Raw genomic sequence first — 112,708 nt, 5'->3', positions numbered from 1 at the left:
GTCAGCCGCTGCTCGGTGGCGCTGCCGCGCAGGTTGTCCGACAGCAGGTCGGCGGTGAACGGGATCGCCGCCACGAAGAGCAGCACGAGCAGGTTGAACATGAGCAGCACCTGGTCGACCCGGACCACGTACCGCCACATGTTGTGATGGCCGAGCCAGATCTGGCCCGCGATCCCGAAGGTGATCACGTAGGCCAGATAGGTCGGCCAGGCGTGGACGAGGGCTTCCGGCAGTTCCCTCCCGGGATCCCGGGCCGGGCCGTTCTGGAGCAGTTCGACGGCCATCACCGTCAGGACGACCGCGAAGACGCCGTCGCTGAACGTCTCCACCCGGGAGGCGTCCCGGTCCATCTCCCGGTCACGCCGGTAGCGGTAGTCCCTCTCCCTCGCGTCCGCCTCCGTCACGCCGCCCCCTTCCCGACCTGATGGTCACCTGGCGGGGGGCGGCGTGCGGGGGAAACTCAGCTGACGGCCTCGCCCGCGGGGGCGGCGGTGTCGGCGTCCGCCCGGTGGGCGCGGATCTTGTGCCCGACGCTGGTGAGGCAGCGGCCGCTCGGCATGTCGAACTTCCAGCCGTGCAGCTGGCAGGTGAGCTGGTCGCCCTCCACAATGCCGAACCGGCTCAGGTCCGCCTTGAGGTGCGGGCAGCGGCGCTGCACCACCCAGCCGTCGATGGTGATGTCCTCGGCGTCGACGGCCCGCTCGTGCTCGTCGTACCAGCCCTCGGCGTACTGGAGGCGCTCCTCCGAGAGGCACTTGAAGAACGCGTAGACGAACTCGTTGTACTGGCCGATCCGGGCCGCGGAGAACCGGCAGGAGAGGAAGAGCGAGTTGACCCAGTCCACCTCGCCGATGTGCAGCAGGTGCTCGACCAGCGCCCGCTCGGTACGGAACCGGTAGCGGACCTTCTCGTCCGCGTACGGCCGGACCTCCTTGCCCGGGAAGTCCACCACGATCGACTCGACGCTCTCGCCGTCGTAGCCGACCAGGTCGAAGCGGACCGGTCCGCCGACGCCCTTGGCCAGGTAGATCGACTCGTCGAGCAGCGGCTCGATCCGGCGCTTCATCTCGCCGAGCACGTCCACCTCGGGGTGCCGCCAGGACGCCTTCTCCGCCTCGATGATCGGGCGCTTGCGCTCCCGCATCTCGTCCAGGTGGGCGCGCTTGTTCGCGAAGAACTCCTCGACCGGCACCGGGTGGGTGGTGGTCGCGCCCTCGGTGGTGACCTCGGCGACGCTGCCCGGCAGCAGCACGATGCCGTTGGTCCCGCCGACCTTGGCGTATTCGGCCAGGAACACCGACTGGTCGGGGAAGATGTTCCCCTCGTCGCCGAAGACGTCGTTGAACTGGAACAGCTCGTCGTCGAGGAAGCAGGGCGGCCCGGCGATCGGGAAGACGTGGTCGGCCTTCAGGTCGTCGATGTAGCGCCAGGTGCGGTCGAACTGCCGGTCGCGCTTCTGCTTGCCGAACGCGGTCTTCGCCGCCTGCGGCAGCTCGTAGACCATCGGGTACCAGATCGCGCCGGAGAACTGGAGCAGGTGGGCGTGCACGTGGCCCAGCTCGGCGAAGACGCTCAGGTCGGTCGGGCGGGCGTCGTTCTGGTTGAGCAGCCGGACTCCGTCGTACTCGACCCAGAGCGAGGAGTCGCCGATCGGGCCGTCGGTCGGGCTGGTCAGCGCCTGGATCATGATCTTCAGACCGCCGGGCAGCTCCACGACCTGCTCGTTCGGGGCCTTCAGGAACTTGGTGAAGCCCAGCTCCCGCAGCTCGTCCTCCATCTCCGAGGTGGGGAACTCGGGGAGCAGGACGGTGGCGTCCTTGGAGATGTGGTCCCGCAGGTGCTTGGCGTCGAAGTGGTCCCGGTGCAGGTGCGACACGTAGAGGTAGTCGCACTGGCCGAGGGCCGCCCAGTCGAGCTGGGAGTTGTCCGGGAAGGGGAACCAGGAGGCGAAGTAGGCGGGATTGACCCACGGGTCGCACAGGATGCTGCCCGCGGCCGTGTCGATCCGCATGCTGGCATGGCCCGTACCGGTCACTCGCACCGCAGTCCCCCTCAAAAAGACATCAGGCGTACGTCAAGACGCTACCGGAGGCAGTGTGGTCACCGTTCCGCGACGCCGGTAGTGACCTTGCACCCCGGGCGGGCAGGTCCAACGGCCCGGGCGTCAGGCCCGCACCGATCCCGACCAGCTCCGGCGCTCCGGTTCGGCGGCGCACCAGGCGTCCATCAGTCCGGCGATCCGGTCGGCCGGCGCCGCGAGGTACACCTGCTGCCCACCGGCGACCTGGTGGTCGGGATGCTGATCCAGGCCGCCCTCGCTGCAGCAGGCGCAGATCGGCCGGACGCCGCTGGCTGGCTCCGCCGCGTACCCCTGCTCGTGGAAGAGCGCGGAGAGCGCCCGGACGTCCTCCGGCGTGGCGGCGGCGACCTCGACGGTCGCGGTGGGCAGCTCGGAGCCCCGGAACAGCAACAGCTCGTCGAAGACGGAGAACACCTGTCCGTCGACCGTCCGCTCGCCGTTCGGGGCCCCGTCGTGCACCACGACCTCGCCGAACCGGCGACCCGACTCCGGCGTCGGCACACTCAGCACCCGGGCCCGGGCCGGGCAGAGCCGCAGGGCCCAGACGACCTCTCCCCCGGCAGCCGAATTCAGCCGGACCGGCGTGACCCCGAAGTCGCCCACGATCTCGCCGTCACCGTCGGGCACGGTCAGCCCGTAGCCGCGCCAGGCCTCCCGCGCCGTCGCCCAGTCCTCCATGATCGTCGCCGCGATGCCCAGGTTCCAGAACGCCGGGTCCTCGGCACCCCGCTTCGCCCGCGCGGCCGCCTCCCGGCCCAGCTCGTACGCCTTCGCCCAGTTGCGCAGGAACTTGTGGGCCAGCGCCGCGTCGTACCACCAGACCGGCGCCCGCCGATGGTCCGGGTGCCGCCGCACCAGCCGCTCCAGCCGCTCCCCGGCGACCGCCCAGTCTTCCGCGTCCCACGCCTCGTACGCCGCCTTGAGCAGCTTCCGATCGTCCTCGCGGGTCATGCGTCCCCCATCAGGCCGGACCCTGCGCCGGGCCCGGCACGGGGCGTGCCAGACTAACCGGAGATCCGATCGCGAGGGAAGGACCGACAGTGGCAGGAAGCGAGCCGGTAACCGCGCCAGACCAGCACAGGCCCGGACACCGCAAGTCCGGACGGATCGGGGCGGTGCTGTCGGCGGCGGTGTTGGTGCTCATGGCGCTCTGCGGCAACCACGAGGGCAACGTGGAGAACATCTGGTTGTTCGGGCTCGCGGCCCTGCTGCTGGCCATCGTCATCGGCGACGCCGTGCTGCGCCGCAACGGCCTGCGGTCCTGACCGGCGCCCACTCGGCCGGTACGCGCAAGGGCCCGCCCCCGATCGGGGACGGGCCCTTCGTCGTCGTGCGCGGGCTCAGCGGCCGAGCAGGATGTCCTGCACGTCCTTGAGCGCGGCGTCGACCTCCGCCTCGAAGTAGCCGCCGGGCACCAGCCCGAAGCGCAGGGTGTCCAGGTCCTTCGGGTTCACCGGCATCGGGTTGCGGCCCTGCATGCCGCCGAGCAGCGTCTCGAAGAACCGGTCGACCTGGTCCGGGTCGTACCCGCTGCCGAACCGGCGCACCTGGAAGCTGCGGCGGATCTGGTCCACCCGGTAGAGGTCGCTGCCGGGCGGGCCGGCCATCGGCGGGCCGACCATGGGCGGGCCACCGACCGGCGGGCCGGCCATCGGCGGGCCGGCCATCGGCGGGCCGGGCATGCCGGGGCCGCCGCCGTAGCCCTGCTCCGGGCCGCCGTAACCCTGGTCCGGGCCGTAGCCCTGCTGCGGCAGCGGCGGCGGGCCGGCCGGGCCACGGCCGCGCGGGTCGCGCAGGTCCCGCTCCGGCATCCGGAACTCGGCGGTCATGTCGGCGTGGCCGTGCCGGCCGGCCTCGAAGCCGTCGAACCGCTCGTCCTGGCCGTAGCCGCCCGGGCCGGGGGGCAGGCCGCGCGACGGCGGGCCGCCGTGCCCCATCGGGGCGCCCGGGCCCATCGGGCCGGGGCCACCCGGGCCGCCCGGGCCGCGGGGTGCGTCGTAGCCGCCGCGCGGGCCGTCGTAGCCGCCGGCGAACGCGCCGGTCGGCTCGTCGTAGCGGTTGCCGTAGCGATCGGCGGGCGGACCGGCCTGCGCGGGCATCGGCCGGGGCGGCATCGGGGGCTGCGGCACCGGCGAGAGGCCGCGGTCGTCGCGCATGGGCGGGCCGAGCCGGTCGGCCATCCGGGGGTCGCCACCGCGCCCGCCGGGGGCGCCACCGCGCTCCTCCAGCTCGGCGAGCTGCCGCTCGACCCGGTCGAGGTGCAGGTCGACCTGCCACTCGTCGTAGCCGTTGAAACGGACCCGGAAGACGACGTCGTGGACCTCCTGGGAGGCCACGGGCGCGCCGACCGGCTGGCCGGCGAGTGTCGCCTCCACCCGGTCCAGGAAGGCGTCCACCTCGTCGACCTTGTATCCCCGGCGGAGCGCCTTACGCCGGAAACGCTGACCCTGACTCGCCACTATGTCTCCTGGTCTCTACCGCTACGCCGTCACGCCGTTGCGGCGCGTGGGTCGCTGTCCCTGTCCTCGGCGGCGGCGAGCTGCCCACACGCCCCGTCGATCTCGCGACCCCGGGTGTCCCGCACGGTGGTGGACACCCCGGCGTCGCGCAACCGCCGGACGAACTCCCGCTCGACCGGCTTCGGGCTGGCGTCCCAGCGGCTGCCCGGAGTCGGGTTGAGCGGGATCAGGTTCACGTGGGCCAGCTTGCCGGCCAGCAGCCGCCCGAGCAGATCGGCTCTCCACGGCTGGTCGTTCACGTCCTTGATCATCGCGTACTCGATGGACACGCGACGCCCCGTCGTGTCCGCGTAGTCCCACGCCGCGTCCAGCACCTCGGACACCTTCCAGCGCTGGTTGACCGGCACGAGTTCGTCGCGCAGCTCATCATCGGGGGCGTGCAGCGACAACGCAAGAGTCACTGAGAGGTCTTCGCTGGCCAGTCGGCGGATGGCCGGGACCAGGCCGACTGTGGAAACGGTGATGTGCCGCTGGGACAGGCCGAGCCCCTCCGGAGCCGGAGCGACCAGCCGGCGGATCGCCGCCACCACCCGCGAGTAGTTGGCCAGCGGCTCGCCCATGCCCATGAACACCACGTGCGACAGGCGCGGCGGGGAGCCGGCCACCGCCCCCGAGGCGGCCACCCCGGCCAGGTAGACGGCCTGGTCGACGATCTCCGCGGTGGAGAGGTTGCGGGTCAGCCCGGCCTGGCCGGTGGCGCAGAACGGGCAGGCCATGCCGCAGCCCGCCTGGCTGGAGATGCAGACGGTGACCCGGTCCGGGTAGCCCATCAGCACGCTCTCCACCAGCGAGCCGTCGTGCAGCCGCCAGAGCGCCTTGCGGGTGGCGCCGTCGTCGCAGGCCATCTCGCGTACCGGGTTGAGCAGGGTGGGCAGCAGCGTGCCCGCCAGCCGCTCGCGGGTCGCCGCCGGCAGGTCGGTCATCTGGGCCGGATCGCGGACCAGACGGCCGAAGTAGTGGTTCGAGACCTGCTTGGCGCGGAACGCCGGCTCCCCCAGCTCGGTGACGAGCGCCTGCCGGCCCGGCAGGTCCAGGTCGGCGAGGTGACGGGGTGGCATCGCGGGCCGGCGGCCGCGGGCGTCGGGGTCTACGGAGATCAGCGGGAGGCTCGTCATGGCGCGTCCAGTCTGACACGCCGAACGCGGGACGCACCTGTCCGTGGGTGCCGAATCGGCCCCGGCCGGCCGGCCGAGGGGGCGTCACCCACGTGATTCACGACTCAGCCCGCCATCGGCACGAAAAGCGCCAGCAGCAGGTACGCGGTCGGCACCGCGAACAGGATCGAGTCGAGCCGGTCCATCAGGCCGCCGTGCCCGGGAAGCAGGTTGCTCATGTCCTTGACCCCGAGGTCGCGCTTGATCATCGACTCGGCGAGGTCGCCGAGCACCGCCGCGCCGGAGATCGCCACCCCGAACAGCGCGCCCCACCAGGGGGCCACGTCGAGCAGCAGCCACAGCAGCAGGGCACTGCCCGCGGCGGCCGCGGTCACCGAGCCGGCGAAGCCCTCCCAGGACTTCTTCGGGCTGATCGTGGGGGCCATCGGGTGCTTGCCGAAGGCGACGCCGGCCGCGTAGCCGCCGGTGTCGGAGAGCACCACGGCGACCAGGGTGACCAGCACCCGCAGGTGCCCGTCGTCGGGAGCGGCCGCCAGCATCGCCGCGAAACCGCCGAGGAAGGGCACGTAGACCGCGATCAGGGTGGCCGCGGTGAGGTCGCGCTGATAGTTGCCGGGGCCGTCGCCCAGCCGCCAGATCATCGTGCCCAGCACGGTGACCAGCAGCCCGAGGCAGAGCGCGTCCGGGCCGGCGAACCAGGCCAGCCCGATGGTGATCACGCCACCGGCCATCAGCGGCACCAGCGGCGGGTGGGCGCCGCTGCGGCGTACCGCGCGGGCCATCTCCCAGCAGCCGATCGCCACCGCGGCGGCGATCACGGCGAGGAACGCCGGCAGGTAGAAGAAGAGCGGCAGCACGATCGCCGCGCCCAGGGCCAACCCGACACCGATCGCGGCCGGTAGGTTGCGGCCCGCCTTGGAGGTCTTCGGCTGGACGGTCGGGGGACGGTCCGCGCTGGCCCGTCGCCGGCCCCTCGACCGGCGGCCGGCCGACGGTTCGGGGTCCGGTGCGGGCTCGTCCCGCACCGCCGCGAGCTGAGTGGTCGGTTCGTCCCGTACCGGAGCGATCTGGGCGGTCGGGTAGTTGTCGTCGGGCCGGCCGAACCCGCGCTCGCGCGGGTCGGGGCCGTAGCCCGGCTCTCGCGGGTCAGGGCCGTAGCCCGAGTCGCGCGGGTCGGGGCCGTAGCCCGGCTCGTGCGGGTCGCGCTCCCACGGGTCGCGCTCCCCGCCCCGGGTCGGCCGGCGACCGCCGGGACCGGCGTCCAGGTGGCCGGGGCCGCGGGGCGCCGGCTCGTCGCGCCAGCTCCGCTCGGGGGGCGGGGGTCCGTCGTACGGCCGGCGGCCGCGCGGCCCGTCGTAGCCGTCACCCGGCCGGGCGTACGCGTCGGCGGCGGGGCGGCCGGGCGGACGCGCGTACGCCTCGGGGCCGGCGCCCGGCCGGCGCCAGGGCCCGGGCTCCAGGTCGGTCTCCGGCCAGGGCAGCGAGGGGGCCGGGCGGTCCCAGCCGCGCGGCTCGGCGTTGCCGTAGGGGTCGGGGTGGGACATCACGCACCGGCAGGCGGTACGGGAGCCACCACATGACGCAAGACCAAGACCATCCCCTACAGCCGCGAGCCGTTCCGGTTGACCGACCCGACGGCCGGCCGATCCCCGCCGTTCACCCGGTGGTGGGCGGAATCGTGCCGAGCCTACTGCACCCGGGAAGCCCGCACGGCGGACGCCGCCCGGCACGACGACGGCACCGGGCCGCCACCCGTGGCGGGCGGCGGCACACCGGTGCCGTGGCGGGTACGCGGGCGCTCAGACCTCGAGCAGCTCGTTCTCCTTGTGCTTGACCAGCTCGTCGACGGTGGCGACGAAGCGCTGGGTCAGGTCGTCCAGCTCCTTCTCCGCGCGCCGGCCCTCGTCCTCGCCGACCTCGCCGTCCTTGACCAGGCGGTCCAGCTCTTCCTTGCCCTTGCGGCGGATGTTGCGGACGGCGACCTTCGCCTCCTCGCCCTTGTGCCGGGCCACCTTGATCATCTCGCGGCGCCGCTCCTCGGTCATCTGCGGGAGCACGATGCGCAGCTGGTTGCCCTCGTTGTTCGGGTTCACCCCGAGGTCCGAGTCGCGGATCGCCTTCTCCATGGCGTTGATCTGCGAGTTGTCGTACGGCTTGATGATCACCATGCGCGGCTCCGGCACGGCGATGGACGCCATCTGCGGCAGCGGGGTCGGGCTGCCGTAGTAGTCGATCACGATCCGGGAGAACATCGCGGCGTTGGCGCGGCCGGTGCGGATGCCGCCGAACTCCTCCTTGGCGTGCTCGATGGCACGCTCCATCTTCTCCTCTGCCTCGAGGAGGGTGTCGTCGATCACCGGTCTCCTCGCCTCCTTCTGTCGCTCGTCGTGGGCTGTGCTGGTGCTGGTGGGTCGGAGGACCGCTGCCGGCTCGGCGGGGGCCGGTCAGGCGGTGATCAGCGTGCCGATCTTCTCACCGCTGACGGCACGGACGATCGTGTCGTCGCCCTGGGCGCCGAAGACCAGCATCGGCAGGCCGTTCTCCATGCAGAGGCTGAACGCCGCGGCGTCGGCCACCCGCAGGTTGCGGCGCAGCACCTCGGAGAAGGTGATCGAGTCGAGCTTGCTCGCCGTGGGGTCGATCCGGGGGTCGGCGGTGTAGACGGCGTCCACGCCGTTCTTGCTCATCAGCACCACGTCGGCGCGGATCTCCAGCGCCCGCTGGGCGGCGACCGTGTCGGTGGAGAAGTAGGGCATCCCGGCGCCCGCGCCGAAGATGACCACGCGCCCCTTCTCCAGGTGCCGGATCGCCCGCAGCGGGATGTACGGCTCGGCGACCTGGGCCATGGTGATCGCGCTCTGCACCCGGGTCTCGATGCCCTCCTTCTCCAGGAAGTCCTGGAGGGCCAGGCAGTTCATCACCGTGCCCAGCATGCCCATGTAGTCGGCGCGGGCCCGGTCCATGCCGCGCTTCTGCAGCTCCGCGCCGCGGAAGAAGTTGCCGCCACCGACCACCACGGAGACCTGCACGCCGCGCCGCACCACGGTGGCGATCTGCCGGGCGATGGCCTGCACGACGTCGGGGTCGACGCCGATGGCGCCGCCACCGAAGACCTCACCGGAGAGCTTCAGCACCACCCGGCGGGCCCGACCGGGCGGCGGGGCGGTCGGATCATCCGCCGCCAGGCTCCGGTCACTCACAACCTGCGTCATCCGCCCCGCCCCTTCCGTCGCGCACCTCGTGGGCGCCGCGAACCGCGTACCTGCCGCTGCAGACCCTATGTGACGAGGAGGCCGCGGTGCCTGTCACGTACACCGGCGGCCTCCTGGTCGAAGTTTTCCCTGCGCCCGGGCGCGTCATGCGTCCGGCGCGGCGGTTCAGGCCTGGCCGACCTCGAACCGCACGAAGCCGGTGACCTCGATGCCGGCGTCGGCCAGCAGCTGCTTCACCGTCTTCTTGTTGTCGGCGACCGACGCCTGCTCCAGCAGGACGAAGTCCTTGAAGAACGCGTTGACCCGGCCTTCGACGATCTTCGGCAGCGCCGCCTCGGGCTTGTTCTCCTCGCGGGCGGTCTGCTCGGCGATGCGCCGCTCTGACTCGACGGTCTCGGCCGGAACCTCGTCGCGGGTCAGGTACTTCGGGCGCATGGCGGCGATCTGCATGGCCACGCCGCGGGCGTCCGCGTCGCCGGCCTCGTCCGCCTTGCCGGAGTACTGCACCAGAACGCCGACCGCCGGGGGCAGGTCCTGGCTCTTGCGGTGCAGGTAGACCGCGGTGGTGCCCTCGAGCTTGGCGAAGCGGTTCAGCACCAGCTTCTCGCCGATCTTGGCGGACTGCTCCTGGATCAGGTCGGCCACGCTCTTGCCGTCGATGGTGCTGGCGAGCAGCTCCTCGGCGTTGGTCGCGCCGCTAGCCACGCCGTGCTCGACCAGCTGCTGGGCCAGCGCGATGAAGGCGTCGTTCTTGGCGACGAAGTCGGTCTCGCAGTTGAGCTCGAGCAGCGCCTGGCCGGCGTGGGCGATGAGGCCGTTGGCGGCGGTGCGCCCGGCCCGCTTGCCGACGTCCTTGGCACCCTTGACGCGCAGGATCTCGATGGCCTTGTCGAAGTCGCCCTCGGCCTCGGTCAGCGCCTTCTTGGAGTCCATCATGCCGGCGCCGGTGAGGTCGCGGAGCTTCTTGACGTCCGCGGCGGTGAAGTTGGACATGACTCTCTCTTCGGTGTTTGAGACTGCGTGGGATGGTCTGGCTGCCGGTTACCCGGATCCGGCCCGGTTCTGCCCGGCGTACCCGTCGCGCCCCACCGGCCGGGAAATCGGACGGTGGGGACGCGACGGCGAGATCACTCCGCGGCGGCGGTCGCCGGCTGCTCGGCGGTCGCCGGCTGCTCGGCGGTCGCCGGCTGCTCGGCGGTCGCCGGCTGCTCGGCGGTCGCCGGCTGCTCGGCGGCGGTCGCCGGCTGCTCGTCGGCCTTCTTCGGCTCCTCGAGCAGCTCGCGCTCCCACTCGGCCAGCGGCTCGTCGGCGCCGACCTGGCCCGGCTCGGGCTTCTCGTCGCCGCCACGGCCACGGCCGGAGCGGGCGATCAGACCGTCGGCGACGGCGGCGGCGACGACCTTGGTCAGCAGCTCGGCCGAGCGGATCGCGTCGTCGTTACCCGGGATCGGGAAGTCGACCTCGTCCGGGTCGCAGTTGGTGTCGAGCACGGCGATCACCGGGATGCCCAGCTTGCGGGCCTCGTCGACGGCGATGTGCTCCTTCTTGGTGTCGACGATCCAGACCGCGGCCGGAAGCTTCTGCATGTCGCGCAGGCCGCCGAGGGTCTTGGTCAGCTTCACCTTCTCGCGGGAGAGCTGAAGGGTCTCCTTCTTGGTGTAACCGGCGGCGGTGCCGCTCAGGTCACCCAGGGCCTCGAGCTCCTTCATCCGCTGGAGCCGCTTGTACACCGTCTGGAAGTTGGTCAGCATGCCGCCGAGCCAGCGGTGGTTGACGTACGGCTGGCCGACCCGGGTCGCCTGCTCGGCGATGGCCTCCTGGGCCTGCTTCTTGGTGCCCACGAAGAGGATGCTGCCGCCCCCGGCCACCGTGGTGCGCACGAACTCGTACGCCTTCTCGATGTAGTCGAGGGTCTGGCGCAGGTCGATGATGTAGATACCGTTGCGCTCGGTGAAGATGAAGCGCTTCATCTTCGGGTTCCAGCGCCGGGTCTGGTGCCCGAAGTGGACACCGCTTTCCAGCAGCTGGCGCATGGTCACGACGGCCATGGTGGGTACTCCCTGTTCATCCCTGGTTGTCCCGTCCGGCCGGCGGCCGGACGCCTGGCGCCCGGTCGTCGGCCAGGGTGGGCCCGATCAAGATCGGGACCAGGGAGGCCGTCGCTCCACGAGAGGTCCGTGGAGAGGGCGCGCGAGGTCGACCGCGCAAGGCGGTCGCCAGTCGACCAGTGTACGCCCCTGCACCTCCCCCCGGTCCCGGGGTTCGGGAACCCCCCATCCTTACCCTTTCCGGACGCCTCAGGGCACCCTCGCCGCCATCCCCTGGAGTTGACGGGTCGGAGACGGCCGAAGGTGGCGGTGCGGGCGGGAGGTCCGGTCGCCGACGGTCAGCGGGCGGCGAGGGCGGCGGCGAGGAAGAGCACCAGCCCGACGGTCAGGTAGGCGGTCGGCGGGCGGAGCCAGCCGCGGCTGCCGTCGGCGAGCGCCAACCCTCCGGTTCGCAGCCCGTAAAGGCCGGTGCCGAAGATCGGCAACCCGACCACCAGGAACGTGCCCACCACGACGTGCGACGTGGAGACCGGGTCACCGACCAGGCCACGCAGCAGCACCCGCAGCGCGGGGACCTCCAGGACCAGCACCATCACCGCCAGCAGCACCGCGAGGGCCGGACGGCGGGTCCGGTAGACGCCGTCGCCGGGCGGCGGACCGTCGAACCGGGGCGCGACCGACGGCATCGGGCCGGTCGGCATCTCCAGCGGGTGCGGATTCGGCCCGGCCGCCGTCTCCGGCGCGGGGACACCCGGGCGCTCCCCGACGATCAGCGGGGTCGCCGCACCGGGGCCCGGCCGGTCCCCCACGCCGCTCGGCGGCGGGCCGGCGTGGGTCGGCTCGACGGGACGCCCCGGCTCCACGACCGGGTAGCCGCCCAGCGGGGCGGGACGCAGGGGGTCGACGACGCGGTCCGCGCCGAGCGGGTCGAGGGCACCCCGCGGGCCTACGCCGAAGGCCTCCACGCTGCTGCGGGAGACACCGCCGAACGGGTCGCCGGCGTTGGGCGGCGCCGCGCCGAACTGGTCACCGGCGCTGTGCGGGGCCGCGCCGAGCGGGTCGGCGGCTTCGCGGGCCGCCCGCCGGCCGCCGCGCTCCCCCGGCAGCTCGCCGGAGGTCTCCACCGGGTCGGCCGGCCGGCGCGACCGCCAGCTGTCCGTGTCGTCCCTCAGCGGATCGGCGGTCCCGAACCGGCCCGGGTCGCCGTACGGGTTCTCGCCCGTGCGCTGCTCCGGGGCACGGAAGTCGTCGTCGCGGTAGCGCGGCTCGCCGGCGGCGCGCCACTCCGCCTCGTGCCCGCGGTCACCCCAGTGCGACCCCTGCTGATCCTCGGGAAAGCTCCGTCGTCCGTCCACGACCGGCACGGTATGCGACCGCCACCACGCGCGCCATCCGGGTCGCCCGGAACGTCGCCGCTGGTCATCGCCGCGCAGCCGGGTCATCGGTGACTGGCCGATCAGGCGCTAGCACAGCGAACGCATGATCGTCCGCCCGTCCACAGGGCGGCCCGTCGTCCACAGGGCGCCCCGCTCGGGACCCGCCGCCGGTCCGACCGCCGCACGCTGGCCGGCATGACGAAGCGGAACCAGGCCGTCGGGGCGTACGGCGAGCCGTGCGCGGTCCGGCACCTCATCGAGGCGGGGCTGCGCCCGGTCGCCCGCAACTGGCGGTGCCCCGAAGGGGAGATCGACATCATCGCCTGGGACGGGCCGGTGCTCGCCTTCTGTGAGGTGAAGACCCGGCGTACGGAGGAGTTCGGCAGCCCGGCCGAGGCGGTGGTGCGGGCCAAGGCGCGCCGGCTGCGCGGGCTGGCCGCCCACTGGCTCGCCGCGACGGGCACGGCCGCCGAGGAGGTCCGCTTCGACGTCCTCGCGGTCCGGCTTCCGGTCGCCGGCTGGCCCAGGCGAGCACCTGAGGAGCGCGTTCTGACATGAGCTACGCCAGGGTGCTCTGCGTGGGCCTGCTCGGGACGGCCGAGCACGTGGTGGAGGTCGAGGCGGACCTGGTCCCCGGGCTGCCCGGCGTGGTGATCATCGGCCTGTGCGACACCGCGCTACACGAGGCCCGGGACGCGTCCGCACGGCCATCGCACCCCTCAGCCTACTCTCGACCGACCCGCCCAAGTACGGCTCCGCGCTCGAAACCGCGAAGGTGAAGTCATGCCATGCTCAGCGCCGTGACGCGAGCCGCCATCTATGTCCGGATCAGCCGGGACCGCGAGGGAGGCGGGCTCGGCGTGGCCCGCCAGGAGTCCGACTGCCGGGAGCTGGCCCAGCGGCACGGGCTGACCGTAGCGAAGCTCTACAGCGACAACGACCTATCCGCCTACAGCGGCAAGCCGCGCCCGTCGTACCGGCGGATGCTCGATGACATCGCCGCCGCCCGCATCGACGCCGTCCTGGCCTGGCACACCGACCGGCTCCACCGCTCCCCCACCGAGCTGGAGGAGTACATCTCAGCCTGCGAGCCGCGCGGCCTGCCCACCTTCACCGTCAAGGCCGGCCCGCTCGACCTGAGCACTCCCAGCGGCCGCATGGTGGCGCGGCAGCTCGGCGCGGTGGCCCGGTACGAGATTGAGCACCAGATCGAGCGGCAGCAGCGGGCAAAGCTCCAGGCCGCCGCCGATGGGCGATGGGCCGGCGGCCGGCGGCCGTACGGGTACGAGCCTGACGGCGTCACCCTGCGGCCGGAGGAGGCCCGGGCGGTTGCCGAGGCCACCGACGCGATCCTGTCCGGCGCGAGCCTGCGCGGTCAGGCGGCCGAGATGAACGCCCGGGGGTTGCTCACGTCGACCGGGCGGCCGTGGACAGCCACCGAGCTGCGAAAGGTGCTGCTGCGCGCCCGGAACGCCGGCCTACGGGAGCATCGTGGCGAAATCGTCGGGCCGGCCGCGTGGCCGCCAGTGGTCGACGAGGACCGGTGGCGAGCGCTGGTGTCCGCGCTGACCCACCCCGGCCGCCGTACGCAGTGGTCGTCGGCCCGCCGATGGCTGCTAAGCGGGCTGGCGGTGTGCGGGGTGTGCGGCGAGCCGATGCGCGCCACCCTGCAGAACAGCGCTCGCCGCGGCGTCCCGTCGTACCCCTGCAAGGCGCAGCGGTGCGTCAGCCGGAACGCCGAAGAGCTGGACGCGTACATCGGCGCGGTGGTCGTCGAGCGGCTGTCCCGGCCGGACGTCGCCGAGCTGCTCAGCGCGACCGGCGGCCCCAACACCGGCGCGCTCCAGCTCGACGTTGCCGGGCTGCGCGAACGACTCGACGGCCTGGCCGCCGCGTACGCCGACGGCGCGATCGACGTCCGGCAGCTGCGCGAGGGCTCCGAGAGGCTACGCGGCCGCCTCGCCGCAGTTGAGGACCAGCTGGCCACCGCCGGCCGCGGCAACGCCCTGGCCGGCCTGGTCGGTGCGACAGACCCCGGCACGGCGTGGGAAGGGCTCGACCTACACCGGCGCCGGGCGGTCATCGACACGCTGATGACGGTGACGGTCCACCGGACCCGGAAGGGCCGGCCGCGCGGCTGGACGCCGGGCAGCTCCTACTTCGACCCGTCCACCGTCGATATCGCGTGGAAGGCCTGAATCCCGGCGCTGCCGGTGAGATCCATAACGGGAGCGTAAGAATCTTCGTTGCTAGCGGCGGCGCGCCGGACCGGGCGCTCCGGTCGGCCGTGGCGGCCCGCTCCGCGGCCGGTGAGGCGCGGGCGGTGGCGGAGCAGGCGCTGGCCCGCACCGAGCGGCTCGGCGCGCGGGTGGTCACCCCCGAGGACGAGGAATGGCCGGCCAGGGTGGCGGACCTGCGCCGCCTGCGGCTGTCCGGGGCCGATCGCCGGGTCGACCTGGAGACCGCCCCGCCGCTCTGCTTCTGGGTCCGCGGGGCGTGGCCGCTGGGCGAGGCGCTGGGGCGGTCGGTGGCCGTGGTCGGCGCGGGCGGCCACCCCGTACGGCACGCACGTCGCCACCGAGTTGGGCTACGGGCTGGCCGACCGGGACTGGACGGTGGTTTCCGGCGGGGCGTTCGGCATCGACTCCGCCGCGCACCGGGCCGCGCTGACCGCCGGCGGGCTCACGGTCGCCGTGCTGGCCTGCGGGCTGGACCGCCCGTACCCGATGGGCAACGCCGCGCTGTTCGACGGGAGCGCCGAGACGGGCCTGCTGGTGAGCGAGTGGATGCCCGGCGCGGAGCCGCTGCGGCCTCGGTTCCTCATCCGCAACCGGGTCATCGCGGCGGCGACCACGGGCACGGTGCTGGTGGAGGCGGCGGCCCGCAGCGGCGCGACCCAGACCCTGAACCGGGCGCTCGGTGTCGGCCGGCCGGCGATGGTGGTGCCTGGGCCGGTCACCTCGGCCATGTCGGTGGGCGCACACGAGGTGCTCCGCGAGCAGCACAAGGCACGGCTGGTGACCGGCACGGCCCACGTACTGGAGGAGGTGGGGCGGATCGGCTACGACCTGGCGCCACCCGCCCGAGCGCCGGAGCGCGCGCGGGACCGGCTCGACGATGAGGCGACCCAGGTGCTGGAGGCACTGCCCCGGCGGAAGGCGATCGGCGTGGAGCGTGTCGCGGCACGCGCCGGGGTGGACCTCCGCACCGCGATGCGCAAGCTCTCCATGTTGGAGGAGTCGGCCATGGTGGTGCGCCGCGACGACGGCTACGCCCTCGCGCCGCCGCCCCAGCCCGGAACGGTGGTGGCCGGGCGCCGACGGGTGTCGGTCCGGGCCCGTCGGCTGCTCCGCCGAGCTGACCTGCCGGGTCCTGTGCCGCCGGTCAGTCGCCCTCGAACCGGATCTCCGCATCGCGGCTGCTCAGGCAGCGTCGGGCGAGGAGGGCCAGCCGGCGGATCTGGTCGACCTCCGCGGGCGCCTGGGCCGCCTCCGCCAGGCAGGGCAGCTCGGCGAGCAGTTGTGGCACCGCCTCGGCGTCCACCACCAGCTCACCGAGCGGATCGACCCGGTCCAGCAGGGGCGTACGACCTCCGCCCCGCACCCGCTCGAGCAGGTTCAGCAGGACGTCGTGCGGGTCCGCCACCACCTCCGTGGAGACGTACGACGGCCGGCGGCGAGCGGGCCCGGCCCGCACCTGCCGATAGAGGACGGCATCCACCCCCATGCTCGTTCCCTCCTCCCACCGGCGTCACCGCCCCCGGGAACGCCCGTTCCGATCCGTCTCGCGAGTCACCCTTCCGCGCCGCCACCAGGCCGGTACGCCGCAGCGCCCGGCCGCCCGCTCTGGCGGGATGTCGGCACCGTTCGGCAACGCCGGAGGGTCGCGCGTCGGCGGACCCCCGGGACGTTGCCACCGTCCTCTTCGTAGCAACAGTTTCCCCTGTCCAGGGCCGGGTCAGCCACCCCGCACGGCGCGCCGCGCCCCCCGTCTTCCGTTTCCGTCGCCCTCCAGTCGCGACGATGATCAGATGAACGTCAGGCCGAGGCTGAACGCACTACCCGCCCGACCAGCCGGCAAGAGCGGTGCGAGCGCTCAGTCAGGCCGGCCCGGGACGGCGCCCGGACAACCGCGTCAGCAGGCTCCAGCCCGGAGCGGCGGTCGGCCGCCGGCCGCCCACGCCCGTAGGCTGAACCGGTGTCTTCCGACCGCCCCGCCTCACCGCGCCGGCGCGGCGCCCCGGGCGCCGGTGGCACCCGTGCGTCCGCCGGAGTAGCCGATGACTGACCAGCGACGCGGCACGCGGGCGGCCCACGAGGCCCTGCCGGCGCCGATGCGGGAGGCGGTCGACGACTTCGCCGACCATCTGGCCCGGGTGCGCAACCGGTCCGCGCACACCGTGCGGGCGTACGTGACGGACCTCGTCTCGCTGCTTGACCACGCGGCGCGGATGGGCTGCGCCGACCTCTCGGAGCTGGACCTGACCGTGCTGCGGAGCTGGCTGGCGAAGCAACGGACCATGGGCGCGGCCCGGACGTCCCTCGCCCGGCGGGCGGCCGCGGCCCGCACCTTCAGCGCCTGGGCGCACCGGACCGGCCTGCTCGCCGGTGACGTGGCCGCGCCGCTGGCCAGTCCCAAGGCGCACAGGGAGCTGCCCACCGTCCTGCGAGCCGACCAGGCCGCCGCGCTGATGGACGCCCCGGACCGGAGCCGGGCACGAACGACGGCCGACGCCGGCGACCCCGCACCGGCCCCGAGCGGAGACGCCGCCCCGACCGGGGACGGGGCAGAACCGGCCAGGGACGGGAACCTCGCGCCGACCCGGAGCGGGGGCGGCGCACCGGCCTCGGACAGCGGTGCCATGCGCCCCGGGCGCGACGACGCCGTGCCGGCCGGAAGCGGGCACGTCTCGACGGCGAACCAGGCAATCGCGCCGGCCCAGCGCGGGAACGACGCGCCCGATCCCGTGCTGCTGCGCGACCGGTTGCTGCTCGAACTGCTCTACGGCACCGGGGTGCGGATCAGTGAGGCCTGTGGCCTGGACGTCAGCGACGTCGACCAGGCCCGCCGGGTGGTACGCGTGCTCGGCAAGGGCGGGCGGGAACGGGCCGTGCCCTACGGGGTGCCGGCGCAGCGCGCGCTGGACGCGTGGCTCGCCCGTGGCCGGCCGGCCCTGGCGGCGTCCCGGTCGGGTCGGGCGCTGCTGCTCGGGGCCCGCGGCGGCCGGCTCAACCCGACCACCGCCCGCCGGATCGTCGCCGGGTACGCCGAGGCCGCCGGCCTGCCCCGGGTGACCCCGCACGGCCTGCGGCACTCGGCCGCCACCCACCTGCTGGAGGGTGGCGCGGACCTGCGCGCCGTGCAGGAGTTGCTCGGGCACTCGTCCCTGGCCAGCACCCAGATCTACACCCACGTCTCGGTCGAGCGGCTGCGGGCGGCGTACCGGCAGGCGCACCCGCGAGCCTGACCCTGCGTCAGGCGTGCTGGCGGTGGACCCGCGCACCGGGGAGACACGGCGGGACAACGGCGGGCCCACCCGGCGGCCGGTCACGGGAGCGGCGACACGATCGGCGCCCGCGGGCCCCACCTCCACCGACAGCCGGCGGAAAGCGGCGGGTTGATGATCCACGACGGGCTACGATCGGCCGATGACGGTTCCGCAGCCGCCCGAGCCGATCCCCGGGGCTCGGCTGCTCTTCTCCCTCGACCCGTCGGTCACCCACCTCAACCACGGATCGTTCGGCGCGGTTCCGATCGTCGTGCAGCGCGCCCAGCAGCGCCTGCGCGACGAGATGGAGGCCAACCCGCTCCGCTTCTTCACCCAGGGCCTGGTCGACCGGATCACCCACGCCCGACGGCACCTGGCCACCTTCCTCGGCGCGGACCCGACCGGCACGGCCCTGGTCGGCAACGCCACCACCGGCGCGGCCATCGTGCTCCAGTCGCTGGCGCTCGGCCCCGGCGACGAGGTGCTGACCACCGACCACGGGTACGGGGCGGTCGGCTTCTCGGTGGAGCGGGAGTGTGCCCGGACCGGCGCGGTCTCCCGGACGCTGCCGGTGCCGCTGACCGCCACCGACGAGGAGGTGGTGGAGATCGTCCGGGCCGGGCTGCGTCCCGGGCGGACCAGGCTGCTGATCGTCGACCAGCTCACCTCGCCCACGGCGCGGCTCTTCCCCACGGCGGCGATCGTCGGGGTGGCCCGGGAGCACGGGGTGCCGGTGCTGGTCGACGCCGCGCACGCCCCGGGCATGCTGCCGACCACGGTGGCGTCGGTCGGCGCCGACTTCTGGGTCGGCAACCTGCACAAGTGGGCGTACGCGCCGCGCGGCACCGCCGCCCTGGTGGTGGCCGAGCCGTGGCGGGAGCGGATCCAGCCGCTGGTCGTCTCCTGGGAGCAGGGCAGCGGGTTCCCCACCCGGGTGGAGTGGCAGGCCACCCTCGACTACACCGGCTGGCTGGCCGCCCCGGTGGGACTGTTCACGCTGCGCAGCCTCGGCGTGGACCGGGTGCGGGCGTACAACGCGGCGCTGGCCGCGTACGGGCAACGGGTGGTCGGGGATGCGCTCGGGGTGGCGCCGACCCACTTGCCGGAACCGGGCGGACCGACGGTCGCCATGCGGCTGATCCCGCTGCCGCCCGGCGTCGCGACCACCATGGACGCGGCCCGGGAGTTGCAGGCCCGGATCGCGGACCGGATCGCGGCCGAGGTGTCGATCGCCGGCTGGAACGGTCGCGGCTACCTGCGCCTGTGCGGCCAGGTCTACAACACCCCCGACGAGTACGACCGGCTCGCCCTCCGGCTGCCCACGCTGCTCGCCCAGGGCTGAGCCGCGGCGGGCGGCGCATCGAGCGGGAGCAGCCGGACCGGGCCGAGCCCGAGCAGGGCGAGCGGATCGAGATACTCCTCGCCCCGGCGCAGCCCCCAGTGCAGGCACGCCGCCACGGCGCAGCCGGGGTGCCCGGCGATCAGCAGGCCGATCGGCGCGCCCGCGGCGACCCGAGCGCCGACCGCCGGCCCGGGGCGGACCGGCTCGTAGGTGGTGCGCAGCCCGTCGGCGTGCCCGACGGTGACCACGGGCCGCCCGGCCACCGTGCCGGCGAAGAGCACCACCCCGGCGCCCGCCGCCCGGACCTCGACGCCGGGGGTGGCGGCCAGGTCCACGCCCCGGTGCCCCGGCAGCCAGGGCTGTGGCGGCGGGTCGAACCGGCGCACGACACGGGGCGTGCCGGCCAGCGGCCAGCGGAACCGCGCCGCCGGCGTGCCGACCGTCGACGCCCCGGGCGAGCGCGGCGACGACGGCGTGAGCGGCCGGGCCACGGACACGACCTGCGGAGGGGAGAACGGCGACACGGCAGACGGTCGTGCCGCGGCCACCACCCCCACGTTGGCCGGCAGCGCCGGGATGACCAGCAGCACCGTCACGATGACCGCGCCGGCGCGGTTCGACAGGATCCACACGCCACCGCACACTGCCGGCCCCGCAGCACCCCGGCAACCACGCGACGACCGCCGCTGTGGACAGCGGCGCACCTGTGGACAAGCCCCGCACGCGGGGCGGATCTGCTATCGGAGCGCCGCCTATGCTGGCCGCGTGACGAAGGACTGGTACGCCTGGCACACCGACTACGACCAGCCGGACTCCTCCCTTTCCCGCCGTCTCGCTGAGGTGCGGGACCGCATCGCGGAGGCGCTGGACACCGCGCCGCCCGGGTCGCTGCGGGCGATCAGCCTCTGCGCCGGCCAGGGGCGCGACCTGATCCCGGTGCTGGCCACCCACCCGCGCGGCAGGGACGTGACGGCCCGCCTGGTGGAGCTGGACCCGCGCAACGCCGAGGTGGCCCGGCACGCCGCCGCCGAGGCGGGGCTGACCGGCGTGGAGGTGGTGGTCGGGGACGCGGCGCTGACCGACCGGTACGCCGACCTCGTGCCGGCGGACCTCGTGCTGGCCTGCGGCATCTTCGGCAACATCAGCGACGCCGACATCCGGGCGACCGTGCGGCACTGCGCCTCGCTCTGCGCCACCGGCGGCACGGTCTTCTGGACCCGGCACCGCCGCGAACCGGACCTGGTCCCCGCCATCTGCGACTGGTTCGCGGAGGAGGGGTTCGCGCCGATCGCGGTGAGCAGCCCCGCCGACGGGGTCGGCGTCGGCGTGCACCGCCTCACCGGCCCGCCCCGCCCGCTGGCGCCGGGGGCGGCGATGTTCGAGTTCATCGGCTACGACCGCCTCACCCACCCCTGAACAGGCCGAGGAGCAGCGAAATGACCACTGTGGACGACGTCAGCCGGCCATCCAGGATCGCCGGGCCGGACGAGGCGATCAGCGCCGAGGAACTCCAGTTGGCCGCGCGCAACCACGGCATCCCGCTGGAGGCGCTGCGCTACGACGTGACCCCGGCCGGGCTGCACTACCTGCTCATCCACTACGACATCCCGGACGTCGACCCGGCGGCGCACGCGCTGACCGTGGGCGGCGCGGTCGCGCGTCCGCTCCGCCTCGACCTGGCGGCGCTGCGGGAGCGGCCCCGGGTCACCCACCGGGTCACCCTGGAGTGCGCGGGGAACGGCCGGGCGCTGCTGGACCCCCGCCCGGTCAGCCAGCCGTGGCTGGTGGAGGCGGTGGGCAACGCCGAGTGGACCGGCACCCCGCTGGCCCCGCTGCTGCGCGAGGCCGGGCTGGCCGCCGACGCGGTGGACGTGGTCTTCACCGGCGCCGACCACGGGGTGGAGCGCGGCGTCGAGCAGGACTACCAGCGGGCGCTGCCGGTGGCCGACGCGCTGCGCGAGGAGGTGCTGCTGGCGTACGAGATGAACGGCGCTCCCCTGCTGCCGCAGCACGGCGCGCCGCTACGGCTGATCGTGCCCGGCTGGTACGGGATGGCGCACGTCAAGTGGCTGCGCGACATCCGGGTGGTGACCGAGCCGTTCGACGGCTACCAGAACGCGGTGGCGTACCGGCTGCGGCAGGACGCCGACGACCCGGGTGTGCCGGTGACCCGCATCGAGCCCCGGGCCCTGGTGCGTCCGCCGGGCTTCCCGGACTTCATGTCACGGACCCGGGTGCTGCGGCCGGGGCCGTGCACCGTGGACGGGCGGGCCTGGTCGGGGCACGCGCCGGTGACGGCCGTGGAGGTGACCTTCGACGGCGGTACGACGTGGGTGCCGGCGACGCTGGACGAGCCCACCGGGGGCGAGTGGGCGTGGCGGCGGTGGCAGGTGTCGTGGCGGGCGACGCCGGGGCGGCACGTGCTGGGCGCCCGGGCGGTCGACGCCTCCGGGCGGACCCAGCCGGTCGAGCAGCCGTGGAACCGGGGTGGGTTCGCGAACAACCTGGTGCAGCGGGTCGAGGTGGTCGTGCTGGCGGAGTGATCCGCCGCGGGCGGCGGGCGGGCCGGCGGGCCCGCCCGGCCGCCGCTCGGGTCGGGTCGGATCAGCCGCCGAATCCGGAGTCTGCGGGAAGCGAGATGTCGGGCTTTTCGAGCTCTTCCACATTGACGTCCTTGAACGTCATTACGCGGACATTCTTGACGAACCGGGCGGGGCGGTACATGTCCCACACCCAGGCGTCGTGCATCTCGACCTCGAAGTAGACCTCGCCGTCCGAGTTACGCACGTGCAGGTCGACCTGGTTCGCCAGGTAGAAGCGGCGCTCGGTCTCCACCACGTAGGAGAACTGGCGGACAATGTCGCGGTACTCCCGGTAGAGCTGCAGCTCCATCTCGGTCTCGTACTTCTCGAGATCTTCCGCGCTCATCGCACTCCGCCTTCCATGACCACATCTTCCCCCACCGGCGCCGGAGGTCGCGCCTGCTCGCCCAACGCCACGCCGACGGTACCCCCTGGCGCGCCGGAGCGCTCCATCGGCTCGTCCGGGCCATCCGCGAACGCCTCGGCAGGGGCGCCGAAGAGCGCCTCGTCGGGGCTTCCGGCGGCCGGCCGGCGGGAGCGGGGCGGCCGCCCGTCCCGCCCGGAGACGGTGGCCACGTTGACGTACGAGAAGCGGTGCTCCCGGCAGGGCCCCAGCTCGCGCAGCGCGGCGCTGTGCTCCGGGGTGATGTAGCCCTTGTGCTCGGCGAAGCCGTAGCCCGGGTGCCGCTCGTCCAGTTCCACCATGATCCGGTCCCGGGTGACCTTGGCCAGCACGCTCGCCGCCGCCACGCAGGCGGCCACCCGGTCCCCCTTCCAGACCGCCAGCCCGGGCACGTCCAGCCCGTCGACGCCGAAGCCGTCGGTCAGCACGTATTCCGGCCGGGTGGTCAGCGAGGCGAGCGCCCGGCGCATGGCGGCCACGTTGCACACGTGCAGCCCGCGCGCGTCGACCTCGTCGGCGGGGATGATCACCACCGCGTACGCCAGGGCACGGGCCACCACCTCGTCGTGGACCCGCTCGCGGGCCGCCGGGGTGAGCAGCTTGGAGTCGGCCAGCTCGTCGATCTCGCCGCGCCGCCCCTCGGGCAGCACCGCGGCGGCGGCCACCAGCGGCCCGGCGCAGGCGCCCCGGCCGGCCTCGTCGGCGCCGGCCACGTGCCGGAAGCCACGCCGTTGCAGGGCCCGCTCCAGCGCGTAGAGGCCGCCGTCACGGCGCACGACGGTGCGCGGCGGGGTCAGCACGGGCCACCCCCGGCGAGCGCCCGGGCGAGCCGGTCCACCAGGTCCGGCGGGTAGTAGCGCTCGGCGGTGCCGGCCAGCTCGTCGACCGACCACCAGCGGTGGCCGTGCATGCTGGCCTGCTCGATCTCGTCGAAGCCCGCCGTGTCGACCTCCCAGGTCGGCACCCGGACCAGGAAGAACTCCTGCTCCTGCCGGTACCAGACCCCGTCGAACGGGAACTCGACCGTCTCCGCCCAGACCGGCGTGCCGAGCTCGGCGGGGGCGAGCCGCAGCCCGGTCTCCTCGGCCAGCTCGCGGGCCGCGCCGGCGGCCGGGGTCTCCCCGGGGTCGAGGCCGCCGCCGGGGGTGAACCAGTAGCGGTGGCCCGGGCGGGCCGGATCACTGCCCTCGAACAGCAGCACCCGGTCGGACGCGTCGACGAGCAGCACGCGGGCCGCGCGACGAGGGGTGTAGACGGTCACCGCACAAGCCTGCCAGACGCCTCCGACGAATGCCCACGCCCTCCGGGTCAGGGATTGGGGATGCCGTCGAACTGCTCGGGCACGCTGAGCCAGGTCGCCCGGCCGACGGGCCAGAAGATCGTGAAGGCCCGCCCGACCACCTGGTCCTCCGGGATGGTGGCCTCGGTGATATCCTCGCCGGACTGCTGCCAGTGCTCCAGGGAGTCGCCGGAGGCCTCCCGGTGGTCGCCCATCACCCAGAGCCGGCCATCCGGCACGGTGATGTCGAAGTCCTGGTCGGCGGGCTTGTTGCCGGGGAAGATGAACGGCTCGTCGATCGGCTTGCCGTTGATGATCAACCGTTCCTGCGGGCCGGTGCGGTCGCAGCAGACCACGTGGTCACCACCGACCCCGATCACCCGCTTGATGAAGTCCTCGCCCTCCGGGTTGCCGCTCCACTCGGTGGGCGCCTTGAAGACGATCACCTCGCCCCGGTGCGGCGAGCGGAAGTCGTAGACCAGCTTGTTGACCAGCACCCGATCGTCGATCTTGAGGGTGTTCTCCATGGACGGGGAGGGGATGAAGAAGGTCTGCAGCACGAAGGCACGAACCAGCACTGCGACCAGGATCGCCACGCCCAGGAGGATGGGCAGCTCCTTCCAGAAGGAGCTGCGTGGCTTCTCGGTCTGCTCGTCAATCACGGGTGGAGCCTACGTCCCCGCCCGTGGCGCAGTCGCCCCGAACGCGCGAGAACGGAGAGCGCGGCCGTGACCGGGAGGATCAGGACGACGCCGCCCACCGGGTCGGGATCCACCGGGGCCGGCCGGGCCGGCGCGGCGTTGGGTTGCGGCAGGTCGGCGAAGGTTCCCGGGACGGGCAGGGTGGTCCACCGTTGGGACGGCCAGACGATCATGAAGGCGCGGCCGACCACGTTGTCGATCGGCACCGGGCCCTGGCACCGGGCGTCCTGGGAGACCAGCCGGTGGTCGCCCATCACGAAGATCTGCCCGGGCGGCACGACGATCTCGGTGAACTGCCGGGAACGGCACTCCTTGGGGTTCGGCGGCAGCTCGACCGGCGAGTCCTCGGAGACGTACCCCCGCTCGTCCAGCGGCACGCCGTTGACCACGACCCGGCCCTTGTCGCAGCACCAGACCCGGTCGCCGGGCACTCCGATGACCCGCTTGATGAAGTCCTTCTCGCCGGGCCGGCTGATGCCGACCAGGTCACCGAGGGTGCGGCCGACCTTGCCGGCGAAGTTGGTCGGCGGTGCGGGAGCCTCCTGGGCGACCCACCGGTCGGTGCCCCGGAAGACGACCACCTCGCCGCGGGCCGGGTCGCGGACGTCGTAGACGACCTTGTTGACCAGCACCCGGTCGCCGATGAGCAGGGTGTCCTCCATCGACCCGGACGGGATGAAGAACGCCTGGAGCAGGAAGGTGCGGATCAGCACCGCGAGGCAGAAGGCGACGACGAGGAGGAGGGGCAGTTCCTGCCAGAGCGGCATCTGCCGGCGGCTGCGCCGGGCCCGCCGGCGCCACGGGTCGACGGTGCCGTCCTCGTCAAGCATCTGCACCATGCCACTCTCCGGTCCGCGGAAACGACACTACCGCCCGGGAGTCTCCTGGGGAGACCCCACGGGCGGTAGTGGACCGCTGTGACACCGCGTCGAGTGGGCGCGGCGCGCCGTCCCCCGGCGCCCGTACGACCAGGGTAATGCGCTCCGGTCGATACGACATCCGCACAGGTCAGGCGGCGTGGCGAGGCGAAATTCAGCTCGCCGGCTGCTTCTCGCGCAGCTCCTTGATCTTGGCCTTCTTGCCCCGCAGCTCGCGCAGGTAGTAGAGCTTGGCGCGCCGCACGTCACCGCGGGTCACGATCTCGATCCGGTCGATCGCCGGGCTGTTCAGCGGGTAGGTGCGCTCCACACCCACGCCGAAGCTGACCTTGCGGACCGAGAAGGTCTCGCGCAGCCCGTCACCCTGGCGGCGGATGACGACGCCCTGGAAGATCTGGACCCGGGAACGGTTGCCCTCGACGACCCGCGCGTGCACCTTGACGGTGTCACCGGCACGGAAGTCGGGCAGGTCGGCGCGCTTCGACTGGGCGTCAAGGGCGTCCAGGATGTTCATCGCTGTGTCCTCGTGAGGCTCACGGCGCACCGTCAGTCGATGCGCGGATGGGTGATTCTGACCCCCGGGTGGTGGCCGGCGGCGCCGACCCCGGTCGAGGGTCCTCGCACCCACCCACGGCGTGGACGGATGCGGCAACCCCTCTACTTTGCCACATCCCCCGCCGGCGGCTGAAATCCACCCCGGTCCAGCGCCGCCCGGTCCCGCTTGTCCAGGCTCTCCGGCGGCAGCGCGGCGATCATGTCGGGGCGGCGGTCCGCCGTCCGCAGCAGCGCCTCGTCGCGCCGCCAGCGGGCGATCTTCCCGTGGTCACCGGAGCGGAGCACCTCGGGCACCTCGTGCCCGCGCCAGGTCGCCGGCTTGGTGTACATCGGGGCTTCCAGCAGCCCGTGGGCGTGCGACTCCTCGTCCAGCGAGCCGGCGTTGCCGAGCACCCCGGGCAGCAGCCGGGTGACCGCCTCCAGGATGACCAGCACGGCCACCTCGCCACCGAAGAGCACGTAGTCGCCGAGGGAGACCTCGGTCACCCGCATCCGGGCCGCCGCGTGGTCGAGCACCCGCTGGTCGATGCCCTCGTAGCGGCCGCAGGCGAAGAGCAGGTGTGACTCGGCGGCCAACTCGTGCGCCATGGCCTGGGTGAACGGAACGCCGGCCGGCGACGGGACGAGCAGCCGGGGCAGGGTGTGCCCGTCCGGGCTCAGCTCGTCGGGGGCCAGGGCGTCGAGGGCCTCGCCCCACGGCTCCGGCCGCATCACCATGCCCGGACCGCCGCCGTAGGGGGTGTCGTCGACCGTGCGGTGCACGTCGTGGGTCCACGTCCGCAGATCGTGTACGGCCAGCCGCAGCGTGCCGCTCGCCCGGGCCTTGCCGATCAGCGACAGGTCCAGCGGGGCGAAGTACTCGGGGAAGATCGACACGATGTCGACGCGCATCAGGGGGTGGCTCCAGTCAGAGGTCGAGCAGCCCGCCGGGCAGCTCCACCACCACGCGTCCGCCCGCGAGGTCGACCTCGGGCACCATCGCCTTGACGAACGGGATGAGCGCGGTCCTCCCGTCGGGGCGCCGCAGCACCAGCAGGTCGGAGGAGGGGGCGTGGTCGATCCGGGCCACCTCGCCCAGCCGCTCGCCGGCCTGGGTCACCACGGCCAGGCCGACCAGCTGGTGGTCAAGGAACTCCTCCGGGTCGGCCGGCGGAGCGACGTCGGCGCTGTCCACGCCGAGCAGGGTGCCGCGCAGCGCCTCGGCGACGTCGCGGCCGAGCACGCCCTCGAAGGCGACCAGCAGCCGCCCCTGGTGCCAGCGGGCGGCCTCGATGGTCAACTTCTCCGGCACCCGGTAGGCCCCGGGCTCCGCAGGCGCGACCGCGCCAGGGTCGGTGACCAGCACCGACCCTGGCGCGAACCGTGCTTCGGGCTCATCGGTCCGCACCTCCACGGTGACCTCACCGCGGATGCCGTGCGGCTTGCCGATCCGGCCGACGATGAGAAGCATCAGTACGAGTCGACGATGTCGACGCGCACCCCGCGCCCACCGATGGAGCCGATCACCTGGCGCAGCGCCTTGGCGGTCCGGCCGGACCGCCCGATCACCGTGCCGAGGTCCTCCGGGTGCACGCGGACCTCGAGCCGCTTGCCCCGACGGGAATCGACCATCCGCACCCGGACGTCATCCGGGTGGTCGACGATCCCCTTGACCAGGTGCTCCAGGGCGGGACGCAGCGCCATGTCAGGCCTGCTCGCCGGACTCGACACCGGTCTGCTCCTCGGCCTTCGGCGCCGCGGCCTCGGCGGCCGGGGCGGCCGCGGCCTTGGCGGCCTTCTTGGTCGGCGCCGGGGTCTCCGCCACGCCGGCGGCGGCCTTCGCCTCGGCCTCGTACGCCGCCTTGCGGTCGGCCCGCTCCGGGGCGACCTTCAGCGGCGGCGGGGCCGGCAGGCCCTTGAACTTCTGCCAGTCACCGGTCAGCTCCAGCAGGCGCTGCACGGCCTCGCTCGGCTGCGCGCCGACCGACAGCCAGTACTGGACCCGCTCCGACTTGACCTCGATCACCGAAGGGTCTTCCTTCGGCTGGTACACACCGACGAACTCGATCGCGCGACCGTCACGCTTGGTGCGCGAGTCGGCGACGACGATGCGGTACTGCGGGTTGCGGATCTTGCCCATCCGCAGGAGCCGGATCTTTACGGCCACAGTTGTTTCGCTCCTGTTGCGATCTCACCGGCCCGGTGCGGGCGGTGTGGCGGGTGAGCGCCGACCGGCACAGTGGGGTTTGGGCCGGAGACTGCTCGGTTAACTGGCGACGCGCCCGGGTTAGAGGGCGCCGGACGCGCGCCGGATACCAGCGACCCATTCTGCCATGTCCCGCCCGGATCTCTCACACCGGACCCGGACAGCTCGCCCGGGTCGCCCACGACGGTGACGAACGACACCCGCTCAGCGGACCGGCGGCCGGTCCCAGCCCGGCGGCAGTTCGTCCGGTATGTCCCAGTCGGCCGGCGGGGTGAAGTCGCACCAGGTGCCGTCGAAGGGGAACTCGCCGGCCTCGGCGATCCGGATCACCCGCTCCCCCTCGGCCCGGACCGCCTTCTCGTCGCTGACCCAGTAGTGCTCGGGGAAGGCGAGGCGTTCGACGAACTCGTCCTCGTCCTTCCACTCCCAGCTCAGATCCGGGTGGACCACCACGTCGAGGTCCTGGTCGACCATGTCCACCCCGGCCACCGCACCGTCGTCCCAGCGGATGCCGGGCTCCTCCAGGTTGACGTACCAGTTCTGGAAGCGGCCCTGCACGTCGCGGAACCACCAGACCGAGTGGGCCGCGCCGGTGGGCAGGAACTTCAGCACCGGCGGCCCGTTCCAGCGGCCCCGGGCCAGCCGGTAGGAGGAGGTGATCCACTCGGCGAAGGGCACCGCCCGCATGCCCAGCCCCGCCTCGGTCACCTCGTACGCCACCGGCGTGTTCCGGGCCACCCAGAGCAGCAGTCCGCGCTCGTCGTCGGACACCACCCGGGCCGACCGGACCCAGCCGATCCGGCCGTGCCGCACGTTCCGGTGCATGATCAGCCGACCCGGCTCGAACCGGTCGACCGGACTACCCGGCCGCACCTCAGTAGGCGCGGGCCAGGACGGCGACCAGGTTCGGCTCGTCCTCGGAGTCCGGCACCGAGCCGTCGGCCCGCAGCAGGCACCGGACGGTGACGCCCTGGCCGTTCGCCTCGGCCTCGCCCTGCACACCGACCGCCGACCACGGCACCTTGGCCCAGCCGTCGGCGGCCGCCTCGATCGCCTCGGCCAGCGTGCCGACCTCGACCGTCCGGGACTGCCGGAACGCCAGCGCCTGATCGTGCAGCGTCTGCTGGTCCGCCTCGAGCGCGGCGAGCACCGCGCCCACCACGTCGGCGACCGGGACCGGCGCCTTCGAGCCGTCCGTACGCCGGACCACCACCGCGTTGCCGGCGGCCAGGTCACGGGGGCCGACCTCGACGCGCACCGGGTAGCCGCGCAGCTCGGCGTCGACGGCGCGGCGGCCGAACGCGGTGTCGGTCCGGTCGTCCAGCGCGACCCGGACCCCGGCGTCGCGCAGCGCGTCGCGGAGCTTGGCCGCCGCCTCGCCCACGCCCTCGCCGTCCTTGACGATCATCACGTACGCCTGGATCGGCGCCAGCTTCGGCGGCACGCGCAGGCCGTTGTCGTCGCCGTGGGACATGATCAGGCCGCCGAGCATCCGGGTCGAGGTGCCCCAGGAGGTGGTCCAGGCGTGCTCCCGGCCGCCCTCGGCCGAGGAGTAGCTGATGTCGAACGCCTTGGCGAAGTTCTGGCCCAGCTCGTGACTGGTGCCCAGCTGGAGCGCCTTGCCGTCGCCCATCATGCCTTCACAGGTGTAGGTGGCGGTGGCGCCGGCGAAGCGCTCGCGGGCGGTCTTCAGGCCGACCACCACCGGGATGCCGAGCACGTTGACCATCAGATCCTCGTACGCCTCGTGCAGGATCCGGCGGGCGTAGGCCCGGGCGTCCTCGCGGGTCGCGTGCGCGGTGTGCCCCTCCTGCCAGAGGAACTCGCTCGTACGCAGGAAGATCCGCGGCCGCAGCTCCCAGCGCACCACGTTCGCCCACTGGTTGAGCAGCAGCGGCAGGTCGCGGTAGGAGTCGATCCACTTGGCCATGAACTCGCCGATCACCGTCTCGCTGGTGGGGCGGACCACCACCGGCTCGGCGAGCTGCTTGCCACCACCGTGGGTGACCACGGCCAGCTCCGGCGAGAAGCCCTCGACGTGCTCGGCCTCGCGCTTGAGGTAGCTCTCCGGGATGAAGAGCGGGAAGTACGCGTTCTCCGCGCCGGCCGCCTTGATCCGGGCGTCCATCTCGGCCTGCATCCGCTCCCAGATGGCGTAGCCCGCCGGTCGGATGACCATGGTGCCCCGCACCGGGCCGTTGTCGGCCAGCTTCGCCTTGGCGATCAGGTCCTGGTACCAGCGGGGAAAGTCCTCCGCACGGGGAGTGAGCACGCGTGCCATGACCGCACATCCTATGCGCCGGGCGGGCCGCCGCTGCGCCCGGGAGTCGGCGCGCGCCGTGTCGCGCCGACCGACGAGCGGCAACGGCTGCCCGGAGTGAGCCCGGGGCGCGGTCAGCGGAGGACGCGGCCGCGGAGGACGATGCGGGACGGGGCGCGGACCACGCGCAGTTCGCGGCGGGGGTCCTCGGGGTAGACGGTCAGGTCGGCGAGGCCGCCCTCGACCAGGCCGGGGAAGCCGAGCCACTCCCGGGCCCGCCAGGAGGCGGCGGCGAGCACGTCCTCGGCGGGCATGCCGGCCTGCTCGTGCAGGAGCAGCATCTCCTCGGCGGCAAGCCCGTGGTCGATGCCGCCGCCCGCGTCGGTGCCCACGTAGATCGGCACCCCTGCCTCGTGCGCGGCGCGGACCACCTCGGGGAAGCGGTCGCGCAGGGCGAGCATGTGGTCGGCGTACCCGGGGAACTTCGCCCGGGCCTGGTCGGCGATGTGGCCGAAGGTTTGGATGTTGATCATGGTGGGCACCAGCGCGGTGCCCTGCCGGGCCATCAGGTCGATCAGGTCGAGGCTCAGCCCGGTGCCGTGCTCCACCGAGTCCACCCCGGCCCGCACCATGATCTCCACGGCCGACTCGGAGAAGGTGTGCACCGCCGCGCGTGCCCCGGCGGCGTGCGCGGCGGCGACCGCCGCGGTCATGGTGTCGGCGTCCCAGGCCGGGGCGAGGTCGCCCACCCCGCGGTCGATCCAGTCGCCGACCAGCTTGACCCAGCCGTTGCCGGCGGCGGCCTGCGCGGCGAGCGTCGCGGCCACCTCGGCCGCGCCGACCTCCACCCCGATGTCGCGCAGGTAGCGCTTCGGCGGCGCGACGTGCCGGCCGGCGCGGGCCAGTCGCGGCAGGTCCGCCTCGTCGTCGAGTTCGGGGTACGGGTACGGCGAGCCGGCGTCACGGATGGCCAGCACCCCGGCGTCCCGGTCGGTGCGGGCCAGCTCGCGGGCCTGGTCGAGGGAGGTGATCGGGGCGCCGCCGCGGGCGATGCCGATGTGGCAGTGGGCGTCGGTCAGGCCGGGCAGCACGAAGCCGCCGTCGACGACCGTCTCGGCGCCGGGCACCGGTTCGAAGGTGACCCGGTCATCGACCAGCCAGACGTCCCGGACCTCGTCGTCCGGCAGGAGCACACCGCGCACATGCAGAGCCATGTGCACAGTCCTACCGGATGATCGCCCGGACACGCGGCGGGGCCCGGCCGATCCGGCCGGGCCCCGTCATCCGTGGGTGGGTCAGCGGGGGCGGTTGTCGCCCTTGCCGAGCTTGTTGAAGTCGATCTTCGGCAGCTTGAAGCCCGGCGGCAGGCCCTGGCCGCCGGCCAGGTCACCCGGGTCGAGGCCCGGCGGCAGCTGCGGCATGCCGCCGGGGAAGCCGCCCGGCACCCCGGCGCCGGTGCGCGGCCGCCCGCCGCCCTTGGTGCCCTTGCGCTTGTTCTTCGGCGACTTGGTCGCCTTGCGCCGGCCCCCGCCGGGCAGGCCCATCATGCCGCCCATCTGCTTCATCATCTTCTGCGCGTCGGCGAAGCGGTTGAGCAGCTGGTTGACGTCCATCACGGTGACCCCGGAGCCGCTGGCGATGCGGGCCCGGCGGGAACCGTTGATGATCTTCGGCGTGGTGCGCTCGGCGGGGGTCATCGACCGGATGATCGCGGTGACCCGGTCGAAGTGCTTGTCGTCCAGCTCGGCGAGCTGGTCCTTCATCTGCCCCATGCCCGGCATCATGGCCAGCACGTTGGCGATCGGGCCCATCCGCCGGACCGCGATGAGCTGATCGAGGAAGTCCTCCAGGGTGAAGGTCTCCCCGCCCATCAGCTTGGCGGTCATCTTCTCCTTCTGATCGGCGTCGAAGGCCGCCTCGGCCTGCTCGATCAGCGTGAGGACGTCGCCCATGCCGAGGATCCGGCTGGCCATCCGGTCGGGGTGGAAGACGTCGAAGTCCTCCAGCTTCTCGCCGGTGGAGGCGAACAGGATCGGCTGCCCGGTGACCTCGCGGACGGACAGCGCGGCGCCACCGCGGGCGTCGCCGTCGAGCTTGGAGAGGACCACGCCGCTGATGCCGACGCCGTCGCGGAACGCCTCGGCGGTGCGGACCGCGTCCTGGCCGACCATCGCGTCGATGACGAAGATGACCTCGTCGGGCTGGACCGCGTCGCGGATGTCCGCGGCCTGCTGCATCATCTCGGCGTCGATGCCGAGCCGGCCGGCGGTGTCGACGATGACGATGTCCCGGGCGGCCCGCTTGGCGTGCTCGATCGAGTCGCGGGCGACCTGCACCGGGTCGCCGACGCCGTTGCCGGGCTCCGGGGCGTACACCTCGACGCCGGCCCGGCCACCGAGCACCTGGAGCTGCCCGACGGCGTTGGGGCGCTGGAGGTCGGCGGCGACCAGCAGCGGCTGGTGGCCCTGGGCCTTGAGCCAGCGGGCCAGCTTGCCGGCGAGGGTGGTCTTACCGGAACCCTGGAGACCGGCCAGCATGATCACCGTCGGCGGGTGCTTGGCGAACTGGAGCCGCCGCCCCTCGCCGCCGAGGACGTTGATCAGCTCCTCGTTGACGATCTTGACGATCTGCTGGGCCGGGTTGAGCGCCTCGGAGACCTCGGCGCTGCGCGCCCGCTCCTTGACGTTCGCGATGAAGCCCTTGACCACCGGCAGGGCGACATCGGCCTCCAGCAGCGCCATGCGGATCTCGCGCGCGGTGGCGTCGATGTCGGCGTCGGTGAGCCGACCCTTGCCGCGGAGCTTGGTGAAGATCCCGGACAGGCGGTCACTCAAGGTGTCAAACACGCGAACATCCCGTTTGTCGGTTTGGCGAGCACAGTCGGCCGGCACGCACACGTCCGGCTACCCGCAAGGGTAACGGTCCCGCCTCCGCAGTGCTTCCCGCCGGCCGGACCCCCACCAGGAGATCACCACCGCCAGCGCCGCCGGTCGATCACGACGCGACCAGGCCCGACTGGTAGGCGAAGACCACCAGCTGGGCCCGGTCCCGGGCGCCCAGCTTGACCATGGCCCGGCTGACGTGGGTGCGCGCGGTGGCCGGGCTGACCACCAGCCGCTCGGCGATCTCGACGTTGCTCAGCCCCTCACCGACCAGCCCCACCACCTCGCGCTCACGGTCGGTGAGGCTGCCGAGCCGGGGGTGCGGGCGGGGCACCCGGGCCGGCCGGGTCGCGAACTCCCGCACCACCCGCCGGGTCACCGACGGGGAGAGCAGCGCCTCCCCCTCGGCGACCAGCCGGATCGCCCGCAGCAGCTCGGCCGGGCGGGTGTCCTTGGTGAGGAAGCCGCTGGCCCCGTGCCGGAGCGCGTCGAAGACGTACTCGTCCAGCTCGAAGGTGGTCAACACGACCACCCGGGTGCCGGCGAGCGCGGGGTCGGCGACGATCCGGCGGGTCGCCTCGATGCCGTCGACGCCCGGCATCCGGACGTCCATCAGCACCACGTCGGGGCGTTCCCGGCGGGCCGCCTCCACGGCGGCGAGCCCGTCCGCGGCCTCGCCGACCACGCTGAGGTCGTCCTCGCTCTCCACCAGGGCACGCAGCCCGATCCGGACCAGGTCCTGGTCGTCGGCTAGCAGCACGCGGATCATGTGACCTCCTCCACGGGCAGTGTGGCGGACACCCGGAATCCGCCGCCGGAGGCGGGGCCGGCGGTGAACGACCCGCCCAGCGCGGTGACCCGCTCCCGCATGCCGGCCAGCCCGTAGCCGCCGGACCGGTCCGTCGTGGCGGCCGGGCCGCGGCCGGTGTCGGTGACCTCCACGGCGACCTCGGTGGGCGCGTACCGGAGCCGGACGGTGGCCGTGGCCGGACCGGCGTGCCGCAGCACGTTGGTCAGCGCCTCCTGCACCACCCGGTACGCGGCCAGGTCCACCGCGACCGGGAGCGGGCGGGGCGCCCCGTCCACCTCGACGGTGACCGGGAGCCCGGCGCCGGCCAGCCGCTCGCGCAACTGCGGGAGCTGGCCCAGCCCCGGCGCGGGTGAGCGCTCGTCGACGGCCTCGTCGCGGCGGACCACGGTCAGCGTGACCCGCAACTCGTCCAGCGCCTCCTTGCTGGTCCGGCTGATCGCGGTGAGCGCCGCCTCGGCCTGCTCGGGCTTGCGGGCCAGCAGGTGCAGGGCGATCTCGGCCTGCAGGTGGATCGCGGCGAGGCCGTGTCCGACCACGTCGTGCACCTCCCGCGCCACCCGCAGCCGCTCGGCGTCGGCCAGCCGGCGCGCCTCGTCGGTGCGGCTGCGCGCCGCGTTCTCCCGGCCCAGGCGCACGGTGACCCCCACCGCGAACGGCACCACCACCCAGGCGGCGGCCGGCATCAGCCCGACCAGGCCGGGCGGGCGCACCCCGACGAAGACGTGCGTGAGCAGCACCACCAGCGCCAGGCCGTTGGCCACCGCCGCGGTCCGCACCGGCCGGTACGCGGCCGTGGTGTAGACCGCGACGAAGAACGACAGCAGGATCGGGCCGTACGGGTAGCCGAGCCACAGGTACGCGGTGCTCGCCGCGGTGACCACCGCCAGGGTGGCCAGCGGCCAGCGCCGGCGCACGGCCACCGCGAGCGCGGCCACCACGACCAGCGGGTAGGTGGCCCGCCCGGTGCCCACGCCCTGGTTGAGGCCGGCCGGCGCGGTGCCGGCCAGCCCGATCACCAGCAGGGCCAGGGCGACCAGGCCGTCCAGGAGCCGGCGGCCCCAGTCGCCACGCTCGCGGTCCACGTCCCCTCCCCCGCCCCGCCTCAGCCGATGTCCCGCCGGCGCAACAGCACCGCGCCGACCGCCGCGAACCCGACCAGGTACGCGGCCACCACCACGGCCGCCTGCCCGCCGCCGACGGTGGCCGCGACCCCGGGGGTGTCGCCCGGCGCGCCCAGCGCGGCGGCCAGCGACCCGGCGTTCGGCCCGGGCAGCCCCTCCTGCGCCTTCGCCACCCAGTCGACCAGCGGCGCGGCGATCGCGGCGAGCAGGTTCTGCACCGCGAGCATCCACACCAGGCCCAGCCCGACCGGCAGCGCCACGGCGCGCAGCGCGACGGCGAGCACGGCACCGAGCATGGCCCACATCGTCGCGATGAGCCACCCCGCCCCGATCCCGGTGAGCAGGTCGCCGACGGGAGGCCAGGTCACCGGCTGCGCCTCGGCGGAGGCGATGAGCAGGCTGGCCACCGCGCCGACCGCGAACACGGCGAGCACCACGGCCAGCGCGGCGGCGGCCAGGGCGAGCAGCTTGCCGGCGTACACCTCCAGCCGGGTGGGGCCCTGGGTGAGCACGGTCTTCCAGGTGCCCCAGCCGTACTCGCCGCCGACGGTGAGCACGCCGAGGATCAGCAGGATCGAGCCGAGGAAGACCGGCAGGCCGCCGAGGGAGTTCCCGACCAGCTGGTCGGGGAGCAGCGCCGCCAGCGTCCGGCCGGTGTTCGGCCCGTCGGTGCCGCCCGCCAGGCCGGCGTACGGGAAGAGGTAGGTGAAGATCAGTGCGAGCACCAGCGTGATGGCCAGCAGCAGCCAGCTGGCCGGCCGCCGGACCAGCTTGACCGTCTCGGCGCGGAAGCTACGCGACATCGGCCGTTCCCTTCTCCACGAGGTCGAAGAAGACCTGTTCCAGGTCCCGTTCCCGGGGGCGCAGCTCGCGCACGGCGAGCCCGGCCCCGACCAGCTCGGTGTTGAGCCAGGCGGCGCGGTCCGGCTCGACGGCCAGCTCCAGCCCGCCGTCGACCACCCGGACCCGCTCGGCGCCGACCAGTTCCCGCGCCCGGGCGGCCGCGGCGTCCAGCGGGTCGGCGAGCAGCCGCAGCCCGGCCGCGCCGCGCAGCTCGGCGACGCTGCCCTCGGCGACCAGCCGGCCTCGGGCGATCACCCCGACCCGGTCGCAGATCTGCTCGACCTCGCCGAGCAGGTGGCTGGAGACCAGCACCGTGCAGCCGGCCGCGCCGAGCCGGCGGATGAGGGTGCGCATGTCCGCCATGCCGGCCGGGTCGAGGCCGTTGGTCGGCTCGTCCAAAATCAGCAGGCGGGGGTCCTTGAGCAGCGCGGCGGCCACGCCGAGCCGCTGCTTCATGCCCAACGAGTAGCCGGCGTAGCGGTCGCCGGCCCGGTCGGTCAGGTCGACCAGGTCGAGCACGAGCGCGACCCGGTCGGCGCCGACGCCGGCGTAGCGGGCCAGCACCCGCAGGTTGTCCCGGCCGGAGAGGTACGGGTAGAAGGCCGGTCCTTCGATCAGGGCGCCGACCCCGGTGAGCCGGCCGGCGGTGGGTGGCCGGCCGAGCAGCCGGACCGTGCCGGCGGTGGGCCGGACCAGCCCGAGCAGCATGCGCAGGGTGGTGGTCTTGCCGGCGCCGTTGGGGCCGAGGAAGCCGTACACCTCGCCGGCCCGGACGGTGAGCTGGAGGTCCTGCACGGCGGTCAGGCCGCCGTACCGTTTGGTGAGCCCTTCGGTCTGCACTGGCAGGTTCATGCATCGAGAGTCCCGCCGGGCGGCCCCCGGCACGTCGCCCCGGCGGCGGCTTCCGGGCTACGTCGCCTGACGTAGTCAGACGGCGGCGAGCACGGCGGCCTCGATCCGGGCCCGGTCGGCGTCGGACGGCCAGCCGCCGACCAGGTAGAACGCGTCCACCACGTCGCCACCGAGGGTGGAGATCCGGGCGGCCCGCACCTGGGCGCCGGCCTCGTCGAGGGCGCAGGTGACCCGGTAGAGCAGCCCGGCCGCGTCGGCGGCGCGCAGCTCCAGCAGCACCGCATCGGTGGCCGCCTCGCGGTGCCAGACCACCCGGGGCGCGGCGCCCTGGCCGCGCGCGGCGAGGGCCCGGCCGCGCAGCCGCTGGGTGACCGAGACGTCGCCGGTGACCGCGCGGCGCAGGTCGGCGCTGAGCGCGATCGGGTCGGGGGCCAGGCCGTAGCGCGGCTGCACCCGGCACTGCACCAGGGCCCGACCGTCGACCGTGGCGGCGTCCGCGGAGATGACCTCCAGCCGGTGCAGGGCCAGACAGCCGGCCACCGTGGCTAGCAGGCCTCGCCGGTCGGCCGCGGCCACCGCCACCCGGTCCTCCCCGAGGTGTACGACGGGCAGCGGCCCGGCGACCAGCGCCGGGTCGGGGGCCGGCGGGGCGGGCACCACGCCGGTGTCCAGGGCGGACCGCACCCGGGCGACCAGTTCGGCGACCAGCCGCCCCTTCCAGTCCGACCAGGCGGCCGGCCCGGTCGCCGCGGCATCGGCCCGGACCAGGCCGTGCAGCAGCTCCAGGGTGGTGGCGTCGCCGACCCGCCCGGCGACACCGGCGACGGTCTTCGGGTCGGAGAGGTCCCGCCGGGTGGCCACGTCGGGCAGCAGCAGGTGCAGCCGCACCAGCTTGGCGATCAGGGCCGCCTCGTCCGCGGGCAGCCCGATCCGGGCGGCCACCGCCTCGGCGAGCGGCGCCCCCACGGCGCTGTGGTCACCGGGCAGCCCCTTGCCGATGTCGTGCAGGAACGCGCCGAGCAGCAGCAGGTCGGGCCGGTCCACGTCGCGGGTGTGCCGGCTCGCCTCGTACGCGGCCTGCACCAGGTGCCGGTCGAGGGTGAACCGGTGCACCGGGTTGTGCTGGGGCAGGCTGCGCAGCCGGGTCCACTCGGGCAGCCAGCCGTCGACCAGGCCGTACCGGTCGCAGGTCTCCCAGGCGGGCACCAGGCCGGGGCCCGCCCCGAGCAGGGTGATCAGCGCGGTCCGGGCGGCCGGCGGCCACGGCGCGGGCAGCGGCGGGCAGTACGCGGCCAGCCACTCGCAGGTGGCCCGGGCGATGGGCAGCCGGGTGGTGGCCGCGGCGGCGGCGATCCGCAGCGACAGGCTCGGGTCGGGGCGGGCGCCGATCGCGGCGCGGGCGAGCACCAGCTCGCCGTCCTGCTCGACCACGTCCCGGGCGACCGGGCGGCGTAGCGGCCGGCCGCCGGCGGTCCGGTGCCGGCCGGCGCGGAGCCGGTCGGCGGCCCGCCAGGCGTCGTCGAGGGCGTGGCTGACGGTCCGGGCGTCCCCGGCCACCCGGCGCAGCAGCGCGTCGCCGTCGCCGGCTTCGGCGACGGCTTCGGGTCGCGGCGCGGCGTCAGACGCGCCGAGCTGAAGTTGTCGCAGGCCGAGCAGGGCAGCGACGCCGTCGCGTTCCTGGGCGACCAGCCGGTCGACCCGGCGGCCGACCTGCTGGTGCAGGGCGTCCCGGGTGTCCAGCAGCCGCCGGTGGGCGGCGTGCACGGCGGGGCGGAGGGCGTCGGTGACGCCGGCGGTGGCGATGGCCCGGAGGAGGCCGACGTCGCGCAGTCCGCCGGCGGCCTCCTTGAGGTCGCCCTCGAGGAGGAAGGCCAGCTCGCCGTGGGTCTCCCAGCGGGCGGTGGTGATCTCCCGCAGCCGGGGGAGCCGGCGGACGGCGGTCCGCCGCCAGTGGTCGGCCGCGGTGCGGACGAGCTGGTCGGCCAGGGTGGGGTCGCCGGCCACGTGGCGGGCGTCGAGCAGGCCGAGGGCGACCTTCACGTCGTCCTGGGCCACGGAGAGCGCCTCGGCGACGGTGCGCACCGAGTGGTCCAGCCGCAGCCCGGCGTCCCAGATCGGATACCAGAGCGAAGCGGCCAGCTCGTCGGTGCCGGGCACCCCGGCGTGCAGCAGCACCAGGTCGAGATCGCCGTACGGGGCGCACTGGCGGCGGCCCAGCCCGCCGACCGCGATCAACGCGATCCCCTCCCGCCGCGGGAAGATGCCGCGCAGCCAGGCGTCCAGGGCGTCGGCCCGGGCCGCCCGCGCGTCCGCGCCGATCCCACCGGGTACGCCGGCGACCTCGTTGACCACGAGCTGCCCGTCCCCGGTGGGGCCGGTCGTCGTGGTCAACGAGGTCACGTCGGTCGGATCCGGCGTCAGAGGGCGTCGAGCCCGCGCTCGCCGGTACGGACCCGGACGACCTCCTCGACGCCGGTCACCCAGACCTTGCCGTCGCCGATCTTGCCGGTCCGGGCGGCGCCCACGATGGCGTCGACGATCTTGTCGACGTCCATCTCGTCGGTGAGCACCTCGACCCGGATCTTGGGCAGGAACTCGACCGTGTACTCGGCACCCCGGTAGACCTCGGTGTGCCCCTTCTGCCGGCCGTAGCCCTGGACCTCGCTGACGGTCAGGCCCGCCACGCCGAGGGCGTGCAGGGCCTCCTTCACCGCGTCCAGCTGGTACGGCTTGATGACCGCGGTCACCAGCTTCATGTCCAACCCCTCCATCCCAGGAACGTTAACCGGCGACCTTCTCGCTGACCGGCTCGGCGGGCTCCTCCGCCGCGTCGGTGGATTCCGGGGCCGACCGGGCGGCGCCGATCCCGGCCATCGCGAACGCGCCCCCGGCGCTGCCGCCCGTGCTGGGCGACAGGTCGTACGCGCTCTCCGCGTGCTCGGCGACGTCGATGCCGTCGACCTCGGCCTCGGCCGCCACCCGGAAGCCGATCGTCTTCTCGATGGCGAAGGCGAGCAGCCAGGCGATGCCGGCCGACCACACGGTGACGATCAGGCCGGCCAGGGCCTGCCGGCCGAGCTGGGTCAGGCCGCCGCCGTAGAAGAGGCCGTCCGAGGCGCCCACCACGTCGCTGATCGCGCCGTTGACCGAGTTGGTGGCGAAGAGGCCGAGCCACAGCGACCCGATCCAGCCGCCGACGAAGTGCACGCCCACCACGTCGAGGGAGTCGTCGTAGCCGAGCCTGTACTTCAGGCTGATGGCGAGCGCGCAGACCGCACCGGCGACGACGCCGAGCAGGACCGCCGCCCACGGGGCGACGAAGCCGCAGGCCGGGGTGATGGCGACCAGGCCGGCCACGGCGCCCGAGGACGCGCCGACCATGGTCGGCCGGCCATCCTTGATCCACTCGACCGCCAGCCAGCCGAGCACCGCGGCGGCGGTGGCGAGCTGGGTGTTGAGGAAGGCCAGCCCGGCAACCGAGTCGACGGTCAGCTCCGAGCCGGCGTTGAAGCCGAACCAGCCGAACCAGAGCAGGCCGGCGCCGAGCGCGACCAGCGGGATGTTGTGCGGCTTCATGCCCTCCCGGGGCCAGCCGACCCGCCGGCCGAGCACCAGGGCCACGCCGAGCGCCGCCGCACCGGCGTTGATGTGCACCGCCGTGCCGCCGGCGAAGTCGAGCGCGTGCAGCTTGGCGCCGATGACGCCGCCGCCCCACACCCAGTGGGCGACCGGGAAGTAGACCAGGGTGGCCCAGCCGAAGGCGAAGAGCAGCCAGCCGGCGAACCGGGCCCGGTCGGAGATGGCGCCGCTGATCAGCGCGACGGTGATCACCGCGAAGACCATCTGGAACGCCATGAACACGTAGAGCGGGACCCCGATGCCGCTGGGGTTCTCCGCCGTGGCGCCCCAGAGGTCGGTCTCGGCGAGGAAGGTCTTGGTGCCGAGGTAGGCGGCGGGGTCGCCCCAGAAACCGTTGACGTCGGCCCCGAAGGCGACGCTGAAACCGTAGAACCACCACAGCACGGAGATGAGCCCGATTGCCGAGAAGCTCATCATCATCATGTTGAGCACGCCCTTGGCCCGGTTCAGGCCGCCGTAGAACAGCGCCAGGCCCGGGGTCATGAGCAGCACGAGAGCGGTCGAAACCAGCAGCCAAACGGTGTTGCCGCCGTCGATCGTCGGTGCTTCAGGCACGCTGGCCTCCTAAAGGTGAAGTCTCCTCCTTCGCGGCTTCCGGGGCAGCGTCGCCCGTACGCCGGTTGCGCGGAAGCTTGCTCGGCGGCTGTTTCCTTCACCGACACCGGTCGATTTCCGGCGCGTGACGCCTTGTTTCCGGCGTGTGACGAACGACGATCATGCCTGGAGAAAACGGAAGGAGTGGCCGTTCCGACGAGGAACCGGCCACTCCTTTCGTCGATGCGGGGTCAGCGCAGGGCGTACTCCAGGGCGTGCCGCTCGTAGTCGAGCAGCCGCAGGTCGCGCATCGGCCGGCGCAGGTGGCCCTTGTGCACGATCCGGACGAACGCCGGCTCGCCGGCCGCGGCCATCCGCCGGATGCCCTCCACGTGGTCGACGATCCGCTTGCGGATGGTCCGGATCAGCCGGTGCCGGTCGCGCTGGATCAGCCCGTAGGCGTCGGCGAAGAGCCGCAGCCGGCGCGGCCGGTCCGGGTGCTTCCAGCCGAGGGTGATCGAGTCCCGGTCGGAGAAGATCGGCACCCAGGTCCAGGCCGCGTACGCCACGTCGTAGATCCGGGCGCCGGGCGAGGCCAGGTCGAAGTCGATCAGCCCGAGGGTGCCGTCGGGTCGCCAGATCACGTTGTGCGGGGCGGCGTCGTGGTGGCAGATCACCTCGGTGTCCGGCGGGGGCGGGCCGAACGAGCGCCAGACCGCCCCGGGCGGCGGGGTGAAGCCGTACTGGGCGTCGTGGAACATCCGCAGCATGGTCGCCACGGTGACCAGGGCCTCGTCGGTGACCCAGTGCGGAGCCAGCGGATATTCTCCGCACTCCCCCTCCAGGTACGACAGGACCTCCCGGTTGCGCTCGTCCATGCCGAGGGCGCGGGGCGCGCCGGTGAAGCCGACGTATTCCAGGTGCCGCAGCAGCGAGTGCACCGAGGGGGTCCACGGGCCGGCGTTGCGCCGGACGGTGTCGCCCACCCGGACCACGGTGCTCACGTTCCCGCCGTGCAGCGGGATCTCCTGCGAAGTCACGTATGGTCTCCCGAGGCGCGGCGACGGGTGGCTGGGGTCGCGCCACCCCGCGTAGGCGCGATCGTCAGTCGTCACGTCGAGGCTACGCGTCCCGGGCGAGCGGCTCATTGCCGAGCAGCGCGTCGACGAACTGCGCCGGGTCGAACGGGGCCAGGTCGTCCGGGCCCTCGCCGAGGCCGACCAGCTTCACCGGGATGCCCAGCTTGCGCTGCACGGCGATCACGATGCCGCCCTTGGCGGTCCCGTCGAGCTTGGTCAGCACCACGCCGGTCACGTTGACCACCTCGGTGAAGACCCGAGCCTGCTCGAGGCCGTTCTGGCCGGTGGTGGCGTCGAGCACCAGCAGGGTCTCGTCGATCGGGCCGTGCTTCTCCACCACCCGCTTGACCTTGCCCAGCTCGTCCATGAGGCCGACCTTGTTCTGCAGCCGGCCGGCGGTGTCCACCAGCACGGTGTCGACGGCCGTGTCGATGCCCCGCTTGACCGCGTCGAAGGCGACGCTGGCCGGGTCGGCGGCCTCGGGGCCGCGGACGGTCTCCGCGCCCACCCGGCCGCCCCAGGTCTCCAGCTGGTCGGCGGCGGCGGCCCGGAAGGTGTCGGCCGCGCCGAGCAGCACGGTCCGGCCGTCCGCGATGAGCACCCGGGCGATCTTGCCGCAGGTGGTGGTCTTGCCGGCGCCGTTGACCCCGACCACCAGCAGCACCGCCGGCACGCCCTCCTTGGGAGCGGTCTTCAGCGACCGGTCCAGGGTCGGGTCGAGCGCGTTGACCAGCTCGGCGGCGAGCAGCGTGCGCAGCTCGTCGACCGACCGGGTGCCGAGCACCCGGGTCTGCTCGCGCAGCCGGTCGACGATCTCGCGGGTCGAGTCGATGCCGACGTCGGCGGTGATCAGGCTGTCCTCGATCTCCTCCCAGGTGTCCTCGTCGAGGCGGTCCCGGCTGAGCAGGCCGAGCAGGCCCTTGCCGAAGACGTTCTGCGAGCGGGACAGCCGGGAGCGCAGCCGGACCAGCCGGCCGGCGGTGGGCTCGGGGACCTCGATGGTGGGCAGCGGCGGCGCCTCGACCACCGGCGGCGGCTCGACCAGCACGCCGGTGCGCAGGTCCGACTCCGCGGCTTCGACCGGCGGCCCGGCCAGGTCCTCCTCGGCCCGGGTGTCGACCTCCGTCTCCGGCAGCGGCGGCTCGGGGCGCCGGCGCAGCTTCGGCACCACGAGGCTGAGGCCGCCGAGGATCAGCACGGCGAGCAGGGCCAGTGCGACGAGGAGGTATTCCTTCATGCCCGAAATCCTGTCAGATGGCGGCGGCGGCGTCCCACTCACCGCCTCGGCACGTGAACGAGCTGCGGGTACGCTCGCGGCTGGAAGGCGTACCGCAACCGCCGGCCGGGTAGGGAAAGGCTTGATGATCTTCGTCGGAGGTGCGCCGTGAACAGTTCCCGTCTGCTCATCGGCCCGCTGCTGCGACGGGTCGTCGGCACGCGGGCCACCGTCTGGGTGGAGACCAGCGCCCCCGCGGTGGTCACCGTCCGCACGGCCGGCGGGGCCACCGGCAGCTCGCCCACCTTCTCGGCGTACGACCACCACTACGCGATCGTGGTGGTGTCGGGGCTCACCCCGGAGAGCAGCACCACCTACGAGGTGCTGATCGACGACGAGGTGGCCTGGCCGATTCCCGACAGCGGCTTCCCGGCCAGCGTGATCCGGACCCGGGCGGCCGACGACCGGGACCAGCCGGTGTCCCTGCTCTTCGGCTCCTGCCGGGAGACCACCCAGCACGCCACCGCGCGCAAACTGCCGCCGGACGCGCTGGACGCGTACGCCCGGCGGCTGATCGCCGCCCCGGACCCGGACGCCCTGCCCGACCTGCTGGTGCTCCTCGGCGACCAGGTCTACGCGGACGAGACCTCGCCGACCGTGCGGCGGCTGCTCAAGCGGCGCCGGCGCCGTCCGAAGGGCGCCCCGGCCACGCAGGTGGTCAGCTTCGACGAGTACACCAAGCTCTACCTGGAGTCCTGGCGCGACCCGGAGATCCGCTGGCTGCTCTCCACCGTGCCAAGCGTGATGATCTTCGACGACCACGAGGTCATCGACGACTGGAACACCTCGGCGTCCTGGCGCGCGGACATGCGTGCGCAGCCCTGGTGGGCGGAGCGGATCCGCAGCGGGCTGGCCTCCTACTGGGTCTACCAGCACCTGGGCAACCTGGCCCCGGACGAGATCGCCGCCGACCCGGTCTACGCCAAGGTGATGGCCGCCGAGGACGCCACGGGCGTCCTGCACGAGTTCGGCGAGCGGGTGGACTCCGAGGCCGACGTGGCGCACGACACCGAGCGCTGGCGGGCCGTGCAGTACCAGTGGAGCTACGCGCTGGACCTGGGGCGGACCCGCCTGGTCATGCTGGACAACCGCTCCAGCCGGGTGCTCGAGTCCGGCAACCGGGCGATGCTGCCGCCGGGCGAGTGGTCCTGGTTCCTGGACCGGGCGCACGGCGTCTACGACCACCTGGTGGTCGGGGCCTCGCTGCCCTGGTTGCTCCCGCCCGGCATCCACCACGTGGAGTCCTGGAACGAGAAGCTGGCCGACTCCGGCCGGCCCTGGGTGGCGACGCTCGCCGAGCAGATGCGCCGAGCCTTGGACCTGGAGCACTGGGCCTCGTTCCGGCGTTCCTTCGAGGCGCTCGGCGAGTTGTTCGCCCGGCTGGGCAGCGGCACCGCGCCGCGCGAGGGGGCGCGGGTCGGCGCCGGCCCGGCATACTCGCGGCCGGCCTCGATCAGCGTGCTCTCCGGGGACGTGCACCACTCGTACGTGGCCCGGGCCCGGTTCGCCGACCGGAGCGTGCGCACCCCGGTGCACCAGCTCACCTGCTCCCCCATCCACAACCAGGTGCCGGCCGGGATGCGCCCGCTCATGCGGCTCGGCTGGAACCCGGGGCCGGCCGGCGCCGCCCGGGCGCTGGCCCGCTCGGCCGGGGTACGCCGCCCGCTGGTGCGGTGGCGGAAGCTGGCCGGGCCGTACTTCGGCAACGCGGTGGCCACGCTGACCCACCGGGGCCGGGAGGCTGACGTGGTGATCGAGGGCACCACCAGCGACGGGCACCTGCGCACGGTGGCGCGCCAGCGGCTCAGCGACGAGGTGTGAGTACCCTCTCAGCGTGGACGAGACCCTGCGCGCCGTGGAGCACGAACTGACCGCGCTGCTGCGGCGCGGGCGCGCGCTGTCCTGGGAGATCGCCCGCGAGGTCCATCCCAACCTGGAGCCGAACGCCTACGGGCTGCTGCTCTGGCTGCGCCGGTCCGGCTCGATCCGGCTCACCGACCTGGCCGCCAAGCTGGGCATCGGCAAGGGCACGCTGAGCCGGCAGATCGGCGGCCTGGAGGCGCTGGGCCTGGTCCGGCGCGACCCGGACCCGACCGACCGGCGGGCCGCTCAGCTCAGCCTCACCGAGGAGGGCACCCGCCGGTTCGACGTGGCGCGGGCGGCCCGACTCGGACAGATCACGCGGTCGTTGGAATCCTGGCCGAAACAGGACGTCGAGGACTTCGCCCGGCTGATGCACCGGTTCAACGAGACCTTCTGACCGGGTCCGCCCGGAATAAGACCTGCGCCACGTGCGGTTGTTGCTTGAGGCAACCAAGCCATACGGTTGCCCTAAGCAACTTTTTCCTCGTCCTATCCGGAGGCATTCCACGATGACGCAGGCGACAGCGCCCGCCCGGGCGACCGCCGTCGACATGTCCCACCGGCAGATCCTGGAGGCACTCTCCGGCCTGCTGCTGGGCATGTTCGTCGCGATCCTCTCCTCCACGGTCGTCTCGAACGCGCTGCCGCGGATCATCACCGAACTGCACGGCGGCCAGTCCGCGTACACCTGGGTGGTCACCTCGACGCTGCTGGCGACCACGGCGACCACCCCGATCTGGGGCAAGCTGGCCGACCTGACCAGCAAGAAGATCCTGGTCCAGCTCGCCCTGACGATCTTCGTGCTGGGCTCGGTGCTGGCCGGTCTCTCCCAGTCCACCGGCCAGCTCATCGCCTGCCGGGTGCTCCAGGGCGTCGGCGCGGGCGGCCTCACCGCCCTGGCCCAGGTGATCATGGCGACGATGATCACCCCGCGCGAGCGCGGCCGGTACAGCGGCTACCTCGGCGCCGTGATGGCCGTCGGCACCATCGGCGGCCCGCTGATCGGCGGCGTCATCGTCGACACCGACTGGCTCGGCTGGCGCTGGTGCTTCTACGTGGGCGTGCCGTTCGCCGCCCTCGCCCTGGTCGTGCTCCAGAAGACCCTGCACCTGCCGGTGGTCAAGCGCGAAGCGAAGATCGACTGGTGGGGCGCCACCCTGATCACCGCGGCCGTCTCGCTGCTGCTGATCTGGGTCACCCTGGCCGGCGACAAGTACGCCTGGATGTCCTGGCAGAGCGCCGTCATGGTCGCCGGCGCCGTGCTGCTCGGCGCGCTCGCCCTCCGGGTGGAGAACCGGGCCGCCGAGCCGATGATCCCGCCGCGTCTGTTCCGCAACCGCACCATCACCCTCGCCGTGATCGCCAGCATCGCGGTCGGCGTGGGCATGTTCGGCGCCTCGGTCTTCCTGGGCCAGTACTTCCAGATCAGCCGCGGCGAGAGCCCGACCATGTCCGGCCTGATGACCCTGCCGATGATCATCGGCCTGCTGGTCGCCTCCACCGTGGTCGGCCGAATCATTACCAACACCGGCCAGTGGAAGCGCTACCTGGTCACCGGCTCGGCGCTGCTCACCGTCGGCTTCGCGCTGATGGGCACCATGCGGGCGGACACCCCGTACTGGCGGCTCGCCGTGTTCATGGCGCTGATCGGCCTCGGCCTGGGCATGACCATGCAGAACCTCGTCCTCGCCGTGCAGAACACCGTCGGCCCGCACGAGCTCGGCGCGGCCAGCTCGGTGGTGGCCTTCTTCCGCAGCCTGGGCGGCGCCATCGGGGTGAGCGCGCTCGGCGCGATCCTCGGCCACAAGGTGAAGGACTACCTCGCCGAAGGGCTGGCCGGTCTGGGCATCCCGGCGTCCGGCTCCGGCAGCGGCGGTACCCTCCCGAACGTGCACACCCTGCCCGCACCGATCCGCGCGGTCGTCGAGGCCGCGTACGGGCACGGCGCCGGGGACATCTTCCTGGCCGCCGCCCCGTTCGGGCTGATCGCGCTGCTCGCGGTGGTCTTCATCAAGGAGGTGCCGCTGCGCCGGACCAACGGCGACGCGATCTCCGACGAGGTCGAGCGGGAGTCGACCGTCGCGGCCGGCGGTGGCGCCGCGGTGGTACGCACGGGCGGACGGGACTGACCCGATGAGCGCCCCCGAGCGTGACAAGTACGGCCCGGAGGCCCGGCCGCTGCCGTTTGAACGCGGCACGGACGGGCCCCGGGTGGTGCTGGTCGGCGTGGACGGCAGCCGCACCTCGCTGCGCGCCGGCTCGTACGCGGCCGGGCTGGCCCGCCGGCAGGGCGCCGGTCTGGTGGTGGTCTTCGTCAGCTCGCCGGCCCCCTACGCCGGGATCATGTCCGGGGTGGTGGCCGGGGCGGTCCAGCAGACCCACGACGAGCTGGCCGCCGAGCTGCGCGAGGAGTGCCGGCGCGGCGCGGAGGAGCTGGGCCTGCCGGTGACCTTCCTGTGCCGGCGCGGCGACGCGTACGCCGAGCTGTCCAAGGCGGCCGACGAGCACCGGGCGGACCTGGTGGTGGTCGGGTCGTCCGAGCAGGCCGGCCACAAGCTGGTCGGCTCGGTCGCCACCCGGCTGGTCCGCGCCGGCCGCTGGCCGGTCGTGGTGGTGCCCTGAAATCCGGTCGCGGCTGTCGTACCCGGGCCGGAGGATGACCGGATGACCTGGAGAGCACCCGAGATCGACCGCAGCCACGAGCCCTACGTCGGTGACGAGCGCACCATGCTGGAAGGCTGGCTCGACTACCACCGCGACACCCTGCTGCACAAGTGCGCCGGCCTGACCGGCGAGCAGCTCCGGACGGCGAGCGTCGAGCCGTCCGGCCTGACCCTGCTCGGGCTGGTCCGGCACCTGGCCGACGTGGAGCGCTGGTGGTTCCGGATCCGCGCCGCCGGGGAGGACATCCGCGGCCTCTACGACGGCGACGAGGACCCGGACGCGGACCTGAACGCCGTGGCCGACGCGGACCCGGCGGAGACCTTCGCCGTCTTCCGGGCCGAGGTCGAGGCGGCTCGCAAGGCCGCCGCCGGCCTGTCGCTGGACCACGCCTTCCGGCGCCTTCGCCGCGACGGCACCGCCGACGAGATGAACGTCCGCTGGGTCTACGTGCACATGATCGAGGAGTACGCGCGGCACAACGGCCACGCCGACCTGATCCGCGAGCGCATCGACGGCGTCACCGGCGACTGAATTCCCGGCGCGGCGAGGTGGCCGGTGTCCCGGCCGAGCGGACCGCCACCGCGGCGGCGGGCCGGCTCAGTAGGCCAGCGCGGCGCGCAGGTAGCGCAGGTCGGCCGCGCCGCTCCAGCGGTGCGCGGAGAGCCCGGCCACCCGGGCGCCGGCCACGGCACGGTCCTCGTCGTCGACGAAGAGCACCCGGGCCGGCGGGGTCCTCAGCGCCTCGCAGGCCGCCTGGAAGTACTCCTTCGCCGGCTTGTGCACCCCGATCACCGAGGAGTTGACCACCACGTCCAGTTCGTCGGTGAGGTCCAGCGCGGCCAGGTCGGCGTCGAGCACGTCGGTGGCGTTGGTGCCGAGCCCGACCCGGACGCCGCCGGCCCGGACCTCCCGGATGAAGGCCAGCATGTCGGGGTCCACCTCACCCCGGTAGCGCTGCCACGCGTCCACCGCGGCGCGGGCCCGGACCGGGTCGCCGACCGAGGGGGTGAGCGCGTCGGCCACGCTGGTCATCCATTCGGCGTGGCTGACGGTGCCGGTGAGCACCGGCTTGAGCAGCCCCCAGGACATGGCGATCTCGCCGAGGACGCCCTCGCTCAGCCCGTACTCCCGCTCGACCCGGGCGGCGACCGCCGGGTCCCAGCGGCGCAGCACGCCGTCGAAGTCCACCAAGAGCGCCGTGGCGCGTTCCCGACTCACTCGCTGTCTTCCTGCCCCTCGTCGTCGGCCCGGTTGAGCCGCTGGCTGATCACCTGGGTGACCCCGCTGCGCATGGTCACGCCGTAGAGCGCGTCGGCGATCTCCATGGTCCGCTTCTGGTGCGTGATCACGATGAGCTGGCTCTTCTCCCGGAGCTGGGCCAGCAGCGTGATCAGGCGGCCCAGGTTGACGTCGTCGAGGGCCGCCTCCACCTCGTCCATGATGTAGAACGGACTGGGTCGCGCGCGGAAGATCGCCACAAGCATGGCCACCGCGGTCAGCGACCGCTCGCCGCCGGAGAGCAGCGAGAGCCGCTTGATCTTCTTGCCGGGCGGCCGGGCCTCGACCTCGACGCCGGTGGTGAGCAGGTCCTCCGGGTCGGTGAGCACCAGCCGACCCTCGCCGCCGGGGAAGAGCACGGTGAACACCTGCTCGAACTCCCGCGCCGTGTCCTCGAACGCGCTGGCGAAGACCTCCAGGATCCGGTCGTCGACGTCCTTGACCACGGTGAGCAGGTCCCGGCGGGTGGCCTTGAGGTCCTCCAGCTGCTCGGAGAGGAACTTGAAGCGCTCCTCCAGCGCGGCGAACTCCTCCAGGGCCAGCGGGTTGACCTTGCCGAGCAGGGCCAGCTCCCGCTCCGCCTTGGCGGCCCGCTTCTCCTGCACCGGCCGCTCGTAGCGGACCGGATCGGGCACCGGCGTGCCCTCCTTCTCCGCCGCCGCGAGATCCGCGTCGGTGGGCGGGACGAGCTGGTCCGGGCCGTACTCGGCGATCAGGGTGGCCACGTCGAGGCCGAAGTCCTCGGCCGCCTTCGCCTCCAACTGCTCGATGCGCAGCCGCTGCTCGGCGCGGGCCACCTCATCCCGGTGCACCTGGCTGGTCAGCCGCTCCAGCTCGGCGCCGAGCCGCTTGGCCGCGCCGCGTACCTCGGAGAGCTCGGCCTCGCGGGCGGCGCGCTCGCGGGCCACCTCGTCGCGGTGCTCCTCGGCGCGGGCCAGGGAGACGGTGAGCCGGGTGAGCGCCTCGCGGGCGCCGCCGACCACGGCCCGGGCGATCTCCGCGCCGCGGGTGCGGGCCGCACGCCGGGCCGCCGCGCGCTCCCGCGCGGCCCGCTCGGCGTTCGCCTGCCGGGCGAGGGAGTCGGCCCGGCCGGCGATCGAGGAGACCCGCTCCTCGGCGGTACGCACGGCGAGCCGGACCTCCATCTCGTTCTGCCGGGCCTGCGGCACCATGGCGGCGAGCTGGTCGCGTTCCTCGGTGGACGGTTCGGCGTCGAGCGGGGTGACCTCGGCCAGCCGGAGCCGCTCCTCCAGCTCGGCGAGGGCCATCAGGTCGCGTTCCCGGGCCGCCTCGGCGCGGGCCCGGGACTCGCCGAGCCGGTCGGTCTCCGCCTTGGCCGAGCGGGCGGCCGCGCCCAGCTCGGCGAGGCGGCGGGAGGCGGCGTTGCGGTGGCTCTCCGCCTCCCGTTTCGCGGCGGCGGCGTGCTGCACGGCCTCCTTGGCCGTGGCCACCTCGGCGCGCGCCTCGACCAGTTGCTCGCGCAGCTCGGCGCTGGCGCGCTCGGCGGTGGCCCGGTTGGCCCGGGCCTCCTCGACGGCCGCCTGCACCTCGATGTAGCTGGGCGCCTTGGCCGACCCGCCGGCCGCCGCGTACGCCCCGACCACGTCGCCGTCGGGGGTGACCGCGCGCAGCTCCGGGTTGCCGGCGACCAGTTCGGCCGCGGCGGCGAGGTCGTCGACCAGCACCACGTCGCGCAGCGCCCGGTGCACCGCCGGGCGGATCTCGGCGGAGCACTCCACCAGATCGGGGGCCCAGCGGGCGCCGTCGGGCAGCTTCGGGCGCAGCGCGTCGGCGGAGCCGGCCATGCCGGGGCCGGCGGGGCTGCCGACCAGCAGACCGGCCCGGCCGGCGTCGGAGATCTTGAGTAGCCGCATGGCCTCGACGGCCTCGTCCACCCCGCTGACCGCGACCGCGTCGGCGAGCCCGCCGAGCGCCGCGGCGAGCGCCGCCTCGTTGCCCGGGGCGACGGTGAGCAGCCCGGAGAGGCTGCCGAGCAGGCCGGGCACCTGGTCGGCGCGGGCCAGCAGCGCGCCCGCGCCGTCCTTGCGGCGCAGGCCGAGGGCGAGCGCCTCCTCACGGGCCTTCCAGGTGGCGGCGTCCTTCTCGGCGGCTCGCTCGGCGTCGGCGAGGCTGCGCACGGCGGCCTGGGCCTGCTCGTGCACGGCGACCGCCTCGGCGTGCCGGGCGTCCAGGTCGGCGTTGTCCCGGTCGGCCTCGGTGGACTGCTCGGCGACCGAGTCGAGTTCGGCCTGGGCCTTCTCGGCGCGGGCGAGGGCGTCGGTGTGCGCGGCGGCGAGCCGTTCGATCTCCTCGCCGGCGCTGGTGGTCCGGGCCCGGGCGGAGTTGACCTGACCGGTCAGTCGGGCCAGCCCTTCCCGCCGGTCGGCGATGGCCTTGGCCGCGGCGACCAGTTCCCGCTCCGCGGCGGCGAGCTGCCGTTCCAGCTCCTGCCGGTGCTCGACCGCCTCGGCGAGCCGGATCTGGTCCTCGGTGAGCGCCGCGCGCAGCTCCTCCTCCTGCTCGCGGACCCGCCGGGACTCGGCCTCCAGCTGGTCCGGGTCACGGCCGGGGCGCTCGTCGTCGCCGGTGGCGCTGAGGTGCCGCAGCCGTTCCCGGGCGAGCTGCTCGATGGAGCGGAACCGCTCCTGGAGCGCGGAGAGCTTGTACCAGGTGTCCTGGGCCGCGGCGAGCAGCGGGGCATCCTCGGCGAGCGCCGCCTCCAGCTCGCCGAGGCGGCCCTGCACCTCGCCGTGTTCGGCCTCGATCTGCTCGCGCCGCTCGCGCAGCGCGGTCTCGTCGGCGATCTCCCGGTCCAGTGTGGTGCGCAGGGTGTGCAGGTCGTCGGCGAGCAGCCGCAGCCGGGCGTCGCGCAGGTTGGCCTGGATGGCGGCGGCCCGGCGGGCCACCTCGGCCTGCCGGCCCAGCGGCTTGAGCTGGCGGCGCAGCTCGGCGGTGAGGTCGGTGAGCCGGTTGAGGTTGGTCTGCATCGCGTCCAGCTTCCGCAGCGCCTTCTCCTTGCGCTTGCGGTGCTTGAGGACGCCGGCCGCCTCCTCGATGAACGCCCGCCGGTCCTCCGGCTTGGCGTGCAGCATGCCGTCGAGCCGGCCCTGCCCGACGATGATGTGCATCTCCCGGCCGATGCCGGAGTCCGAGAGCAGCTCCTGGATGTCGAGCAGGCGGCAGGAGTCGCCGTTGATCTCGTACTCGCTCTCGCCGGAGCGGAACATCCGGCGGGTGATGGAGACCTCGGTGTACTCGATCGGCAGCGCGCCGTCGGTGTTGTCGATGGTGAGGGTGACCTCGGCCCGGCCGAGCGGCGCCCGGCCGGCGGTGCCGGCGAAGATGACGTCCTCCATCTTGCCGCCGCGCAGCGCCTTGGCGCCCTGCTCGCCGAGCACCCAGGCGATGGCGTCGACGACGTTGGACTTGCCGGAGCCGTTCGGGCCCACCACGCAGGTGATCCCGGGCTCCAGCTTCAGCGTCGTCGCGGAGGCGAAGGACTTGAAGCCCTTCACCGTCAGGCTCTTGAGATGCACCTTCTCGATCCTCGTCCGGTGGCCGCCGTACCGTCGCCGGCTGCGCGGACCTGGTGAACCCGCAGACTAACCCGCGGGCGGGGAGTGCCTGGTACGCGACCCACCCGGTGCCGGAGCTGTCCGGGTTTCCGGCGATGTGGCGCACGCCACGGGAAAGTGCAAGATCATAATTGCGGGACGCAATTCCGGGACGGCCCGCAAGATCGCGGAATGCGGTCCGGAAAGCAAAAAGCTGCGCGCCGGCACTGGGTGTCGGCGCGCGTTTTCTGTGTGGTGCGATTCAGTTTTCCGACAACCGGAGATCAGGTCAGAGCGGGCTCGGCCAGTCGGAGGAGGTCGTCAGCCTCCGCCGCAGCCGCCGCAAGCCGATCGTTGTCGGCGCGCAGACGCGTGATCTCGAACTCCAGTGCCTGAACCCTGGAACGCAGTCGGGTGACCTCGTCGAGCAGACGCCGGTCGGGCGCTGCACCTACGTGGCCGTAGAGGGCCTTCGCCATGCTGACTCCTTGATATGCGCTGCCGGAAAGGCCGGCCAACGCGCGCCCATGATGTTCGCGGCTGCCATCCCCGCGAAATCCGGGCATGGCTGGGCGCGACTGGCGACACCTATATATTGAGCCGAACCCCCCTCCTTCGTCAAGTTCCCGCAGGCCGTAGATCATCTCCACGTCCACCGGTCCACTTGTCGGGGGGTTGCCACAAGGCGCGGACACGCTCTGTCCGGACGCCTTTACTGTACGCCCGGGAATGTGTGAACGCCTCACCCTTGCTGTCTGGTTCCCCTTAACTCTTTCTTAGCCACGTTGCCGCAGCTCGCGCCGCGACCGTAGCGTCACCCCGGCCCGCAACCGACCCGTGGAGGGGACAGGCGTGTATCGCTGGACCGACCCGATCGAACCGGATGGCGTTCCCCGCCGCCCCGAGCCACCGACCGACGAGGGACCGGCCTGGCTCACCGACCGGCCCGAGCCGCGGTCGTCGTACCTCTTCGGGGACGAGCCGGGGCAGCCCGGCCCGGACTGGACCGAGGCGCCCACCGGGGTCTGGCGGGCCGACGCGCCGGCCACCCCTTGGCGGGACGACCCCACTCCCGAGCGCGGCCACCTCCCCGCAGCCGACGCCGGGACGCCCGGGTGGGCCGACGCCGGGCGGTACGCCGACGCCGACCGGACCGGGTACTCCCCGGCCGTCGAGCCACCGGCGTACGGCCCGGCGGCCCACCCGGTCGGGCCGATGTCCCCCTACGAGCGGGCCGCCGGCTGGCACCCGGAGGAGCGGGCCACCGCCGCCTGGCAGCCGGTCGCCGACGAGCACCCCGCCGCCGTGTGGCCGCCGGTCGCCGATCAGCAGACGACGGGCTCCTGGCAGCCGGTCGCGGACGAGCGGCCGGCGGGCCCCTGGCAGCCGGCGACCGACGCCCAGACGGACGACACCGGCCGGCACCGGCAGCGGCGCCGCCTGCCGCGCCCCCTCCTCATCGGTGGGGCCGCCGCCGCGGCGACCCTCGTGGTGAGCCTGGGCGTGGGCGCCCTGGTGCTGCCCGGCGGTGACGAGCCGACCGAGCGGACCTCCGCCGACGCCCCGGTGGCCGCCGCGCCGCTCGCGTCCGACGGCACCGAGGCGGACGCGGGCGACGCGCTCGCGCCGGAGTCGACCAGCCCGAGCGCCGCGCCGACCAGCGCCAAGCCGAGCCCGACGAAGAAGCCGACCCCGAAGCCGAGCCGGACCACCGCGCCGTCCCGGCAGCTGCCGCGGAGCACCGCGCCGAGCGGCACGGGCGCCACGACGACCTCGACCAAGGAGATCACCGCCGAGCTGCGGGAGGTCGTCGACCTGGTCAACCAGGAGCGGGCCAAGGCCGGCTGCAAGGCGCTGACCATCGACGACAAGCTGATGCTCGCCGCCCAGCGGCACAGTCAGGACCAGGCCGACCACAAGAACATGTCGCACGACGGCAGCGACGGCAGCGACGTGGGCGACCGGCTCGACCGGGTCGGCTACGCCTGGCGGTCGTACGGCGAGAACGTGGCCTGGAACCAGCAGAGCCCGGCCGCGGTGATGGACGCTTGGATGAACTCCTCGGGCCACCGGGCGAACATCCTGAACTGCTCGTTCACCGAGATCGGCGTGGGCGTGGCGCGCAGCAACGGGCCGTACTGGACGCAGGACTTCGGCACCCCGCGCTGAGCGTGGCGCGTCGTCACCGGGCCCGCGCTCGTTGACCCGGTGAGGTACGCCGGGGACGCCTGAGCCGTGCCGGCCCGGTGGCCGGCGCACCGGGGCCGCCGGAGACGTACCGGCAGGGGGCGGGGTGCCGCCCGCGACCCGGGAGCTGTCGATGCGGATCCGGCCGGCGTGGGCCGTGTCGCCCCGGCCGGTCCGCGTCCGCCGACGTGGGCCGCGCCGGGGCGTGGCGGTGTTGCTGACGGTGCTGCTGCTCGCCCCGGTGCCGGCCTGCCGTGAGCCGCTCGTCCCGCCCGGGGCACCCACCCCGTGGCCGGCCGCACAGGCCGGGCACTGGCAGTGGCAGTGGCAGCTCACCGGCCCGCTGGACGTCACCGTCGAGGCCGACGTCTTCCTGCTCGACCCGGTGCGGACCACCTCCGGCGAGACCGCCGCGCTGCGCGCCCGCAACCGCCGCCTGGTCTGCCAGGTCCGGGTCGGCACGTACGCGGCCACCGACCCGGACGCCACCCGCTTCCCGGCGGCGGTACGCGGGGCGGCGGTGCCGGGCCGGCCGGGCAGCCGGTGGCTGGACGTCCGCCGGTGGGACTCGCTGGAGCCGGTGCTGGCCGACCGGCTGCGGCTCTGCCGGGGCAAGGGCTTCGGCGCGGTGGCGTTCGACGACGCCGACGGCTACCTCCACCGGTCCGGCTTCCCGCTCTCCTTCGACGACCAGTTGCTGTTCAACCGGCGGCTGGCCGCCCTGGCCCGGCGGCTGGAGCTCTCCCCCGGGCTGGTCGACGACCTGCCGCAGGTGGCGGCGCTCGCTCCCGACTTCGACTTCGCGGTGAACCAGGAGTGCGTCCGCCGCGGCGGGTGCGACAAGCTGCTCCCCTTCACCGACGAGCAGAAGCCGGTCTTCCACGTGGAATACACCGGCGACCCGGCCGAGTTCTGCGTCACCACGGTCGGCTACGGCTTCGCCTCGATCCTCAAGGACCGCAAACTCGACGCCTGGCGCGAACCCTGCGTCCTGCCCTGAGGTGCGGATGCTCGATCACGCCAGGGCGCTGATCAGATCGAACGACGTGCGACGCGTGGCTGCCCCGCTGGTCGGAGGTGCCTCTCCTTGTGCTGCCGGACCATCTCGTCCCACACCTCCTGCGGGAAGTCGGGGTCCGGTGGAATCCACCTGTGCGAGTTGTCGGAGTAGTGGAACTTCTCGTCGCCCGGCTTGATCGCGCTCACGGCAACCAGCCGAGGAAGCGACGGTGGAGCGGGCCGGCCGGAGCCCAGCCCATGTCCTGAGTGGCGGACACCAGATGCGAGGCCATGTAGAGGGAGAGGGATACCGGGGCGCCGTCGTACTCGATGAGCAGTTGGCGGCGGCGCGTGGGACAGGGCCAGGGCAGGCAGGACCCCGCGCAGTTCCAGATCGGCTGAACGGGCCCGTGATCAGTCATGGGCTGCGGGTCTTTCGCGGCATACGACCACGATGCCGGTCAGCCAACTGGTTAGTCAACTGGCAATAGCCAATAGACTAGCAACCGCCTACCTACCTTCGGGCCATGGACCGAGGGCCGGGGCAGCTCATGGGGCCCTACGAGATTGCCCAGCGCCTGGGCGTGTCGCGGCAGCGGTTCCAACAGCTCGCCAGGTATCCCACCTTCCCGAAGCCGTACCAGGAACTGCGCGGCATGAAGGTGTGGCTGGCCGACGACGTCGAGCGCTGGATCACGGAGTACCGCCAGCCACGCCCCACCGAGGACGACACACCGGCCTGACAGCTACCGGCAAGGCGTCTCAGTCGGCCTGGCGATTCGGCTGGGTGCTGCTGCTTCCGCCGTCCGTTACCCGTACGCGTGCGGCGGCCGGATCGCTAAGCTTCGCCGGTGACAGACGATGCCGGTGTCGCGCTGGGTATCGAGGCCGCTCGCCGGTTGGCTCACCTGGGGATGGTGGACATCCAACCCGGGCTCACCGACGCCGAGTTCGGCAGCATCGAACGACGATTCGGCCTCGAGTTCGCCGACGATCACCGCGCCTTTCTCGCGGCCGGGCTGCCGGTCTGGACGGCTGGCCGCGACGACTCCCCGGACAAGGCCAGTTGGGGCTGGCCGAACTGGCGCCAGCTCGACTCCACCACCCTGCGCGAGCAGGTCGACTGGCCGCTCACAACCGCGCTCGACGGCATCCAGAACGGCGAGTGGTCACCCGGGTGGCGCCGTCGCCCTCACGACCTCGCCCTGCGCCTGGCCAAGGCGAAGCGCCTTCTTGCCGACGTCCCCCGGATGGTTCCCGTGTACGCCCACCGCTACCTGCCGGCCGGCCGCGGCTCCTCCGGGCACCCCGTGCTCTCCATCCACCGACTGACCGACACCATCGTGTACGGCAACGACCTCGCCCACTACATCGATCAGGAGTTCCGAGAGCCCAGGGGTGACTGTGCCCTTCTGGCGTGACTATCTCTGAGAGGTGAGGATTGAGGCCGCCCAGCGTCAGCCCGTGTCACCTCAGTCGTTGCTGGGACTGGAGATTCCTCGTCTCGCGAAGGACGCTGCGACCTCGTCGAACGCCTTGACGGCGAGCTCCGGCTCCGCGGCGGCCTCCGACAGTGGCAGCTCCAGCTGGGGGTCGTACCCAGGTAGGCCAGTGACCGCCTGCACGGCTTCGCCGAGCCGATACATCGCCGTGACGACGGCCCGAGCATCTCCGCCCCGGTACCAGTAGGGGACCGTGATCCCAGCCTCCTCGGAGTAGTAGCTGACCGGGATCCCGGTCCGCTCGTGAGTCAGCTCGTAGTTGTGAGCCCCTTCGAACACGGAAACGTCACCAAGGACCTGCCGCGCCGCTGCCACCACTCGGGCCCAGGCCTCACTGCTCGGCCGCTCGTCGCCGTCGGACTCCTCTGCCGCCTCCAACGCGTCATCCCAGGACTGGTCGTCACGTCGGGGCACGAAGATCAGGTCGTAGCTCATGGCGATGGACCGTACATCCCTCGGGCACAGGACACCGGGAGCCGGCGGCAGCCGGGGCGCGACGCGGTGCGCGTACCCCTGGAAAAGCGACGCCGCCCCCGGCCTGGACGGGCGGGGGCGGCGCCGGGGGGAGCGGCGGCGGTCAGCCGGGGGCGCCGCCGGTGACCGGGGCGGGGGCGCCGGCGCCGCGCTGCCCCGGGATGCCGGCGTGCTCGGCGCTGAGCGGGGTGGCCAGGTCCTCCAGGGACTTCCCCTCGGCCTTGACGCCGAGGGTCAGTTCCACCAGACCGCCGATGATCATGACGATGGCGCCGACGACGAAGGCGACCACGGTGTCGCCGACCTTGCCGGTGCCGACCAGCTTGGCGAAGAGCAGCGGGCCGGTGATGCCGCCGGCGGCGGTGCCGAGCGCGTAGAAGAACGCGATGGCCATGGCCCGGGTCTCCATCGGGAAGATCTCGCTGACCGTCAGGTACGCGGCGCTGGCGCCGGCCGAGGCGAAGAAGAGCACCACGCACCAGCAGGCGGTCATGGTCACCGCATTGAGCACGCCCGAGTGGAACAGCCAGGCGGTGCCGAGCAGCAGCACGCCCGAGCCGATGTACGAGCCGGCGATCATCGGCACCCGGCCGACGGTGTCGAAGAGCCGGCCCAGCAGCAGCGGGCCGAGCAGGTTGCCGACCGCGATCACCGCGAAGTAATAGCCGCTGTTGCCCGGCGGGACCTCGAAGAAGGTCTGCAGGATCTGGGCGAAGCCGAAGGTGATCGCGTTGTAGAGGAACGCCTGCCCGATGAAGAGCGCGAAGCCGAGCGTGGCGCGCTTCGGGTAGCGGGCGAACAGGGTCTTCGCGATCTCCAGGAAGTTGGTGCTCTTCCGCTGCCTGATCTCGATCCAGTTGTCGGCCTCGGTGAGCTCCTTGCCGGTCTCCCGCTTCACCTCGGCCTCGACCGAGTCGACCAGATGGTTCGCCTCGTCGGCCCGCCCGTGGATGAACAGCCAGCGTGGGCTCTCCGGGACGTGCCGGCGGACCAGCAGGATCACCACGCCGAGCACCGCGCCCAGACCGAAGGCGACCCGCCAGCCGAGGTTGGTCGGCAGGCCGTTGAGCAGCGGCACGGTCAGCAACGCGCCGAGCGCCGCCCCGAGCCAGAAGGTGCCGTTGATGATGATGTCGATCCGGCCGCGGTGCCGCGCCGGGATCAGCTCGTCGATCGCCGAGTTGATGGCCGCATACTCGCCGCCGATGCCCATGCCGGTGAGGAACCGGAACAGGAAGAACCACCAGGTGTCGAAGGAGAGCGCGGTCAGCGCGGTGGCGACCAGGTAGAGCCCGAGGGTCAGCAGGAACAGCTTCTTGCGCCCGAACCGGTCGGTGAGCCAGCCGAAGAAGAGCGCGCCGGTGCAGGCGCCGGCCACGTAGAGCGCGGCGGCCAGGCCGGTGACCTGGCTCTGGGTGATGCTCAGGCCGCTGCCCGGCTCGGCCAGCTTGCCGGACAGGTTGCCGACGATGGTCACCTCGAGGCCGTCGAGGATCCACACCGTGCCGAGGCCGATCACGATCATCCAGTGCCAGCGGGACCACGGCAGCCGGTCCAGGCGGGCCGGGACGTTGGTCCGTACGGTGCCGGTCCGCACGTCGGTGCTCATGACGCGCTCCCGGGGGCGGCGAGGGCCGGGGCGCGACGACGGGCCGCCGGCGTGAGCTGTTCGTCCATGGCCGCCCACATGCCCCGCCCCCGCGTCGATTAATCCTGCCGTGACGCCCCGGTCACCCGACGAAGGGCGGGCCGGATCGGCCCGCCCTCCCCCGTTCCCCCGTCAGCGCGCGCCGACCAGCTCCGGGGCCCGCGCGGGCGGCTCGGCGGGCGGGGTCGCCGCCCTGCCGCGCAGGAACCGCGGCGCCCACCAGTTCGCGTCGCCCAGCAGGGTCATCAGCGAGGGCAGCACCACCGCCCGGATGATCGTGGCGTCCAGCAGGATCGCCGCGGCCAGCCCGATGCCGAGCTGCTTGAAATCGATGGTGCTCAGCGTCGCGAAGATCGAGAAGACCCCGACCATGACGATCGCCGCGCTGGTCACCACCCCCGCCGAGGAGGTGATCCCGAACGCCACCGCGTCCTTGTTCGACATCCCCTGGCGGATCCCCTCGCGGATCCGGCTGACCACGAAGACGTGGTAGTCCATGGAGAGCCCGAACAGCACCACGAACAGGAACATCGGCAGCCAGGTGACGATCGCGTCCATCGAGGTGAAGCCGAGCAGCCCCTCCGCCCAGTCGCCCTGGAAGACCAGCACCAGCAGGCCGTACGCGGCACCCGCGGAGAGCAGGTTCAGCAGGATCGAGGTGAGCGCCACCACCACCGACCGGAACGTCCAGGCCATCACCAGGAAGGTCAGCGCCAGCACGAAGGCCGCCACCAGGGGCAGCTTCGCCCAGATGTGGTCCGCGTAGTCCTCGCTGGCCGCCACCCCGCCGCCGACCGCGTACTCGACGCCGGGGATGCCGCCCAGCGCGGCCGGCACCAGGTCCCGGCGCAGCTCGTGCAGGGAGCGGGACGCCTCGTCGGTGCGGCTGGCGTACGGCGTGGCCACCTCCAGCACCGACACCCGCCGGTCGGCCGACACCTGGATCTTCGGGCCGTCCCCCTCGGCCGGCGCGAAGAGCGGGTCGGCGGCGGCCCGGTCGGCCAGCCCGGTCAGCGCGGCCCGCACCCGGTCGGCCTGCTCGGCCGGCGCCCGCACCGCCACGGTGTGGCTGGTGCCGTTGCTCGGGAAGGCCGCGGTGAGCCGGTCGTACGCCTGCATGGCCGCCGTGGTGCGGGGCACGTCCTCCATGCCGGGGAACTTCAGCTTCATACCCAGCGCCGGGGCGGCCAGGGCCAGCAGCAGCCCGACCGAGACCACCAGGGTGGCCAGTGGCGCGCGCAGCGCGGGCTTCAGCACGGCCGGCCAGAACCGGGGCCGGGCCGGCTGGCCGTGCCGCCCGACGCGCGGCGCGGTGAGCCGCCACAGCAGCGGCACCCGGGGCCGGTCGACCCAGCGGCCCAGCTTGGCCAGGAGCGCCGGCAGCACGGTCAGCGAACCGATCACCGCGACCGCGACCACCAGGATCGAGCCGACGGCGAGCGACGAGAAGATGGCGTCCTGGGCGAGCAGCAGCCCGGCCATCGAGATGATCACGGCGGTGCCGGAGACCACCACGGCGTGCCCGGAGGTCTCCGCCGCGATCTCCACCGCGTCGAGCCCGGAGCGGCCCTTGGCCCGCTCCTCGCGTTCGCGCCGGACGTAGAAGAGCGAGTAGTCCACGCCGACCGCCATGCCGATCAGCAGGATCACGCTGGCCGTGGTGTCGGTGGCCGGCACCAGGTGCGAGGCGAGGGTGGAGAGCCCCATGGCCGCGGCCACCGAGGAGAGCGCGAGCAGCACCGGCACGCCGGCCGCGATCAGCGCGCCGAACGCGATGATCAGGATGGCCAGGGTGACCGGCAGGCTGAGCAGTTCCGCCCGCTTGAAGTCCTTGCCGAGGGTGTCGTCGAGCGCCTGGCCGATCGACGGGCCGCCGACCTGCTCGACCCGCAGCGCCGGGTGCGCCTCCTGGACCTTCGCGGTGGTGTCGCGCAGCGGCTGCACCCGGTCGGAGGCGGTCTCCGGGTCGCCCGACATGGTGATCGGCACGAGCACCGCGTTGCCGTCGCGGGACGGCATCGGCGCGCCCACCGAGGTCACCCCGTCGACCTGCCGCAGCCGGGCCGCCGCGTCGTCGGCCGCGGCCTTCGCGGCGGCCGGGTCGAGTGTGCCCGAGCGGGGCGTGATCAGCACGTTCTCGGTGGCCGGCTCGTGGAAGCCACCGCTGTCGACAATCAGCTGGGCCCGCCCGAACTCGCCGATCGCCTGGTCGTCGTCGGTCGCCTCGTTGAGGCCGGCGGCGTTGCCGCCGACGAAGCACACCGCCACGAACACCACCCAGAGCGCGATGGCCCGCCAGGGGTGCTCCGCACTCCACCGTGCCAGCCGCACGGTCACCGGTCGCCTGCCCATACCTGGGATCCCCCTCCAGACGTCGGCCCTGTGCCGACGTCTGCTGACGCTAGGGAGTGGGCCGGGCCCCGGCATCGGGGAACGGCCCCGGCTCGTCCCCCATCCGGTCGACTCCGACCGGGCGGCCCGAAACCGGTCGGCCAACCGGACAGAACGGGCTTTTCAGGGTACGACCCGGGGACCCGCCGGGCAGCGGCCGGCGAGGCACACCGGCGCAACCCCGAGCCGGCTCGGGGTCATCCCCGGAGGCTGACCCGGGGGCGGGGCTGGCAGCGCGGGCAACTGTAGGACGAACGGTTCATGAACGCCTCGCGCCGGATCGGCGTCCCGCACCGCGGGCATGGCTCCCCCTCCCGGCCGTACGCGTTCAGCGACCGGTCGAAGTAGCCGCTCTGGCCGTTGACGTCGACGTAGAGCTCGTCGAAGCTGGTGCCGCCCTGCTTGATCGCCTCGCCGAGCACGTCGCGGACGTGGCCGAGCAGCCGGGCGGCCGCCGGACCGGTCAGCGCGTCGGTCGGCCGGGTGCCGTGCAGCTTGGCCCGCCACAGCGCCTCGTCGGCGTAGATGTTGCCGACGCCGGAGATCAGCGTCTGGTCGAGCAGCGCCCGCTTCACCTCGGTCCGCCGCTTCCGCAGCGCCGCCACGAAGCCGGCGTCGGAGAACTCCGGGTCCATCGGGTCCCGGGCGATGTGCGCGATCTCGGCCGGCAGCTCGGCCCCGCCCTCGGAGACCGACAGCCCGCCGAACGTGCGCTGGTCGACGAAGCGCAACTCCGGGCCGTCGTCGGCGAACCGGAACCGGACCCGCAGGTGCAGCTCGTCGGCCGCGCCGACCGGCTGGAGCAGCAGCTGGCCGGACATGCCGAGGTGCCCGATGAGGGCGTCCCCGCTGTCCAGCGGCAGCCACAGGTACTTGCCCCGGCGCCGCACGTCCGTGATCGTCCGACCGGCCAGTACGTCGGCGAAATGCTCGCCGCCCGGCTCGTGCCGGCGGACCGCCCGCGGGTGGCGCACCTCGACGGAGGTGATACGCCGGCCGACGACCCACTGGGCCAGCCCCTGCCGGACGGTCTCGACCTCGGGCAGCTCAGGCACGGCCGGCACCGGTCTCGGCGGGGTCGCCCGCCGGCTCGGCCCCGTCGGCGGCGGCCTTCGCGGCGGCCTGCTCGGTCAGCATCCGCCAGGCCGACTCGGCGGCCCGCTGCTCGGCCTCCTTCTTGCTGCGCCCCTCCGCGCCGCCGTAGCGGTTACCGGCCACCACCACCCAGGCCGTGAAGGTCTTGAGGTGGTCCGGGCCGGTGCCCTCGATCCGGTATTCCGGGACGCCCAGCGCCAGGGCCGCGGTCAGCTCCTGGAGGCTGGTCTTCCAGTCGAGCGCCGCGCCCCGGCCGGCCGACTCCGCCATCAGCGGGTCGAACAGGCGGTGGATCACGAGGGCCGCGGTGTCCAGGCCGTACTGGAGGTAGATCGCGCCGAGCAGCGCCTCCAGGGTGTCGGCCAGGATGCTGGCCTTGTCCCGGCCGCCGGTGGCCTCCTCGCCCTTGCCGAGCAGCAGGTACGCGCCCAGCCCGTCCGGGCCGAGGCCGCGCGCCACATCGGCGAGCGCGCGCATGTTGACCACGCTGGCCCGCAGCTTGGCGAGCTGCCCCTCGGGCAGGTCCGGGTGGTTGTGGAAGAGCGCCGTGGTGATCACCACGCCGAGGACCGAGTCGCCGAGAAACTCCAGCCGCTCGTTGGTGGGCAGGCCACCGTTCTCGTAGGCGTAGGAGCGGTGGGTCAGCGCGCGCTCCAGCAGTTCCGGGTCGAGCGACACCCCGAAGGCCGCCTCCAGGTGGCCGACGGGAGCACGCCGCCGCTTGTCGTTGGTCATGGTGCTACCTCGGTGTCTCTGCGGTCAGGTGCGGGATCGTGCGGAACGTCGTCGAGCAGGGTCGAGACGGTGTCGGTGGCGCCGCGGCGCCACAGGTGGGCGGCGAGGGCGATGCCCGAAGCGACGTCCTCGGGCCGGGCCGCGCCGTGGCAGACCACCACGGTGCCGGCCACCCCGAGCAGGGCCGCCGCGCGCGGCGCGCCGCCGCTCGCCGGGGGCCCGCCGGCCATCGCGTACGCGCCCTCGATGGCCTTGAGCAGCACATTGCCGGTGAAGCCGTCGGTCACCACCACGTCGGCGCGGGCGCCGAGGGAGACGTCGTACCCCTCGACCAGGCCGACGTAGCGGGCGCCGCAGGGCAGGGGCACGGCGGCGAGGGCGGGGTCGGCGGAGCGGCGCAGCCGGTCGCCCTTGCCCGCCTCGGTGCCGACGGAGAGCAGCCCGACCCGAGGGCCGGTGACGCCGTGGGCCACGGCCGCGTAGGCGGCGCCGAGCACGGCGTGCCGGGCCAGGGTGGCGGGTCCGGGTTCCAGCGTGCCGCCGACGTCCAGCAGCACCACCGGCCCTTCGACGGCGGGCAGGGTGGCGACCAGGGCGGGCCGGCGTACCCCGGTCCAGCGACCGAGGCCGAGCGCGGCGGCGGTGACGGTGGCGCCGGTCGAGCCGGCGGAGACGAGCGCGTCGGCGAACCCGTCGCGGACGGCATGCACGGCGGCGCGGACGGTGCTCTCCCCGCGCGCGGCGGTGGGATGGTCGGCCATGCCGACGACGGTCCGCACCGGGCGGACGGTGACCCGGGTGCGCTGCTCCGGGTCGAGCGCACCGATCAGCCCGTCGGCGACCTCGGTCGGTCCGACGAGCAGCAGATGCAGGTCAGGGTCGGTACGCACCGCCCGCAGAGCGCCGTCAACCACGACGGCGGGAGCATCGTCCCCGCCGAGGAGGTCGACGGCGATCCGCGCGGTGCCCGGCTCCGTCGCCGTGCCGGCCGGGGAACGGCCGGCGGCGGAGGGAGCCGGGGCACCGGGCGAGAGCCTTGGTGCGTGCGCCACCCGACCAGTGGTCGGGGACGTCACTCGGCGGTCAGACCTCGAGGACCTGACGGCCGTTGTAGGTGCCGCACACGGAGCAGGCGGCGTGCGGCAGCTTGGCCGACTTGCACTGCGGGCAGGACACGGTCGCGACCGCCGTGGCCTTCCAGTTCGCCCGGCGGGCGCGGGTGTTGCTGCGCGACATCTTGCGCTTGGGGACGGCCACGGTTCTTACTCCTCTTTACGGGTCAGTTGCGACAGGCCCGCCCAACGCGGGTCGATCTGCTGATGGCTGTGGTCGGCCGGCAGATCGTCCCAGTGCACCCCGCAGTCGGGGCACAAGCCTGGGCAGTCCTCCCGGCAGAGCGGGTTGGTCGGCAGTGCGAGCACCACCGCGTCCCGCAGCGCCGGCTCCAGGTCGATCAGATCGCCCTGCATCCGGCCCACCTCGTCCTCGTCGGTCGTGTCGTCCGTGGTGCTGTTCTCGTACGCGTACAGCTCCTGGATCGTCACGGCCACCGAGTCGTCGATCTCGCGCAGGCAGCGACCGCACTCGCCCTTGACGGGACCGGTGACGGTCCCGGAGACGAGCACGCCCTCGGACACCGACTCCAACCTCAGGTCGAGGTCGAGGTCCGCACCCTCCGGCACGGTGATCAACTCCACGCCGAGGTCCGCCGGTGCCGGCACCACGCGCTTGACCGTACGCAACGCGCCAGGCCGACGCGGCAGGTCCCTCGTGTCGAGGACCAGCGGCGACCTGGGGTCGAGTTGGCTTGGCGAGTGTTTGGGCATAGTCAGACTCCGGCCGGTGAGTGGCCGACAAAAAAGGTTACCTGGACGACCGGCGGACCGTCGAACCGGGGGCGTCGCCGCCCCGGCCCGTCGGCTGCCGGCTGTCGGCTGCCGGCCCCCGCGTGCCGCTCAGAAGGGTAGCGGGCGATCCGCCTCGTCCCCAGCGAAGGTGCCGATCTCACGCAGCGCGTGCATCTTGTCCCGGCCGCGCTCTATCGAGGCGAGCGCCCGCGTCAGGAACTGCTCGAAGTTGGCCAGGGCGGTGTCGACGTAGTCGTCGACCTCCTCGCGCAGGCGCTGGGCCTCGGCCCGGGCCTCGGCGATGATCCGGGCCCCCTCGTGCTCGGCGGAGACGGTGATCTCGTTGACCGAGACCAGGCGGGCGTGTTCCGCCTCACCCTCGCTGATGATCCGGTCGGCCTCGCGCTTGCCGGCCTCCATGATCTTGTCCCGCTCCTCCAGCAGCGCGGCGGCCCGGCGCAGGTCGGCGGGAAGCTCCACGCGCAGCTCGTCGAGGGCGGCGATCATCTCACCCCGGTCGACCATGCAGTTGTTGCGCGACATCGGAACGGAGCGCGCCTGCTCCACCATGGCGATCAGTTCGTCGATGCGATCGAGCGGGTCCACCGGTACCTCACTCCTGTCGTTCGTCGGCCGACCTTCATGATGCGGCCTGCACCCGGGTTCGGCGCTGCACACATCATGTAACGCGTCGGCCAACGCCGCGCCACCCGCCCCCGCCCGGCGCGTCGCCCACCGGGCCCGGCCCGCCGGTCAGGGGCGCAGCCGCGCCACGAGCTCCTCGCGGACCACGTCGGGGACGTGCGCGGAGATGTCCCCGCCCCACTTGGCCACGTCCTTGACCAGGCTGGAGGAGAGGAAGGAGTAGAGCGGGTTGGTCGGCATGAAGAGCGTCTCGACGCCGGCCAGGCCGATGTTCATCTGGGCCATCTGGAGCTCGTAGTCGAAGTCGCTGACCGCGCGCAGGCCCTTGATCAGCACGCTCGCGTGCTGGGCGCGGCAGAAGTCGACCAGCAGGCCGCGGAACGACTCGACCCGCACGTTGTCGTACGAGGCGGTCACCTCGCGGAGCATGTCGATCCGCTCCTCGACCGTGAAGAGCCCCTGCTTCGACTGGTTGACCAGCACACCGACGATCACCTCGTCGAAGAGCCGGCTCGCCCGGCCGATGATGTCGAGGTGTCCGTTGGTGACCGGGTCGAACGAGCCCGGACAGACCGCACGTCTCATGATCGGCGACCGTACCAAAGGGTGGTCTCGCCGTAGCGGCGGCTGCGCTCGGCAGTGATGCCTTCCACCCACTCCACCGGGCCGGTCCGGCTGGACCGCTCGACGACCACCAGGGCGCCCGGGGTCAGCCAGCCGCCGCCGACCAGCGCGGCCAGCATCGCGCTGATCTCCTCGCCGGGTACGGCGTAGGGCGGGTCGGCGAAGACCACGTCGTACGGCCCGCCCTCCGGACCGGCGGCGAGCACGGTGGCCACCTTGCCGGTGACCAGGCGGGCGGCCGGGGCGGCGCCGAGCACGGCGATGTTCTCCCGGATGACCCGGGCCGCCCGGGCGTCCGACTCGACGAGCAGCACGTGCGAGGCACCCCGGGACAGCGCCTCCAACCCGACCGCGCCGGAACCGGCGTAGAGATCGGCGACGCGGGCCCCGTCGAGATCCAGCTCGGCCTGCACCGCGCTGAACAGCGCCTCCCGGACCCGGTCCGAGGTCGGCCGGGTGCCGGCGCCGGGCGGCGCGGCGATCCGCCGGCCGCCGAGCGTCCCCGCCACGATCCGGGTCACCCTCTGCTCCCGCACATGCCCCTGACGCTACGCGACCATCGGACGGGGCCGGGGGGACCACCCGGCGCGACGGGCGCTCACCTGCCGTATATCAATGATCTCAAATTCATCACAGACCCTTTACGAGCCGTCGATTGCCGTAACGCCCGCGGTGTCGATTTCGCTAGGGTCTGCCCGGTTGTCGGCTCGCCTCGCCGGCACCGGCGTCGGGACGGCGCCGCCCCCGCAACCCTGGGCGCCCCCGGCCGACGCGACCACCCCGAACCCCTCAAATCCGGGAGTACCCGTGATCCGTACCAGGCTGTCGCCACGGCGACCGCTCGCCGTGCTGGGCGCCGCCCTGCTCGGCCTCGCCGGGGCCGTGGCGGTCTCCGCACCCGCCAGCGCCCACCACACCACCGTCCACGCCACCTCCGCCTGCGACCAGCTCACCGGCGAGCGGGTCCTGACCTGGACGGTGGAGAACAGCGAGCGGGAAAAGGCCGCCACGCTCCAGCAGGTCACCCCGAACCCGAAGACCGACGTGACCGTCGCCGTCGAGGGCGCGTCCGCCATCCCGCTGGAGGGCGCGGTCGTCCCCGACGGCGGCTCGGTCCAGGCGGTCCAGCGGGTGCCCGGCGACACCCGGTCGGCCTCGCTGACCATCTACGCGCTGTGGAAGCAGAACGGCAAGGACCACACCGACACCGGCACCGTCGACCTGACCCGGGACGCGCCCTGCGCCCCCGCGCCAAAGTGCGTGGACCTCGACAAGGCGACCTACAGCCACACCTTCGACGGCCCGAAGGGCACCGCCACGGTCAAGCTCGACGGTGACCTGCCGCTCTGCGGCGCGGGCAGGCAGTGGTTCACCCTCGTCTCGTACTTCGCCCCGCGGCCGCGGTTCGCCACCCCGCAGTACGTGTACGGCACCCCGGCCAGCGACTGGATCGGCGGCACGAAGACCTCGATCGACCTCAAGGTCGACCTGCCCGACTGCAACACCCAGGTGGACCTCATCTGGGGTGGCACCAGCCAGGTCATCGACCCGCTGACCGAGGACGGCAAGCGCTACGGCAACCTCAAGCTCGGCGGCCCCGGCGCACCCGGCAACCGGTCGCACGGTCCGCAGGGCTGGTACAACGGCGGCAACCGCGGCTGCACCAACCCCGCCTCGCTCTTCACGTCCAACTGCGAAGGCACGGTCACCGTGGCGCTGAGCAACGACGGCAGCCTGAGCCGCTACCCGGTCGAGTTCGAGGTGCGCGGCGCGAACGGCTGGTCGAAGAAGGTGACCGTCGAGCCGGGCAAGGCGAACACCGACACCGTCGTCCCGGCCGCGAACGCCGGCACCGTCGAGGTGCTGGTCGACGGCAAGGTGCTGGACAAGGGCAGCTACTCCTGGCAGCGCCCGGAGGACTGCGCGCTGCCCACGGTGGCCACCGACGCCGACTGCGACAGCTTCGTCCTCACGGTGGCCAACCCGAAGGGTGGCCTGCCGGTGAAGGCCGAGCTGACCTACGGCGGGCGCACCGAGACCCGGACGGTCGCGCCGGGCGGGACCGAGAAGGTGACCTTCAAGGCCGGCAGGGACGAGCAGGCCACCGTGGCCCTGCCCGACCTGGACCTGGAGATGCAGGCGGTCTACGCCCCCGAGGGGAACTGCGGCGGCAGCGGTGGCGGGGAGCCGGGCCTGCCGGTGACCGGCGCGGCGGCCGGCGTCATGGCGGCCGTGGCCGGTGCCCTGGTGGCGGCCGGCGCGGTGCTCTTCGTCGTGACCCGACGGCGGCGGATCCGCTTCACCGCCTGACGTACGCCCGACCCGAGGGCGCGCCGACCATCCGGCCGGCGCGCCCTCGGCTCATTCCACCGCCGCCTGCAGCAACGCGCGGTCGATCTCCGCCTGGTTGGTCAGCACCACCAGACGCCGGTCGGAGTCGGGGAACCAGGCCGCCAACGCCTTGTAGCCGCCGTTGTCCCCGGAGTGATGCACCGCCCGCTCCCCGGCCAGCGGGCCGACGAACCAGCCGTAGCCGTACGACTCGCCCGGGCGGCCGGTGGGCGCGTGCGGGGCGGTCATCGCGGCCGCCGCGGCGTGCCCGAGCAGCCGGCCCCGGCGTGGCACGTCCAGCCAGGTGAGCAGATCCGCCCCGGTGCACCAGACGTCCCCGGCGCCCATGCTCACCGTGTCCAGGTCCCAGGACGGCACCGGCCGGCCGCCCTCGTGCCCCGTCGCCACGTCGTCCCGCCCGGCGGCGGCACCGGCGAAGCTGCCCGTCATGCCCAGCGGCGCGAAGACCTCCTCGGCGAGGAACGCGGCGTACGGCCGGCCGGACGCGCGCTCGACGGCCCGGGCCAGCAGGACGTAGCCGGGACTGCTGTAGTGCCAGCCGGTCCCGGGGGCGAACAAAGGCGGCAGGCCGGCGAAGACGGCCAGCAACTTGTCCGGCTCGGCCGGCGCGGCCAGGTCGATCATCGGGTAGTCCTCCCAATGACCCAGACCGGAGGTGTGGGTGAGCAGGTGGTGCGGGGTGATCCCGGACCAGGCCGCCGGCGGGTCCGGCAGCCAGCGACCGATCGGATCATCCAGGCGCAGCGCGCCCCGCTCGGCGAGGAGCAGCACGGCGGCGGCCGCCATTTGCTTGCTGATCGAGGCGATCTGGAACCGGGTCGATGGCGTGCAGGGCGATCCGGCATCGGCCCGGCCGGCGACGCGCTCCACCTGGAGGTCGTCGCCACGGGCCACCAGGAGCACGCCACGGTCGAGGGAGAGAGTGGACATCGCCCGAGCCTAGGCCCGGCCCGCCACCCGGTGGGGACGGCCGGATCAGCCCTTCTCCAGGTATTCGGCCCGTTCCTCGTCGACCAGGGCGGCCACCGAGGCGGCCAGCGCCGGGTGCCCGGCCAGCTCCGGATCCTCCTCGACCAGGGTGATGGCCTCGGCCCGGGCGTCCCGGATCAGGTCGGTGTCGCGCAGCAGCGACAGCAGCCGCAGGTGGGACCGGCGGCCGGACTGGGTGGCGCCCAGCACGTCGCCCTCCCGGCGCTGCTCCAGATCCAGCTCGGCGAGCTTGAACCCGTCCGTGGTGGAGGCGACCGCATCCAGCCGTTCCCGGGCCGGGGACCCCTCCATCGCCTCGGTGACCAGCAGGCAGAGGCCGGCGGCCGAGCCCCGGCCCACCCGGCCGCGCAGCTGGTGCAGCTGGGAGACGCCGAACCGGTCGGCGTCCAGCACGATCATCACGGTGGCGTTGGGCACGTTCACGCCCACCTCGACCACCGTGGTCGCCACCAGCACGTCCAGGTCACCGGCGGCGTAGGAGCGCATCACCGCGTCCTTCTCGTCGGCCGGCAGCCGCCCGTGCAGCACCCCGATCCGCAGCCCGTGCAGCGGCCCCTCGGCGAGCAGCGGGGCCACCTCGGTCACCGCCAGCGGGGGCCGGCGGCCGCTGTCGTCCTCCCGCGGCGCCTCCTCGTCCGAGGCCGGGCCCTCCCCGATCCGCGGGCAGACCACGTACGCCTGGTGTCCCTTGGCGACCTCCTCGCGCAGCCGGCGCCAGGCCCGGTCGAGGAAGGCCGGCTTCTCGGCGGCCGGCACCACGTGCGAGGCGATCGGCGAGCGGCCCTGCGGCAGCTGGGACAGGGTGGAGATCTCCAGGTCGCCGTAGACGGTCATGGCGACCGTGCGCGGGATCGGGGTGGCGGTCATGACGAGCACGTGCGGCGGCTGGTCGGCCTTGGCCCGCAGCGCGTCCCGCTGCTCGACGCCGAACCGGTGCTGCTCGTCGACCACCACCAGCCCCAGGTCGTGGAAGTCGACCCCCTCGTAGAGCAGGGCGTGGGTGCCGAGCACGATGCCGGCGCGCCCCTCGGCCACCTCGGTGAGCGCCCGCCGCCGGGCGGCCGCGCCGAGCGAGCCGGTGATCAGCTCGACCCGGGTGGCGTCGTCGGCGGCGCCCAGCTCGCCGGCCTGCGCGAGGGGCCCGAGCAGGTCGAGCATGCCCCGGTGGTGCTGGGCGGCGAGCACCTCGGTCGGGGCGAGCAGCGCGGCCTGCCCGCCCGCGTCGACCACCTGGAGCATGGCCCGCAACGCCACCACGGTGTTGTGCGTGACGACGAAGCCGTCAGTCACATACAGCTGACTGGAGTGTGCGATGGATATGCACTGCATTTGCTTCCTGCCAGCATATTCGACCGACCGGATCGCGCGCACCGGCTCGGCGTACTTGGTTCTCGTTCGAACGAGAGCCGCCTTGCGCTGGAGCCGAAACGGCGGAAACTCGTTCGGAAGTCGAATGCTCGCCTGGAAATATTGCCGCCCGACCTTCGTCACGGAGTGGATACGGCAGGTTCCACCCAATGACTGGACAAGCCATCGGACGCCTGATGCAAGCCGCTCGGAGGCAGTCAGGAAGGAAACGTTCGATCCTGACCTCCGGTCTATGGTCCCGTCCGTATCCAGGAGGCCCTGTAGAAGGAGATGTCGTACGGCGACAGGAGCGACAAGGTAGGCACGCGGGATGAACTTGTCATGGGCACCGTGCCCCATGAGGCCGAGGGACGTGAGAAGCTCAATCACCGGGTTCTTGCCACGTCGGCATCCCACGATGAACCAGTCATACTTCCGGCTGTAGTCAGGCTTCGCAAGGTGGCAGCCGCCGGGCAGGCGAGCAATCGTCTCGCAAACGATCTCCGCGTCGGAGGTGGTGACCATCACCCGGCCATTTCGCAGACAGCCATCGCCGATGAGCACGCCGAGAAGGTATGGGTCGAGCGGACGATCGAGGAAGCAGTCGAGTTCGGGCGGTGCGATCATCGGCAGGTACCATTTGGAAGACCCGCTTGCCACCTTCAGATCGGCCGCGATCTCGCCGGTCGTGAGAGCCTTCAGTGGATTTCCGCGGTCTCTTCGGACGGTAGTGTTGACCGCCCACAGATGATCGAGATCACATTCCACCGATGATCCGTCGGACAAATTCAGTCGGTAGACATCGCGTTCTCCTTGCGGGTAGACACCAACGATCGTTGTCGTTTCACCGTCAGCCGCGATCACTTCGTCGCCGACCGCCAACTCGCCCATGAGACGGAAGCCGGTAGGCGTCAGAACTTGAGCGTCGAGCGGTTGCGCCTTGCCGGAGCCCACCTCGCCCTGGAGCAGCCGGTGCATCGGGTGCGCGGTCGCCAGGTCGGCCGCGATCTCCCGGCCGACGACCTGCTGGCCGGAGGTCAGCTCGTAGGGCAGCCGGGCGTCGAACGCGTCCAACAGCCCGCCCGGCTTCGCCGGCCGGGCCTTCGCCGGCCAGGCCGCCGCCCGGTGCTTGCGCTGCACCAGGGTGAGCTGCACGGCGAACGCCTCGTCCCACTTGAGCCGGCGGCGCGCCCGGTACAGCTCCTCCTTGCTGGAGGGCCGATGGATCTCGCGCAGCGCGGCGCCGATGCCGACCAGGTTGCGGCTGGCCCGCACGGTCGCCGGCAGCGGGTCGTCCGGCGGGGTGAAGGTGTCCAGCACCACCCGTACGCAGCGGGCGATCACCCAGGTCGGCACGGCCGCCGCGGCCGGGTAGACCGGGATGAGCGCCCCGGCGAACTCCTCGATCTCCTCGTTGGCGGCCGCCTCGCCGTCGCCGCGCTCGCCGAGCAGCACGTACTCGGGGCCGTTGAGCTGCCGCTTGCCCCGGAACTCGGTGACCTTGCCGGCGAACAGCCCCCAGCGACCGGGGCGCAGCTCCCGCTCCCGCCACGCCTGGTTGCCGAAGAAGGTGAGGGTGAGCACCCCGCCGGAGCCGTCGCCGACGGTGACCTCCAGCAGGTTGCCCCGGCGTTGCCGCATCGGCCGGACCGCGGTGCGCTGCACCTGGGCCAGCACGGTGACCTGCTCCCCCACGTCCAGCGAGCGGATGTCGGTGTGCTCGCCGCGCTCGTCGTAGCGGCGGGGGAAGTGGTAGATCAGGTCGCCGGCGGTGTGCAGGTCGAGGTGGCTCGCCAGGGCCTTGGCGGTGCGCTCCCCGACCAGCTTCTTCAGCGGCGTGTCCACCGTCGCCGGTTCGCTCGTCATTCGACCCCCACCAGGAGCGGATAGTGCGGCTGCCCACCCTCGTAAGCCTGCACCTCGACGAACGGCCAGGACCGCTCGACGTGCTCGCGTACCCGGTCGGCCAGCCCGGCCGGGGCGTCCGCCCCGCAGAGCAGGGTGACCAGCTCGCCGCCACCGCCGAGCATCCGGTCGACCACGGCGGTGCAGGTGGCCAGGAGATCGGCGCCGATGAGGTGAACCTCCCCCTCGACCAGCGCCAGCACGTCGCCCGGCCGGCACGGCCCGGCCACGGTGAGCGCCTCCTTGCTCGCGTGGCAGACCTCGGCGTAGCGGCAGGCGCCGGCGGCCTCGGCCATGGCGATGACGTCGTCCTCGAAGCGGCGCTTCGGGTCGCGCACGGCGAGGGCGGCGAGGGCCTGCACCGGGGACCGGGTGGGCACCACGCTGACCTTCACCCCGAGCCGGTGCGCCTCCCGGGCGGCCGCGCTCGCCACCGACTGGGTGTTGGGGTCGTTGGGCAGCACCACCACCCGGGCGGCGCCGGTGGCCCGGATGGCGTCGAGCAGCTCGCCGGTGGACGGGTTGGCCGGCACCACGGTGGCGCCCTCGGCGCCGAACAGGTCGGCGATGCCGGCGCCGGTGGCCACCACCACGGCGGCCCGGCCGTCGGGCAGCGGCGCCGGCAGCGGCGCGGCCGGGGCCACCTGGTCGGCGAACCGGGTCACCGTGATCCGGTGCGGCCGGCCGGCCACCACTCCGGCCTCGACGGCAGCCCCGACGTCGTTGACGTGCACGTGCACGTTCCACGTGCCGACACCCGGGCCGCCGTCACCCACGACGACGAGGGAGTCGCCGAGGGCGTCCAGCTCGGCGCGGAGCCGGGCCACCGCCTCGTCGGTGGCGTCGAGCAGGTACTGCACCTCGTAGGCGTACGCCGACGAGCCGGTCTCGCGGGCGGCGGTGGCGGGCGGGCGGACCGCGGGCGGCGCGGGTGCCGGCTGTCGGGGGCTCTCCCCGGTGAGCACCTCGACCAGCGCGTCGAGCAGCAGGCAGAGGCCGCGCCCGCCGGCGTCGACCACGCCGGCCCGGGCCAGCGCGGGCAACTGCTCGGGGGTACGCGCCAGCGCGCGGGTCGCCCCGCCGGCCGCTTCCCGGGCGACCGCGCGCAGGTCGTCGGTGTCCGCCTGCTCGGCGGCGCGGGCGGCGGCGGCCACCACGCTGAGCAGCGTGCCCTCGACCGGGTGGGCGACCGCGGCGTAGGCGGCGGTGGTCGCGTCGGCCAGCGCGGCGGCCAACTGCCGGCCACGGACCGCCGGGGCGGCGGCGAGCGCGTCGGCGAAGCCGCGCAGGATCTGCGAGAGGATCACCCCGGAGTTGCCCCGCGCCCCGAGCAGCGCTCCCCGGGCCATCAGCCGCAGGGCGTGCCCGTGCGGGGTGTGCCCGTCCTCGGGGAGGGTCTCCAGGTCCATGGCGAGGGCCTGCTGGGCCGAGGTGAGGGTGAGCACCAGGTTGGTCCCGGTGTCGCCGTCGGGGACCGGGTAGACGTTGAGCTGGTCGATCTCGCCCTGGTGCCGCTGGAGGGCGGCCAGCCCGCTCGCGCACCAGCGGCGCACCGCGGCGGCGTCGAGGGTGTCCAGCACGTCGGGAAGCCTACTGGCGCACGCCGACACACGCCGGGGCCGGCCGCCCCCGCCGGGCGTGTCCGACCAGCCGCCCGGGGACCGGCCGCCGGTCCGCCGGCCGACCGCCCAGGTACGCTGGACGGGTCCCGACCAGGCCGGTTGGGCGTACCGTCCGCCATCGGGTAACCTGGCCAGGTTGCCCGGGCAGCGCCTGGCGGCGACCTCATGAACGTTTCAATCCCAGGAGTATCCCGTGGCTAGCGTGTGCGACGTCTGTGGCAAGGGGCCGGGCTTCGGCCACAACGTGTCCCACTCGCACCGGCGGACCAACCGCCGCTGGAACCCGAACATCCAGTCGGTGCGTACCCCGGCCGGTGGTGGCACCACCAAGAAGTTGCAGGTCTGCACCTCGTGCATCAAGGCCGGCAAGGTCACCCGCGCCTGACGCGGTAGCACCACCTCTTCATACTCGTCGGATGCCGGCGGACCCCTGGGGTCCGCCGGTTTCTGTCGTATCCGCGCGCTGACGGGTCGCCGACCGTCCGGCGGCCGATCGGCCCGGCCCGGTTAGGGTGCTGCTGCGCCGGCCGTCCGTTCCGGCGCGGCCGTGGGGAGGAACGACCGGTGAAGCTCGATCTGGGGCGGGAGCAGCTGGTGGTGATCGGCGGGTCGTTCGGCTCGCTGCGCTGGTTCGACCAGGAGCTGCCGCCCGGCAGCGTGGTGCTGGTCGAGGAGCCGGACGTGATCCGCCGCCGCGGCCTGGAGCGGTTCGTCGCCGGGCTGCCGATGGTCGCCCGGCTGGTGCCGGCCGAGTACCAGACCGGCCTGGACGTCGACGCCCTGCTCGCCCGGGAGCCCGGTCTTGCCGCCGCCCGGCTGGTCCTGCCGGGCCTGGAGTACGCCGTTGGCGCCGCCGCCCGGCTGGCCGACCGGCTGGGTCTGCCCGGCGGCGGGGTGGCCGCCGCCGACGTCTTCTCCGACAAGCACCGGATGCGGCTGCTCGCCGACGCCACCGGCCTGGCCAACCCGGCGTACGAGCTGGTCGACGACCCGGCGCGGGCGGCGGAGTTCGCCCGGGCGCACGGCGGCCGGTGCGTGCTCAAGCCCACCCGCCGCTCCGGCAGCCTGGGCGTGCAGGTGGTCACCGACCCGGCGGAGATCGCCGCGCGCTGGGCGGTCAGCGCCGCCCCGCCCGAGCCGGCCGAGGCCACCGAACGCGGCCTGCCCAGCGGGGTGCTGGTCGAGGAGCTGCTGGTCGGCTCGGAGCACAGCGTCGAGCTGCTGGTCGCCGAGGGCGAGACGATCTTCGCCAACGTCACGGACAAGCGGATCGCGGCCGGCCGGTACCCGGTGGAGACCGGACACACCGTGCCGTCCGCGATGCCGGGGGTGGAGCAGGGGGCGCTGCGGGACGCGGCGGTGCGGCTCGCCGGGGCGGCCGGCTTCCGCAGCGGCATGCTGCACAGCGAGTGGATCCTGGTCGACGGCGTGCCGACGCTGGTCGAGTGCGCCGCCCGGATGCCCGGCGACATGATCACCGCGCTGGTCTCGATCGCCTACGAGGTCGACGTCGTCGAGGCGTACCTGCGGGTGCTGCGCGGCGAGCGGCCGGCGCTGCCGGCCCGGGCGACCGGCGCGGCTGCCGTCGAGTTCCTGGTCGCTCCGCCCGGGCGGGTCACCGCGGTGGACGGGCGGCGGGCCGCGCTGCGCGTGCCGGGCGTGCTCGACGTGCAGGTCGAGGCGAAGGTCGGGGACCACGTGCCGGAGCTGCTCTCCTCGGCGCACCGCAGCGGGCACCTGCTGGCCTGGGGCGCCACCCCCACCGAGGCGGAGAGCACCGCGCGCAAGGCCGCCGGGGAGATCCGGATCACCGTCGGCTGACGGCGGAGGTCAGAGGGTGCGGCCGAAGGAGAGGCAGCCCGGGGCGTCCTGGTAGAAGCCGAAGTTCGGGATCCGCTCGTAGCCGGCCGAGGTGTACATGGCGAGCGCCTCGGGCTGCTTGTCGCCGCACTCCAGGATGATCCGCTTGCGGCCCTGGTCCCGGGCCGACCGCTCGACCGCCGCGAGCACCGCCCGGGCCACGCCCCGGCCCCGGGCGGCCGGCGCCGTGTACATCCGTTTCAGCTCGGCCGTCGCGCCGTCGTCGCCGTGGCTGCGCCAGCCGCCGCAGCCCACCGGCTGCCCGTCGAGGTAGGCGACCAGGAAGGTGCCCGCCGGCGGCTCGAACTCGGCCGCGTCGACCGGCGTCTCGTCGCCGCTGCCGCCGTACCGCCGGCCGAGGTCGGCCAGGGCCGCCCGGATCAACGCCTGCGACTCGGGCGCGTCGAAGCGCTGCGCCCGGATCTCGATCTCGCTCACGCCATGCAGGGTACGACCGGGAGGGGGCCCGCCCCGGGCCCGATCCCCCGCATCGGACGCAGATCACTCCGTCCGGCGGAAGTGGTCCCAGCCGGCCGAGCCGGCGTACGGCGCGCCGTCCACGGTCACCCCGGCGCCCTCGGTCACCCGCCCCACCGTTCGCCAGCCCGGCGGCAGGGTCGCGGTCGCCGGGAAGGTCGCGGCCAGGGCGTGGTCGTCGCCCCCGGCCAGGATCCAGGAGTACGGGTCGACGCCGAGCGCCTGCGCCGCGTCGCGCATCTGCCGGGGCACCTCGAACGCCTCCCGGGTCAGGTCGACGGCCACCCCACTGGCCTTCGCCACGTGCCCCAGGTCGGCCAGCAGCCCGTCCGACACGTCGATCATGGCGGTCGCGCCGTGCCCGGCGGCCTCGGGACCGGCCGCGTACGGCACCTCGGGGCGGCGGAACGCCTCCACCAGCAGCCGGGGCGTGCGGAACCCCCGGGACAGCACGGTGTAGCCGGCCGCCGCCCAGCCGGTGCGCCCGGCCAGGGCCACCACGTCGCCCGGGCGGGCCCCGGAGCGGACCACCGGCGGCCGGCCGGCCAGGTCGCCGAGGGCGGTCACCGCGATGGTCAGTGTCGGGCTGGCGGACATGTCGCCGCCGACCACGCTCGCGCCCACCAGGGAGGCCTCGGCGCCCAGCCCGTCGGCGAGTTCCTCCGCCCAGCTCGTGTCGAGGTCCGTCGGCATGCAGAGGGCGACCAGCAGCGCGGTCGGGGTCGCCCCCATGGCCGCGATGTCGGCCAGGTTGGCCGCCGCCGCCCGGTGCCCCACGTCGCGGGCCCCCGACCAGTCCCGGCGGAAGTGCCGCCCCTCGACCAGGACGTCGGTGGAGGCGACCACCCGCCGGTCCGGCGCCGCCACCACCGCCGCGTCGTCTCCGGGGCCGAGCAGGCAGCTCTCCCCCTGGGCCAATCGGGCAGTCACCCGGTCGATCAGCCCGAACTCTCCGACATTCGCGACCGTCATGCCGTCCCCTCGTCGCGCTCTTGAAGCTTCAAAGTCCCGCCACCACGGCCCCGACGTGGGCTCACTCACCGCATCCCGTCAGCGACCGATACGGATCAGGGCCGCTCCGTAGGGTAGTTTCACCCTTCGGGCCGCCCCAGGCGGCGACGGACGGAGGTCGAGTCGTGGTTCAGGCGTACATCCTCATCCAGACGGAGGTCGGTCGGGCGCGTGACGTGGCCGGTCTGATCGCGGACCTTGCCGGCGTGGTACGCGTCGACGCCGTCACCGGGCCCTACGACGTGGTCGTCCTCACCGAGGCGAACACCGTGGATGAGCTCGGCAAACTGATCGTCAGCAAGGTGCAGATGGTGCCCGGCATCACCCGCACCCTCACCTGTTCGGTGGTGCGGCTGTAAGTGGAAGAGATCACGTCCTCCCCCGTTCCGGAGGAGTCCCGCCCGGCGCGTCGCGACCGGTCGACCCGCAGCGCCGCGCTCTGGGCGACCCTGATCGCGGTGCCGGTCACCCTGGCGGTGGCCGGGTTCACCTTCGCCAAGCTGTCCCCCGACTCCCCGGCCGCCGCGCCGAGCCCGTCGGCGAGCGCCGTCCGGCCGCAGTCGACCGCGCCGGTCGCGATGCCGGCCCCGGCCCTGGCCGAGCGTCCGGCCACGGTGTGCCGCGCCCTGGTGTCGCAGCTCCCGGCGACCGTCCGCGACCTGGCGCAGCGGCCGGTCACCGCCGGCGCCGAGCAGAACGCCGCGTACGGCGATCCGGCGCTCACCGTGGCCTGCGGCGGCACGCCGCCCCTGGTGCAGCCCACCGACGAGGTCTGGTCGGTGAACAAGGTCTGCTGGCACGCGGTGCAGGAGGCGGACGCCACCGTGCTGACCGCCGTCGACCGGGAGACCCCGGTGCGGGTGCGGATCCCGAAGCAGTACGAGCAGCCGCTCCAGTGGGTCACGCCGATCTCCGACGCGGTGGTCGCCTCGGTGCCCGCCGCGAAGACCGCCCCGTCCGGCTGCTCCGCCTGACCCTCGCCGGCCGGTCGCGACGCCCGGGCGTCAGCGGCCGGCGCGGCGCAGGGCGGTCCGGATGAGCCGGTTGACCAGCTTCGGATACTCCAGCCCGCTGGCCGCCCACATCCGGGGGAACATCGAGGTCGGGGTGAAGCCCGGCATGGTGTTGATCTCGTTGAGGTAGACGTCCAGCTCCGGGGTGACGAAGAAGTCGGCCCGGGCCAGGCCGGAGCAGTCCAGCGCGGTGAACGCGCGGGTGGCGTACTCCCGCACCTGCCGGGTCACCTGCTCGGGCAGGTTCGCCGGGATGTCGTACTCGCAGGCGTCGTCGATGTACTTGGCCTCGAAGTCGTACCAGTCGTGGCCGGAGACCACCCGCACCTCGGCTAGCACCGACGCCTCCGGGGCCCCGCCGGCCTCGCCCTCCAGCACGCCGCACTCGATCTCGCGGCCCACGATCGCGCCCTCGACGAGCACCTTGGTGTCGATCTCCCGGGCGGTGGCGACCGCCGCGTCGAGCTGCGCCCAGTCGTCGACCTTGGTGATGCCGAACGAGGAACCGGCCCGGGACGGCTTCACGAAGACCGGCAGGCCGAGGCGCTCCTTGTCCGCCTCGGTCAGCGTCATCCCGGCGCGCAGCACCACGTACGGGCCGACCGGGATGCCCTCGGCGGCGCAGAGCTTCTTGGTGAACTCCTTGTCCATGGCGGCCGCGGAGGCGAACACGTTCGCCCCGACGTAGGGGATGTCGGCCATCTCCAGCATCCCCTGGATCGTGCCGTCCTCCCCGTACGCGCCGTGCAGCACCGGGAAGACCACGTCCACGTCGGCGAGCGCCACGGGACCCTGGGTGGGGTCGAGCACCAGGAGGCCGCCCACGGCCGGGTCGGCGCGCAGCACCAGCTCGGCGCCGGAGCCGGCGGTGATCTCGGGGAGCTTGCGGTCGGAGATGGCGAGCTGGCCGGGGTCGCCGCTGGCGAGCACCCACTGGCCCTGGCGGGTGATGCCGACCGGCACAACCTCGAACTCGTCCGGGTCGAGGGCGGCCAGCACGCTGCCGGCGCTCACGCAGGAGATGCCGTGCTCGGGGCTGCGGCCGCCGAAGACGATCGCCACGCGGGTCTTGCCTGGGGTGGTCACTCCGGTCACCTCTTCGCTCGCGACTGCGGCTGGCCGTGCTCGCCGGTGGCGCTCACCCGCTTGACCTTACTGTGCGTGGCGAGCGTCGGTGGTTGATACCCGGGGAGACGACGCAGGAGGCGGCATCCGGTCAGCGCGCCTTATACGGGGAGTAACCGGACGGGTCGCAAGCTGTGCTGGTGCGGGCGGCCGGTGGCGGGACCTGCCACCGGCCGCCCGCCTCCCCGCCCCCGTCACCGCGTCCCGGGGGCGGGCCCGGTTCAGCTCAGGTGCTCCGGGGTCCGTGGCCGGCGACCGACTGCGATGACCTTGACCCGTTGCCGGCCGGCGCGGACCATGCCCAGCGCCATGAAGGCCCCGGCGATCCGGTCCGCCGCCTCCCGGCTGTTCGCGCCGACGACCTGGCGGCGCCGCTCGGGGCTGGTGCGCTCGTTGCGCCAGACCCCGTCGAGGGGGCGCACGTCGGTGAGGACCACGAGGAACCGGGTCATCCCCGCCCACCCCCGGGGTGGCAGGCCGTCACCGTCATCGCGTCTCCTCCCCTTCTGGGCGTGCCGGGTACGGGCACGCGGCGATCGGGTCGTGGGGGAGTGAAAACCCGATCGCCGCGCGCCCCATCCCCTCCGGTCACTCACCACCACCGTCGCCACGACAACCGGCGGTGAGGACGCCGTCACAGATTGGCAGGTCGACACGCGTGAATGCAACTCTCATCGGATTTCTCTCATGCCCACTCTCCCGTTGATGTGCGACCATCGATGCATGGCGCCGAAGACCGCCCGGGCCCGACGGCTCGGCATCGCCCTGCGGACCCACCGGGAGGCCGCCGGCCTCACCCTGGAGGCCGCGGCCGACGAGATCAACAGCACCCGCAGCACGCTGTCCCGCTACGAGAACGCGCAGACGCTGGTCAACCCCGCCACCGTGCGGGCGCTGCTCACCCTCTACGGGGTGGGACCCGACGAGATCGCCGCGGCGGTGCAGCTCGCCAAGGACGCCCGCAAGCCCGGCTGGTGGGTCTCCTACTCCTACCTGCTGGACCGGCGGACCATCGACTTCATCGCGCTCGAGGCGGAGGCGACCGGGATCGCCAACTTCGAGCCGTCGGTGGTGCCGGGCCTGCTCCAGACCGCTGACTACATCCGCGGGGTGATGCGCGGCGGCCCGCACACCCTCAGCGACGACCAGGTCGAGCAGCGGGTCAAGCTGCGGCTCGACCGCCAGCAACGGCTCACGAGTGACGATCCACCGATCCTCGACGCCATCATCGACGAGGGGGCGCTGCTCCGGCCGGTCGGCGACCGGACGGTGATGGGGGGTCAGCTCCAGCACCTGCTGAAGATGGCCGAGCTGCCGAACATCACCGTCCAGGTGATCCCCCTGGCCGCCGGATACCACCGGGGGACGCGGGGGTCGCTGCACATCCTGGAGTTCGCCGATCCGGAGGACCCGATCATCGCCTCGGTGGAGACGGTGGCCGGGCAGATGGTGCTGGACCGGCCGGGCGACCTGCGCACCTGCACCAAGATCATGGAGCACCTGCGGACCGTGGCGCTGAGCCCGGCGGCCAGCCGGGACGAGCTCCTCCGCCTGCTGAACGAGAGGTAGAAGGGATGAACGGCACGAACAGCCCGCGCCCGCCGGCGACCGGTTGGCGCAAGAGCAGTCACAGCGGCGACGAGGGCGCGTGCGTCGAGATGGCGCCGCTGCCGGAGGCGGTCGCGGTCCGCGACTCCAAGGACCCGACCGGCCCGGTGCTGGTCTTCCCCCCGGCCGCCTGGGCCGCCTTCACCGACGCCCCGCCGCGCCCCTGATCCGGCGGTCCGCGGCGACGCCGTGGCTCAGCCGACGACCAGCGGGCCGGCCGTGGCCCCGCCGCGGACCGCCTCCAGCGCCGCGATGGCCACCCCGCGCGCCCCGGCCATGTCCCGGTCCGGCACCAGGGCGAAGGTGGCCACCGCGCGCTGCTCGGCGCGGAGCACGGTGTGCTCGCGCACGGTGGCCAGGAACCAGTCGCGGAACTGCGGCGCCGCCTCCACCACCCCACCGCCGACGAAGTACGCGTGCGGGTCGGTGAAGTTGGCCGCGATGGTGAACAGCCGGCCCAACGCCATGGCCTGCTGGGTGAAAACCTGTCGGGCCAGTGGGTCGCCCCGCTCGCCGTGGCCGCGGACCAGCTTCGCCGCCCGGCCCGGCTCCTCGGCGGCCAGCGGATGCCCCGGGAACCGGCCCAGCCAGTAGGGCAGCAGGTTGTGCTCGATGGCGGTGAGCGAGGCGACGCTCTCGGCGTCACCGGCGAAGCCGCAGGCGCAGACCGGCACCGGTTGGCCGGGCGCGAGCAGCCCATCGAGCGGGATGTGCACGTGCCCGAACTCGCCCGCCATGCCGGCCGCGCCGCCGACCACCCGGCCATCCTCCACGACACCGCCACCGAGCCCGGTGCCGACGATCGCGGCGACCGAGGAGCGGGCCATCGCGTCGGCGCCGAAGTGCACGTGGTGCGCGTAGAGGGCCGCCGCGTTGCCGTCGTTGGCGTAGACCACCGGCAGGCCGAGCCGGTGCTCCAGCGCGCCGCGCACGTCGTAGCCGCGCCAGGCCGGCTGGGAGAAGTTGGTCGAGCCGCGCGATGAGATCACCCCGGTGGCGCTGGCCGGGCCGGGGGTGTCCAGCCCGACCGCGCGGACCAGTTCGCGGGGCACCCCGGTCAGCGCCAGCACGCCGTCGAGCGCCCGCGCGAGGGCCTCGATGGCCGCCTCCGGCCCGGCCTGGACCTCGCTCGGGATCTCCACGAGCCCGTCCACCAGGAACCGGCCGTCGACCGTCAGCACGGTGGCGTTGTTGCTCGTGCCGCCGTTGTCCAGACCCACCACCACCGGCACACCCGCGCTGCCCACCGCCACCGCCTCCCGCCGAGCCTGAGCTGAGGCTAGTTCGAGGCGCACCGTCCCGCCACGCTCCGCCGCCCCGCCCGCCCGGTGCCGGCGCGGGCGGGGTCGGCGCGGGCTTCACCCCGGAAGGCGCGCGGTGACGGCGGTGGCCTCCAGTTCGTCGTCGTGCACCACGAACGGGTCCAGGCCGGCGTCGGTCAGGATCCCGCAGAGCGCCGTGGCCTGATTGGCGCTCACCTCCACCGCCAGGTGCCCGCCGGGGGCCAGCCACTCGGCCGCCCCGGCGGCCACCCGGCGCAGCACGGCCAGCCCGTCCGCGCCGCCGTCCAGCGCCACCGGGGCCTCGTACAGCCGCGCCTCCGGCGGCAGCATCGCCACCGCGCCGCTCGGCACGTACGGGGCGTTGGCCACCACCAGGTCCAGCCGTCCCCGCCACCGCACGGGCAGCGGCGCGAACAGGTCGCCCTCGTAGACCGGCACGCCCAGCGGGGTCAGGTTGCGCCGGGCGCACGCCACCGCGGCCGGGTCGAGGTCGGCGGCGGCCAGCCAGCGGGGCGCCAGCCGGCCGTGCAGCACCAGCGCGGCCGCGCCCGAGCCGCAGCAGAGGTCGAGCACGGCGGGCGCCGGACCGGCCACCGCCGCGGCGGCGGCGACCAGCAGGGCGGTCCGCCCGCGGGGCACGAACACCCCCGGGTCGACGGCGACCCGCAGGCCGCAGAACTCGGCCCAGCCGAGCAGGTGCTCCAGCGGCAGACCGGCGACCCGGCGGTCGACCAGGTCGGTCAGCTCCTCGGCCGAGTCGGCGGCGGCGATCAGCAGCTCCGCCTCGTCTTCGGCGAAGACGCAGCCGGCGGCGCGCAGCCGCCGGACGAGGGCGGGACGGTCGGGGAAGAACAGGGTGGATGCCATGGCAAGCCTTTCGGGAACGCTCTTCGGCGCTCCCGGCGTCGCCTAACCCTGGGGCGACGCGGACTCGGAGGGAGCGCCGGTCCTCTGCTGGTGGATCGGTCTCACCTCCTCCGGTCGGGGCCCGCGCGGGCCGTGGCTGCCCGTCACCTTAGCGGAGCGGGCCTGCCGGCGTCAGGCCGCGTCCAGCGCGGCGGTCACGTCGGCGACCAGGTCGGCCCCGTCCTCGATGCCGCAGGAGAGCCGGACGAAGCCGGGGGCGGTGTCGTCGCCCCACTGGGCCCGCCGGTCGGCGGTGGTGTGCAGCCCGCCGAACGAGGTGGCGGCCGCGACCAGGCGGGAGGCGTCGAGGAACCGGGCCACCCGGCCGGCGTCGCCCAGGTCGAAGGAGAGCACGCCGGGCATCCGTCGCATCTGGACCGAGGCCACCGGGTACGCCGGGTCGGTCGGCAGCCCGGGCCAGCGCAGACCGGTGACGTCGTCGCGGCCGGCGAGCAGCCCGGTCAGCGCCTCGGCGTTGGCGGTCTGCCGGGCCAGCCGCAGGTCCACGGTCGCCAGCGACCGGTGCGCCAGCCAGCAGTCGAACGCCCCGGGAACCCCGCCGGTGGTGGTCCGCCAGGCGGTCACCGCGTCGAGCAGCTCGGCGGAGCGGGTCGCCACGTAGCCGAGCAGCAGGTCGGAGTGGCCGGTGAGGGCCTTGGTGCCGGAGGCGACGACCACGTCCGCGCCGAGTTCCAGCGGCCGCTGCCCGAGCGGGGTGGCGGTGGTGTTGTCGACCGCCACCAAGGCCCCGGCGGCATGCGCCGCGGCGGCCAGCGCCCGCACGTCGGCCACGTCCAGGCCCGGGTTCGCCGGGGTCTCCAGCAGCACCAGCCGGACGCCGTCGAACGACGGGTACGGCCCGGCGGTCGGCACGAAGCCGACGCGTACCCCGATGCCCTCGAGGGTGGCCGTGGCGAAGGCGCGCACCGGGAAGTAGCCGTCGGCGGGGAGCAGCACGGTGTCCCTGGGGCGCAGCAGGGCCAGCAGCAGCCCGGTGATGGCCGCCTGGCCGCTGGCGAAGACCCGGCAGTCGCCGCCCTCCAGCTCGCCGACGGCCGCCTCCAGCAGCCGCCGGGTGGGGTTGTCGGGCCGCCCGTACCCGTTGGGGGTCGCCTCCGGACCCCGCCACGGGTCCAGGTGGTAGGGCGCGGCGAAGACCGGCCCCGGCAGGAAGGGCTGGCCCGGCTCCGGCGCGGGCAGCCCGGCGTGCACGCTGCGCGTGCCGTCACCCCACTCGGTCATCGCCGCCTCACTCGTACGACTCGGGCTTCGCGGTCCGGCTCATCAGGGCGTCCACGGCGAGCCGCGGGTCCATCCCCTCGTGGCAGATCCGCTCGATCTGCTCGGTGATCGGCATCTCCACCCCGTGCGCCCGGGCCAGGTCGCGGATGGCAAGGCAGCTCTTCACGCCCTCGGCAGTCTGCCGGGTGGCCGCCTGGGCCTGCTCCAGGGTCTCCCCCCGGCCGAGGTGCTCGCCGAAGGTGCGGTTGCGGGCCAGCGGCGACGAGCAGGAGGCGACCAGGTCGCCCATGCCGGCCAGGCCGGCGAAGGTGATCGGGTCCGCGCCGAGCGCCACGCCCAGCCGGGCGGTCTCGGCCAGGCCGCGGGTCATCAGCATGGCGCGGGTGTTGTCACCGAAGCCCATGGCAGTGGCGATGCCGTACGACAGCGCGATCACGTTCTTCACCGCCCCGCCCAGCTCACAGCCGATCACGTCGTCGTTGGTGTACGGCCGGAAGTACGGCGTCCGGATCGACGACTGGACCAGCGCGGTCCGGCGGCTGTCGGTGCCGGCGACCACGGTCGCGGCCGGCTGTTCGGCGGCGATCTCCGGGGCCAGGTTGGGCCCGGAGACGACCACCACCCGGTCGGCCGGCACCCCGGCGGTCTCCATGATCACCTGGCTCATCCGCTTGGTGGTGCCCAGCTCGATGCCCTTCATGAGGGAGACCAGCGTGGCGTCCGGGTCCAGGTACGGGGTCCACTCGGCGAGGTTGGCGCGCAGCGTCTGCGACGGCACGGAGAGCACCACCACCTCGGCCCCGGCGATCGCCTCCTCGGCGTCCCCGGTCGCGGTGACCCGGTCGGGCAGCCGCACGTCGGGCAGGTAGTCCGGGTTGTGGCGCCCGGTGCGTATCGCCTCGGCGACCGAGGCGCGCCGGGCCAGGACGGTCACGTGCCGCCCGGCGTCGGCGAGGATCTTGGCGAACGCGGTGCCCCACGAGCCCGCGCCCAGCACGGCGACATGCCCGCTCACTCGGTCACCTCGGGCGTACGCGTCCGGGCCGGGCGCTCCCACAGCGGTGGTGGTGTGCCGCCGCGGATCTCGGCCACCATGTCCCGGATCCGCAGCATGATCGTGTCGGTCATCTCCTCCAGGATCGCCCGGGTCGGCGTGGCACCCGCCCACTTGCTCAGGTCGATCGGCGGCCCGGCGACCACCGTCACCGGGATACGCGGGCGCAGCCCGACGCGGGCGGTCCGCGGGTCGAACATCTTCTCCGGGCCGACCATGGCGAGCGGAATCACCGGGGCGCCGGTGGCCAGCGCCAGCCGGGCCGCGCCGGTCTTGCCCTTCATCGGCCACAGGTCCGGCTCACGGGTGGTGGTGCCCTCCGGGTAGATCACCACCGCGCCTCCCTCGCTCAGCGCCGCGACCAGCTTGTCCAGCGACCGGGCCGCCTCGACGGTGCCGCGCTCGACCGGAATCTGCTTGCACCGGTGCAGGATCCAGCCGATCACCGGCACCCGGAACACGCTGGCCTTGCCGAGGAACCGCGGCCAGCGCCCGGCGTCGTGGATGAAGTGCGCGGACACCAGCGGGTCCGCGTGCGAGATGTGGTTGGGCACGATGATGATTCCGCCCTCGCGGGGCAGGTGCTCCATGCCCCGCCAGGTGCGCCGCGTCCAGACGGTCAACACCGGCTTCACCAGCACCACGGCGAACCGTGGCCAGAATCCCAGCCTCCGCGGTGCCACCCTGCCTCCTCGTTCCGCCCCACGCGCGCACGCCCCGGGACGAAATCATGCCTGCTCGTTCCGGGTCCGGCCAGTGAGGGTACCGCCGTCCGGCTGGCAGGATTGTCACGTGCCTGAGCCGACCTGGACCGCGGTGGTGCCGGTGAAGCGCCTCACGGTGGCCAAGAGCCGCCTGCGGGGCGCGCTGCCCGGCGTACCCCATGAGGAGCTGGCGCTGGCCCTGGCTGCCGACACGGTGCGCGCGGTGCGGGCCTGCCCGGCGGTGGCCCAGGTGCTGGTGGTGACCGACGATCCCCGGGTGGCGGTGGCGGCGACGGCGGCCGGTGCGGAGGTCGCGCCGGACCCGGCCGCCGGGCTGAACGCCGCCTTCCGGCACGGCGCGGCCGTGGCCGGCCCGCGCGCCGCGGTGGCCGGCCTCACCGCCGACCTGCCGGCGCTGCGCCCGGCCGAACTGGCCGCGGCGCTGCGGGCCGTCCCCACCGAGGGGGTACGCGCGTTCGTGGCCGACGCCCCGGGCAGCGGCACCGTGCTGCTCGCCGCGCCGCCCGGTGCGCCCCTGGAACCCCGCTTCGGCCCCGGCTCGGCGGCGGCGCACGCGGCGAGCGGGGCGCTGCCGCTGCCCGGCGACTGGCCCACCCTGCGCCGGGACGTGGACACCCCGGCCGACCTGACCGCCGCCGCCCGGCTCGGCGCCGGCCCGCGCACCGCCGCGCTGCTGGCCCGGGCCGGCCGGGACGTCGGGTACGGTGCTGGCATGCAGGGCACGGTGGCCACCTACGACGCGTCGACCCGCAGCGGGATGCTGCTCCTCGACGACGGCACCGAGCTGGCCTTCCCGGCCCGCGCCTTCGACGCCTCCGGGCTGCGGCTGCTCCGCCTCGGCCAGCGCGTCCGCATCGAGCGGGACGCCGCCGGCGAGGTCGTCCGGGTGACGTTGCCGACGATGGCGTGACCAACCTGCCCCGAGTTCATTTTCCGTTCACCGTTGTCGGGGAATCATGAGGTGGTGAGCACCCCTCGCGAGCACCCCGACGGTCCCCCGCACCTCGTCGATCCCGGCGCGCCCCGCAACGGCGCGTCCACCCGCGGCGCCGACGGCCGGTTCCAACGCGTCCGGCCACCCGAGGAGAGCGTCAGCCCGGAGCCCGCGGCGGCGGCCTCCGCCGGGCTGGAGGAGTCCCTCGACCCGGTCGAGGGGCCGGGCCCGCAGGCGGAGTCGCCCCTGGCCCTCCCGCTGCCAGAGGACCGGTTCTTCAACCGGGAACTCTCCTGGCTCGACTTCAACGCCCGGGTGCTGGCGCTGGCCGAGGACCCACGCACCCCCCTGCTGGAGCGGGCCAAGTTCCTGGCCATCTTCGCCGGCAACCTGGACGAGTTCTACATGGTGCGGGTGGCCGGGCTGAAGCGCCGGCTCTCCGCCGGCCTGCCGGTGCGCGGCGGCGACCGGCTGCCGCTGCGGACCCAGCTGGAGCTGATCACGGAGAAGACCACCGACCTGGTCTCCCGGCACGCCGCCTGCTTCGTCGACGACGTGCTGCCGAAGCTGGCCGCCGAGGACATCCGGATCCTGCGCTGGAGCGACCTCGACGACGCCGAGCGGGAACGGCTGCGCACCTGGTTCCGTGAGCACATCTTCCCGGTGCTCACCCCGCTCGCGGTGGACCCGGCGCACCCGTTCCCGTACATCTCTGGCCGATCGCTCAACCTGGCCGTCTCGGTGCGCGACCCGGACGGCGGCTCGGAGCTGTTCGCCCGGGTGAAGGTGCCCAACAACGTGCCCCGGTTCGTCCGGGTCGCCCGCGACCGGCCGGGGGTGCGCTTCCTGCCGGTGGAGGACCTCATCTCGGTGCACCTCGGGCAGCTCTTCTCCGGCATGCAGGTGGTCGAGTGCCACCTGTTCCGGGTGACCCGCAACGCCGAGGTGGAGGTCGACGAGGACCGCGACGAGGACCTGCTCCAGGCCCTGGAACGGGAGCTGGCCCGGCGCCGCTTCGGCCCGCCGGTGCGGCTGGAGGTGGCCGCCTCCATCTCCGACCACATGCTGGAGCTGCTCGTCCGCGAGCTGGACATGGACGGCCACGACGTGCTCCGGGTCCGCGGCCTGCTCGACCTCTCCGCGCTCTGGCAGGTGTACGGCGAGGCCGACCGACCGGACCTCAAGGACCCGCCGTTCGTGCCGGCCACCCACCCCCGGCTCGCCGAGGGCGAGGTGCCGCGCAGCGTCTTCGCCACCCTGCGGGACGGGGACGTGCTGGTGCACCACCCGTACCACTCGTTCGCGACCAGCGTGCAGCGCTTCATCGAGCAGGCCGCCGCCGACCCGAACGTGCTGGCCATCAAGCAGACCCTCTACCGCACCAGCGGCGACTCCCCCATCGTCGACGCCCTCGTCGACGCGGCCGCCGCCGGCAAGCAGGTGGTGGTGCTGGTCGAGCTGAAGGCGCGCTTCGACGAGGTGGCCAACATCGGCTGGGCGCGCACCCTGGAGCGGGCCGGCTGCCACGTGGTCTACGGCCTGGTCGGCCTGAAGACGCACTGCAAGACCGCGCTGGTGGTACGCCAGGAGGGCAACCAGATTCGCCGCTACTGCCACATCGGCACCGGCAACTACCACCCGAAGACCGCGCGGCTCTACGAGGACTTCGGCATGCTCACCGCCGACCCGGAGATCGGCGCCGACCTCACCGACCTGTTCAACGTGCTGACCGGCTACAGCCGGCAGACCGCGTACCGGCGGCTGCTGGTGGCCCCGCAGGGCATCCGCAGCGGCCTCGTCGAGCGGATCGAGCGGGAGATCGAGCACGTCCGGCTGGGCATGCCGGGGCTGGTGCAGTTCAAGGTGAACGCCCTGGTCGACGAGGAGATCACCGACGCGCTCTACCGGGCGTCCCGGGCCGGGGTGCACGTCGACCTGCTGATCCGGGGCATGTGCACGCTGCGGCCGGGGATGCCCGGGCTGTCGGAGAACATCCGGGTGCGCTCGATCCTCGGCCGGTTCCTGGAGCACTCGCGGATCTTCCGGTTCGGCAACAACGGCGACGCCGAGTTCTGGATGGGCTCGGCCGACCTGATGCACCGCAACCTGGACCGCCGGGTGGAGGCGCTGGTGCAGGTGAGCGACCCGGTGGCCCGGGCCGAGCTGGACCACGTGCTGACCGCCGCGTTCAGCCCCGAGGTGGACGCCTTCGAGCTGGCCGCGGACGGCGCCTGGCACCGGCGTACCGGCACCGACGACACGCCGCTGACCCACCTGCAGGACCTGCTGCTGCACCGGGTCGGCGGCAGGGCGGGCTGAGCGGACCACGGCGCGCCCGGGGCGGGCATACGGTGAGCGGATGACGGACGACGAGCCGGTGCGGATCCGGGCCGCGGGCGGGGTCGTCTGGCGCCCGGCGGCCGGCGGCGTCGAGGTCTGCCTGGTACACCGTCCCCGGTACGGCGACTGGTCGCTGCCCAAGGGCAAGTTGGACGCCGGCGAACACCCGCTGCGGGCCGCCGTCCGCGAGGTCGCCGAGGAGACCGACGTGCGGGCCGTGCCGCAGGTACGCCTGCCCACCGTCCGCTACCGCAGCGAGGGCCGGCCCAAGGCGGTCGACTACTGGTCGATGCGGGCCGCCGCGCAGGGCGGCTTCCAGCCGGACACCGAGGTGGACGAGGTGGCCTGGTTCGAAACCGACGAGGCGGTACGCCGGGTCAGCTACCCGCACGACGCCGAGGTGATCGCCGCCTTCGCGGCGCTGCCGCCGGTCACCGCCACCCTGCTGCTGGTCCGGCACGCGCACGCCGGCAAGCGGGCCACCTGGTCCGGCCCGGACACCGGCCGGCCGCTGGACGCCGAGGGCTGGGCCCAGGCGCAGGCGCTCGCCGCCCTGGTGGCGCTGGTCCGCCCGGCCCGCCTCATCTCCGCCTCGGCCCGGCGCTGCGTGCAGACCCTCGACCCGGCGGCCGCCCTGCTGGACCTGCCCATCGAGGTGGTCGGCGACCTCGACGAGCCGCAGCCCGGCCAGCAGCCGGACGAGTGTGCCCTGGCCGCCGCGGCCCGGCTGACCGCGCTGGCCGAGGCCGGGGAGACGGTCGCGGTGTGCAGCCAGGGCAAGGTGATCCCGGGGGCGCTGGAGCAGCTGACCGGCCGCGCCGACGACTTCACCACCGCGAAGGGCGGCGGCTGGCTGCTCGCCTTCACCGGCGACCGCCTACTCGCGGCCGACCGGCTCTGAGCCGCCCAGCCCGGAGGTCTCCGTCCACCAGCGGCTCGGCTTATGGGATCTGCTCAGGTTGGACACCGCCGCCTCGGCGAGGTGGCGGCATCCGCTCAGGTTGGACACCGCCGCCTCGGCGAGGTGGCGGCATCCGGTCAGGTCGGAGACCGGCGCCTCGGCGAGGTGGCGGCATCCGGTCAGGTCGGACACCGCTGGCTCGCGGAGCTGGGGACTCAGGGCAGGGCGAGCGTCACCGCGACCGGCAGGTGGTCGCTGGCGGCGCTGCGCGGGGCGGTCACCCCGGACGGGGTGAGACCCGGCGAAACGAAGACGTGGTCGATCTGGGTGCGCGGGTCGTCGGCCGGGCTGGTTCGCAGCGGGCGGGCCGCGGCCAGCGCGTCGACCAGACCGGCCCGGGTGAACTCGGTGAACGCCGGATCGCCGGGCTCGGTGTTCAGATCGCCGCCGAGGACCAGGGGACGACCGGCCGCGTACCGGGTGGCGAAGGCGGCCACCTCGCAGGCCTGGGCCACCGGGCCCTGCCCCGGCGGCGGTTGCAGGTGGGTGGCGACCACGGCGAGGTCGCGGCCACCGAGGTCGAGCGTGACGCCGAGCGCCTGCGCCCCGGTCGGCGCGCCGTGCGCCGCGAGAGGCCGGGTCCGGCCGGACCGCACGGGAAAGCGGCTCAGCACCGCGTCGCCCCACACCGGATCGGCGGCGGGCGCGAAGACGTACGGCATCCGCAACCGCCCGGCGAGCAGGGCGAGGGTGTCGTGGCCGCCGTTGAGCAGCCAGCCCCGGTCCACCTCACTGAGCAGCACCACGTCCGGCCGGCTACCGCCCACCGCCCGGGCCAACGCGTCGAGGTCGAGCCGACCGTCCAGCCCGAACCCCATCCGGATGTTGTACGCCACCAGCCGCACCGCCGACGGTGGCGCCGCGGGCGGGTGCGGTGCCGGGGCCGGCCGGTGGATCCCGCCGCCGACGGAGGTCAGCAGCATCGCCCCCAGGACCGTCCACGCCGGCACGGGCGGGCCGAACAGGGGCGCCGCGCCCGGCGGGGCGACCACGGCCGCGGCGGCGACGACGAGCGCCGCCAGCACCGGCACCCAGCCGTTCGGGTACCCGAGGTCGTAGGCGGCGTAGTAGGCCACCGCGCCGACCGCGAAGCCCAACATCCCGCCGACGACGGCGAAACCACGCCGCCGGCCGCCGGCCCGGCCGCCGCGGTCCGGGTCGGCCGGCTCGCCGAAGCCCGAGCCCTTGCCCAGCCCCGGCACCTCAGCGGTAACAGGGCTGGCCGAGCCGGGAGTCGTGGCGGAGGCGGGGGTCGTGTCGGCGGAGCCGGGGGCACTGGCCGCGCCGGTGGTGGCGGGGACGAGAGCCTTGCCGGATCGGCGATTGGCCGGCGGGTCCCAGTGGTCGGAGTCGGCGTCGACGAGGGCGAGGCAGCCGCCGAGGCCGGCGGCGGCGAGCAGGACCGCCGCGGCCAGCCAGCCGGCCCGGTCGGAGGCGAACAGTCCGGCCCCGACCACCAGCGCCGCCGGCCAGAGCAGGCGGGCCACCGGCCGGGGTGGCCGCAGGAGCACCGCCACCAGGAAGAGGCCGATCGCCAGCTCGGGCACCGCCGCGAGGTGTGCCGGGGGCAGCCCCAGGCCGGGCAGGTTCGCCGACCGGGGCCAGTAGGAGGCGGCCGCGTCCCACACCGCCGGGGCGAGCGCCAGTTGACCCGCCACCAGCAGCGCCGGGCCGACGAGCAGCCAGGCCCAGGTACCCGTCGGGCCGGTGCGCGGGTCGGCGGCCGGCCGGCCCGGTGCCGATGAGCCGTGTGCCGGCTCCGCAGACCGGTCCCCGGTTGCCGCCGAGGCTGCCAGGAACGCAAGCACCAGCAGGACGCTCACCGTCCACCCGAGCACGCCGCCCCGCCACACCAGGTCCTCGGTGCCGAGCAGGGCGTGCCCGACGGCGGCCCCGGCCAGGCCGAACGCCAGCCCCGGCACCGGCCGGGCGGCCGTCGCGGCGGTCGCGGCGAGCCAGACCAGGCCGGCGAGCAGGCCGGCGCAGGCGAGCCAGAGCTGGACCCGGCCGCCGGGCGCGGCGGTCAGGGCGAGCCGGGTGGCGGCCAGCGCCCCGGCCGCGACCAGCCCCACCGGCCGCGGACCGAGCCGGCGGACCAGCACGGGCGCGGCGAGGGCGAGCACGAACCAGCCGAGGGCGAAGGCGCCGAGGAGTTCGGCCGGGGTCTCGGCCGCCTGGCCGAAGATGGTGATGATCGACGGCAGCCACAGCCGGAGCACGTCGAGCAGGACCACGACGCCCAGGGCGAGCAGGGCGGTGGGGAGGTGACGGTGGCGCACGGGCGCCCCTCTTCTCGTGACCGACGGGGGTTTTCGGCACGAGGATTCTGCGGGCCCACACGACGGCGGGTCAACGCGTACCCACGAAAAAGGGCGCTCACCGCGGACGGTGAGCGCCCTTTCGGGCCGTGCGGTCAGCGCCGGGTGGCGGCCTTCTTGGCCGGAGCCTTCTTCGCCGGCGCCTTCTTGGCGGCCGTCGTCTTCTTGGCGGCCGTCGTCTTCTTCGCCGCGGTGGTCTTCGTCGCCGCGGTCGTCTTCTTGGCCGCGGTCGTCTTGGTCGCGGCCTTCTTCGCCGGCGCGGCCTTCTTGGTCGCGGCGGTGGTCTTGGTCGCCTTCGCCGCCGTGGTCTTCTTGGCGGCACCGGCCGCCGTGGTCTTCTTCGCGGCGGTCGCCTTGGCCCCGGTCGCCTTCGCGCCGGTGGTCTTCGCGGCGGCCGCCGTGGCCTTCCTGGCGGCAGCCGTGGCCTTCGGCACCTTGCCGCTGGCCACCATCTCCTTGAAGCCCGCGCCCGCCCGGAAGGTCGGGACGGAGGTCTTCTTGACCTTCACCGCCTCGCCGGTCCGCGGGTTGCGCGCTGTTCGGGCGCCCCGGACACGCTTTTCGAACGCTCCGAAACCGGTGATCGCCACCTTCTCGCCCTTGGTGACCGCCGCCTGGACCTCAGCGAGAACCGCGTCGAGCGCGGCCGTCGCCGTCTTCCGGTCCCCCAGGCGAACGGCGAGCGCTTCGATGAGCTCGGCCTTGTTCACGACTTCCTCCCGATTGTGCAACTGACTCGACGCGAGCCATTCTGCGCGCACGGTATGCCCTGTGCTGCCTGGACACAAACATTCGGTGGAAAAAAGCCCTTGTGTCGTAACGGATTCGCCCCCACCGGTCCGTCCGGTGGGGGCGAAAAGCTATCTGCGGTCAGGCGACCGAGGGCAGGAACGACGGCCGGGAGGCCTCGTAGGCGCTGATCTCAGCCTCGTGCCGGAGGGTGAGTCCAATGTCATCCAAGCCCTCCATCAGCCGCCAACGGCTGTGGTCGTCGAGCGGGAACGCCCAGGTGGCATCCCCGGCGTGGACCTGGCGGGCGGCGAGGTCGACCGTGATCGGGGTGGTCGGCTCGGATTCCACCAGATCCCACAGTTCTTCGACGGCTTTCAATTCCAGCTCGACCGGAAGGAGGCCTTCCTTGAGCGCGTTGCCGCGGAAGATGTCGCCGAAGCGGGGCGCGATGACGGCCCGGAAGCCCCAGTCCCGCAGCGCCCACACGGCGTGCTCCCGGGAGGATCCGGTGCCGAACTCGGGGCCGGCGATGAGAATCGACGCACCCGAATGGGCGGGATCGTTGAGAACGAATGACGGGTCCTCCCGCCACGCGTTGAACAGACCGTCCGCGAAACCGGTCCGGGTCACCCGCTTGAGGTACACGGCGGGGATGATCTGGTCGGTGTCCACGTTGGATCGGCGCAGCGGCACGGCCGTGCCGGTGTGGGTGGTGAACTTGTCCATCTCTGTCGGCTGCCCTTCTACAGGTCGGCGGGGGCGGCCAGCCGGCCGACCACGGCGGTGGCGGCGGCGACCGGCGGGGACACCAGGTGGGTACGTCCGCCCCGGCCCTGGCGGCCCTCGAAGTTGCGGTTGGAGGTCGAGGCGGAGCGCTCGCCCGGCTTCAGCGTGTCGGGGTTCATGCCCAGACACATGGAGCAGCCGGCGAAGCGCCACTCGGCGCCGGCGTCGGCGAAGACCTTGTCCAGCCCTTCCGCCTCGGCCGCCTCGCGGACCGCGGCCGAGCCGGGCACCACCAGCATGCGTACGCCGTCGGCGACCTTGTGCCCGCGCAGCACGTCGGCGGCGGCGCGCAGATCCTCCAGCCGGCCGTTGGTGCAGGAGCCGACGAAGACCACATCCACGGCGAGGTCACGCAGGGCGGTGCCGGGCGTGAGGTCCATGTACTCCAGGGCCCGGCGGGCGGCAACCCGCTCCGCCTCGGTGACGAACTCCTCCGGGTCCGGCACGGCCGCGCCCAGCGGCACGCCCTGGCCGGGGTTGGTGCCCCAGGTGACGAACGGGGTGATCCGGCCGGCGTCCAAGGTGACCTCGGTGTCGAAGGTCGCCCCGTCGTCGGTGGGCAGCGTCCGCCAGTGGGCCACCGCCGCGTCCCAGTCGGCCCCCTGCGGCGCGTGGGCCCGCCCCTTGAGGTACGCGAAGGTGGTCTCGTCCGGCGCGATCATGCCGGCCTTGGCGCCCCACTCGATGGACATGTTGGCGATGGTCATCCGGCCCTCCATGGAGAGGTTCCGGATCGCCTCGCCCCGGTACTCCACGATGTGGCCGCGTCCGCCGCCGGTGCCCACCTGGGCGATCAGGGCGAGCACCAGGTCCTTGGCGGTGACGCCCGGGGCGAGTTCGCCGACGACGTTGACCGCCATGGTCTTAGGGCGGGCCTGCGGCAGCGTCTGGGTGGCCAGCACGTGCTCGACCTCACTGGTGCCGATGCCGAAGGCGAGCGCCCCGAACGCGCCGTGGGTGGCGGTGTGGGAGTCGCCGCAGACGATCGTCATGCCGGGCTGGGTGAGGCCGAGCTGCGGGCCGATGACGTGCACGATGCCCTGGTTCTCGTCGCCCAGCGGGTGCAGCCGTACGCCGAACTCGGCGCAGTTGCGGCGCAGCGTCTCGATCTGGGTGCGGGAGGTGGGGTCCGCGATCGTGAGCAGGTCGCCGCGCCGGGAACGGAAGGCCGGGTCGTCGTAACCGGTCGGGGTGTTGTGGTCCTCGGTCGCGATGGTCAGGTCCGTGCGGCGGACCCGGCGGCCGGCCAGGCGCAGCCCGTCGAACGCCTGCGGGCTGGTGACCTCGTGGAGCAGGTGCAGGTCGATGAAGAGCAGGTCCGGCTCGCCGGTGGCGGAGCGGACGACGTGCGCGTCCCAGACCTTCTCGGCCAGGGTCCTCGGTTGAGTGACTCCCACCATCTGGACATCCTAAATTCTGGGAGGTAAATTTCGGCTTGTGGGACACAGTATGAGCGGTGTCGGCGTTCTCGACAAGGCGGTGGTCATCCTGGCCGCCTGTGTCGACGGCGCCAGCCTGGCCGAACTCGTTGAACGCACCAAGCTGCCCCGGGCCACCGCGCACCGGCTGGCACAGGCGCTGGAGATCCACCGGATGCTGGTCCGGGACACCCAGGGCCGCTGGCGCCCGGGCCCCCGGCTCGGCGAGCTGGCCAACGCCGCACCGGACGTGCTGCTGACCGCGGCCGAGCCGCTGCTCGCCGCGCTGCGCGACGCCACCGGGGAGAGCGCCCAGCTCTACCTGCGCCGCGCCGACGAGCGGATCTGCGTGGCCGCGGCCGAGCGGGCCAGCGGCCTGCGGGACACCGTGCCGGTCGGCTCGGTGCTGCCCATGACGGCCGGCTCGGCGGCGCAGATCCTGCTCGCCTGGGAGCCGCCCGAGGCGGTCATGCCGCTGCTGCCCCGGTCGAAGTTCACCGGCCGCACCCTCGCCGAGGTACGCCGCCGCGGCTGGGCGCAGAGCGTCGCCGAGCGGGAGGCGGGTGTGGCGAGCGTCTCGGCCCCGATCCGCGACCGGACCGGGCGGGTCATCGCCGCCATCAGCATCTCCGGCCCGATCGAGCGCCTGGGCCGCCGCCCCGGCGAACGCCACGCCATGGCCGTCGTCCGCGCCGGCCAACGCCTCTCCGGCCTCTGACCCCTCCCGTCGCCTACGCCCGGCCGGCGGCCGTCGGGGTCCAGGCACGGCGCACGTGAGTGGAACGCCATGAAGGTCAACGGCGCCGGTGACCTACATGGCGTCCACCGACCGCGAAGCCTCGCCCGCCCAACGACGTTGACCGCGCTGGACGGAGGCGCGGCCAAGGGTCGTGGGGCGGCGGGCCGGAAGGTCGCCCGGATGGGCGACGGAGACGCGGGCGGGCGCGCGGACCGGAGGTCGGGAATGGCGAACGGCCCGGCTCGCGGGAGCGAGACGGGCCGTTCGGCGTGGTAGCCCCGACCGGATTCGAACCGGCGCTACCGCCTTGAGAGGGCGGCGTCCTGGGCCGCTAGACGACGGGGCCAGGCACTTTTCCTGCTTCACCGCCCTGACGAGCGGTGCGGCAGTAGTCTAGCGACACCACGTCCCGTCCCCGCCGAGGGGGGTGGCACAACGAGGCGGCGCAGGACATGAAACAGCCCGCCCCACGAGGTGGGACGGGCTGGCTGCGTTGTAGCCCCGACCGGATTCGAACCGGCGCTACCGCCTTGAGAGGGCGGCGTCCTGGGCCGCTAGACGACGGGGCCAGAACTTCATGCTTCCGCGCCTTCGGGGGCGGGAAGCTGCACTCTACCAGAGATCATCTACCGGCCCCTCTCGCGAGGGGCGGAGCGGAACTCCGCCAGAATCCAGCGTCCGGGATTCTCGCGAATCCGCGGTTGCGCTGGGGTACCAGGACTCGAACCTAGACTAACTGAACCAGAATCAGTCGGGCTGCCAATTACCCCATACCCCATTGGCCCCTTGCGGCGCCAGGAACGAACTTTACCCTCCCGGTGCCAGCAGGCCAAATCCAACCCCCCGAACCGCCCCTGAACTGCGGAAACGAGGCGTCGGACGCATCAGGCGACCGGCACCACCGGATTGGTGAGCTCGCCGATCCCCTCGATCCGCACGGTGACCGTATCCCCGTCGGTGAGGGGACTAACCCCGGCCGGCGTGCCGGTCAGGACCACGTCACCGGGGAGCAACGTCATGACGTGGGAGATGTAGGACACCAGGGCCGGCACGTCGAAGACCATGTCCTTGGTCCGGCCGAGCTGGCGTACCTCCATCTCCTCCGGGTTGCGGCCCACCTCACAGCGGACCTCGAGGTCGGTGACGTCCAGCCCGGTGGTGATCCACGGCCCGATGGGGCAGAACGAGTCGAAGCCCTTGGCCCGGGTCCACTGCCCGTCGGAGCGCTGGAGGTCGCGCGCGGTGACGTCGTTGGCGCAGGTGTAGCCGAAGATGGCCCGCTCGGCGGCGGCCCGGTCGGCCCGGCGGGCGCCCGGCGCGCCGATCACCACGGCCAGTTCCGCCTCGTGTTCGACCTGCTTGGAGAAGATGGGCAGCCGGATGGCGTCCCGGGGACCGATCACCGAGGTGGACGGCTTGAGGAAGAGCAGCGGCTCCTTGGGCACCTCGCTGCCGTGCTCGGCGGCGTGTTCGGCGTAGTTGCGGCCGACGCAGACCACCTTGCTCGGCAGGATCGGCGAGAGCAGCCGCACGTCGGAGAGCGCCCAGCGGGCGCCGGAGAACTGGATCTGCCCGAACGGGTGGCCCTCGATCTCGGCGATGGTCAGGCCCTGCGGCCCGGCCTCCGACTCTCCCTCGACGACCCCGAACGACATTCCCTTAGCATGAGCGAAACGAGCGATACGCACCCGGCCAATCTATCCCCGACGAACGGCCGCGCCACGCCGGACGCGGCCACGGACCTCGGTGGGCGGCGCGCCAGGGTACGCCGGCCCGCGCCGGCGGGGGCGGGATTGCGGACTTCGTACCCGCCCGGCGGGCCCGGGCCCATAGCTTCGGGGCCGGAGGTTCGTTCGTATGCCTGCATCGAGACGACACCACAGGACCCTGGCAGTGCTCGTGAACTGCCTCGGCATCATCGCCGCCGTGCCGGCGCTGCCCGCGGCGGCGCCCCGGGCGGCGGCCGCGACCCCGCAGCCGGCGGCTCCGCCGGCCGCGGCGGCCCGGGCCACCCCGATCCCGACCGGGATGCCGGCGGCGCCGCCGGCGGTGCCGACCACCAAACCGGCGCCGATCCAGCTGACCACTCCACCGGTCACCGTGGCGGTGGCCGCGGCGGGCACCCCGGCACCGGGATACCGGATCCAGGTCCGCAACGCCGGCCCCACGCCGGTCGAGACCACCGTCCGGCAGGAGTTGCCGGCCGGGTCCCGGGCGACCGTGGTGACCGGCGGCGGGCGGGCCACCCGGCCGATCGGGTCGGCCGGCGCCAACGAGGTGACCTGGCGGCTGCGGCTGCCGGCGCGGAGCACCACGACGTTGAACACCGCCCTCAGCGGAGCGACCGCTAACCGGTCGATCACCGCGCCCACCTGCGCGTACGGCACCGACGGCACCCGCCCGTACGACTGCGCCACGGCGACCTGGACGGGGCCCACGGTCCCGGTGGCGAAGGTTGCCGCGGCTCCGGCCTGGCGCCGCCCGCCGGTGCTGCTGGCCGCGCTGGCCGCGCTCCTGGTCGTCACCGGCGGCGTGCTGTGGTGGGCGTGGCGGCGCCGGCGGCCCAGCCCGGCGCGGGCGGCCACCGGCGCCGCGTCCGGCCCGACCCGGCTCGCGACCGGCGTCCCGCCGGTCGCCGACGGGGTGGGCGCCCGGGCGGACCGGGGCACGGTCTACCCGCGCGCGGCCATGCCCGCCCCGGGCGGACGACGCCGCCGGCCGCCGATCTGGGCGGTGATGGGGGTCGCGGCCGCGGTGCTGGCCGGTGTGGTCGGCGCGGCGGCGTGGACGGCCACCCAACGGGTCGCCGCCATGGACACCACCAAGCAGCCGACCAGCGGCGCCTGGATGGGCAACAGCGTCACCGGCGCGCTCGGCGTACCGCTGCGCGAGACCGCGTTCGAGTTCACCGTCTACCGGCTGTCCTGCGGCGCGGGGACACTGCCCGCTGCCTCGGCGGGCGGCCGGCAGTGCCTGGCCACGGTCGGGGTGCGCAACCTCACGTCCGGCGAGCAGACCTGGCACGGGCAGTTGCAGCGGGCGTACCTGCCCGGGGGCAACTGGGTGGCCACCGACGAGAACGCCACCCGGGTGGCCAACCTCGGCCGGGACGTCTTCGCCCAGCCGGTCGCCGCGGGCTCGCGGGTGCTGCTGCCGCTGGTGTTCACCGTGCACGGCGACGATCCGCCGAAGCAGTTGGAGCTGCGTAGCGGGGTCTTCTCCGCCGGGGTGCGGGTGGACGTGCGGTGACCGGGGGCCGGGCGGCGGTCGTACCCTGGGGTCCGTGACCGCCGCCCTCGCCCCCGCCACCGCGCTCGCCGCGGCCGACTGGCAGGCCCGGCGTCGCGCCCACGAGGAGCGGGTGGACGCGTGGCTGGCGCCGCACCTGGCCCGCCGCCGCTCCGGGGTGAAGCACCCGGTCGAGGATTTCCTCTTCACCTACTACTCGCACCGTCCGGCCCAGCTGCGCCGCTGGCACCCGGGGGCCGGGGTGGTGCTGCGCGACGCGGACCCGGCCGAGTTCGGCCGGGACTGCCGCGCCACCACCGCCGGTGTCACCCTCGGCACCCACGACGTACGCGCACGCCGCGCCGAGTCGATCTCCTGGATCCGTACGCTGCTCGCGGCGACCGCCGGCCGCCCGGCCCACTTTGGCTGCTTCGGCATGCACGAGTGGGCGATGGTCTACCGGCAGACCCAGGACGAGGTGCGGCACAACGCCTGGCCGCTGCGGCTCAGCCCGGCGGCCACCGCCGCGGTGGTGGAGGAGCGCGGCGTGCGGTGCAGCCACTTCGACGCGTTCCGGTTCTTCACCGCGCCCGCCCGGCCGCTCAACGTGCTCAGCCCGACCCGGGAGAGCCAGCACGCGCTGGAGCAGCCGGGCTGCCTGCGCGCCAACATGGATCTGCGTAAGCGCAACTCAGGCACCTCCCGGAGGTGGGGGGTATGCAAGCGGCACGAAGCGGACAACAAGGGCCCGAACCGTTGACCAGCATCCCCGCCGCAAGCTGGCTTCCCCTCATGGAAGCTCACGAGAAGCGCGCCGACTCCCTCACCGCAGGCCACCGCGCCCGCAAGGCCACGAGGGAACGCCACGCGATCGATGACTTCTTGTACGACTACTACGGCACCCGGCCCTCCGTGCTCCGACGGTGGCACCCCGGTGTGGGCATCTCCTTGGAGCCCGGACCGAACGGCTCTGCGCCACATCGACAGTGGCGTTGGTACGCCACGGACGCGGACGGAGTCGTGAGCTTCGACGTCGCAGCGTTCCTCGCCGACCGGGCTGAGTCGGTGCGGTTCATCCATCCACTGTTGTCCGCGATCGCGTCGCGACCAGCCTTCACTGGCTGCTTCGGCCTGCACGAGTGGGCGATGGTGTACCGCCAACGTGAGCATCGGCATCCACTCCCCCTGCGACTTGGGCAGGAGGGAACTGACGCGGTAGTCGAGTCTCACCAGGTCCGCTGCACGCACTTCGATGCGTTCCGGTTCTTCACCCCTGACGCGGTCAGCCTCAACCGGCTCCAACCAACGAGGGAGAGCCAGGTAGAGCTTGACCAGCCGGGCTGCTTGCATGCCTCGATGGACTGCCACAAGTGGGCGACCAAGCTGGGCCCTGCGGTTCCGGGCGATCTGGCGCTCGACTGCTTCGAGTTGGCGAGGGACATCCGGCTACTCGACATGCAGGCGTCCCCGTACGACTTCTCCTCCTACGGGGAACCGGCGGTGGCCATCGAGACACCCGAGGGCAAGGCCGAGTACGTCGCTCGTCAACGCGAGTTCTCGCAGCGCGCGGGCCGACTACGCGCCCGGTTGATCGATGTGTGCGCGGGGCTGCTTGAGGGAGCGGAGCCACCGGCAAGGGTGGGGGCATGACCCCCTGAGACACCCTCTCCGCACCGCTACGTCATAGCCTCCGCCATCTTGCCCCGGTTCTAAGGTTGCCCAGAAGCGGCGATCTGGCTCTCGACCTGGGAAGACAACGCTGGCCCGCCAGCCATAACAGGCTCGAACGGCCAGTTCCTTGCCCAAGGAGAGGCGGCGGCAGTATGATGAGCGGTTGGATCTTCACCCAGAAACGCCCGTAGACCAGCCTGAGAGCCACGCTGGCAGCCGAACGAGCCCGGAGGGTATGGGTATACCCAACATCAACTCGATGGCTCAGCGGCGCTCTGGGAGGGTTGAAGATCCTCAGGGAGTGATGGAGCCTGGCGGACCGGCCGGGCTGACCGGCGCCGGCGGCGGCACCCGACGGGTCCCGCGCGGCGGACTCAGCCGGCCGGGTGGCCCCGGTGCGCGGCCCACTCCGGGGCCAGGATCGACATCACGGTGGCGTCCACCCAGCCGTCGCCGTCGCGGAGCACCTGCCGCAGCGTGCCCTCGGCCACGAAACCGACCTTCTCGTAGGCCCGGCGGGCGCGCGGGTTGAAGGCGAACACCTCCAGCCCGATCCGGTGCAGGCCGAGTTGCTCGAAGCCGTACCCGACGACGAGCCGGACCGCCTCGGTCCCGAGCCCCCGGTCCCGCCCGGCGGGGCCGATCAGGGTGCGGAAGTTGCAGCTGTCGTTGTGCCGGTCCCACTCGTTCAGGACGACCTCGCCGACGCAGGCCCCGGTCGCCCGGTCCACCACGGCCAGGTCGAGCCGGTCGGGCTGGCTGTTGCGGGTGCCGTACCAGGCCCGCAGCCGGGCCGGTTCGAGCGCCTCCCCGGGCGGGCTGCCGGTGAGCCGGGCCACCTCCGGGTCGGCCAGGATCGCCTCGAAGGCCGCGAGGTCGTCGTCGACGAACGGACGCAGCAGGACCAGCTCGCCGGTGAGGGTGGGCTTGACGGAGAAGTCGCTCGGCACGCGGCGCATTCTCGGCGACGGCGCGAGGGTGCTCAAACCGTTTTCCGGCGCACCCGGGCCGATCGAGGGTGGTTGGGGCAGATCCCCGGCCGGCGCCCCGCCCGGTTGGCACAGTGAGGTGGTGGGCGGCGTCGGTCGGATCCAGCTGGCCGGCGACGCGGGCGGCGTCAGCCGGCTGGAGCTCTTCCTCGACCTGATCTTCGTCTTCGCGTTCCTCAACGTCACCGGGGTGACCGCCGAGCAGCTCAACGCGGCCGGGCTGCCGCGCGGCCTGCTGCTGCTCGTGCTGCTCTGGTGGTGCTGGGCGCCGTTCGCCTGGCTGGGCAGCACCGTCCGGCTCGACCGCGGGGTCATGCCGGTGGTGATGTTCGGGCTCAGCGCCACGTTGTTCGTGATGGGGCTGACGGTGCGGGAGGCGTTCGTCGACCGGCCCGGCGGGCTCTCCGGGCCGATGGTCTTCGCCCTCGGCTACCTGGTCGTGCGCGGCATCGCGCTGACCGTCGCCGCGCTGGCCACCGCCGGGCAGCCGGGACTCCGCCGGCTGGCACTGCGGACCTGGCCGCCGGCGATGGCCGGCGCGCTGCTCCTGCTCGCCGCCGCGCTGACCCCGGCGTACGTGCCGGACGGCGCGACCCGGGAGTGGGCGCGTTTCGCGCTGGTGGGCAGCGCGATCGTGGCCGAGTACGGCGGCGCGCTGCTGATCGGCGGGGACCGGTGGCGGATCGGCTCGATCCGGTACTGGGCGGAACGGCACGGCCTGATCATCCTGATCGGGTTCGGCGAGACGATCATCTCGGTGGGGCTGAGCCAGGGCGTGGCGGCGACCCAGCCGCTGACGCCGGAGGTGCTGCTCGGAGCGCTGCTCGGGGTGGCCCTGGCCGGCGCGCTGTGGTGGACGTACTTCGACGTGGCCCGGTTCGCGGCCGAGCAGGCGCTGGAGCGGGCCGCCGGCCCACGGCGCGGGCTGCTCGGCCGGGACGCGTACAGCTTCCTGCACCTGCCGATGATGACCGGGCTGATCCTGACGGCGCTCGGCCTGAAGAAGGCGCTCGGCGACCTGCAGGTGCACAGCGACAAGGCGACCCCGCTGCTCGGGCTGCTGGCGCTCTACGGCGGGGTGGTGCTCTACCTGCTGGGGCTGGTGCTGTTCGAGGTGCGGACGCTGCGCATCCTGGGCCGGTCCCCGGTGCTCGGCATCGTGCTGGTGCTCGCGCTGGCGCCGATCGCGCCGCACCTGTCCGTGCTGGCCCAACTGGCTCTGCTGGCCGCGGCGGTGGGCGCCACCGCGCTCGCCGACGTGACCGTGTTCCGGCGCCGGCACCGCCGGCTGCACGCGCAGATCGGCCCGGCCCAGGAACACGCCGGGGTCACCCCGAAGGAGCTCTTCTTCGACCTGGTCTTCGTCTACGCGTTCCTCCAGGTGGCCGCGCTGATGGCCGACGACCCGACGTGGTCCGGCCTGGCGCGCGGGCTGCTGGTGCTCACCGTGCTCTGGCAGGCCTGGGGCGCGTACACCTGGCTGGCGGCCGAGGTGCGCTCGGAGCGGCCGGTGGTCCGCCTGGTGATGGTGCTGGTGGTGGCGCTCACCGCGATGATCACGCTGGCCAGCCCGCAGGCGATCGACGACTCCCGCGGCGGCCTGTCCGGACCGCTGGTCTTCGTCGCCTGCTACGCGGCCATCCGGCTGCTGCACCTGGCCTCGTTCGGGCTGGTGGCGTGGCAGGACCCGACCTGGCGGACGCCGCCGCTGCGGGCCGCCGCGCCGACCCTGGTCGCGCTCGGCCTGATGCTGGTCGCCGCGCTGCTGCCGCTGCCGGTCGGCGACGTCCGCCAGTTCTCCCCGCCCCGGGTCGCGCTGTGGCTGCTCGCCATCGCGGTCGACGTGCTCGGGAACGCCCGGGTGGGCCTGCGCCACCTCACTGTGCGCTCGGCGGAGCACTGGGCCGACCGGTACAGCCTCATCATCATCATCGGGCTGGGCGAGGCGGTGATCTCGATGGGCAGCGCCGTGACGTACACGCCGATCTCGGCCCGGATCGTGGTCGCGGTCTTCCTCGGCACCGCCCTGCTGGCCGCCCTGTGGTGGGCCTACTTCGGCTGGGACAGCGCCGAGGGGGAACGCGTGCTGGCCGCCGCGGACCTGCGCACTCGGACCCGGCTGGCGCGCGACGCGTACACCTGGCTGCATTTTCCGATGGTGGCCGGGATCGTGCTGGTCTCGCTCGGCCTGCGCAAGACCATGTCGGTGCTGGGCAGCCGGGGCTTCTTCGAGTTGGGACCGCCGCCGTATCCGCCGGCGCACGCCGCGCTCTTCGGCGGGGTGCTGCTCTACCTGCTCGGCGTGCAGGCGTTCCGGTGGCGGACGACCGGGCACCGGCGACCGGCCCGGCTGGCGCAGGCCCTGGTCGTGGCGGCGCTGCTGCCGCTGACGACCGGCCTGTCCGCGTTGCTCGCGCTGGCCCTGCTGGTCGCGGTCTGCCTGGCGTTCACCGCGTTCGAGGTGCTCCCCGAACGGGCCGCCGCCCGGCCGGTGCCGTCACGCTGACCCGCGGGGCGGTCAGTCGCCGTCCACCCGGCGGTCGCGCTTGCGCTGGGACTGCCGCTTCTTCTCGGCCAGCCGGCGCTCCTTGGCGGCCCGGGACGGGCGGGTGGGGCGGCGCGGCTTCGGCGGCGGCGCGACCGCCTCGCGCAGCAGGGCGGCCATCCGCTCGCGGGCCGCCTCCCGGTTGGCCAACTGCGCCCGGTGCTCACTGGCCGCCACGGTCAGCACCCCGTCGACCAGCCGGCCGGCGAGCCGGTCGAGGGCGCGGGCGCGCAGCGGCTCGGGCACGCTCGGGGACCCGGCCAGGTCGAAGCTCAGCTCCACCCGCGAGTCGGTGGTGTTGACCCCCTGGCCGCCCGGGCCGGACGAGCGGGAGAAGCGTTCCCGCAGCTCGGCATCGGGGAGCACGAGCCGGTCGGTCACCCGCAGTCCGTCGTCCACGCCCCGAGGCTAGCGCCCGGGGCGGTGACTCGGGGTGGCGGTCACGGTCGGGGTCGGGGTGGGCCCGGGGCCCGCCCGTTCGTGGTCCGACCCGGCCGCCGCGTACGCCGCCGCCCCGACGAGCAGCAGCGCGATCACACCGATCTTGGTGACCACCGCGCGGATCGCCATCCAGGCGGTGCGCCGGGCACCCGGCACGCTGGTCCGGATGGTCCGGTAGTCCTTCCAACCCCGCTGCGCGCGGGCGTACGACGCGCCGACACCGGCGCCGATGACCAGGCCCACCAGGAGGAGGGCCGCGATGACAGCTTGCTCCACCCACGCCAGTATCCATACTCAGCGTAATATTTCCATGGCCCGATGGTCCCAGGCCGGATATCCGACAGTTCCCCTCCCGGCCCGCGGGTTCGGCGCCCCCGCAGGCCAGGGCCGCCGCGCGGTCAGCCGCCCCGGCCGATGATGGTGTTGGCGGTCTGCTGGACCTGGTCGATCGGGATGGCGAACCCGATGCCGATCGAGCCGTTGCCGTCGATGGTGGCGATGGCGGTGTTCACCCCGACCACCTCGCCCCGCGCGTTGACCAGCGGCCCACCCGAATTGCCCGGGTTGATGGAGGCGTCGGTCTGCACCGCGCTGTGCCGGCCGCTGCCGATGCGTACCTGCCGGTTGAGCGCGCTGACGATACCGGCGGTGACGGTGCCGGCCAGGCCGAGCGGGGAACCGACCGCGAGCACCGGCTCCCCCACCCGGGTGGAGTTCGGCTTGGCCAGCGGCAGCGCCGACAGCCGGGCCGACGCCGGGATTTTCAGCACGGCCAGGTCGCTGCCCGGCTCCCGCCCCACCACCTCGGCGGTGAACCGGCGCCCGTCGGAGGTCTCCACCGTCACCGGCCCGGAGCCGCCCCGGGCCAGGATGTGGTCGTTGGTCACGATGTGCTGCTCGTTGTCGATGGCGAAGCCGGAGCCGCTGGCCGACGCGCCGGACGTCCCGCCGACCATCACCGAGACCACCCCGGGGACGGTCTTCTCGGCCGCGGTGACCAGCTCGGCCGGCACCGGCGCGGCGGAGGCCGCCGCCGGTCCGGGCGCGTCCCGGTCGGCCGCCCAGGTGCCGGCCGCCGCCCCGGAGAGGGTGGAGAGGGCCACCACCGCCGCCGCGCTCAACAGCCGGCCGCGCCAGCCCCGCCGCCCCGCGTCCCGCTCGGACCCGGGCCCGTCCCAGCGCCCGCGTCCGTCCGGGTCCAGCTCCGGTGAGACGAACCACGGGCCGCGTGGCTCGCCGAGTCCGGTCTGCACTGCCATACCTGGGCTCCTCACGTGTCGTGCGTCGTCCGGTCGTCAATGCGGGTCAGGGCAGTCGGGAGAACCACCGCAGCGATCCGGCGGCGGCCCCCATGGCGAACACCAGCCCGAGGCCGATGAAGCGGGCCGAGATGTCCTGCCGTTCCTTGCGGTAGCCCACCGAGGTGCCGATGTCCTCGTAGACGGCCCGCAGCTCTTCGCTGGTGGACGCCTCGTGGAAGCCGCCGCCGGTCTCGTCGGCGACCGCCTTGAGGGTCTGCCCGTCGACCGGCACCTGGATCGCCAGTCCACCCCGGTCCACCGAGCCGGACGGCGTGCCGAACGAGATGGTGTGCACCGGCACCTTGGCCGCCACCGCCTGGGCGGCCGCCTCCATCGGGTCCATGCCGGAGGTGTTCGCGCCGTCGGAGAGGATGATGATCCGCGCCGGCGGCGGGTCCTTGGCGGCCTTGGCGTCCAGGCTCTTCACCGCGCCCAGCGAGGTGCTGATCGCCTCCCCGATGGCGGTGCCCTGCACCCCGGTTATCCCCTCGGCGAGCCGCTCGACCCCCTCGTCCAGGGCGTCCCGGTCGGTGCTCGGCGGCACCAGCACCGCCGCGCTGCCGGCGAACGCGACGAGCCCCACGTTGAACTCGTCCGGCAGCCCGTCGACGAACCGGCGGGCAGCCTCCTTGGCGGCGGTCAGCCGGTCCGGGTCGACGTCGCTGGCCAGCATCGAGGTGGAGACGTCCACGGCCACCATCACGGTGGCCCGTTCCCGGGGCACCCGCACCTCGGCGCTGGGCCGGGCGAAGCCCACCACCAGCAGCGCGAGCATGGCGAGGAAGAGTCCCGCCGGGACGTGCCGGCGCCAGGCCGGCCGCTGCGGGGCGACCCGGTCCAGCAGCCGCAGGTTGGTGAAGCGGACCGCGTACCGGCTCTGCCGGCGCTGGATCACCAGATAGCCGACGACCAGCGCGACGACGCCGAGCAAAAGCCAGAGGCGGGCGGGCGACTGCCAGGTCACGCCACACCTCCCCGGGCCGCCGCCGGCGCGGCGGCCAGCCGGCGCTGGGCGTGCACGTGCCGGACGATGTCGGCGCTCCAGTCCCGGTCGGTGCGCAGCGCCAGGTGGGTCGCCCCAGACCGGCGCAGCGCGTGCCGGACCTGGTCGCGCTGGGCGGCGGCGGCCTGCGCGTACCGCTCGCGCAGCGCCGGGTCACCGGTCCACACCTCGCGGTGCCGGCCGGTCTCCGGGTCGACCAGGGTGACCAGCCCGACGTCGGGCAGCTCCAGCTCACGCGGGTCGGTCACCTCGACAGCCAGCACCTGGTGCCGGACGGCGAGCCGGCGCAGCACCGCCTCCCAGGCCGGGGCACCGTCCGGGTCGTCGGGCAGCCCGTCCAGGTAGTCGGAGACGACCACCACCAGCCCGCGCCGGGTGGCCATCCGCTGGAGCCCGTCCAGCCCGTCGGCCAGGGTCGGCGTCTCCCGGTACCCGTCGGTGCGCGGCGCGCCCAGCAGGGCGCGGAGCAGCCCGAGCAGGTGGGTACGCCCGCCTCGGGCCGGGAACCGGCGCACCCCGTCCGGGGCGAGCACCTGGCCGCCGAGGCGGTTGCCGACGCCGGCGGTGAGGAAGCCGACCGCCGCCACCGCGGCCACCGCCAGCTCCCGTTTGTCCAGGGTGGCCGTGCCGTACTCCATGCTGGGGCTGGCGTCGACCAGCAGCCAGGTGGTCAGCTCCCGGTCCGCGTCGACCTCGCGGACGTGCGGGACGGCGGTCCGGGCGGTCACCGCCCAGTCCATCCGGCGTACCTCGTCCTCGCCGGGGCGGTACTCCCGGCTGCCGGCCGCCTCGCTGCCGGGGCCGGGCAGCAGGCCGCGGTACTGGCCGTTCAGCAGCCCGTTGAGCCGCCGGGTGACGGTCAGTTCCAGCCGGCGCAGCCGCTGGTCGGGGGCGAGGTCGGCCAGCCCGGGATCGGGCACGGTGGGTGCGTCCCGGCGCCTCATGCCGCCGCCAGGTCGGGCGCCGCCTCCGGGTGCCCGGTGACCACCCGGGGTGGCGGCACCGCCTCGACGAGCCGGCGGACCAGCGTCTCGGCGGAGACCCCGTCGGCCACCGCGTCGAAGGAGAGCACCAGCCGGTGGGCCAGCACGTCCACCGCCAGGTCCCGAACGTCCTCCGGGAGCACGTAGTCCCGGCCGTGGATCATCGAATGCGCCCGGGCCGCCCTCACCAGGCCGAGGGTGGCCCGGGGACTGGCCCCGTACGCCAGCATCGGCGCGATCTCCGGCAGCCCGAACCGCCCCGGGTCCCGGGTGGCGAGGATGAGCCGGACCACGTACTCGGCGAGCGCGTGGTGCACGAAGACCGCGCTGGCCCGGCGCTGGAGCTCGCGCAACCGGGCCGGGTCGAGCACCGGGCGGGCGGTGGGCCGCTCGGTGCTCATCCGGTAGAGGATGGCCAGCTCGTCGGCGTCGCTCGGGTAGTCGACGACGACCTTCATGAGGAAGCGGTCGCGCTGCGCCTCGGGGAGCTGGTAGACCCCCTCCGACTCGATCGGGTTCTGCGTGGCCAGCACCAGGAACGGGTCGGGGACCGGCCAGCTCCGGCCGCCGATGGAGACCTGCCGCTCGGCCATCGCCTCGAGCAGCGCCGACTGCACCTTGGCCGGAGCCCGGTTGATCTCGTCGGCGAGCACCAGGTTCGCCATGATCGGGCCCAGCTCCACGTCGAACGCCTCCGTGGAGGCCCGATAGATGCGGGTGCCGACGATGTCCGAGGGGACCAGGTCGGGGGTGAACTGGATCCGGGAGAAGCTGCCGCCGACCACGGTGGCGAGGGTCTGCGCCGCGAGGGTCTTGGCCACCCCCGGCACGCCCTCCAGCAGGCAGTGGCCGTCGGCGATGAGCGCGGTGAGCAGGCGATCGACGAGGCGATCCTGCCCCACGATCACGCGTTTGACCTCGAAGAGGGTCTGTTCCAGCTCGACGCCGCTCGCGTCGGCATCGACCGGGCTGGGCACGCTGGCCAGGGTGTCCGAGATGTCCGTCACGGTGCTTGCTTCCCGGGCCGGCGTACGGACAAACGTCGGATTATCGGCCCCTGAGCAGCCCTTCCACCCCCGGACCGGGACGACTTTCCCGGGCGGTCGGCAACGGTGCGAGCCGGTGCGGGACGGGGCAGACCGGATCAGACGGCGGCAGCCGGCCCCCGCTCGGGGCGGGAACCGGCTGCCGCGCGGCGGGGGTCAGTTGGCGATGAGCAGGTGGAACGGCCGGTCCGCGTACCCGCCGGTGGAGTTGCGAGTCTGGACGAAGACCGCGTTCGGGATCAGGTAGCGGGGCGCCACCGAGACCTCGCCCGCGGGCGGGACGTTCGCCGCGTCGTTGGTGCCGATCGTGGCCTGCAGGCCCTTGTGGTTGACGGCGTAGTCGAGCGTGACCTGGTACTGGCCGGCGTACTGACCCTGCACCGAGGGAGAGAACCGCTTGGCGCTCACGACGTTCGGGGAGTGCTGGAGCAGGGTCCCGTTGGCGCTGATGACCGCCCAGGCGACCAGCCCTGGTGCCGGTGCGGCGAGGGTGGCCTTCAGCGCCGACTTCGCCGCCCGGGTCTCGGCGGCGGTCACCGGCGGCTGGTGGCCGGGCTGCCGGGCACCGGCCTGCCCGACCTCGGCCGGGGCCTTCGCCGCCGGGTGGGCGGCGGCCGCGATGCCCCCACCGGCCAGGGTGAGGGACAGCGCGGCGAGGGCCACCACCGTCGCCTTGCGCTTGAAGAATGTGGCCATGACAGATCTCCCTTTTGTGACCGTGGTGATACGGCCGGCCCGCGTGCGGTGCGGGACGGATGGATACGGCACGGGAGCCAGACGCAAGACAATTGCGGACCATCGGGGGGCCCACTGTCAGCGCACCTAAATGTCGAGCTGCACCTGGCTCTGAGCTGGGTTTACTACGGAGAGTCGCGACGTCTCGACCAGGTGGAACCTAGCATCGAAAAATGGGGCCGGTCAATAGCTCACATTTCCCGGACAGCATTCGAAAAATGCTTCCAATAATTGTGAGAAGTGAGGGTGCGGCCACTCACGAAATGATTTCGTGGGGCACCGCCCCGCCCGGTCGGCAGGTAGCGTGTCGGCCGTGATCACGACGAGTGGGCCGGTGCGGGCCGGCACCCGGGCCGGCCGGGCCGCCACGATCGCCTGCTGGGTGGCGGTCGCGCCGGTGGCCGCCTGGGCGGTGCTCCGGCTCGGCGGGCTGGAACGGGGACCGCTGGTGCAGGCGGTCGCCTTCACGCCGTACGTCGCCGCCGCCGCGCCGGCCGCGGTGGCGCTGACGCTCGCCCTGCGCCGCCGCGCGCCTGCCGTGGTCGCGGCCCTCGCCGCGCTGGCGCTGCTCGGCGCGGTGGCGCCGCGCGCCGTTCCGGGCGACCGGCCCTCGGTGGACGGGCCCGTGCTCCGGCTGCTCACCGCGAACCTGCTCAAGGGCGGCGCCGACCCGGCACGGCTGGTCGAGCTGGTCCGGGCGCACCGGGTCGACGTGCTGACCGTGCAGGAGTTCACCCCGCAGATCGCCGCCGAGCTGGACCGGCTCGGGCTGGCCACCCTGCTGCCCTACCGGGCGCTGAACCCCGAGGTCGGCACCACCGGCTCCGGGCTGTACGCGCGCCACCCGCTCGGCGGGACCGGCTACCGGCGCAACCAGGGCTTCTTCTTCACCCAGGCGTACGGCACGGTGGCGGTGCCGGGCGCGCCACCGCTTCGGGTGGAGTCGGCGCACCCGGCCGCCCCGTACGCCGTCGAGGTCGTGCCGGACTGGTGGACCGACCTGCGGGCGCAACCGCCGGCCACCCCGCGCGGCGGGTTGAGCGTCCTGGCCGGCGACTTCAACGCCACCCTCGACCACGCGCCGCTGCGCGACCTGATCGACACCGGCTACGTCGACGCCGCCGACGCGGCCGGCGCGGGGCTCCCCGGCACCTGGGGCCCCTACGACGGCGACCCGATCCCTCCGGTCACCATCGACCACGTGCTGGTCGACCGGCGCATCGCGGTCCGCGCGGTCAGCGTGTACGGCGTGCCGGGCAGCGACCACCGCGCCGTGCTGGCCGAGCTGCGGCTGCCCGCCGGCTGAGCCGGCCTCAGACCCGGGCCCGGTCCAGGCCGTAGGTGAGGGCGTCGACCAGGGCGTGCCAGCTCGCCTCGACCACGTTGGGGTGCACGCCGACCGTGGTCCAGTCGCGGCCGGCCCCGGCGGTCTCCACCAGCACCCGGGTCACC

The 112,708-nt window shown here is 73.7% G+C and carries 106 protein-coding genes, 3 tRNA genes and 8 pseudogenes (2 of these 117 only partly in view); 34 read left to right on the top strand and 83 right to left on the bottom strand.

The genetic code is table 11. From position 1 onward, the window contains the following. The 3 genes from AC0OLQ_RS08540 to AC0OLQ_RS08530 all read right to left on the bottom strand — a co-directional run. Positions 1 to 350, bottom strand: partial view of a TMEM175 family protein gene (locus AC0OLQ_RS08540; RefSeq protein WP_357338285.1) — the 5' portion only. The gene continues 307 nt to the left of window position 1, outside the view; only the first 350 of its 657 coding nucleotides appear in the window; it begins with the start codon at positions 348 to 350; its stop codon lies beyond the left edge, outside the window. A 110-nt stretch (positions 351 to 460) separates the two neighbouring features. Further along, positions 461 to 2,041, bottom strand: coding sequence for a Rieske 2Fe-2S domain-containing protein (locus AC0OLQ_RS08535; RefSeq protein ID WP_484530882.1), 1,581 nt, complete (start codon positions 2,039 to 2,041; stop codon positions 461 to 463). 123 nt (positions 2,042 to 2,164) lie between these two features. After that, positions 2,165 to 3,031, bottom strand: a complete 867-nt coding sequence (locus AC0OLQ_RS08530; protein WP_484530881.1) for a tetratricopeptide repeat protein — start codon at positions 3,029 to 3,031, stop codon at positions 2,165 to 2,167. A gap of 89 nt (positions 3,032 to 3,120) precedes the next feature. On the opposite strand from AC0OLQ_RS08530, the gene AC0OLQ_RS08525 reads away from it, so the two are divergent. Further along, positions 3,121 to 3,345 carry a DUF2631 domain-containing protein gene (locus AC0OLQ_RS08525; RefSeq protein WP_262281393.1) on the top strand — a complete coding sequence of 75 codons (225 nt, stop codon included), beginning with the start codon at positions 3,121 to 3,123 and terminating at the stop codon, positions 3,343 to 3,345. A gap of 75 nt (positions 3,346 to 3,420) precedes the next feature. On the opposite strand, the gene AC0OLQ_RS08520 is transcribed toward AC0OLQ_RS08525, so the two are convergent. The 8 genes from AC0OLQ_RS08520 to AC0OLQ_RS08485 all read right to left on the bottom strand — a co-directional run bounded on the left by AC0OLQ_RS08520 (position 3,421) and on the right by AC0OLQ_RS08485 (position 12,338). Next, positions 3,421 to 4,539: a DivIVA domain-containing protein gene (locus AC0OLQ_RS08520; protein ID WP_484530880.1), complete on the bottom strand. Its 1,119-nt coding sequence runs from the start codon at positions 4,537 to 4,539 to the stop codon at positions 3,421 to 3,423. 29 nt (positions 4,540 to 4,568) lie between these two features. Next, positions 4,569 to 5,714, bottom strand: coding sequence for a dual-specificity RNA methyltransferase RlmN (gene rlmN, locus AC0OLQ_RS08515; RefSeq protein ID WP_254331751.1), 1,146 nt, complete (start codon positions 5,712 to 5,714; stop codon positions 4,569 to 4,571). A 104-nt stretch (positions 5,715 to 5,818) separates the two neighbouring features. Continuing rightward, a complete protein-coding gene (locus tag AC0OLQ_RS08510) occupies positions 5,819 to 7,258 on the bottom strand; it encodes a phosphatidate cytidylyltransferase (RefSeq protein ID WP_484530879.1) in 1,440 nt (479 codons plus the stop codon). A gap of 255 nt (positions 7,259 to 7,513) precedes the next feature. Then, complete coding sequence (gene frr, locus AC0OLQ_RS08505; protein ID WP_091268662.1) at positions 7,514 to 8,071, bottom strand: ribosome recycling factor; 558 nt, start codon at positions 8,069 to 8,071, stop codon at positions 7,514 to 7,516. Positions 8,072 to 8,158: 87 nt separating this feature from the next. After that, complete coding sequence (gene pyrH, locus AC0OLQ_RS08500) at positions 8,159 to 8,926, bottom strand: UMP kinase (protein ID WP_350930800.1); 768 nt, start codon at positions 8,924 to 8,926, stop codon at positions 8,159 to 8,161. A 165-nt stretch (positions 8,927 to 9,091) separates the two neighbouring features. Continuing rightward, positions 9,092 to 9,919: a translation elongation factor Ts gene (gene tsf, locus AC0OLQ_RS08495; protein WP_357338087.1), complete on the bottom strand. Its 828-nt coding sequence runs from the start codon at positions 9,917 to 9,919 to the stop codon at positions 9,092 to 9,094. 134 nt (positions 9,920 to 10,053) lie between these two features. Then, positions 10,054 to 10,974 carry a 30S ribosomal protein S2 gene (rpsB, locus tag AC0OLQ_RS08490; protein ID WP_484530878.1) on the bottom strand — a complete coding sequence of 307 codons (921 nt, stop codon included), beginning with the start codon at positions 10,972 to 10,974 and terminating at the stop codon, positions 10,054 to 10,056. Positions 10,975 to 11,312: 338 nt separating this feature from the next. Continuing rightward, positions 11,313 to 12,338, bottom strand: a complete 1,026-nt coding sequence (locus AC0OLQ_RS08485; protein WP_484530877.1) for a serine/threonine-protein kinase — start codon at positions 12,336 to 12,338, stop codon at positions 11,313 to 11,315. Between the two features lie 207 nt (positions 12,339 to 12,545). On the opposite strand from AC0OLQ_RS08485, the pseudogene AC0OLQ_RS08480 reads away from it, so the two are divergent. The 4 genes and pseudogenes from AC0OLQ_RS08480 to AC0OLQ_RS08465 all read left to right on the top strand — a co-directional run. Then, positions 12,546 to 12,903: pseudogene (locus tag AC0OLQ_RS08480) on the top strand (YraN family protein). 1 nt (position 12,904) lies between these two features. Next, positions 12,905 to 13,122 (top strand): annotated as a pseudogene (locus AC0OLQ_RS08475) (ATP-binding protein); the annotation flags it as partial. Positions 13,123 to 13,150: 28 nt separating this feature from the next. After that, positions 13,151 to 14,548: a recombinase family protein gene (locus AC0OLQ_RS08470; protein WP_484530876.1), complete on the top strand. Its 1,398-nt coding sequence runs from the start codon at positions 13,151 to 13,153 to the stop codon at positions 14,546 to 14,548. After that, positions 14,488 to 15,658 (top strand): annotated as a pseudogene (locus tag AC0OLQ_RS08465) (DNA-processing protein DprA); the annotation flags it as partial. The gene AC0OLQ_RS08470 and the pseudogene AC0OLQ_RS08465, both read left to right, overlap by 61 nt. Before the next feature lie 76 nt (positions 15,659 to 15,734). Here AC0OLQ_RS08465 and AC0OLQ_RS08460 read toward each other — a convergent pair. Beyond that, entirely contained in the window at positions 15,735 to 16,076 is a 342-nt protein-coding gene (locus AC0OLQ_RS08460) for a hypothetical protein (protein WP_484530875.1), read from the bottom strand. A 640-nt stretch (positions 16,077 to 16,716) separates the two neighbouring features. On the opposite strand from AC0OLQ_RS08460, the gene AC0OLQ_RS08455 reads away from it, so the two are divergent. Beyond that, positions 16,717 to 17,817, top strand: coding sequence for a tyrosine-type recombinase/integrase (locus AC0OLQ_RS08455; RefSeq protein ID WP_484532300.1), 1,101 nt, complete (start codon positions 16,717 to 16,719; stop codon positions 17,815 to 17,817). Between the two features lie 181 nt (positions 17,818 to 17,998). Next, positions 17,999 to 19,180 carry an aminotransferase class V-fold PLP-dependent enzyme gene (locus AC0OLQ_RS08450; protein WP_484530874.1) on the top strand — a complete coding sequence of 394 codons (1,182 nt, stop codon included), beginning with the start codon at positions 17,999 to 18,001 and terminating at the stop codon, positions 19,178 to 19,180. On the opposite strand, the gene AC0OLQ_RS08445 is transcribed toward AC0OLQ_RS08450, so the two are convergent. Continuing rightward, complete coding sequence (locus AC0OLQ_RS08445) at positions 19,114 to 19,812, bottom strand: murein hydrolase activator EnvC family protein (protein ID WP_484530873.1); 699 nt, start codon at positions 19,810 to 19,812, stop codon at positions 19,114 to 19,116. The two genes, AC0OLQ_RS08450 and AC0OLQ_RS08445, sit on opposite strands and share 67 nt — an antisense overlap. 133 nt (positions 19,813 to 19,945) lie before the next feature. Here AC0OLQ_RS08445 and AC0OLQ_RS08440 point away from each other — a divergent pair, with 133 nt between their 5' ends. Both AC0OLQ_RS08440 and AC0OLQ_RS08435 read left to right on the top strand, forming a co-directional pair. Further along, positions 19,946 to 20,596 (top strand): methyltransferase domain-containing protein, encoded by a 651-nt coding sequence (locus AC0OLQ_RS08440; RefSeq protein ID WP_484530872.1) that lies wholly within the window; start codon positions 19,946 to 19,948, stop codon positions 20,594 to 20,596. A 20-nt stretch (positions 20,597 to 20,616) separates the two neighbouring features. Then, complete coding sequence (locus AC0OLQ_RS08435; protein WP_484530871.1) at positions 20,617 to 21,723, top strand: sulfite oxidase; 1,107 nt, start codon at positions 20,617 to 20,619, stop codon at positions 21,721 to 21,723. Between the two features lie 61 nt (positions 21,724 to 21,784). Here AC0OLQ_RS08435 and AC0OLQ_RS08430 read toward each other — a convergent pair whose 3' ends face one another. The 23 genes from AC0OLQ_RS08430 to ftsY all read right to left on the bottom strand — a co-directional run bounded on the left by AC0OLQ_RS08430 (position 21,785) and on the right by ftsY (position 43,021). Beyond that, positions 21,785 to 22,108: a DUF2469 domain-containing protein gene (locus AC0OLQ_RS08430; protein WP_007075222.1), complete on the bottom strand. Its 324-nt coding sequence runs from the start codon at positions 22,106 to 22,108 to the stop codon at positions 21,785 to 21,787. Next, the gene (locus AC0OLQ_RS08425) at positions 22,105 to 22,965 is read right to left on the bottom strand and encodes a ribonuclease HII (protein ID WP_484530870.1); all 861 of its coding nucleotides are present in this window, start codon (positions 22,963 to 22,965) and stop codon (positions 22,105 to 22,107) included. The genes AC0OLQ_RS08430 and AC0OLQ_RS08425 overlap by 4 nt, the downstream gene beginning before the upstream one ends. After that, positions 22,959 to 23,426 (bottom strand): NUDIX hydrolase, encoded by a 468-nt coding sequence (locus AC0OLQ_RS08420; protein ID WP_484530869.1) that lies wholly within the window; start codon positions 23,424 to 23,426, stop codon positions 22,959 to 22,961. Before AC0OLQ_RS08420 ends, AC0OLQ_RS08425 begins: the two co-directional genes overlap by 7 nt. A 47-nt stretch (positions 23,427 to 23,473) precedes the next feature. After that, positions 23,474 to 24,106 (bottom strand): signal peptidase I, encoded by a 633-nt coding sequence (lepB, locus tag AC0OLQ_RS08415; RefSeq protein WP_484530868.1) that lies wholly within the window; start codon positions 24,104 to 24,106, stop codon positions 23,474 to 23,476. Beyond that, positions 24,103 to 24,984, bottom strand: a complete 882-nt coding sequence (gene lepB / locus AC0OLQ_RS08410) for a signal peptidase I (RefSeq protein ID WP_357338063.1) — start codon at positions 24,982 to 24,984, stop codon at positions 24,103 to 24,105. Before lepB (AC0OLQ_RS08410) ends, lepB (AC0OLQ_RS08415) begins: the two co-directional genes overlap by 4 nt. Positions 24,985 to 25,177: 193 nt before the next feature. Next, positions 25,178 to 25,537 carry a 50S ribosomal protein L19 gene (gene rplS / locus AC0OLQ_RS08405; RefSeq protein WP_357338061.1) on the bottom strand — a complete coding sequence of 120 codons (360 nt, stop codon included), beginning with the start codon at positions 25,535 to 25,537 and terminating at the stop codon, positions 25,178 to 25,180. A 143-nt stretch (positions 25,538 to 25,680) separates the two neighbouring features. Beyond that, entirely contained in the window at positions 25,681 to 26,469 is a 789-nt protein-coding gene (gene trmD, locus AC0OLQ_RS08400) for a tRNA (guanosine(37)-N1)-methyltransferase TrmD (RefSeq protein WP_357338058.1), read from the bottom strand. A 16-nt stretch (positions 26,470 to 26,485) separates the two neighbouring features. Further along, complete coding sequence (rimM, locus tag AC0OLQ_RS08395) at positions 26,486 to 27,028, bottom strand: ribosome maturation factor RimM (RefSeq protein WP_484530867.1); 543 nt, start codon at positions 27,026 to 27,028, stop codon at positions 26,486 to 26,488. Continuing rightward, positions 27,028 to 27,288, bottom strand: coding sequence for an RNA-binding protein (locus tag AC0OLQ_RS08390; protein WP_187399607.1), 261 nt, complete (start codon positions 27,286 to 27,288; stop codon positions 27,028 to 27,030). The genes rimM and AC0OLQ_RS08390 overlap by 1 nt, the downstream gene beginning before the upstream one ends. Continuing rightward, the gene (rpsP, locus tag AC0OLQ_RS08385; protein ID WP_357338053.1) at positions 27,263 to 27,724 is read right to left on the bottom strand and encodes a 30S ribosomal protein S16; all 462 of its coding nucleotides are present in this window, start codon (positions 27,722 to 27,724) and stop codon (positions 27,263 to 27,265) included. The genes AC0OLQ_RS08390 and rpsP overlap by 26 nt, the downstream gene beginning before the upstream one ends. A 243-nt stretch (positions 27,725 to 27,967) precedes the next feature. Then, the gene (locus AC0OLQ_RS08380) at positions 27,968 to 28,588 is read right to left on the bottom strand and encodes a ribonuclease FAU-1 family protein (protein ID WP_484530866.1); all 621 of its coding nucleotides are present in this window, start codon (positions 28,586 to 28,588) and stop codon (positions 27,968 to 27,970) included. Between the two features lie 49 nt (positions 28,589 to 28,637). After that, positions 28,638 to 30,044 (bottom strand): proline--tRNA ligase, encoded by a 1,407-nt coding sequence (proS, locus tag AC0OLQ_RS08375; protein WP_484530865.1) that lies wholly within the window; start codon positions 30,042 to 30,044, stop codon positions 28,638 to 28,640. A 113-nt stretch (positions 30,045 to 30,157) separates the two neighbouring features. After that, positions 30,158 to 31,237, bottom strand: a complete 1,080-nt coding sequence (locus AC0OLQ_RS08370; RefSeq protein ID WP_484530864.1) for an amidohydrolase family protein — start codon at positions 31,235 to 31,237, stop codon at positions 30,158 to 30,160. An 81-nt stretch (positions 31,238 to 31,318) separates the two neighbouring features. Next, positions 31,319 to 32,869 carry a signal recognition particle protein gene (gene ffh, locus AC0OLQ_RS08365; RefSeq protein WP_357338042.1) on the bottom strand — a complete coding sequence of 517 codons (1,551 nt, stop codon included), beginning with the start codon at positions 32,867 to 32,869 and terminating at the stop codon, positions 31,319 to 31,321. 148 nt (positions 32,870 to 33,017) lie between these two features. Next, positions 33,018 to 33,674 (bottom strand): response regulator transcription factor, encoded by a 657-nt coding sequence (locus tag AC0OLQ_RS08360; protein ID WP_357338039.1) that lies wholly within the window; start codon positions 33,672 to 33,674, stop codon positions 33,018 to 33,020. Further along, positions 33,671 to 34,798, bottom strand: a complete 1,128-nt coding sequence (locus AC0OLQ_RS08355; protein WP_484530863.1) for a sensor histidine kinase — start codon at positions 34,796 to 34,798, stop codon at positions 33,671 to 33,673. The genes AC0OLQ_RS08360 and AC0OLQ_RS08355 overlap by 4 nt, the downstream gene beginning before the upstream one ends. A 20-nt stretch (positions 34,799 to 34,818) precedes the next feature. Continuing rightward, positions 34,819 to 35,640 carry an ABC transporter permease gene (locus AC0OLQ_RS08350; RefSeq protein ID WP_357338034.1) on the bottom strand — a complete coding sequence of 274 codons (822 nt, stop codon included), beginning with the start codon at positions 35,638 to 35,640 and terminating at the stop codon, positions 34,819 to 34,821. Next, entirely contained in the window at positions 35,630 to 36,532 is a 903-nt protein-coding gene (locus AC0OLQ_RS08345) for an ABC transporter ATP-binding protein (RefSeq protein ID WP_484530862.1), read from the bottom strand. The genes AC0OLQ_RS08350 and AC0OLQ_RS08345 overlap by 11 nt, the downstream gene beginning before the upstream one ends. Before the next feature lie 75 nt (positions 36,533 to 36,607). Further along, positions 36,608 to 38,932: a [protein-PII] uridylyltransferase gene (locus AC0OLQ_RS08340; protein ID WP_484530861.1), complete on the bottom strand. Its 2,325-nt coding sequence runs from the start codon at positions 38,930 to 38,932 to the stop codon at positions 36,608 to 36,610. A gap of 17 nt (positions 38,933 to 38,949) precedes the next feature. Then, the gene (locus tag AC0OLQ_RS08335; protein WP_013284578.1) at positions 38,950 to 39,288 is read right to left on the bottom strand and encodes a P-II family nitrogen regulator; all 339 of its coding nucleotides are present in this window, start codon (positions 39,286 to 39,288) and stop codon (positions 38,950 to 38,952) included. Positions 39,289 to 39,313: 25 nt separating this feature from the next. Beyond that, a complete protein-coding gene (locus AC0OLQ_RS08330; protein ID WP_484530860.1) occupies positions 39,314 to 40,726 on the bottom strand; it encodes an ammonium transporter in 1,413 nt (470 codons plus the stop codon). A gap of 230 nt (positions 40,727 to 40,956) precedes the next feature. Beyond that, complete coding sequence (locus tag AC0OLQ_RS08325) at positions 40,957 to 41,853, bottom strand: phosphotransferase (protein WP_484530859.1); 897 nt, start codon at positions 41,851 to 41,853, stop codon at positions 40,957 to 40,959. Next, entirely contained in the window at positions 41,828 to 43,021 is a 1,194-nt protein-coding gene (gene ftsY, locus AC0OLQ_RS08320; RefSeq protein WP_484530858.1) for a signal recognition particle-docking protein FtsY, read from the bottom strand. The genes AC0OLQ_RS08325 and ftsY overlap by 26 nt, the downstream gene beginning before the upstream one ends. Before the next feature lie 147 nt (positions 43,022 to 43,168). Between ftsY and AC0OLQ_RS08315 the strand changes: the two genes are divergently transcribed. The 5 genes from AC0OLQ_RS08315 (at position 43,169) to AC0OLQ_RS08295 (ending at position 48,118) form a co-directional block, all read left to right on the top strand. Then, entirely contained in the window at positions 43,169 to 44,881 is a 1,713-nt protein-coding gene (locus tag AC0OLQ_RS08315; protein ID WP_484530857.1) for an alkaline phosphatase D family protein, read from the top strand. A 13-nt stretch (positions 44,882 to 44,894) separates the two neighbouring features. Continuing rightward, positions 44,895 to 45,320, top strand: a complete 426-nt coding sequence (locus tag AC0OLQ_RS08310) for a MarR family winged helix-turn-helix transcriptional regulator (protein WP_484530856.1) — start codon at positions 44,895 to 44,897, stop codon at positions 45,318 to 45,320. Positions 45,321 to 45,432: 112 nt separating this feature from the next. Beyond that, a complete protein-coding gene (locus AC0OLQ_RS08305; RefSeq protein WP_484530855.1) occupies positions 45,433 to 47,052 on the top strand; it encodes an MDR family MFS transporter in 1,620 nt (539 codons plus the stop codon). A 4-nt stretch (positions 47,053 to 47,056) separates the two neighbouring features. Then, entirely contained in the window at positions 47,057 to 47,545 is a 489-nt protein-coding gene (locus tag AC0OLQ_RS08300) for a universal stress protein (protein WP_484530854.1), read from the top strand. Positions 47,546 to 47,587: 42 nt separating this feature from the next. Beyond that, positions 47,588 to 48,118 (top strand): DinB family protein, encoded by a 531-nt coding sequence (locus AC0OLQ_RS08295; RefSeq protein WP_484530853.1) that lies wholly within the window; start codon positions 47,588 to 47,590, stop codon positions 48,116 to 48,118. Positions 48,119 to 48,184: 66 nt separating this feature from the next. Here the strand turns inward: AC0OLQ_RS08295 and AC0OLQ_RS08290 are convergent, their stop codons facing one another. The 3 genes from AC0OLQ_RS08290 to AC0OLQ_RS08280 all read right to left on the bottom strand — a co-directional run bounded on the left by AC0OLQ_RS08290 (position 48,185) and on the right by AC0OLQ_RS08280 (position 52,898). After that, positions 48,185 to 48,805, bottom strand: coding sequence for an HAD-IA family hydrolase (locus tag AC0OLQ_RS08290; protein WP_484530852.1), 621 nt, complete (start codon positions 48,803 to 48,805; stop codon positions 48,185 to 48,187). Beyond that, entirely contained in the window at positions 48,802 to 52,401 is a 3,600-nt protein-coding gene (smc, locus tag AC0OLQ_RS08285; protein WP_484530851.1) for a chromosome segregation protein SMC, read from the bottom strand. The genes AC0OLQ_RS08290 and smc overlap by 4 nt, the downstream gene beginning before the upstream one ends. Positions 52,402 to 52,703: 302 nt before the next feature. Then, positions 52,704 to 52,898, bottom strand: coding sequence for a hypothetical protein (locus AC0OLQ_RS08280; RefSeq protein WP_030487463.1), 195 nt, complete (start codon positions 52,896 to 52,898; stop codon positions 52,704 to 52,706). A gap of 373 nt (positions 52,899 to 53,271) precedes the next feature. On the opposite strand from AC0OLQ_RS08280, the gene AC0OLQ_RS08275 reads away from it, so the two are divergent. Together AC0OLQ_RS08275 and AC0OLQ_RS08270 are read left to right on the top strand one after the other, a co-directional pair. Beyond that, positions 53,272 to 54,588: a CAP domain-containing protein gene (locus AC0OLQ_RS08275; protein ID WP_484530850.1), complete on the top strand. Its 1,317-nt coding sequence runs from the start codon at positions 53,272 to 53,274 to the stop codon at positions 54,586 to 54,588. 124 nt (positions 54,589 to 54,712) lie between these two features. Beyond that, positions 54,713 to 55,606, top strand: a complete 894-nt coding sequence (locus AC0OLQ_RS08270) for an endo alpha-1,4 polygalactosaminidase (RefSeq protein WP_484530849.1) — start codon at positions 54,713 to 54,715, stop codon at positions 55,604 to 55,606. 32 nt (positions 55,607 to 55,638) lie between these two features. Here the strand turns inward: AC0OLQ_RS08270 and AC0OLQ_RS08265 are convergent, their stop codons facing one another. Further along, a complete protein-coding gene (locus tag AC0OLQ_RS08265; protein WP_484530848.1) occupies positions 55,639 to 55,812 on the bottom strand; it encodes a hypothetical protein in 174 nt (57 codons plus the stop codon). 320 nt (positions 55,813 to 56,132) lie between these two features. On the opposite strand from AC0OLQ_RS08265, the gene AC0OLQ_RS08260 reads away from it, so the two are divergent. Both AC0OLQ_RS08260 and AC0OLQ_RS08255 read left to right on the top strand, forming a co-directional pair. Further along, on the top strand, positions 56,133 to 56,348 hold the full coding sequence (locus tag AC0OLQ_RS08260; RefSeq protein WP_484530847.1) for a helix-turn-helix transcriptional regulator: 216 nt from the start codon (positions 56,133 to 56,135) through the stop codon (positions 56,346 to 56,348). Positions 56,349 to 56,456: 108 nt separating this feature from the next. Next, on the top strand, positions 56,457 to 57,026 hold the full coding sequence (locus tag AC0OLQ_RS08255) for a hypothetical protein (protein WP_484530846.1): 570 nt from the start codon (positions 56,457 to 56,459) through the stop codon (positions 57,024 to 57,026). A 51-nt stretch (positions 57,027 to 57,077) separates the two neighbouring features. On the opposite strand, the gene AC0OLQ_RS08250 is transcribed toward AC0OLQ_RS08255, so the two are convergent. The 11 genes from AC0OLQ_RS08250 to rsmD form a co-directional block, all read right to left on the bottom strand. Continuing rightward, complete coding sequence (locus AC0OLQ_RS08250) at positions 57,078 to 57,542, bottom strand: hypothetical protein (RefSeq protein WP_484530845.1); 465 nt, start codon at positions 57,540 to 57,542, stop codon at positions 57,078 to 57,080. A gap of 142 nt (positions 57,543 to 57,684) precedes the next feature. Continuing rightward, entirely contained in the window at positions 57,685 to 59,190 is a 1,506-nt protein-coding gene (locus AC0OLQ_RS08245; protein ID WP_357338002.1) for an MFS transporter, read from the bottom strand. Between the two features lie 171 nt (positions 59,191 to 59,361). Beyond that, a complete protein-coding gene (locus AC0OLQ_RS08240) occupies positions 59,362 to 61,581 on the bottom strand; it encodes an MMPL family transporter (protein ID WP_484530844.1) in 2,220 nt (739 codons plus the stop codon). A 236-nt stretch (positions 61,582 to 61,817) separates the two neighbouring features. Continuing rightward, the gene (gene mutM, locus AC0OLQ_RS08235; RefSeq protein ID WP_357337997.1) at positions 61,818 to 62,675 is read right to left on the bottom strand and encodes a bifunctional DNA-formamidopyrimidine glycosylase/DNA-(apurinic or apyrimidinic site) lyase; all 858 of its coding nucleotides are present in this window, start codon (positions 62,673 to 62,675) and stop codon (positions 61,818 to 61,820) included. Next, positions 62,668 to 63,450, bottom strand: coding sequence for a ribonuclease III (gene rnc / locus AC0OLQ_RS08230; RefSeq protein ID WP_484530843.1), 783 nt, complete (start codon positions 63,448 to 63,450; stop codon positions 62,668 to 62,670). The genes mutM and rnc overlap by 8 nt, the downstream gene beginning before the upstream one ends. Further along, entirely contained in the window at positions 63,447 to 64,406 is a 960-nt protein-coding gene (locus AC0OLQ_RS08225) for a phosphate acyltransferase PlsX (protein WP_484532299.1), read from the bottom strand. Before AC0OLQ_RS08225 ends, rnc begins: the two co-directional genes overlap by 4 nt. A 127-nt stretch (positions 64,407 to 64,533) precedes the next feature. Beyond that, entirely contained in the window at positions 64,534 to 64,707 is a 174-nt protein-coding gene (gene rpmF / locus AC0OLQ_RS08220; RefSeq protein WP_357337991.1) for a 50S ribosomal protein L32, read from the bottom strand. Positions 64,708 to 64,712: 5 nt separating this feature from the next. Next, positions 64,713 to 65,276 (bottom strand): YceD family protein, encoded by a 564-nt coding sequence (locus AC0OLQ_RS08215; RefSeq protein ID WP_357337987.1) that lies wholly within the window; start codon positions 65,274 to 65,276, stop codon positions 64,713 to 64,715. A gap of 129 nt (positions 65,277 to 65,405) precedes the next feature. Further along, complete coding sequence (locus AC0OLQ_RS08210) at positions 65,406 to 65,903, bottom strand: SPFH domain-containing protein (RefSeq protein ID WP_091312510.1); 498 nt, start codon at positions 65,901 to 65,903, stop codon at positions 65,406 to 65,408. 147 nt (positions 65,904 to 66,050) lie between these two features. After that, complete coding sequence (gene coaD, locus AC0OLQ_RS08205; RefSeq protein WP_357337983.1) at positions 66,051 to 66,527, bottom strand: pantetheine-phosphate adenylyltransferase; 477 nt, start codon at positions 66,525 to 66,527, stop codon at positions 66,051 to 66,053. Next, complete coding sequence (rsmD, locus tag AC0OLQ_RS08200) at positions 66,524 to 67,087, bottom strand: 16S rRNA (guanine(966)-N(2))-methyltransferase RsmD (protein ID WP_484530842.1); 564 nt, start codon at positions 67,085 to 67,087, stop codon at positions 66,524 to 66,526. The genes coaD and rsmD overlap by 4 nt, the downstream gene beginning before the upstream one ends. Positions 67,088 to 67,373: 286 nt before the next feature. On the opposite strand from rsmD, the gene AC0OLQ_RS08195 reads away from it, so the two are divergent. Then, positions 67,374 to 68,876: an LPXTG cell wall anchor domain-containing protein gene (locus AC0OLQ_RS08195; RefSeq protein ID WP_484530841.1), complete on the top strand. Its 1,503-nt coding sequence runs from the start codon at positions 67,374 to 67,376 to the stop codon at positions 68,874 to 68,876. Positions 68,877 to 68,927: 51 nt separating this feature from the next. On the opposite strand, the gene AC0OLQ_RS08190 is transcribed toward AC0OLQ_RS08195, so the two are convergent. From AC0OLQ_RS08190 to AC0OLQ_RS08170, 5 genes and pseudogenes are all read right to left on the bottom strand, one after another. After that, entirely contained in the window at positions 68,928 to 69,848 is a 921-nt protein-coding gene (locus AC0OLQ_RS08190) for a serine hydrolase domain-containing protein (protein ID WP_484530840.1), read from the bottom strand. Positions 69,849 to 69,893: 45 nt separating this feature from the next. Beyond that, positions 69,894 to 71,174: pseudogene (locus AC0OLQ_RS08185) on the bottom strand (ATP-dependent DNA helicase RecG); the annotation flags it as partial. Between the two features lie 234 nt (positions 71,175 to 71,408). After that, positions 71,409 to 71,615, bottom strand: a pseudogene (locus AC0OLQ_RS08180) (LAGLIDADG family homing endonuclease); the annotation flags it as partial. 579 nt (positions 71,616 to 72,194) lie between these two features. After that, a pseudogene (locus AC0OLQ_RS08175) lies at positions 72,195 to 73,121 on the bottom strand (ATP-dependent DNA helicase RecG); the annotation flags it as partial. After that, entirely contained in the window at positions 73,118 to 74,740 is a 1,623-nt protein-coding gene (locus AC0OLQ_RS08170) for a DAK2 domain-containing protein (RefSeq protein WP_484530839.1), read from the bottom strand. The gene AC0OLQ_RS08170 and the pseudogene AC0OLQ_RS08175, both read right to left, overlap by 4 nt. A 235-nt stretch (positions 74,741 to 74,975) precedes the next feature. On the opposite strand from AC0OLQ_RS08170, the gene rpmB reads away from it, so the two are divergent. Beyond that, positions 74,976 to 75,167: a 50S ribosomal protein L28 gene (gene rpmB / locus AC0OLQ_RS08165; RefSeq protein WP_013284551.1), complete on the top strand. Its 192-nt coding sequence runs from the start codon at positions 74,976 to 74,978 to the stop codon at positions 75,165 to 75,167. A gap of 179 nt (positions 75,168 to 75,346) precedes the next feature. Then, positions 75,347 to 76,603 (top strand): ATP-grasp domain-containing protein, encoded by a 1,257-nt coding sequence (locus tag AC0OLQ_RS08160; RefSeq protein WP_484530838.1) that lies wholly within the window; start codon positions 75,347 to 75,349, stop codon positions 76,601 to 76,603. 9 nt (positions 76,604 to 76,612) lie between these two features. On the opposite strand, the gene AC0OLQ_RS08155 is transcribed toward AC0OLQ_RS08160, so the two are convergent. After that, entirely contained in the window at positions 76,613 to 77,080 is a 468-nt protein-coding gene (locus AC0OLQ_RS08155; RefSeq protein WP_357337960.1) for a GNAT family N-acetyltransferase, read from the bottom strand. A 63-nt stretch (positions 77,081 to 77,143) separates the two neighbouring features. Beyond that, a complete protein-coding gene (locus tag AC0OLQ_RS08150) occupies positions 77,144 to 78,091 on the bottom strand; it encodes a thiamine-phosphate kinase (RefSeq protein ID WP_484530837.1) in 948 nt (315 codons plus the stop codon). Between the two features lie 164 nt (positions 78,092 to 78,255). On the opposite strand from AC0OLQ_RS08150, the gene AC0OLQ_RS08145 reads away from it, so the two are divergent. Both AC0OLQ_RS08145 and AC0OLQ_RS08140 read left to right on the top strand, forming a co-directional pair. After that, positions 78,256 to 78,489 (top strand): Lrp/AsnC ligand binding domain-containing protein, encoded by a 234-nt coding sequence (locus tag AC0OLQ_RS08145; protein ID WP_013284547.1) that lies wholly within the window; start codon positions 78,256 to 78,258, stop codon positions 78,487 to 78,489. Then, a complete protein-coding gene (locus tag AC0OLQ_RS08140; protein WP_357337955.1) occupies positions 78,490 to 79,104 on the top strand; it encodes a DUF3515 family protein in 615 nt (204 codons plus the stop codon). 30 nt (positions 79,105 to 79,134) lie between these two features. Here the strand turns inward: AC0OLQ_RS08140 and AC0OLQ_RS08135 are convergent, their stop codons facing one another. Both AC0OLQ_RS08135 and AC0OLQ_RS08130 read right to left on the bottom strand, forming a co-directional pair. Continuing rightward, entirely contained in the window at positions 79,135 to 80,229 is a 1,095-nt protein-coding gene (locus tag AC0OLQ_RS08135; protein WP_484530836.1) for a D-alanine--D-alanine ligase family protein, read from the bottom strand. Between the two features lie 260 nt (positions 80,230 to 80,489). Next, positions 80,490 to 80,720, bottom strand: coding sequence for a hypothetical protein (locus AC0OLQ_RS08130; protein WP_357337951.1), 231 nt, complete (start codon positions 80,718 to 80,720; stop codon positions 80,490 to 80,492). Between the two features lie 271 nt (positions 80,721 to 80,991). Here AC0OLQ_RS08130 and AC0OLQ_RS08125 point away from each other — a divergent pair, with 271 nt between their 5' ends. Both AC0OLQ_RS08125 and AC0OLQ_RS08120 read left to right on the top strand, forming a co-directional pair. Next, complete coding sequence (locus AC0OLQ_RS08125; RefSeq protein WP_357337948.1) at positions 80,992 to 81,837, top strand: helix-turn-helix domain-containing protein; 846 nt, start codon at positions 80,992 to 80,994, stop codon at positions 81,835 to 81,837. Positions 81,838 to 81,842: 5 nt separating this feature from the next. Next, positions 81,843 to 82,043, top strand: coding sequence for a DUF397 domain-containing protein (locus AC0OLQ_RS08120; protein WP_357337946.1), 201 nt, complete (start codon positions 81,843 to 81,845; stop codon positions 82,041 to 82,043). Positions 82,044 to 82,070: 27 nt separating this feature from the next. On the opposite strand, the gene AC0OLQ_RS08115 is transcribed toward AC0OLQ_RS08120, so the two are convergent. From AC0OLQ_RS08115 to AC0OLQ_RS08095, 5 genes are all read right to left on the bottom strand, one after another. Beyond that, positions 82,071 to 83,123 (bottom strand): ROK family protein, encoded by a 1,053-nt coding sequence (locus AC0OLQ_RS08115; protein ID WP_484530835.1) that lies wholly within the window; start codon positions 83,121 to 83,123, stop codon positions 82,071 to 82,073. Positions 83,124 to 83,234: 111 nt separating this feature from the next. After that, positions 83,235 to 84,026 carry a putative protein N(5)-glutamine methyltransferase gene (locus AC0OLQ_RS08110; protein WP_484530834.1) on the bottom strand — a complete coding sequence of 264 codons (792 nt, stop codon included), beginning with the start codon at positions 84,024 to 84,026 and terminating at the stop codon, positions 83,235 to 83,237. A gap of 171 nt (positions 84,027 to 84,197) precedes the next feature. Further along, positions 84,198 to 85,307 carry a cystathionine gamma-lyase gene (locus AC0OLQ_RS08105; RefSeq protein ID WP_484530833.1) on the bottom strand — a complete coding sequence of 370 codons (1,110 nt, stop codon included), beginning with the start codon at positions 85,305 to 85,307 and terminating at the stop codon, positions 84,198 to 84,200. 7 nt (positions 85,308 to 85,314) lie between these two features. After that, positions 85,315 to 86,322 (bottom strand): NAD(P)H-dependent glycerol-3-phosphate dehydrogenase, encoded by a 1,008-nt coding sequence (locus tag AC0OLQ_RS08100; RefSeq protein ID WP_357337938.1) that lies wholly within the window; start codon positions 86,320 to 86,322, stop codon positions 85,315 to 85,317. Then, on the bottom strand, positions 86,319 to 87,044 hold the full coding sequence (locus AC0OLQ_RS08095) for a lysophospholipid acyltransferase family protein (RefSeq protein WP_484530832.1): 726 nt from the start codon (positions 87,042 to 87,044) through the stop codon (positions 86,319 to 86,321). The genes AC0OLQ_RS08100 and AC0OLQ_RS08095 overlap by 4 nt, the downstream gene beginning before the upstream one ends. A gap of 109 nt (positions 87,045 to 87,153) precedes the next feature. Here AC0OLQ_RS08095 and cofC point away from each other — a divergent pair. The 3 genes and pseudogenes from cofC to AC0OLQ_RS08080 all read left to right on the top strand — a co-directional run. After that, a pseudogene (gene cofC, locus AC0OLQ_RS08090) lies at positions 87,154 to 87,786 on the top strand (2-phospho-L-lactate guanylyltransferase); the annotation flags it as partial. Positions 87,787 to 88,050: 264 nt separating this feature from the next. Then, the gene (locus AC0OLQ_RS08085) at positions 88,051 to 90,339 is read left to right on the top strand and encodes an RNA degradosome polyphosphate kinase (protein ID WP_484530831.1); all 2,289 of its coding nucleotides are present in this window, start codon (positions 88,051 to 88,053) and stop codon (positions 90,337 to 90,339) included. A 40-nt stretch (positions 90,340 to 90,379) separates the two neighbouring features. Then, positions 90,380 to 91,261, top strand: a complete 882-nt coding sequence (locus tag AC0OLQ_RS08080; RefSeq protein ID WP_484530830.1) for an NUDIX domain-containing protein — start codon at positions 90,380 to 90,382, stop codon at positions 91,259 to 91,261. Here AC0OLQ_RS08080 and AC0OLQ_RS08075 read toward each other — a convergent pair. The 5 genes from AC0OLQ_RS08075 to leuC form a co-directional block, all read right to left on the bottom strand. Continuing rightward, positions 91,238 to 91,453, bottom strand: a complete 216-nt coding sequence (locus AC0OLQ_RS08075; protein ID WP_484530829.1) for a hypothetical protein — start codon at positions 91,451 to 91,453, stop codon at positions 91,238 to 91,240. The two genes, AC0OLQ_RS08080 and AC0OLQ_RS08075, sit on opposite strands and share 24 nt — an antisense overlap. 23 nt (positions 91,454 to 91,476) lie before the next feature. After that, a complete protein-coding gene (locus AC0OLQ_RS08070) occupies positions 91,477 to 93,600 on the bottom strand; it encodes an endonuclease/exonuclease/phosphatase family protein (protein WP_484530828.1) in 2,124 nt (707 codons plus the stop codon). Between the two features lie 134 nt (positions 93,601 to 93,734). Further along, positions 93,735 to 94,349 (bottom strand): HU family DNA-binding protein, encoded by a 615-nt coding sequence (locus tag AC0OLQ_RS08065; protein ID WP_484530827.1) that lies wholly within the window; start codon positions 94,347 to 94,349, stop codon positions 93,735 to 93,737. Positions 94,350 to 94,509: 160 nt separating this feature from the next. Next, complete coding sequence (leuD, locus tag AC0OLQ_RS08060; RefSeq protein WP_313722624.1) at positions 94,510 to 95,097, bottom strand: 3-isopropylmalate dehydratase small subunit; 588 nt, start codon at positions 95,095 to 95,097, stop codon at positions 94,510 to 94,512. Positions 95,098 to 95,114: 17 nt separating this feature from the next. Next, on the bottom strand, positions 95,115 to 96,557 hold the full coding sequence (leuC, locus tag AC0OLQ_RS08055) for a 3-isopropylmalate dehydratase large subunit (RefSeq protein WP_484530826.1): 1,443 nt from the start codon (positions 96,555 to 96,557) through the stop codon (positions 95,115 to 95,117). 49 nt (positions 96,558 to 96,606) lie between these two features. Here leuC and AC0OLQ_RS08050 point away from each other — a divergent pair, with 49 nt between their 5' ends. Then, positions 96,607 to 97,293 (top strand): IclR family transcriptional regulator, encoded by a 687-nt coding sequence (locus AC0OLQ_RS08050; RefSeq protein ID WP_013284529.1) that lies wholly within the window; start codon positions 96,607 to 96,609, stop codon positions 97,291 to 97,293. Positions 97,294 to 97,584: 291 nt separating this feature from the next. On the opposite strand, the gene AC0OLQ_RS08045 is transcribed toward AC0OLQ_RS08050, so the two are convergent. The 4 genes from AC0OLQ_RS08045 to AC0OLQ_RS08030 all read right to left on the bottom strand — a co-directional run bounded on the left by AC0OLQ_RS08045 (position 97,585) and on the right by AC0OLQ_RS08030 (position 99,002). After that, positions 97,585 to 97,660 (bottom strand) — tRNA-Glu (locus AC0OLQ_RS08045). A gap of 150 nt (positions 97,661 to 97,810) precedes the next feature. Further along, positions 97,811 to 97,883, bottom strand: a tRNA-Glu gene (locus AC0OLQ_RS08040). A 137-nt stretch (positions 97,884 to 98,020) separates the two neighbouring features. Beyond that, a tRNA-Gln gene (locus AC0OLQ_RS08035) sits at positions 98,021 to 98,092 on the bottom strand. Between the two features lie 106 nt (positions 98,093 to 98,198). Then, a complete protein-coding gene (locus AC0OLQ_RS08030) occupies positions 98,199 to 99,002 on the bottom strand; it encodes a fumarylacetoacetate hydrolase family protein (protein ID WP_091268833.1) in 804 nt (267 codons plus the stop codon). A gap of 169 nt (positions 99,003 to 99,171) precedes the next feature. Here AC0OLQ_RS08030 and AC0OLQ_RS08025 point away from each other — a divergent pair, with 169 nt between their 5' ends. The 3 genes and pseudogenes from AC0OLQ_RS08025 (at position 99,172) to AC0OLQ_RS08015 (ending at position 102,192) form a co-directional block, all read left to right on the top strand. Then, positions 99,172 to 100,563, top strand: a complete 1,392-nt coding sequence (locus AC0OLQ_RS08025) for a hypothetical protein (protein WP_484530825.1) — start codon at positions 99,172 to 99,174, stop codon at positions 100,561 to 100,563. Between the two features lie 34 nt (positions 100,564 to 100,597). Continuing rightward, a pseudogene (locus tag AC0OLQ_RS08020) lies at positions 100,598 to 101,227 on the top strand (3-methyladenine DNA glycosylase); the annotation flags it as partial. Positions 101,228 to 101,259: 32 nt separating this feature from the next. Further along, entirely contained in the window at positions 101,260 to 102,192 is a 933-nt protein-coding gene (locus AC0OLQ_RS08015; RefSeq protein WP_484530824.1) for a 3-methyladenine DNA glycosylase, read from the top strand. A 395-nt stretch (positions 102,193 to 102,587) separates the two neighbouring features. On the opposite strand, the gene AC0OLQ_RS08010 is transcribed toward AC0OLQ_RS08015, so the two are convergent. Next, a complete protein-coding gene (locus AC0OLQ_RS08010) occupies positions 102,588 to 103,163 on the bottom strand; it encodes a GNAT family N-acetyltransferase (protein WP_357337911.1) in 576 nt (191 codons plus the stop codon). Between the two features lie 121 nt (positions 103,164 to 103,284). Between AC0OLQ_RS08010 and AC0OLQ_RS08005 the strand changes: the two genes are divergently transcribed. Continuing rightward, positions 103,285 to 105,708, top strand: a complete 2,424-nt coding sequence (locus tag AC0OLQ_RS08005; protein WP_484530823.1) for a low temperature requirement protein A — start codon at positions 103,285 to 103,287, stop codon at positions 105,706 to 105,708. A 12-nt stretch (positions 105,709 to 105,720) separates the two neighbouring features. On the opposite strand, the gene arfB is transcribed toward AC0OLQ_RS08005, so the two are convergent. The 7 genes from arfB to AC0OLQ_RS07970 form a co-directional block, all read right to left on the bottom strand. Further along, positions 105,721 to 106,146 carry an alternative ribosome rescue aminoacyl-tRNA hydrolase ArfB gene (gene arfB, locus AC0OLQ_RS08000; protein WP_148427041.1) on the bottom strand — a complete coding sequence of 142 codons (426 nt, stop codon included), beginning with the start codon at positions 106,144 to 106,146 and terminating at the stop codon, positions 105,721 to 105,723. A gap of 9 nt (positions 106,147 to 106,155) precedes the next feature. Further along, a complete protein-coding gene (locus tag AC0OLQ_RS07995) occupies positions 106,156 to 106,464 on the bottom strand; it encodes a hypothetical protein (protein ID WP_484530822.1) in 309 nt (102 codons plus the stop codon). Positions 106,465 to 106,586: 122 nt separating this feature from the next. Next, positions 106,587 to 107,447, bottom strand: coding sequence for a S1C family serine protease (locus AC0OLQ_RS07990; RefSeq protein ID WP_357337901.1), 861 nt, complete (start codon positions 107,445 to 107,447; stop codon positions 106,587 to 106,589). Positions 107,448 to 107,493: 46 nt separating this feature from the next. Next, a complete protein-coding gene (locus tag AC0OLQ_RS07985; protein WP_484530821.1) occupies positions 107,494 to 108,453 on the bottom strand; it encodes a VWA domain-containing protein in 960 nt (319 codons plus the stop codon). Then, the gene (locus AC0OLQ_RS07980; protein ID WP_484530820.1) at positions 108,450 to 109,436 is read right to left on the bottom strand and encodes a DUF58 domain-containing protein; all 987 of its coding nucleotides are present in this window, start codon (positions 109,434 to 109,436) and stop codon (positions 108,450 to 108,452) included. The genes AC0OLQ_RS07985 and AC0OLQ_RS07980 overlap by 4 nt, the downstream gene beginning before the upstream one ends. After that, on the bottom strand, positions 109,433 to 110,482 hold the full coding sequence (locus AC0OLQ_RS07975) for an AAA family ATPase (protein ID WP_484530819.1): 1,050 nt from the start codon (positions 110,480 to 110,482) through the stop codon (positions 109,433 to 109,435). Before AC0OLQ_RS07975 ends, AC0OLQ_RS07980 begins: the two co-directional genes overlap by 4 nt. A 195-nt stretch (positions 110,483 to 110,677) precedes the next feature. After that, positions 110,678 to 111,217 carry a hypothetical protein gene (locus AC0OLQ_RS07970; protein ID WP_357337889.1) on the bottom strand — a complete coding sequence of 180 codons (540 nt, stop codon included), beginning with the start codon at positions 111,215 to 111,217 and terminating at the stop codon, positions 110,678 to 110,680. A 355-nt stretch (positions 111,218 to 111,572) separates the two neighbouring features. Between AC0OLQ_RS07970 and AC0OLQ_RS07965 the strand changes: the two genes are divergently transcribed. Further along, on the top strand, positions 111,573 to 112,562 hold the full coding sequence (locus tag AC0OLQ_RS07965; protein ID WP_484532298.1) for an endonuclease/exonuclease/phosphatase family protein: 990 nt from the start codon (positions 111,573 to 111,575) through the stop codon (positions 112,560 to 112,562). A gap of 7 nt (positions 112,563 to 112,569) precedes the next feature. On the opposite strand, the gene cimA is transcribed toward AC0OLQ_RS07965, so the two are convergent. Further along, a protein-coding gene (cimA, locus tag AC0OLQ_RS07960; protein ID WP_484530818.1) for a citramalate synthase crosses the window boundary here: on the bottom strand, positions 112,570 to 112,708 show its 3' end. It continues 1,442 nt past the right edge of the window; only the last 139 of its 1,581 coding nucleotides appear in the window; its start codon lies beyond the right edge, outside the window — the gene reads right to left on this strand; it ends in the stop codon at positions 112,570 to 112,572.

It is taken from the genome of Micromonospora sp. Utrum1, assembly GCF_057197805.1.
The sequence above is the reverse complement of the archived record's forward strand: the minus strand, read 5'-3'. Positions and strand labels throughout refer to the sequence as shown.

Bases quoted from the DNA above. Each gene is read 5' to 3' on its own strand.
- rplS (WP_357338061.1), bottom strand. From the start codon at position 25,537: ATGAACATCCTGGACGCCCTTGACGCCCAGTCGAAGCGCGCCGACCTG.
- AC0OLQ_RS08345 (WP_484530862.1), bottom strand. From the start codon at position 36,532: ATGAACCTGCCAGTGCAGACCGAAGGGCTCACCAAACGGTACGGCGGC.
- AC0OLQ_RS08460 (WP_484530875.1), bottom strand. From the start codon at position 16,076: ATGGGGGTGGATGCCGTCCTCTATCGGCAGGTGCGGGCCGGGCCCGCT.
- AC0OLQ_RS08530 (WP_484530881.1), bottom strand. From the start codon at position 3,031: ATGACCCGCGAGGACGATCGGAAGCTGCTCAAGGCGGCGTACGAGGCG.
- AC0OLQ_RS08130 (WP_357337951.1), bottom strand. From the start codon at position 80,720: ATGACCCGGTTCCTCGTGGTCCTCACCGACGTGCGCCCCCTCGACGGG.
- ftsY (WP_484530858.1), bottom strand. From the start codon at position 43,021: ATGAAGGAATACCTCCTCGTCGCACTGGCCCTGCTCGCCGTGCTGATC.
- AC0OLQ_RS08260 (WP_484530847.1), top strand. From the start codon at position 56,133: ATGGACCGAGGGCCGGGGCAGCTCATGGGGCCCTACGAGATTGCCCAG.
- rpsB (WP_484530878.1), bottom strand. From the start codon at position 10,974: ATGGCCGTCGTGACCATGCGCCAGCTGCTGGAAAGCGGTGTCCACTTC.
- AC0OLQ_RS08105 (WP_484530833.1), bottom strand. From the start codon at position 85,307: ATGACCGAGTGGGGTGACGGCACGCGCAGCGTGCACGCCGGGCTGCCC.
- AC0OLQ_RS08080 (WP_484530830.1), top strand. From the start codon at position 90,380: ATGACGGACGACGAGCCGGTGCGGATCCGGGCCGCGGGCGGGGTCGTC.
- AC0OLQ_RS08280 (WP_030487463.1), bottom strand. From the start codon at position 52,898: ATGGCGAAGGCCCTCTACGGCCACGTAGGTGCAGCGCCCGACCGGCGT.
- AC0OLQ_RS07990 (WP_357337901.1), bottom strand. From the start codon at position 107,447: ATGGCAGTGCAGACCGGACTCGGCGAGCCACGCGGCCCGTGGTTCGTC.
- AC0OLQ_RS08430 (WP_007075222.1), bottom strand. From the start codon at position 22,108: ATGAGCGCGGAAGATCTCGAGAAGTACGAGACCGAGATGGAGCTGCAG.
- proS (WP_484530865.1), bottom strand. From the start codon at position 30,044: ATGGCACGCGTGCTCACTCCCCGTGCGGAGGACTTTCCCCGCTGGTAC.
- AC0OLQ_RS08015 (WP_484530824.1), top strand. From the start codon at position 101,260: ATGCAAGCGGCACGAAGCGGACAACAAGGGCCCGAACCGTTGACCAGC.
- AC0OLQ_RS08380 (WP_484530866.1), bottom strand. From the start codon at position 28,588: ATGCACCGGAACGTGCGGCACGGCCGGATCGGCTGGGTCCGGTCGGCC.
- AC0OLQ_RS08110 (WP_484530834.1), bottom strand. From the start codon at position 84,026: ATGGCATCCACCCTGTTCTTCCCCGACCGTCCCGCCCTCGTCCGGCGG.
- AC0OLQ_RS08125 (WP_357337948.1), top strand. From the start codon at position 80,992: ATGGCGCCGAAGACCGCCCGGGCCCGACGGCTCGGCATCGCCCTGCGG.
- AC0OLQ_RS08150 (WP_484530837.1), bottom strand. From the start codon at position 78,091: ATGACGGTCGCGAATGTCGGAGAGTTCGGGCTGATCGACCGGGTGACT.
- trmD (WP_357338058.1), bottom strand. From the start codon at position 26,469: ATGCGCGTCGACATCGTGTCGATCTTCCCCGAGTACTTCGCCCCGCTG.
- AC0OLQ_RS08435 (WP_484530871.1), top strand. From the start codon at position 20,617: ATGACCACTGTGGACGACGTCAGCCGGCCATCCAGGATCGCCGGGCCG.
- leuD (WP_313722624.1), bottom strand. From the start codon at position 95,097: ATGGACAAGTTCACCACCCACACCGGCACGGCCGTGCCGCTGCGCCGA.
- AC0OLQ_RS08510 (WP_484530879.1), bottom strand. From the start codon at position 7,258: ATGTCCCACCCCGACCCCTACGGCAACGCCGAGCCGCGCGGCTGGGAC.
- AC0OLQ_RS08215 (WP_357337987.1), bottom strand. From the start codon at position 65,276: ATGCCCAAACACTCGCCAAGCCAACTCGACCCCAGGTCGCCGCTGGTC.
- rnc (WP_484530843.1), bottom strand. From the start codon at position 63,450: ATGACCAACGACAAGCGGCGGCGTGCTCCCGTCGGCCACCTGGAGGCG.
- AC0OLQ_RS07970 (WP_357337889.1), bottom strand. From the start codon at position 111,217: ATGGCCACATTCTTCAAGCGCAAGGCGACGGTGGTGGCCCTCGCCGCG.
- coaD (WP_357337983.1), bottom strand. From the start codon at position 66,527: ATGAGACGTGCGGTCTGTCCGGGCTCGTTCGACCCGGTCACCAACGGA.
- AC0OLQ_RS08325 (WP_484530859.1), bottom strand. From the start codon at position 41,853: ATGAGCCGCTCGCCCGGGACGCGTAGCCTCGACGTGACGACTGACGAT.
- AC0OLQ_RS08190 (WP_484530840.1), bottom strand. From the start codon at position 69,848: ATGTCCACTCTCTCCCTCGACCGTGGCGTGCTCCTGGTGGCCCGTGGC.
- AC0OLQ_RS08025 (WP_484530825.1), top strand. From the start codon at position 99,172: ATGCCTGCATCGAGACGACACCACAGGACCCTGGCAGTGCTCGTGAAC.
- AC0OLQ_RS08300 (WP_484530854.1), top strand. From the start codon at position 47,057: ATGAGCGCCCCCGAGCGTGACAAGTACGGCCCGGAGGCCCGGCCGCTG.
- AC0OLQ_RS08360 (WP_357338039.1), bottom strand. From the start codon at position 33,674: ATGATCCGCGTGCTGCTAGCCGACGACCAGGACCTGGTCCGGATCGGG.
- AC0OLQ_RS08250 (WP_484530845.1), bottom strand. From the start codon at position 57,542: ATGAGCTACGACCTGATCTTCGTGCCCCGACGTGACGACCAGTCCTGG.
- AC0OLQ_RS08295 (WP_484530853.1), top strand. From the start codon at position 47,588: ATGACCTGGAGAGCACCCGAGATCGACCGCAGCCACGAGCCCTACGTC.
- rimM (WP_484530867.1), bottom strand. From the start codon at position 27,028: ATGCTTCTCATCGTCGGCCGGATCGGCAAGCCGCACGGCATCCGCGGT.
- lepB (WP_357338063.1), bottom strand. From the start codon at position 24,984: ATGGTGCAGATGCTTGACGAGGACGGCACCGTCGACCCGTGGCGCCGG.
- AC0OLQ_RS08370 (WP_484530864.1), bottom strand. From the start codon at position 31,237: ATGGCTCTGCATGTGCGCGGTGTGCTCCTGCCGGACGACGAGGTCCGG.
- pyrH (WP_350930800.1), bottom strand. From the start codon at position 8,926: ATGACGCAGGTTGTGAGTGACCGGAGCCTGGCGGCGGATGATCCGACC.
- AC0OLQ_RS08305 (WP_484530855.1), top strand. From the start codon at position 45,433: ATGACGCAGGCGACAGCGCCCGCCCGGGCGACCGCCGTCGACATGTCC.
- AC0OLQ_RS07980 (WP_484530820.1), bottom strand. From the start codon at position 109,436: ATGAGGCGCCGGGACGCACCCACCGTGCCCGATCCCGGGCTGGCCGAC.
- AC0OLQ_RS08120 (WP_357337946.1), top strand. From the start codon at position 81,843: ATGAACGGCACGAACAGCCCGCGCCCGCCGGCGACCGGTTGGCGCAAG.
- leuC (WP_484530826.1), bottom strand. From the start codon at position 96,557: ATGGTGGGAGTCACTCAACCGAGGACCCTGGCCGAGAAGGTCTGGGAC.
- AC0OLQ_RS08335 (WP_013284578.1), bottom strand. From the start codon at position 39,288: ATGAAGCTGGTGACCGCGGTCATCAAGCCGTACCAGCTGGACGCGGTG.
- AC0OLQ_RS08450 (WP_484530874.1), top strand. From the start codon at position 17,999: ATGACGGTTCCGCAGCCGCCCGAGCCGATCCCCGGGGCTCGGCTGCTC.
- AC0OLQ_RS08240 (WP_484530844.1), bottom strand. From the start codon at position 61,581: ATGGGCAGGCGACCGGTGACCGTGCGGCTGGCACGGTGGAGTGCGGAG.
- AC0OLQ_RS08050 (WP_013284529.1), top strand. From the start codon at position 96,607: ATGAGCGGTGTCGGCGTTCTCGACAAGGCGGTGGTCATCCTGGCCGCC.
- tsf (WP_357338087.1), bottom strand. From the start codon at position 9,919: ATGTCCAACTTCACCGCCGCGGACGTCAAGAAGCTCCGCGACCTCACC.
- AC0OLQ_RS08350 (WP_357338034.1), bottom strand. From the start codon at position 35,640: ATGTCGCGTAGCTTCCGCGCCGAGACGGTCAAGCTGGTCCGGCGGCCG.
- AC0OLQ_RS08245 (WP_357338002.1), bottom strand. From the start codon at position 59,190: ATGAGCACCGACGTGCGGACCGGCACCGTACGGACCAACGTCCCGGCC.
- rlmN (WP_254331751.1), bottom strand. From the start codon at position 5,714: ATGACGAGCCTCCCGCTGATCTCCGTAGACCCCGACGCCCGCGGCCGC.